88 protein-coding genes are annotated in these 115,343 nt (G+C 46.2%); 23 read left to right on the forward strand and 65 right to left on the reverse strand.

Annotation, left to right across the window (positions count from 1 at the left end; genetic code table 11):
- Positions 1-256: 256 nt before the first annotated feature.
- From ASD40_RS02075 to ASD40_RS02185, 23 genes are all read right to left on the reverse strand, one after another.
- Positions 257-2,617: a glycoside hydrolase family 95 protein gene (locus tag ASD40_RS02075; RefSeq protein WP_057301696.1), complete on the reverse strand. Its 2,361-nt coding sequence runs from the start codon at positions 2,615-2,617 to the stop codon at positions 257-259.
- Between the two features lie 21 nt (positions 2,618-2,638).
- Positions 2,639-4,075 carry a DUF5605 domain-containing protein gene (locus ASD40_RS02080; protein WP_235549139.1) on the reverse strand — a complete coding sequence of 479 codons (1,437 nt, stop codon included), beginning with the start codon at positions 4,073-4,075 and terminating at the stop codon, positions 2,639-2,641.
- Positions 4,076-4,121: 46 nt separating this feature from the next.
- Positions 4,122-5,555 carry a DUF5060 domain-containing protein gene (locus ASD40_RS02085; protein ID WP_057301698.1) on the reverse strand — a complete coding sequence of 478 codons (1,434 nt, stop codon included), beginning with the start codon at positions 5,553-5,555 and terminating at the stop codon, positions 4,122-4,124.
- A 34-nt stretch (positions 5,556-5,589) separates the two neighbouring features.
- Positions 5,590-6,489, reverse strand: a complete 900-nt coding sequence (locus ASD40_RS02090) for a carbohydrate ABC transporter permease (protein ID WP_057301699.1) — start codon at positions 6,487-6,489, stop codon at positions 5,590-5,592.
- Complete coding sequence (locus ASD40_RS02095; protein ID WP_057301700.1) at positions 6,490-7,464, reverse strand: carbohydrate ABC transporter permease; 975 nt, start codon at positions 7,462-7,464, stop codon at positions 6,490-6,492.
- Complete coding sequence (locus ASD40_RS02100) at positions 7,451-10,417, reverse strand: extracellular solute-binding protein (protein ID WP_057301701.1); 2,967 nt, start codon at positions 10,415-10,417, stop codon at positions 7,451-7,453. The genes ASD40_RS02095 and ASD40_RS02100 overlap by 14 nt, the downstream gene beginning before the upstream one ends.
- 15 nt (positions 10,418-10,432) lie before the next feature.
- Complete coding sequence (locus tag ASD40_RS02105) at positions 10,433-11,554, reverse strand: ABC transporter ATP-binding protein (protein ID WP_057301702.1); 1,122 nt, start codon at positions 11,552-11,554, stop codon at positions 10,433-10,435.
- A gap of 112 nt (positions 11,555-11,666) precedes the next feature.
- Entirely contained in the window at positions 11,667-12,689 is a 1,023-nt protein-coding gene (locus tag ASD40_RS02110) for a dienelactone hydrolase family protein (RefSeq protein ID WP_057301703.1), read from the reverse strand.
- Between the two features lie 69 nt (positions 12,690-12,758).
- Entirely contained in the window at positions 12,759-13,649 is an 891-nt protein-coding gene (locus ASD40_RS02115) for an AraC family transcriptional regulator (protein WP_057301704.1), read from the reverse strand.
- A gap of 24 nt (positions 13,650-13,673) precedes the next feature.
- Positions 13,674-14,738, reverse strand: coding sequence for a sialidase family protein (locus ASD40_RS02120; RefSeq protein ID WP_057301705.1), 1,065 nt, complete (start codon positions 14,736-14,738; stop codon positions 13,674-13,676).
- Between the two features lie 37 nt (positions 14,739-14,775).
- A complete protein-coding gene (locus ASD40_RS02125; protein ID WP_057301706.1) occupies positions 14,776-16,929 on the reverse strand; it encodes an MGH1-like glycoside hydrolase domain-containing protein in 2,154 nt (717 codons plus the stop codon).
- Between the two features lie 110 nt (positions 16,930-17,039).
- Entirely contained in the window at positions 17,040-18,023 is a 984-nt protein-coding gene (locus ASD40_RS02130; protein ID WP_057301707.1) for a sialidase family protein, read from the reverse strand.
- A complete protein-coding gene (locus ASD40_RS02135) occupies positions 18,020-20,395 on the reverse strand; it encodes a glycoside hydrolase family 95 protein (protein ID WP_082562028.1) in 2,376 nt (791 codons plus the stop codon). The genes ASD40_RS02130 and ASD40_RS02135 overlap by 4 nt, the downstream gene beginning before the upstream one ends.
- A gap of 26 nt (positions 20,396-20,421) precedes the next feature.
- Complete coding sequence (locus ASD40_RS02140) at positions 20,422-23,133, reverse strand: hypothetical protein (RefSeq protein ID WP_057301708.1); 2,712 nt, start codon at positions 23,131-23,133, stop codon at positions 20,422-20,424.
- A gap of 31 nt (positions 23,134-23,164) precedes the next feature.
- A complete protein-coding gene (locus tag ASD40_RS02145) occupies positions 23,165-24,469 on the reverse strand; it encodes an alpha-L-fucosidase (RefSeq protein WP_057301709.1) in 1,305 nt (434 codons plus the stop codon).
- Between the two features lie 36 nt (positions 24,470-24,505).
- Positions 24,506-25,285 (reverse strand): SDR family NAD(P)-dependent oxidoreductase, encoded by a 780-nt coding sequence (locus tag ASD40_RS02150; protein ID WP_082562029.1) that lies wholly within the window; start codon positions 25,283-25,285, stop codon positions 24,506-24,508.
- Positions 25,260-27,968, reverse strand: a complete 2,709-nt coding sequence (locus ASD40_RS02155; RefSeq protein ID WP_063870700.1) for a glycoside hydrolase family 78 protein — start codon at positions 27,966-27,968, stop codon at positions 25,260-25,262. Before ASD40_RS02155 ends, ASD40_RS02150 begins: the two co-directional genes overlap by 26 nt.
- A gap of 197 nt (positions 27,969-28,165) precedes the next feature.
- Positions 28,166-28,804, reverse strand: coding sequence for an SGNH/GDSL hydrolase family protein (locus tag ASD40_RS02160; protein ID WP_057301711.1), 639 nt, complete (start codon positions 28,802-28,804; stop codon positions 28,166-28,168).
- Positions 28,805-28,895: 91 nt separating this feature from the next.
- The gene (locus ASD40_RS02165; RefSeq protein ID WP_156389869.1) at positions 28,896-29,837 is read right to left on the reverse strand and encodes a dihydrodipicolinate synthase family protein; all 942 of its coding nucleotides are present in this window, start codon (positions 29,835-29,837) and stop codon (positions 28,896-28,898) included.
- Between the two features lie 19 nt (positions 29,838-29,856).
- On the reverse strand, positions 29,857-30,750 hold the full coding sequence (gene dapA / locus ASD40_RS02170) for a 4-hydroxy-tetrahydrodipicolinate synthase (protein ID WP_057301712.1): 894 nt from the start codon (positions 30,748-30,750) through the stop codon (positions 29,857-29,859).
- Positions 30,751-30,791: 41 nt separating this feature from the next.
- Positions 30,792-31,811, reverse strand: coding sequence for a 4-hydroxythreonine-4-phosphate dehydrogenase PdxA (gene pdxA, locus ASD40_RS02175; RefSeq protein ID WP_057301713.1), 1,020 nt, complete (start codon positions 31,809-31,811; stop codon positions 30,792-30,794).
- Entirely contained in the window at positions 31,808-33,112 is a 1,305-nt protein-coding gene (locus ASD40_RS02180) for a four-carbon acid sugar kinase family protein (protein WP_057301714.1), read from the reverse strand. Before ASD40_RS02180 ends, pdxA begins: the two co-directional genes overlap by 4 nt.
- 316 nt (positions 33,113-33,428) lie before the next feature.
- Positions 33,429-34,637, reverse strand: a complete 1,209-nt coding sequence (locus ASD40_RS02185) for an iron-containing alcohol dehydrogenase (protein WP_057301715.1) — start codon at positions 34,635-34,637, stop codon at positions 33,429-33,431.
- Positions 34,638-34,811: 174 nt separating this feature from the next.
- On the opposite strand from ASD40_RS02185, the gene ASD40_RS02190 reads away from it, so the two are divergent.
- The gene (locus tag ASD40_RS02190) at positions 34,812-35,819 is read left to right on the forward strand and encodes a hypothetical protein (protein ID WP_235549140.1); all 1,008 of its coding nucleotides are present in this window, start codon (positions 34,812-34,814) and stop codon (positions 35,817-35,819) included.
- A 37-nt stretch (positions 35,820-35,856) separates the two neighbouring features.
- Positions 35,857-38,526 (forward strand): family 78 glycoside hydrolase catalytic domain, encoded by a 2,670-nt coding sequence (locus tag ASD40_RS02195; protein WP_057301716.1) that lies wholly within the window; start codon positions 35,857-35,859, stop codon positions 38,524-38,526.
- 745 nt (positions 38,527-39,271) lie between these two features.
- Here the strand turns inward: ASD40_RS02195 and ASD40_RS02205 are convergent.
- The 12 genes from ASD40_RS02205 to ASD40_RS02260 all read right to left on the reverse strand — a co-directional run bounded on the left by ASD40_RS02205 (position 39,272) and on the right by ASD40_RS02260 (position 54,828).
- Positions 39,272-39,580, reverse strand: coding sequence for a hypothetical protein (locus ASD40_RS02205; protein WP_057301718.1), 309 nt, complete (start codon positions 39,578-39,580; stop codon positions 39,272-39,274).
- A 231-nt stretch (positions 39,581-39,811) separates the two neighbouring features.
- Positions 39,812-42,094, reverse strand: a complete 2,283-nt coding sequence (locus tag ASD40_RS02210; RefSeq protein WP_057301719.1) for a glycoside hydrolase family 95 protein — start codon at positions 42,092-42,094, stop codon at positions 39,812-39,814.
- A 76-nt stretch (positions 42,095-42,170) separates the two neighbouring features.
- Complete coding sequence (locus ASD40_RS02215; RefSeq protein WP_082562037.1) at positions 42,171-43,697, reverse strand: four-carbon acid sugar kinase family protein; 1,527 nt, start codon at positions 43,695-43,697, stop codon at positions 42,171-42,173.
- A 25-nt stretch (positions 43,698-43,722) separates the two neighbouring features.
- Positions 43,723-44,982, reverse strand: a complete 1,260-nt coding sequence (locus tag ASD40_RS02220; RefSeq protein WP_057301720.1) for a ribulose-bisphosphate carboxylase large subunit family protein — start codon at positions 44,980-44,982, stop codon at positions 43,723-43,725.
- 28 nt (positions 44,983-45,010) lie between these two features.
- Positions 45,011-45,670: an aspartate/glutamate racemase family protein gene (locus ASD40_RS02225; protein ID WP_057301721.1), complete on the reverse strand. Its 660-nt coding sequence runs from the start codon at positions 45,668-45,670 to the stop codon at positions 45,011-45,013.
- A 24-nt stretch (positions 45,671-45,694) separates the two neighbouring features.
- The gene (locus ASD40_RS02230; protein WP_057301722.1) at positions 45,695-47,419 is read right to left on the reverse strand and encodes a hypothetical protein; all 1,725 of its coding nucleotides are present in this window, start codon (positions 47,417-47,419) and stop codon (positions 45,695-45,697) included.
- Between the two features lie 6 nt (positions 47,420-47,425).
- On the reverse strand, positions 47,426-49,027 hold the full coding sequence (locus ASD40_RS02235) for a response regulator (RefSeq protein WP_057301723.1): 1,602 nt from the start codon (positions 49,025-49,027) through the stop codon (positions 47,426-47,428).
- A 35-nt stretch (positions 49,028-49,062) separates the two neighbouring features.
- Entirely contained in the window at positions 49,063-49,884 is an 822-nt protein-coding gene (locus tag ASD40_RS02240; protein ID WP_057301724.1) for a carbohydrate ABC transporter permease, read from the reverse strand.
- Complete coding sequence (locus ASD40_RS02245) at positions 49,881-50,750, reverse strand: carbohydrate ABC transporter permease (protein ID WP_057301725.1); 870 nt, start codon at positions 50,748-50,750, stop codon at positions 49,881-49,883. Before ASD40_RS02245 ends, ASD40_RS02240 begins: the two co-directional genes overlap by 4 nt.
- 29 nt (positions 50,751-50,779) lie before the next feature.
- Positions 50,780-52,141, reverse strand: a complete 1,362-nt coding sequence (locus ASD40_RS02250) for an ABC transporter substrate-binding protein (protein ID WP_057301726.1) — start codon at positions 52,139-52,141, stop codon at positions 50,780-50,782.
- A 117-nt stretch (positions 52,142-52,258) separates the two neighbouring features.
- Entirely contained in the window at positions 52,259-54,091 is a 1,833-nt protein-coding gene (locus tag ASD40_RS02255) for a cache domain-containing sensor histidine kinase (RefSeq protein ID WP_057301727.1), read from the reverse strand.
- A gap of 239 nt (positions 54,092-54,330) precedes the next feature.
- On the reverse strand, positions 54,331-54,828 hold the full coding sequence (locus ASD40_RS02260; protein ID WP_057301853.1) for a DinB family protein: 498 nt from the start codon (positions 54,826-54,828) through the stop codon (positions 54,331-54,333).
- A 276-nt stretch (positions 54,829-55,104) separates the two neighbouring features.
- On the opposite strand from ASD40_RS02260, the gene ASD40_RS02265 reads away from it, so the two are divergent.
- Complete coding sequence (locus ASD40_RS02265) at positions 55,105-55,533, forward strand: VOC family protein (RefSeq protein ID WP_057301728.1); 429 nt, start codon at positions 55,105-55,107, stop codon at positions 55,531-55,533.
- 88 nt (positions 55,534-55,621) lie between these two features.
- On the opposite strand, the gene cls is transcribed toward ASD40_RS02265, so the two are convergent.
- The 6 genes from cls to glgB all read right to left on the reverse strand — a co-directional run bounded on the left by cls (position 55,622) and on the right by glgB (position 63,322).
- Complete coding sequence (gene cls / locus ASD40_RS02270) at positions 55,622-57,079, reverse strand: cardiolipin synthase (protein WP_057301729.1); 1,458 nt, start codon at positions 57,077-57,079, stop codon at positions 55,622-55,624.
- 114 nt (positions 57,080-57,193) lie between these two features.
- Positions 57,194-57,388: a hypothetical protein gene (locus ASD40_RS02275; protein WP_057301730.1), complete on the reverse strand. Its 195-nt coding sequence runs from the start codon at positions 57,386-57,388 to the stop codon at positions 57,194-57,196.
- Between the two features lie 121 nt (positions 57,389-57,509).
- A complete protein-coding gene (gene glgA, locus ASD40_RS02280) occupies positions 57,510-58,949 on the reverse strand; it encodes a glycogen synthase GlgA (RefSeq protein WP_057301731.1) in 1,440 nt (479 codons plus the stop codon).
- 159 nt (positions 58,950-59,108) lie between these two features.
- The gene (gene glgD, locus ASD40_RS02285) at positions 59,109-60,218 is read right to left on the reverse strand and encodes a glucose-1-phosphate adenylyltransferase subunit GlgD (RefSeq protein WP_056838899.1); all 1,110 of its coding nucleotides are present in this window, start codon (positions 60,216-60,218) and stop codon (positions 59,109-59,111) included.
- Between the two features lie 6 nt (positions 60,219-60,224).
- The gene (locus tag ASD40_RS02290) at positions 60,225-61,373 is read right to left on the reverse strand and encodes a glucose-1-phosphate adenylyltransferase (protein ID WP_047674383.1); all 1,149 of its coding nucleotides are present in this window, start codon (positions 61,371-61,373) and stop codon (positions 60,225-60,227) included.
- Entirely contained in the window at positions 61,316-63,322 is a 2,007-nt protein-coding gene (gene glgB, locus ASD40_RS02295) for a 1,4-alpha-glucan branching protein GlgB (protein ID WP_082562032.1), read from the reverse strand. The genes ASD40_RS02290 and glgB overlap by 58 nt, the downstream gene beginning before the upstream one ends.
- A gap of 183 nt (positions 63,323-63,505) precedes the next feature.
- Between glgB and ASD40_RS02300 the strand changes: the two genes are divergently transcribed.
- The 3 genes from ASD40_RS02300 to ASD40_RS02310 are packed head-to-tail and all read left to right on the forward strand — an operon-like array spanning position 63,506 to position 66,273.
- Complete coding sequence (locus ASD40_RS02300; protein WP_057301732.1) at positions 63,506-64,636, forward strand: peptidylprolyl isomerase; 1,131 nt, start codon at positions 63,506-63,508, stop codon at positions 64,634-64,636.
- Positions 64,637-64,690: 54 nt separating this feature from the next.
- On the forward strand, positions 64,691-65,557 hold the full coding sequence (locus ASD40_RS02305) for a class I SAM-dependent methyltransferase (RefSeq protein WP_057301733.1): 867 nt from the start codon (positions 64,691-64,693) through the stop codon (positions 65,555-65,557).
- A gap of 2 nt (positions 65,558-65,559) precedes the next feature.
- Positions 65,560-66,273: an RluA family pseudouridine synthase gene (locus ASD40_RS02310; RefSeq protein ID WP_057301734.1), complete on the forward strand. Its 714-nt coding sequence runs from the start codon at positions 65,560-65,562 to the stop codon at positions 66,271-66,273.
- 26 nt (positions 66,274-66,299) lie between these two features.
- On the opposite strand, the gene ASD40_RS02315 is transcribed toward ASD40_RS02310, so the two are convergent.
- On the reverse strand, positions 66,300-66,704 hold the full coding sequence (locus ASD40_RS02315) for a MarR family winged helix-turn-helix transcriptional regulator (protein WP_057301854.1): 405 nt from the start codon (positions 66,702-66,704) through the stop codon (positions 66,300-66,302).
- A 774-nt stretch (positions 66,705-67,478) separates the two neighbouring features.
- On the opposite strand from ASD40_RS02315, the gene ASD40_RS02320 reads away from it, so the two are divergent.
- The gene (locus ASD40_RS02320; RefSeq protein WP_200957347.1) at positions 67,479-67,646 is read left to right on the forward strand and encodes a hypothetical protein; all 168 of its coding nucleotides are present in this window, start codon (positions 67,479-67,481) and stop codon (positions 67,644-67,646) included.
- On the opposite strand, the gene gyrA is transcribed toward ASD40_RS02320, so the two are convergent.
- The 15 genes from gyrA to leuC form a co-directional block, all read right to left on the reverse strand.
- Positions 67,637-70,078 (reverse strand): DNA gyrase subunit A, encoded by a 2,442-nt coding sequence (gene gyrA, locus ASD40_RS02325; RefSeq protein ID WP_057301735.1) that lies wholly within the window; start codon positions 70,076-70,078, stop codon positions 67,637-67,639. The two genes, ASD40_RS02320 and gyrA, sit on opposite strands and share 10 nt — an antisense overlap.
- Positions 70,079-70,102: 24 nt before the next feature.
- Positions 70,103-72,070: a DNA topoisomerase IV subunit B gene (gene parE / locus ASD40_RS02330; RefSeq protein WP_057301736.1), complete on the reverse strand. Its 1,968-nt coding sequence runs from the start codon at positions 72,068-72,070 to the stop codon at positions 70,103-70,105.
- 28 nt (positions 72,071-72,098) lie between these two features.
- A complete protein-coding gene (locus ASD40_RS02335) occupies positions 72,099-73,091 on the reverse strand; it encodes an ABC transporter permease (RefSeq protein ID WP_029193094.1) in 993 nt (330 codons plus the stop codon).
- A 15-nt stretch (positions 73,092-73,106) separates the two neighbouring features.
- Positions 73,107-74,069: an ABC transporter ATP-binding protein gene (locus ASD40_RS02340; RefSeq protein ID WP_057301737.1), complete on the reverse strand. Its 963-nt coding sequence runs from the start codon at positions 74,067-74,069 to the stop codon at positions 73,107-73,109.
- A 14-nt stretch (positions 74,070-74,083) separates the two neighbouring features.
- On the reverse strand, positions 74,084-74,899 hold the full coding sequence (locus ASD40_RS02345) for a GDSL-type esterase/lipase family protein (protein ID WP_200957342.1): 816 nt from the start codon (positions 74,897-74,899) through the stop codon (positions 74,084-74,086).
- Between the two features lie 1,470 nt (positions 74,900-76,369).
- Positions 76,370-78,217, reverse strand: coding sequence for an ABC transporter ATP-binding protein (locus ASD40_RS02350; protein WP_057301739.1), 1,848 nt, complete (start codon positions 78,215-78,217; stop codon positions 76,370-76,372).
- Positions 78,214-80,055, reverse strand: a complete 1,842-nt coding sequence (locus ASD40_RS02355; RefSeq protein WP_082562033.1) for an ABC transporter ATP-binding protein — start codon at positions 80,053-80,055, stop codon at positions 78,214-78,216. The genes ASD40_RS02350 and ASD40_RS02355 overlap by 4 nt, the downstream gene beginning before the upstream one ends.
- A 270-nt stretch (positions 80,056-80,325) precedes the next feature.
- Entirely contained in the window at positions 80,326-84,024 is a 3,699-nt protein-coding gene (locus ASD40_RS02360) for a dynamin family protein (protein ID WP_057301740.1), read from the reverse strand.
- Between the two features lie 80 nt (positions 84,025-84,104).
- On the reverse strand, positions 84,105-84,380 hold the full coding sequence (locus tag ASD40_RS02365) for a hypothetical protein (protein WP_029193089.1): 276 nt from the start codon (positions 84,378-84,380) through the stop codon (positions 84,105-84,107).
- A gap of 26 nt (positions 84,381-84,406) precedes the next feature.
- Positions 84,407-85,078 carry an endonuclease III gene (nth, locus tag ASD40_RS02370; RefSeq protein WP_057301741.1) on the reverse strand — a complete coding sequence of 224 codons (672 nt, stop codon included), beginning with the start codon at positions 85,076-85,078 and terminating at the stop codon, positions 84,407-84,409.
- A gap of 194 nt (positions 85,079-85,272) precedes the next feature.
- The gene (locus tag ASD40_RS02375) at positions 85,273-87,987 is read right to left on the reverse strand and encodes an S-layer homology domain-containing protein (RefSeq protein ID WP_057301742.1); all 2,715 of its coding nucleotides are present in this window, start codon (positions 87,985-87,987) and stop codon (positions 85,273-85,275) included.
- A 29-nt stretch (positions 87,988-88,016) separates the two neighbouring features.
- Entirely contained in the window at positions 88,017-88,604 is a 588-nt protein-coding gene (locus tag ASD40_RS02380) for a GerMN domain-containing protein (protein ID WP_057301743.1), read from the reverse strand.
- Between the two features lie 69 nt (positions 88,605-88,673).
- A complete protein-coding gene (locus ASD40_RS02385) occupies positions 88,674-90,113 on the reverse strand; it encodes an N-acetylmuramoyl-L-alanine amidase family protein (RefSeq protein ID WP_082562034.1) in 1,440 nt (479 codons plus the stop codon).
- Positions 90,114-90,406: 293 nt separating this feature from the next.
- On the reverse strand, positions 90,407-91,012 hold the full coding sequence (gene leuD / locus ASD40_RS02390) for a 3-isopropylmalate dehydratase small subunit (protein ID WP_057301745.1): 606 nt from the start codon (positions 91,010-91,012) through the stop codon (positions 90,407-90,409).
- A 69-nt stretch (positions 91,013-91,081) separates the two neighbouring features.
- A complete protein-coding gene (leuC, locus tag ASD40_RS02395) occupies positions 91,082-92,503 on the reverse strand; it encodes a 3-isopropylmalate dehydratase large subunit (RefSeq protein ID WP_057301746.1) in 1,422 nt (473 codons plus the stop codon).
- Positions 92,504-92,704: 201 nt separating this feature from the next.
- Between leuC and ASD40_RS36970 the strand changes: the two genes are divergently transcribed.
- The 5 genes from ASD40_RS36970 to ASD40_RS39005 all read left to right on the forward strand — a co-directional run bounded on the left by ASD40_RS36970 (position 92,705) and on the right by ASD40_RS39005 (position 96,050).
- Positions 92,705-92,851 (forward strand): lmo0937 family membrane protein, encoded by a 147-nt coding sequence (locus ASD40_RS36970; protein WP_156389871.1) that lies wholly within the window; start codon positions 92,705-92,707, stop codon positions 92,849-92,851.
- Between the two features lie 226 nt (positions 92,852-93,077).
- Positions 93,078-93,971 carry a LysR family transcriptional regulator gene (locus ASD40_RS02400; protein WP_057301747.1) on the forward strand — a complete coding sequence of 298 codons (894 nt, stop codon included), beginning with the start codon at positions 93,078-93,080 and terminating at the stop codon, positions 93,969-93,971.
- A gap of 20 nt (positions 93,972-93,991) precedes the next feature.
- Positions 93,992-94,960: a helix-turn-helix transcriptional regulator gene (locus ASD40_RS02405; RefSeq protein WP_057301748.1), complete on the forward strand. Its 969-nt coding sequence runs from the start codon at positions 93,992-93,994 to the stop codon at positions 94,958-94,960.
- Between the two features lie 216 nt (positions 94,961-95,176).
- Positions 95,177-95,833 (forward strand): SDR family NAD(P)-dependent oxidoreductase, encoded by a 657-nt coding sequence (locus ASD40_RS02410; RefSeq protein WP_200957344.1) that lies wholly within the window; start codon positions 95,177-95,179, stop codon positions 95,831-95,833.
- The gene (locus tag ASD40_RS39005) at positions 95,748-96,050 is read left to right on the forward strand and encodes a hypothetical protein (protein ID WP_200957346.1); all 303 of its coding nucleotides are present in this window, start codon (positions 95,748-95,750) and stop codon (positions 96,048-96,050) included. Before ASD40_RS02410 ends, ASD40_RS39005 begins: the two co-directional genes overlap by 86 nt.
- A 15-nt stretch (positions 96,051-96,065) precedes the next feature.
- On the opposite strand, the gene ASD40_RS02415 is transcribed toward ASD40_RS39005, so the two are convergent.
- On the reverse strand, positions 96,066-96,506 hold the full coding sequence (locus tag ASD40_RS02415; RefSeq protein ID WP_235549141.1) for an SgcJ/EcaC family oxidoreductase: 441 nt from the start codon (positions 96,504-96,506) through the stop codon (positions 96,066-96,068).
- 271 nt (positions 96,507-96,777) lie between these two features.
- Here ASD40_RS02415 and ASD40_RS02420 point away from each other — a divergent pair, with 271 nt between their 5' ends.
- Complete coding sequence (locus ASD40_RS02420; RefSeq protein WP_057301749.1) at positions 96,778-97,269, forward strand: cysteine dioxygenase; 492 nt, start codon at positions 96,778-96,780, stop codon at positions 97,267-97,269.
- 60 nt (positions 97,270-97,329) lie between these two features.
- On the opposite strand, the gene ASD40_RS02425 is transcribed toward ASD40_RS02420, so the two are convergent.
- From ASD40_RS02425 to ASD40_RS02435, 3 genes are all read right to left on the reverse strand, one after another.
- Positions 97,330-98,712: a glycine--tRNA ligase gene (locus tag ASD40_RS02425; protein WP_057301750.1), complete on the reverse strand. Its 1,383-nt coding sequence runs from the start codon at positions 98,710-98,712 to the stop codon at positions 97,330-97,332.
- A 368-nt stretch (positions 98,713-99,080) separates the two neighbouring features.
- A complete protein-coding gene (locus ASD40_RS02430; protein ID WP_057301751.1) occupies positions 99,081-99,881 on the reverse strand; it encodes a carbon-nitrogen family hydrolase in 801 nt (266 codons plus the stop codon).
- Between the two features lie 52 nt (positions 99,882-99,933).
- Complete coding sequence (locus ASD40_RS02435) at positions 99,934-100,488, reverse strand: DUF1572 family protein (RefSeq protein ID WP_057301752.1); 555 nt, start codon at positions 100,486-100,488, stop codon at positions 99,934-99,936.
- A 154-nt stretch (positions 100,489-100,642) separates the two neighbouring features.
- Here ASD40_RS02435 and ASD40_RS02440 point away from each other — a divergent pair, with 154 nt between their 5' ends.
- The 10 genes from ASD40_RS02440 to ASD40_RS02485 all read left to right on the forward strand — a co-directional run bounded on the left by ASD40_RS02440 (position 100,643) and on the right by ASD40_RS02485 (position 110,963).
- A complete protein-coding gene (locus tag ASD40_RS02440) occupies positions 100,643-101,845 on the forward strand; it encodes a pyridoxal phosphate-dependent aminotransferase (protein WP_442952625.1) in 1,203 nt (400 codons plus the stop codon).
- Positions 101,846-102,231: 386 nt separating this feature from the next.
- Complete coding sequence (gene proB, locus ASD40_RS02445; RefSeq protein WP_057301753.1) at positions 102,232-103,332, forward strand: glutamate 5-kinase; 1,101 nt, start codon at positions 102,232-102,234, stop codon at positions 103,330-103,332.
- Between the two features lie 25 nt (positions 103,333-103,357).
- The gene (locus ASD40_RS02450) at positions 103,358-105,097 is read left to right on the forward strand and encodes a proline--tRNA ligase (RefSeq protein WP_057301754.1); all 1,740 of its coding nucleotides are present in this window, start codon (positions 103,358-103,360) and stop codon (positions 105,095-105,097) included.
- Complete coding sequence (locus ASD40_RS02455) at positions 105,090-106,337, forward strand: glutamate-5-semialdehyde dehydrogenase (RefSeq protein WP_057301755.1); 1,248 nt, start codon at positions 105,090-105,092, stop codon at positions 106,335-106,337. Before ASD40_RS02450 ends, ASD40_RS02455 begins: the two co-directional genes overlap by 8 nt.
- A 28-nt stretch (positions 106,338-106,365) precedes the next feature.
- Positions 106,366-107,235 carry a pyrroline-5-carboxylate reductase gene (gene proC, locus ASD40_RS02460; RefSeq protein WP_057301756.1) on the forward strand — a complete coding sequence of 290 codons (870 nt, stop codon included), beginning with the start codon at positions 106,366-106,368 and terminating at the stop codon, positions 107,233-107,235.
- Positions 107,236-107,278: 43 nt separating this feature from the next.
- The gene (locus tag ASD40_RS02465; protein WP_057301757.1) at positions 107,279-108,547 is read left to right on the forward strand and encodes a 2,3-diketo-5-methylthiopentyl-1-phosphate enolase; all 1,269 of its coding nucleotides are present in this window, start codon (positions 107,279-107,281) and stop codon (positions 108,545-108,547) included.
- Entirely contained in the window at positions 108,544-109,206 is a 663-nt protein-coding gene (locus tag ASD40_RS02470) for a 2-hydroxy-3-keto-5-methylthiopentenyl-1-phosphate phosphatase (RefSeq protein WP_057301758.1), read from the forward strand. Before ASD40_RS02465 ends, ASD40_RS02470 begins: the two co-directional genes overlap by 4 nt.
- Positions 109,203-109,847 carry a methylthioribulose 1-phosphate dehydratase gene (gene mtnB, locus ASD40_RS02475; RefSeq protein WP_057301759.1) on the forward strand — a complete coding sequence of 215 codons (645 nt, stop codon included), beginning with the start codon at positions 109,203-109,205 and terminating at the stop codon, positions 109,845-109,847. Before ASD40_RS02470 ends, mtnB begins: the two co-directional genes overlap by 4 nt.
- A gap of 205 nt (positions 109,848-110,052) precedes the next feature.
- Complete coding sequence (locus tag ASD40_RS38425) at positions 110,053-110,457, forward strand: hypothetical protein (protein ID WP_156389872.1); 405 nt, start codon at positions 110,053-110,055, stop codon at positions 110,455-110,457.
- Positions 110,454-110,963 (forward strand): hypothetical protein, encoded by a 510-nt coding sequence (locus tag ASD40_RS02485; protein ID WP_057301761.1) that lies wholly within the window; start codon positions 110,454-110,456, stop codon positions 110,961-110,963. The genes ASD40_RS38425 and ASD40_RS02485 overlap by 4 nt, the downstream gene beginning before the upstream one ends.
- 57 nt (positions 110,964-111,020) lie before the next feature.
- Here the strand turns inward: ASD40_RS02485 and ASD40_RS02490 are convergent, their stop codons facing one another.
- The 4 genes from ASD40_RS02490 to ASD40_RS02505 all read right to left on the reverse strand — a co-directional run bounded on the left by ASD40_RS02490 (position 111,021) and on the right by ASD40_RS02505 (position 115,250).
- Entirely contained in the window at positions 111,021-111,695 is a 675-nt protein-coding gene (locus tag ASD40_RS02490) for a DnaD domain-containing protein (protein WP_057301762.1), read from the reverse strand.
- A gap of 42 nt (positions 111,696-111,737) precedes the next feature.
- Positions 111,738-113,027, reverse strand: a complete 1,290-nt coding sequence (asnS, locus tag ASD40_RS02495; RefSeq protein WP_057301763.1) for an asparagine--tRNA ligase — start codon at positions 113,025-113,027, stop codon at positions 111,738-111,740.
- Between the two features lie 145 nt (positions 113,028-113,172).
- Positions 113,173-114,381 carry an acetate/propionate family kinase gene (locus ASD40_RS02500; RefSeq protein WP_057301764.1) on the reverse strand — a complete coding sequence of 403 codons (1,209 nt, stop codon included), beginning with the start codon at positions 114,379-114,381 and terminating at the stop codon, positions 113,173-113,175.
- Positions 114,378-115,250 (reverse strand): 3-hydroxyacyl-CoA dehydrogenase family protein, encoded by an 873-nt coding sequence (locus ASD40_RS02505; protein WP_057301765.1) that lies wholly within the window; start codon positions 115,248-115,250, stop codon positions 114,378-114,380. Before ASD40_RS02505 ends, ASD40_RS02500 begins: the two co-directional genes overlap by 4 nt.
- Positions 115,251-115,343 lie beyond the last annotated feature (93 nt).

The following is a 115,343-nucleotide window of genomic DNA, read 5'->3' on the forward strand; positions in this document are numbered from 1 at the left end:
TCCACGAAAATACATCATATTATTCCTAATATAGGAAATTATTCTAACAATATTTTCATGTTAGGTTTGATGCATTTGTAGTGTGTAAAACATCGTTACAGCGCAGGAACACAGGACTGTGTTCCCTCGCAGCGACTTCAGTCCGAACGTGGCTTGAATCTAAAGTCCAAAGAGCAGCCAAGGATGTCCAAAAAATCGATAGAATGAAACAAAACCACCGATAACGGTGGCCTTGTGTATGATCCTATTTCCAACGTTATATGTTGGTTACCATCTTCGCTTCTTTAAACTGTGTTTGCTTCCCCGCTACGAGCACATACGTTTTACCCTCAACAGCCTCAAACTTAGTCAAAAACTCTGAGGTAATGGTTTCAACCGGCATCCCATCCATTTCCACGATAAGAGACGACTGCGGGCGTCTGCACGTTATGGTGCATAATTGGCTTTTCGTCGCTTTAATGACACAGCGCGTAAGCTCGCCTTCCTCCCATTCCATCTCGATCTCGAAACCGCCACGGGCGCGAAAACCGCTGATTTTACCACGCATCCATGCCTTCGGTAAAGCCGGAAGCAGTGCAATCTCCCCACGGTGCGATTGCAGAAGCATTTCGGCAATTCCCGCCGTTCCGCCGAAATTACCGTCAATCTGAAAAGGTGGATGATTGTCAAACAAATTCGGAAGTGTCGAGAGGGAAAGCAGCAAGCGAACATGCTCATAGGCTTGTTCACCGTCTTCCAAGCGAGCAAAAAAATTAATGATCCAAGCACGGCTCCATCCCGTTTGGCCGCCCCCGTTCTCCAACCTGCGTTCCAGCGTCCTTTTCGCCGCTTGCGCCCATTCCGGCGTATGCCTTGCATGAATGATTTCTCCGGGATGTAGCGCGAACAAATGAGAGATGTGACGGTGGCCCGGATGCACTTCATTCCAGTCCTCCACCCATTCCTGCAGCTGTCCGTGCTTGCCGATTTGCGGCTGCGGCAGCTTGTGAAGTGTAGTTTCCCATTTCGGCCGTATCGTCTCATTCGTTTGAAGAATGTCGGCAGCCTCAATACATGCACTGATTAATGTATAAATGATTTGGGTATCCATGGAAGGCCCTATAGTCAGACAACCTACGCTTCCGTCAGGACCGATGAATTTATTTTCGGGAGAAGTGGAAGGACCCGTAACAAGACGTCCCTTTTCATCTTCAAACAAATAGTCCAGGAAGAATTCAACCGCTTCCTTCATAACCGGATACGCCCGTTCTCGGAGAAATGATTCATCCAAGCCGAACCGGTAATGCTCCCAGAGGTGCAGGGACAACCAAGCGGCACCCATCGGCCAAATCGAACCTGGAATATGATTCCCTTCAATTTGCGTGGATCCCCACATATCGGTATTATGGTGAGCGACGAATCCATTGCAACCATACACCTTCTGCGCCGTTTTCCTGCCATGAGGCCGCATACGATCGATCAAATCAAACAATGGCTCATGGCATTCAGACAAATTACAAACTTCCGCAGGCCAGTAATTCATCTCTGTGTTAATATTGATTGTGTATTTTGATTCCCATGGCGGTGTAAAACTTTCATTCCAAATGCCCTGCAAATTCGCAGGATTCGAACCAGGACGGGAACTAGCCATAAGCAAATAACGGCCATATTGGAAAAACAGAGAAATGAGCCCTGGATCTTCACCACCGTCTTTGTACCGTTGAAGTCTGACATCAGTAGGCAGTAATTCGATTTCACTGGCATCTTTAGGACGTCCCAACTCCAGCTTTACACGTCCAAATTTAGAAGTATGATCCGAAACGTGATCCTGCTTGACCCTTTCGTATCCCTTACTTGCCGCATGAACCAACTGTTGCATACACTCGGCTTGAGGGTCCTCATGTCGAAATGTTGTTGCAGCCGAAAGATAGATGGTAACAGCTTCCGCCTGATGAACAGTGAGGAAATCACCGATTGCATCCACCGTTCCGCCTTCTGGAACAGCTTTTACAGCCGTGCAGTACGTCACTCCGTTTTTTCCGCTTTCTCCGCTCATTACCAATGTATCGTTGGCTATCCTTTGTGTACCTTCATCAAACGGTCTTCGGCTCAAATGCATCCTGAGATTCAATGTTGCAGGCCGATTGCACGTGATCCTGATAACCATCACCTGATCGACCGCGCTGCTGAACAATTCCCTCTCATGCTGGACATCATTTAGGCAATAGCTAACATGGGCGATACCCTGCTCAATGTCCAAGTCCCTGTAATAATTGGAAATCATCTTTTTTTCCCCGTCGTGGTAGAAATGCAAATCACCCAACGGTTGATAGGGACGCATGGATTTGGGATTGGACATTAACCCCATTTGCGCCAGCTCTTCTGCCTCAATTTGTTTCCCTTTACTTAATAAACGCCTTACTTCCGGAAAATATCGCCGACCATCTGGATTGTCTCCGTTCACCGGTCCGCCGTACCAAACCGAGTCTTCGTTTAATTGCAGCCGTTCTTGATTTACTTTTCCAAATATCATCGCACCCAGACGTCCGTTGCCGATCGGTAATGCCTCATTCCACGTTTTTGCCGGCTTTTCATACCACAGCTTTGTAACACCAGTTGATTTCCGTATATGTTCCAATGACATCTCTCCTTGATCAAGCTATTTATTAGACGAATCGGTCATTTTTCGTATTCGCAATGCGTAATAAAGCTTTGCAGGCAAATCAATTCGGAATCGACCTTCATATATCCCGCTAAGCGGCGTGATCGTCATATTCCATGTATCGATCAGATCAACCTCATATTTCCCATCTGGCAGTGCAAATTCGCGGAATGCAAAACGATGCGGGCCAAAGTACTGTAAATAAAATTCGCCTCTTACCTCCAACGTTGCGGCATCAAGCCGATCACTGCTGTAAGTCATATGAGCCGGCGCATCCTCAAGAATGCCGCGCATAAATTCGATTCTCCGAACGCTTCGTCCATGAAGTTCCCCCCCATGCGACCACCAAAGAACTTGCTCCGCATTCAAATACGTTTCTCCGTGAGTAACATAGCCTCCACGGCAATTTCCTTCCCAAATCCGGCAAACTAACTCTTCAGGGGTCGAACTGCCCCACATGGTATCCAGATTTCCCTCGTAACCGCATTCATCGATAATGACCGGTTTACCATAATGCTTGGTACATTCCGATGCAATTCTCACGTCGGTATGTTTGATGCTCGCATGCGTCACCCATGGAACTCCGAAGTCATACCATGTTTGACAATTATGGATCGAGCGCAAATGTCCGCCATAATCGTATTCCTGAACAATTCGAAATAAGCGCTTCCAATCCTCAAGACTTTTACACTTCATTAAATCGTATTCATTGGCGAGCGACCACCATACGTTGTGGTATGCACCCAGTCGTGCGATGACATAGCGTAGATATCGATCGTCCTCATCCGAAGACATCTCATCGAAGCCCCAACGTCCCTCGTCGTACGGATGAAACAAAATGAGGTCCGCCTGTATGCCCAAATCTGCCAAATCCTTTACCCTTTTCTCCAAATGGGCAAAATAATCCGGGCGAAGACGGCTATAATCAAATCCTTGTTCTGACGAGCCTTCAAAAGGATAGGCACTTGGCTCAGCGTAATTAAACCCATCGTTTTTCGGGAACACACACATGCGGATTTTGTTAAATGGCGAATTCTGCAGCGTAAGCAGCGTTTGCGCCTGAAGTTCATCACTTTGCAAATGCCATACATAAGACGTCGTGCCAAACGGGGTGAACCGAGTTCCATCCGCATACTGAAAATGAACAGCATTCTTTACCCGAATAGGTCCGTGATTGCCGGCTTCTGGGTTAGTGCAGGTAAATTCTCCCGATATCCTGTCCAAATCCGAACAATTACTTGACGTTGCATACGACCATACGCCTTCTTCCTCCGGCATGAACCGGATACGGTATTTTCCGTTGCCATCGTAAAATCCTTCCGCTTCAGCAACATGCCGTTCCTTCTTGAATATGGCGCAGAGACGTATGTCAGTGAACGGGTTTCCATCTGAGGGACCTTCCAGTATCAACTCAAATACACCCCAACGTTTCACTTCCTTGGTTACTCTCAGTCTGACCTCCTCCTTCCAGGTTTTCTACTCAAACCTTCAAAATACGCAATGCGAGATTAGGTTTTCCGGGGAGGTCCACCTTGCTTCGTCCGCGAAACGTGCCTTTAACCGGCGTAATAGTCATGTTCCAAGTATCGATGATCTCTAAGCGATAGGAAGCATTTTCAGGGAGATTAACAAACGTATAGGCATGCTGATGATAACCGAAATACTGAAGCCCATACTCTCTTTGCTGCCAAGCTTTCATCCAATCTGCAGGACCTTCCTCCATAATTTTTCGCAAAAAAGCGATTCTCTCCGTACTCTCTCCATACAGTTTACCCCCGGAGGATATCCAGGCCCTTGTCTCCTTGTCAATGAATGATTCACCATGCCCGACAAACCCGCCTCGGGACATGGCTTCCCAAAATCGGTGGGTCATTTCCTCTCCAGAAATATTGCCCCAACGTCTAGAGCTGTTGCCTTCATAGGATATTTCGTCAATGACGATCGGTTTCGGATTCGCCTCCCGCCAGCTTGTCGTAAGCTCCGCATCCCAGTGCTGTATGCTTTGATGAGTAATCCAAGGCTTGGAGAAATCGTACAACCAGGAAGATTTGTACATCTTCGTCCCGTTATGGATCGAACGAAGATGTTGGTACGGGTCCTTATGCTGTACGAATTGGATCAGACGATCCCAATCTTCAACTGTTTTGAATGAATTAAAGTCGTACTCATTACAAAGCGACCACCATACGTTCCGGAAAGCGGAAAGACGTGCGATCACGTAGCGTAAGTAAAAGGTATCGGATTCCGCGTCCATGTTATCGACGCCCCAAAACCCTTTATCGTAGGGATGAAATAAGACGAGATCGGCCTCTATGCCAAGCTGCATCAAATCATCGATCCGCTTTTCTAAGTGGGCAAAAAATTCGGTATTGAACCGCGTTTTATCCACATCCTCCGGACACGTTCCAGCGAAAGCCAACCGAAGTGGAGGCTTCATATCGCGTGTAGGTAAAAGACACATCCTCACTTTATTGAACGGAGAATCTTTCAATGATTGAAGAGTAAGCTCCTCAAGCCGCTCGTCTCCGTGATGGGTCCAATGATAGCAGGTAGTGCCGAACGGCATACACGGCGTACCGTCCTCATACGCGAATAAATAATGATCCTTCACTCGCACTGGACCATGGTTCTCGGGGGGCGGCTCGACACATAAGAATTCACCGTAATGACCATCAAGATCACTATGATTGCTTTGGGTAACATAGCGCCAGACGCCAGCTCGATCAGGCATGAAGCGGATCCGGTACGTTCCGTTTCCATCGTAAAAGCCATCAGGCTCTATAACGAGGTTCTTGTATTGAAATCGGGCGGATAGCAGAACCTCCTGAAACGGGTTTCCTTCGGACGGTCCTTTTAACGCCAGTTCAAACCGTCCCCATTTATCCACTTCTCGCCCGTTTTGTTGAATACCCATCGGTACATTATCCCCCCTCAATCTGCTATGAACATTACTTGATACCGGAATGTGCCATTGTCGCAATGACCTTACTTTGGAACGTCAAAAACATGATGAAATTAGGTAAGAATAGGATCATCGCAGCCGCAGCCGCAGCACCTTGCCTTGACACACTGTTCGCCAAACCGGAGGTCAAAGTTTGCACATAGAACTGAAACGTTTTTAATTCCTCATCCTGAATAAAGTTTTCCGATGCTTCCGTGCTGAGCCATGCCGAGTTAAATGCAATGATGCTGACTGTCATAATCGCAGGCATAACGACGGGAATAACGATTCTTAAAAAAAGCGTAAACTCTTTGGCCCCGTCCATCCGAGCAGAATCGAGCAATTCATCCGGGAGTTGATCGATAAACTGCTTCATCAGAAAAACACCTGTCGGCACAGCTACGAGCGGAAGGACATGTGCCCAGTACGTGTTAAAAATGCCCAATTGGCTGATGATCAAATATCTGGGAATCGAAACCGTTTCAGGAACGAACAACAGTGTCAAAAGTATCGTCGCGAATATCATCTTATGACCAGGAAATTTATGCTTGGAAATCGGATAAGCGCACATGGCACTTGCAATAACGATTGCAGTAACACCAAGTGCAGTGGCAATCACACTGTTAAATAAATATCGCGTGATCGGAACTGCCGTCCCCTTCGTTATGGACGCTAATTCCATAAAGCTTTGAAGAGTAGGATGCCTCACGAATATGTTCGGCGGATAAATGAACAATTCCTCATATGGCTTAAATGCGTGATTAAATATGTAGACCAGCGGCAGCAGCAAAAAAATACTCATCAAAACGAGAATGACAATTGAGATCTTTTCCATATGACTAAATCTGCGCGGCCTTTTCCGTTTTCGCCACGAATTGAAATTTCGAAGAGTTCCCGCGACGCTCATTTATTCGCCCTCCTTCGTGCCGAACAGCTTCTCGCACAGCTTGTTAGCAAAGTAAATAAATATAAGCAGAAGGACGGATAACGCCGTCGAATAACCGAGCTCAAAACGGGTGTATCCATAGTCGTGCATGTGAGTCAGGAGAACATGGCCCGAATATTGCGGCGTCGGATTCATACCCGAAAGCGTCTGGCCTATTTCTCCGGATTGAATCGCACCGACGATAGCCATGACAGCTCCGAACAACATTTGCGGCTTTGTGGAGGGAATTGTTATGTACCAAATTTCTTCCAGCCTGCTGCGAATGCCGTCCAGTTTGCCTGCTTCGTACAGCTCCGGATTCACATTCAAAATACCGGCCAGCATGGCTAGGAACCCGATCCCCATACTTTTCCAAAGTGTGACAAAAACCATGGAACTCATCAAATACTCTTTGCTGGTAGCCCACAATTTGGGTTCGGCAATGAATCCGAATTTCAGAAGAACACTATTCAAATAACCAATTCGATCGCTTGATAACATAGGAACCCATATAATGCCAATCGCTATCGTGCCTGCCAAAGAAGGCGTGTACATAGCGAGTGTAAACCATTTGCGATAGATACCTGGCAGGATCGAGATCAGCCACGCTAGTAAAAAAGCTGCTATATATCCGCCTGGTCCGACGAGTAACGCAAATGTAATGGTGTTCGGCAGCGCGTATTTGAGCAAAGTCAAATCCTGGGATATCATGTAACGGAAATTGTCCCAGCCAACGAATCGAGGAGGTTCAATGGAATTATAATACGTAAAACTAAGTACGATCGCAGAAAGAACAGGAAGGAAGATAAATAGAATGAAACAGATCATAAATGGCGCTATGAATAAATAAGACACCCGATATGACCAAATCGTTTGCAGCAGCGTACGATCCTTTTTCTTCACTCGTTTTGTGGAAGTATGAACACTAGGCAGCACTAGCGGCTCACTTTTTAACATACTTATCCACCCCTTCCCACGGCTTTGTAATAACCGGCAAGTCCAATGACCTTACCATTTTTCCGTTTCCGTCGACAAATTTAAATTCCTGCAGTTTTCTTTGGACTTCGCGGTCCAATTCTTTCGCGGACAGTTCGAGCGAAGTCCGGTAGTTCATCCCGTCAATGACGGTTCGGTTCCATGCATTTTTCAATTCGCGCTCCATTAGATAGCTGCCGCCTGGTACATTCGGAACTTCCCTGTACCATCTCCATTGCTCCAAAATCGCTTGCAGATCATCTTCCTTCCAGGGAAGCTGAGTGAATGCATCCATATTCGATGTAAACCAGCGGAACGTCACGCCGTTGAGCGTTTCCAAATCTGTGCCGAACCTTTCCTGTACTTCCGCCGAAGTCCACCATTTCAGAAACTCCCAACCTTCCTTCGGATGCTTGGCGTTTTTCATAATCATCGAAGAATACATGTTTCCACCCATCCACCTGGCAACCGTTCCATCATCCTGCCGTTCACCGGGCACAGGAGCTACCCCCCACAAACCATTCAGTTCGGGAGCCGCTACATTCAATTGCAGATACGTATTCAAATCGGCAATACCAAGAGGATACGACCCGTCTCTGAAATGCTGGTAGAAGCTATCCATTTGTTGATCGATCGCATATTTGTTTTGCAGCTCGGTCCATTGTTTAAACGCATTGAAGCTTTTCTCTGTAGTCAGCCCCGTTTTCGAGCCGTCTTGCAAATAGTATTCCGCCCCATGCATCTGCAGGAATATACCGTGGTCGTTAACCGGCGTGAAGTTCATACCGTTCTGCTGAAGCACAGGCAGCATTTTGTAAAGATCATCCCATGTATCCGGTACTTTCAGATCTAATTTTTGTAAAATATCTTTCCGATAGTACATCACTCGAAACTCCTGTGTTTCCGGTACGGCGTAGTAACCGCCATTATAATAGAAAGCCGGCCACGTACCCGGGGAAAACTGCTTATAGTACTCGTCGAAGTCCGGAAATTGCTTCAGATTATAGATGCCACCGCGAATCGCATAGTCGAACGGAATTTGCTGCTGCAAGCCTAACGCAACGTCAGGCGCAATTCCTGCCGCATTCATCATAACAAGCAGTTTCTCATCTTTGAGCAGATTCACTCTAACTTTGATTCCGGTTTGCGGTGTAAACATCTCATCCGCCAGACCTTGCAGCATATTAACGTAATCCCGTCCTCGGAGCATCCAGACATCAAGCACCATCTCATCCTTGTTTGTCGTTCTTTTTGATTTGAAGGAATCGATAAAATTGATGATTGCCCCTTCCCATTTTTCGTAGAAGGTCGGTAACATATTCGGAAACGGCTGCTCAGCAGGCACGACATAAATACGATCCAATTGGAGAGGTTGATAGGTGAGCTGCTTGATTTGTTCGGCCACCCTGCCTTGCAGCCTGTTCAGGATGCTTGCATTATACGGAATTTCATCTGGGTTTTTCAGCAAGTCTTCCATATCTTTCTGAACAGTCACAAGCGCTTGCGCAACAGCATCTGGACGGCCATTGATGGTTGCCATACGTGCCCGAACCCCATCCAAATCATCATGTACGCCTTGTAATTGTTCGACAAAGGTGGGAAGGTCTTTTTTGAAATCCCATGTTCGGTTTTTATCGTCCACCCCGCCGGTCAGCGTTCTTAAATCAGCGGATAGCTTCGACAATTCACTTATCGTATGATCCAAATCAGAAGAAATTGAACCGAGAGGAGCCCATGTGACGCGCATCGAGATCGTATTGGTCCCTTTTTTCAAGTAAAATTCGTAAGGATTATCTCGATCGTCGGACAATGTAATACCTTTCCAGCCTGATGAGTACATAAACCGATAGGCCTTTAGTTCCGAAAACGGCACTTTGCCGTTGATCATAATCTGACGGAACGAGGAGCGGTTAGATACGTAAGATTGATCCGCGCGCATCGCAATTTTGTAGTAACCGGTTTCCGGTACGTCGAAGTTCCAGCTGATCTCTTGATTATTCGATGACCACCGGGAACCGTCTATCACATTGTAAGTAATGTGCCCACGTACACTGGGTGTAGTAGCGATATCGTTATCGTAGGCCAGGGATATGGATGAATCGTTCTTCCATTGCATCTGTTCGGCTTCGATCACAATCGGGTCCGCTTGTACTGTAGGAGCACCTGTTGGCCACTTGCTTTTCACGGTTTTATAGTCGGTTGTTTGGTCTGGCGCTTTTAACGTTATCGATTCAAGTGCAAAAGGATCACTGCCCGCCAACCGGATTCTGTGCTTCCCTGGTTTCAAATACCAGGTTAGCGGCTCTTCGTATACGCCAGACAAATCGCGCAGCTCCCAAGATAACCATCCGGATTTGTCATCAGCTGTTGGGCGAATCTCATCGCCTTTGTCGTCTTTGCGAATCGGAAACTTATCCTTCCATTGCCGGTATAACTCGACCGATTTTGATTCCAAATAAGGGCTTGAGCCATCAACGGTCAGATTTAACGCAATCGGCTTGCGGTATTTCGTACCGACGAAAGGATTGTATGACATTTCGATCGTATACAACCCGCCTTGCGCCACATCCACTTCGTATTCGATCCATTCATCCCTTGCGGCACTCCAGATCAAAACGCCGTTTTTCTCGTTATAGGATCCTATAGAAACAGCCGCGTTCTCCGACTGACCAACCAGCTTCGAGCCAGGTATGGTCATTTTCCCCATGTGATCGGTCGAAGCGCCTTCCTTTTTCCACTGATCAAGCTTTTCAAAATAATAAGGATCCAGTTGCTTGGATGAATTCGTCTGATTTTCCATGCTCGTTGTCTTCGAATCTGCCCCCGATGAAAGGCTGGTATCCGCTAAACCGGGAAGCGTTTGACTGAGCATACATACGAGCGCCAGCATCGTTGAAATCCATACCCGGGTTCGAAAAAACACCTTCAACTTCATCCCTCCGCTGTCTATTTAGTACAATAGATTGTCCTTTGAATCCTTATCAAAAAATAGTGCTTTCTGCATATCGAGAGACAGAATAAGCTTCTCGTTTTCCTCAAAGTCGTGATCGGCTCGGGTTCGAACAATCAGTAGATTGGGCATTCCGATATCCATGTATAAATACATATCCGCCCCCATCAATTCGTTGATCTTTTGAATCCCGTTAATTTGAGCATAGGAGGTAGCTTCACTCACAGCCGGATTTACATGGATATTCTCACAGCGAATTCCTAAAACGACGGTTCTGTTTACTTTGTTTTTCATCTTTAAAATGTTCGATTGACTCGCAGGGATTTCCAAATAATACCGGTTTGTATGAAACTCTAGCTTGCCGTCCGTGCTTTCCATAATTTTGCCCTCAATTAAATTGATCGGCGGCGTCCCGATAAATCCGGCAACGAACATATTTCTTGGATGATTGTAAATCTTCTGCGGAGTATCTACCTGCTGGATAATGCCGTCTTTCATGACGACGATGCGATGTCCCATTGTCATCGCTTCCACCTGATCATGCGTCACGTACACCATCGTCACGCCAAGCTGCTTGTGAAGCTTAATGATCTCCGTTCTCATTTGGACTCTAAGTTTAGCATCCAAATTGGATAGTGGCTCATCCATTAAGAAAACTTGGGGATCACGGACAATGGCTCGGCCGAGGGCTACACGTTGACGCTGACCGCCGGATAGCTGCTTAGGCTTCCTGTCCAGAAAAGGTTCGATTTCCAGTATCCTCGACGATTTTTTAACTGCTTGATCGATCTCGTGTTTGGGCATCTTACGCAAGCGCAAACCGAACGCGATATTTTCGTACACGCTCATATTCGGGTATAAGGCGTAGTTTTGAAATACCATCGCAATATCCCTATCCTTCGGCGGCAAATGGTTGACCAATTGATCTCCGATATAAAGTTCTCCCGATGTTATATCCTCCAAGCCGGCGATCATTCGGAGTGTCGTTGATTTACCGCAGCCTGACGGACCTACCATGACAAGAAATTCTCCGTCGTGTATTTCCAAATGGAAATCTTTGACAGCATATCCACCATCTTTACCATAACGTTTTTCCACGTGATTCAAAAGAATGCGCCCCATTGCGGCACCTCCGATAGTCTGTTTCAAACTTCCCGATGATAACGGTTTCAGTTCATTATACATCCATCGACTTTTTAACTTATAGGTGATGATTGCTTACTCTATAGGTGAATCATGCTTTCAACTGACGTGCTAGCCAATCGTATGATTGTCTTCCGGACACTTCATGTTTTCCTGGAAAAAGATCAACTTCAAACTTTCCTTCGGTTCCCTCGGTATAATAAATCTCCTTAAGTTTGACAATAGCTTCCTGTACGGAAGCAACTGGAAATAGCGGGTCTTCGATTCCCGATTCGACAAACAGCGCTCTCGGTGCAATCAGTCCGATCAACTCTGGAAGATCCGCGTAAGGAAGAATCGAAGGTAAATAATTGTCAATGCAATGATTCATTGCTAATAAGCTTCCTCTAAAAGTGCTTGTAAACGCACAAATAACGGTAGCCTTAATACGTTCGTCCAGAGCGGAACTGAGCGAAGCAATTAAACCGCCACCGGAAAATCCCATGCATCCGATCCGATTCGGATCTACATCCTCTCGCATTAACAAATAATCAAGTGATCTGATTGCCTCATAAATCCGCAGGCCGGCTAACGTTTTTCCATAAAGCAGCAGACGGGAAGCAAGCGAAAAGCAGGAACTGCTTTTTTTCGGATCCTTATCCTTGTCCGCCGACAGCCTACGATCACCGAACCCGATAATCTCGGGCGCAACGACGATCATGCCCCTTTGTACAAGTTTCAAAGCAAAATGCTGATGGATGCCCGGAGGTGCATCATCCGTGGTTCCGTCTGGCTTTAAACCAACGATCTCCCTGCTTCCGTATCCGTGTCCGTGCCATGCAAGCACGGTTGGCGCTTTACCCATGAGCCGTTTCGGACTCAATACGAATGCAGCAACCTGAAGGTTTATATCTGTCGTATAAATGACACGCTCTAGATAGTGATCTCCTTTATCCATCCTCTCAAGTACAACAGGATTCAATTCACCTGTTGTATTGGGGATTTCCCCCAAACTTTCAAGCAGTTTTGACCGTACATCGGCTTTTCTTTCATTCCATGGCTTTTTGATTGCTAGCCTAGATTCATCATTCAAGTTGTTATATACAAGTTCCAAGTAATCATCCGGATTCCACATCGATTTTTCCTCCACTTTAATAAATTAAAAAAAGAGCTGTTCCATAGCTATGGTCAGCCCCCGCCCAAATTAATACGTTATAGCTTTATCTTCGAACTCTTGGAAATTTTGTCGATATTGTCGAGGCGTTACCCCTGTTTTTTTACGGAATAGAGCATGGAAAAACTTCATATCCTGATAACCGACTTGATTGGCGATTTGATAAATCGGAATATCGGAAGATTTCAACAGTTCGCAGCATTTTTGAATGCGTACGTTTTGCAAGTATTGCGTGAACGACAGACCCGTTGATTTTTTAAATAAGCGTTGAAAATGACTGGCACTTAAAAAAAAGTAATCTGCCACATGCTGAACGGTAAGGTTTTGTGTGTAATGGGATTTGATGAAATGTACGACTTCCTCCAACATCCGAAAAGGAACAGCCTCCGATTCATTCTTCAATTCAAAGCGCTGCAGCATCACCAGCATTTGGATCAGCAAAGCGGTCAGAATAGTCTCAAAACCGGTGCTCCGCTTCAAATATTCACGGTACATATTGTCAACGATCGTTGAGAAGGTATCATGCTTATCTTGAAAATGCAGCCACCGCTCCGGACACTTACATGGAAACGTGATGGAATTGTAGGTGTGAGATTCTTCCTGCAGAAGATGCATCCAGTTCTCCATTAGCCCCACTCGGAAAATGCAGTTATATATCACGAGCATTTTATCCTGCGTCGGAGATGACGGCCTAAATACATGTGATGTTCCAATTGGAATCACAAACAGATCTCCCTGTTTAATGGGAATCACTTGATCTTCAATGTAGTGATAACCGCTTCCTTCCCCCACATAACTGATTTCAACGAAATCATGTGTGTGCTGGGTGGTTGTAAACGATTCCAGTTCACGATTTATGAAAATATCCATCTTTCCGTCAAAAAACAAGTCTCCACTTAAATGACCAATTCTACCATTCATGACCATCACCTCCAGCACATGATTTCAACCCTCTTTTACCCATTCTTCCGCTAGACAAACATGTTTGATTCCTTTGCGTAAATATGAAAAAGCAATATGAATCTTACCATCACGCGTAGAGATAATCGAAGGGTAGGAATACCCGATTTCGCTATCCTTGTACTCCAAATCCGCCATCTGTACGTTTCTGAAATAAGGCCAGGTTTTCCCCTCATCTTCTGAGATGGCTAACGTAAGCGGTGTACGCAGAGGTTTCTTGCGAAACTCGCCCTTCCTTTGGACCCACCTGAATTGGTCACGCTCCATGGTCGAGTTGTTATAGATCAAAGCCAGATGGCCGTTCTGCAGCTTGATGAACTGCATCGAGGAATTGTTGTTCGGCAGTTCACTCTTGACGGGAACCGTCCAGCTTTTTCCGTTATCGCGAGAAACACTTGTATAGATACGGTCCGCCTGGCGGCTCCGGAACATCGCGTAGAGCGTACCATCGTTTAATTCAACAACGTTCATTTGCACCCGGTGAGTACTTCCCTGCACTTCGAATTCCTTCCATGTTTTCCCTTGATCCGAGCTGATTTGAACAACGCTGTAGTGCCCGTCAAGCTTACAGTAATACGTCGGGAGCAGCCAATCGCCATTTTTGAGCACGAGCAGAGGATGCCTCAGAAATATGCCCAAACCGTCAAACAAAACTTCAGTCGGACTCCAAGTAAAGCCTAAGTCTTCCGATACGCGATAAACAATCCTCGATGTTTTTTGATTATGGGGCTCGTTGGACGTATGGAACAGCCATAGTTTGCCATCTGGCGCTTGATGCAGGATCGGATTTTGCTCGGATCGTTCGGGGTCACCCGAAAGCTGCACGGGAGAAGTCCATTGTTTTGATCCAGCAGGTAATCTCGCCATCAAAACATTGGTATCAGGATTGCCCTCCCCACTTCCCGAAAACCACACGCAGAGCAGGTCGCGGTTGTCCAGTTCCAGCAAATTGGCTGCATGGTTGTCATTTGGATACGGAATGGGAAGGTATGCTTCTTGTAGTTGCGGATCCGTCTCCGACTGTACAACAACTCCATTGAAACGTTTCATTAGAATACACTCCTTGTCCGCATGGTAAACCATTTCATTATAAGTTCATTTCATTCCATGTTAGCTCTGTTCGGCAAAGCGTTTGATTTGAGAAAATAAGTTTGCCTTTTACATACAAACAATAGCCTTCCTCGATATTCGGAATATCCGATAACACATCCGGTTTCCGGTAAGTGATCCGAATTTCCGTGCCTGCTACCTTCACACGGTCCAAGCAAAAATAATCCAATCCTGTATTCAGTGGATCTAGGACAATCCCATCTTTTTCAATGGTCAATCCCGCCACATGTGAAATTATCAGATCGATATAATACGAGTGATTGTATTCCTGTTCGTCACTTAACGGTTCGCCCGTTGCACTGTTGTAATGCTCAACAAGACCAGGCTGGTTTAAATCTCTTTGCATAAAATGTAGAAACGAATATTCGCGCAGATAATAGGCAAACTGACGATCGAATTGATGATTTCTCCGCTTACTTTCCTTTGCAAGCGCATCAAGCGCGATGGAATTGGTATAAGGCCAGGTTGGGCCGTCCCAGACGCAGCCGTTCCGTCCTTTGACAAAATGGCCCATCCAGCCCCCTTCTTGCGAATAGGCAGGACAATCCGCGGAAACAGACGGGAACGGACACTTCGTATGAAATTCCTGTTCATTGAACAGATGCTCGATCATCCCATTGAAACGATCATCCAGGATTTCTGCCCAACCGGGATAAATCCCGACAATATTTTTGACAAACGCTTTCTCATCGGTTTGATAATGTAGATCGTAAAAGAACTTTGTATCTTCATTCCACATTTTGTCAAGAATGTCCTGCTTGATATTGTCGGCTTGTAGATAAAATTCTTCTGCTTCCGCGTCACCCGCTGCCTCGCACAATTTAGCAACGCCGAGCGTGTTCAAGTAGTGGTAAACCGCTCGGTCCACCCTTTTGAGATGGGTGTAGGTTGCCTTGTCCTTGGGATTTTTCGGAAATTGGTGGAAATACCAATAGCTTGGCTGATATTCTTTTCCCGTCCGCGTATGTTTGTGTTCGATCATCAAATGATCTTGGTCATTTCCGTTCACAAGCTTCCATGCCGAAATATTCGATTTCATGGCAGGCAGTATCTCCGCTATCATCTCGGTGTTTCGATGCACGAGATAAAGCTGATATGCGGCCCAGCAAGAGAAGTTGGCAAACGAATGCATGATGGTATCTACCGTTAAGCAGCTAAACATGCCGTCTTCGCCGGGTGCATTCTTCATGTTTCGCAACGGACCTTCACTATATATCGGATCGTGATACCATCTGGCATCCATCAGATGCAGTGGAACGGACAGATTGATCAGCTTGCTGAACTCCCACCCTCCTTTGCTGAAGGGTTTTTTACTTTTTTTATGAGATCTTCCCTCGTAAAACAATGGATAGGACAAGTGACCGTACTGTGGATCTGCCAAATTATGCCGAAGCAGAAACCAACGATAGGTCCAAGTCTTATTTAACACAGGGTCGCTGCTGGTAAATGTCGGTGTTTTTTCAAACCAGATTTGATACTCATTACGCTGATTTTCTATGACCTGATCGGTTGTGTAAACGCTTTCCGCATACGCCGAAGCCCGTTCCCTCAGCAAGTCGGTATGATCCTGACCGGAAATTCCAAATGCCGCTGAGACGATAATATCTTTGGATTCTCCTGGTTTCAAACGCACTTCTTCGAACAATGCGGGATCGCTGACGGCAATTACACCTGCGATGTCAAAGCTGTAATGCTCGATGTTAAACATGCCATATAGATAATTCCCTTTGCATTCCGAGAACGCATCTCCATACGTCTCCAATCGTAATACGAGCTCCTCGCTGCTTCGATTTGTCCAAGTCTGACAGGAAACTGCACAGTCGTTCCAAGAGATGAACTTGCGCTCAACCAATGAAAGACGATTACCTGTATATGCCATGAGCAAGTGACTCGGAAACCATTCGGTCTGGCACGGCTCAAAGCTTTCTTCCAAATTGTTCGTTATCTTAAACAACAAAGGAATATTGACTTTGTGAATAAAATCGAACCGTCCGGAAAAACCAGGTACGGGATCCAAATAATCGGCCCACAACCGCGCTCCGGTCGAACCGAGCAAGAGTGCACCGGGGAGCGTACGAAGCGCTTTTTTTCCCGCGCGCAATTTTTCGTCCAATCGGCTGCCAGCTGGCATGGATGACCTCCCATCCCATAACTGCTTATGGGTGTATTCTATTACGATGTCTATTATATCGAATTCATCTGAGAGATGGATGGTGGTTATCCGCTCAAACTATAGGTCAATCATGCCAAATCTGCAAGTGTGATTTTCCAGAAGGCAATGCGTTCACGCTTCCAAGTATAGGTCACATATAGGTCAAGACCGCTTGCAACTATAGCCGGATAGGAATACTGTTTCTCACCTTCATCCAGCACAATTTCATTTTCCCATGTATGGCCATTATCTTGTGAAAGCCGAATGACGAGCGGCGTTCTCGGTCCCTTATTCTTCCCGTGCTCCGGTCGAGTAGGATTGTAGATCAGCGCGATTGTACCATTGTTAAGCTTCACAAGATCAATTCCGCTGTTATTGTTGGGTAATTCGGTAGGATACGCAGCACACCACGTTCTTCCCCCGTCCATCGAATCGCTGCGATATATAGACCCTTCGGTGCTTCGGGTGAGCATATGCACGATTCCAGGGACAGATTCCCATAAGGTCGGCTGAATAATGCCCTTTCCTTTCATACGGCTGTGTTCCAACGGGACGATTTCACTTCGAGTCCAGGTCTCGCCTCCATCGAACGATAGGTCTACAAATGCATCCCAGGCTGGTTCCAGTGAAGCAGGGGCCGCAATCGTACCGTCGTGCAGCACAATCGGCTTATTTTTGACAGGTCCCCTTCCTCCCTTATCCCCCTCAACCAAAGGAAGCGGAGACGTCCATGTATGTCCGTTATCTGTTGAACGAATAACCATGGTTTCCCATTCGGCAATATTAGTTCCGACTTTATAATATAGAAAAAGAATGCCTTTATTCGTTCGGAAAATGACGGGATTCCAATGAGGAACATCCTCTTGATCCGCCACTTTCACGGGTGGTGTCCATCCCTTGTCTCCCCTGCGCGATATCCAAATCGCAACATCCCCGGCTTTCTCTCTTGTTCCTCCGAACCATGCGGCAATCACATCGCCCCCTGGCAGCAGTTCCAAAGTGGATGCGTGACAGCTGAGGAAGGGTCTCTCCTCCTCAAAAATGAATTCCTTCACGGTATTGACATATCTCATTCTTTAACCTCCGATACAGGAACGATTTCGTAATAGAATCCTTCGCCTGTTTCAAACACCGACTTGTCATTAGACGAACGGTAGATTTGTCCATTTAGGAGGATTTGAACCGGCTGAGCGGTCCATAGCCGACACTTCTTACCTGCAATCGACTTAATGAAAGCACGTGATAGTTTTCCATCCTCCCATTCCATGTCGATTTCAAACCCACCGCGGGCTCTCAATCCCTTCACGCTACCACGCCTCCACTGGAGCGGTAAGGCCGGCAGGAGCTGGATCACTCCTGCATGGCTTTGCAGCAGCATTTCCGCAATGCCTGACATGCCGGCAAAATTACCGTCAATTTGGAAAATATTCATCTTCACCTTCGGATGCCGGTGAGCATTCATCATATTGGGGTGCAGACCAGCCAGCAAGTCGTTTAAGAATCGACGCGCCTCTTTCGGCTCACCCAACCGCGCCCAAAAGTTGACTGTCCAAGCGCAGCTCCAGCCCGTGTGCGCTCCGCCATGGGCAAGACGGCGTTCGAGTGTTTTCTTGCAGGCTTCGAACAGCTCAGGCTGTCCATGTCGTGTAACTTGATCCAGTGGATGAAGAGCGACCAAATGTCCGATGTGTCGATGTCCCGGTTCCATCTCCTCGAAGTCTTCGTCCCATTCCTGCAGCTGTCCGAATTTTCCGATTCGGAACGGGGGGATTCGGCTTAATGCCGTTTCAAGTTGTCCCCTAAACGTGTCATCTAGATTTAGAATGCGGCTGGCCTCCATGCAGTGGGCAAACAATCCCTTGATTAGCGCCAAATCCATCGTTGTTCCTTTCGTTACACTGCTACGCTGGCCGTCCGGGGTAATGAAGAAATTTTCCGGGGAAGTGGACGGGCAGGTGACCAAATAGCCATTCGGGTCCTCGATAAGAAAGTCCAGACAAAACAGCGCGGCTTCTTTCATTGCCGGATACACTTGTTTGAGAAATTGTTCATCCTGGCTGAAAGCGTAATGCTCCCACAAGTGTTGGCATAACCAAGCGCCGGCCATCGGCCAAAATGCCCAACTGGGCGATCCGCCTACCGGCGTCGCCGTACGCCACAAATCAATGTTGTGATGCGCAGTCCATCCCCTGCTGCGGTAATGGATACTGGCCACTTTCCGGCCTGTGATCCTTAAATCTTCGATCAGATCAAACAGCGGTCGATGGCATTCCGCAAGATTGCCAACCTCCGCCGGCCAATAGTTCATTTCAACATTAATATTCGTTGTCCAGCTGCTGCACCACGGTGGTTGGATCTTATCGTTCCAAATGCCTTGCAGATTCGCCGGCTGCGTACCAGAACGGGAGCTGGATATGAGTAAATATCTCCCGAACTGAAAGAACAGTGCAGCGAGACCAGCATCGTCATTCCCGTTTTTAACCGCTTGGATGCGGACATCCGTAGGTAGAATATTTTTGTTTTCCCCTCCATCGCTAATGTCGATAGAAACTCTGTCAAATAGTGCGGCGTATTCGCTCCTATGCTGCTCTTTCAGACGATCGTACCCCAGTCGTACAGCATTCGTAACCCATGCAGTACACAAGTCTGAAGGATCTTTACCCAGTACGACCGGATCCTTCTCGAAGCCGTTGTAACTGGTAGCAGAAGCCAGCAGCAGAGTAACTGATCCTTTTCCGCTGAAGCGAATCCGCCCGCCGCTGACTTCCACCCTTCCGCTCTCCGCTGCTGCTTGAAGCTGGATTTCGAAGCCGATTCCTTTCCCCTCGGCATAGAGAATGGGATCGGATGATTTGACCGTGTTAGGCAAAACATGATAGGGGCAGCGGCCGGAGAGCGTCACCCGGTCTACAGAAGTTTTGCGTACGGAAAACTGCAGCGGGCTGTGAAGGACGGCAGTAAAACTGGTTTTTTTCTCGCTGTGCAGACGTATCGCCATCACTTGATCAACGGCAGATACGAACACTTCACGTGTGAAAACAGAGCCATTTTGACAGTAACGCACCCGTACAATTCCAGCTTCCAGATCTAATTCCCTGTGATAATTCGATATTTCGCCCTCTTCGTCATAGATAAGCTCCAAATCCCCGAGAGGCATGTAGGACTCGATATCAGGCCCTTCCATGTACTGTTCAATAATCTGCTCCGCTTCTGCGTACTTTTTCGAAAATATCATTTCACGCACAGGGTCCAAATGCCGCTCCGCATCATAGCGGACCGTCTCCCGGGGTTCCCCCGACCAAAGCGTATCCTCATTCAATTGAATGCGTTCCCGGTTCGTGCCGCCATACACCATACCGCCAAACCGACCGTTGCCGATAGGAAGCGCTTCGAACCAATCTTTGGCCGGCTGGGTATACCAGAGTGTGGATCTCTTATTGGACATAGACTCTCTCCCCATCTGTCGCTTGCTTACTCGTACAGCCAATCCAATGTGTTGATGCCGTCGTTTTTGTGCTCGACATTCCTTGGCCGAATTTCTAGATCAGCAGGTACGACGCCCAAGATCAAGTAAGCTCCCTTGCCGAAATCAAGCGAATGCCGCCCTGCTTCGTAACGAAACGTATGGACATTGACAGATGGATACGCGTACAAACGCAATCCTTTTTGCAATACCGGAGCATACCCGCCCAAGTCATCCGCGTGTGTGTTTTCCTCCAAGCTTGGAACTTGAAGCCACTGCTCATCTTTCGAATTGAAATAGCCGATCAACACCTTGGATGGCTGCTGCAATTCGATATCGATCGTCACTCCGCTCAGACCCGCTTCCATTTGGCTGAACCGGATTCCCGTTAAACCATCCAGCTCCTCTGCACAACCGACGATGTGAATATCCCCATCCACAAACACTTGTGCTTCCTTCTCAATCAGGAATGTTTCCGCGTTTCCGGACAGCAAGGTGAACGGAACCTCCCGATATGGAACAATCGGTTCTTTCATATTCTTCAACGCCTCAGGCAGGGTGCCAGACTTTAATTCACCCAGATGGAACTGAAAGCGTTCTAGCTCTAACTCATAGACTGGCAAACACCCCGTCCAGTGCTTGAATTCAAGACCATTACGAATCGGCACTTTCCGCTGCGGCGTCTGCATACTATTGGCGAATAAATAAGTCTTTTCCGTCAAAGCCGTCAGCGCTCGGTAGCTATTCAGGCTGCTCTCAAGCTGCTCAGCGGCCTCTTCCAACCATTCCAACTGCGTGAAATACTCCCCCTGAACCCTAAACTTGTAAGTCAAAATTAGCAATGCCGCCCGAACTTTATGCACATATACATGTACCATATGACGAATCGCATGCATGTCATCGAACAAGCGATCAAATTCATCCCAGTTTCGTTTCACCAACTTGCGCGCCCTTTGGATCGCTTGCACGGCATCTTCCGCATGCCGACTGACATCAGCGATAATTTCAGGCGGGGTCTCCCCGACGTGCGGTTCGCCTTTCAACTCCCGGATCACATATTCCTCCAGCCGTTCACCTTGAGGCGACTGGGACTCCCATAAATCTGGCCACGGCATGTGCCGTTCCGGATTCGTCAATTGACTCATAGTCATCCCTAGGCTCATCGTTTGACGGTTGCCTTCGGTAATGCCGAATCGTCGCAGCAACTTGGGCGCACATTCTCCGGACGCTTCGTATGCGTCCAGTATCGCTTCGCCTGCTTCCGGGCTGCCGTATCTTCGGCCAAGCACTTCGATCCAGTAATGCCGTTCGGCTGCTTGATCACGATCCGGGTTCCAAGCGTAACGGAACCAGGCTGCGAACCATATCCAATCGCGGTCCAGTTGTTTCAGCCTTGGCTCCGCCAAATCCGGCGAAAACGGCCAATCCCAGAAAAACAACGGATACAGATGCAGTCCGTTCGCTTTCAGCCGATATTTAGCCGCCTGCATACATTTTTGGATAAACGAAGGCGCCCCGAATCGGAAAGGCTCCAGGTTAGCAAGTATATGTACATTGACGATATGAATTGTCTTCAACGATCCTAGACGGTTATGAATGTCCTGCCATTTGCCTCGAGGTGTATAAGTGGTCAACGATTCGCCGTTATATTTGGCCTCCGTATACAGATTCGGATACAGAGGCAGTGCCGCCTCAATGACCTTTTGCGGCTCGATCGCGTGTGAACGTAGAATGATCGGCGGCTTTTCCTTCACATTTGAATCCTTAAGCCCTTCCAACAAGCCTGCTAGAATCGTTTCGTTAAACCATTCCACTCCGTAGATTTGCCCCTGCAGTGCTTCTCCGAGGCAGACCATCATCCCCACGTTAGGGAATGATCGAACGAAAGAGGCGATCGATTTCTTATAGTAATCGCTAGTTAACGGCAGCGGCTTCGGTTGATGCAGCTTCAACCCGTGCTTTTCCGCAAAAGGCAGCGGAATATGAATGTTGTAAAACTTCAATACGAGCCATATGCCTCGTTTGTCCGCTTCTTGCGCCACCCAACGGAACGTTTCAACGTTCAGCGCGAACTCTTCTTCCGTAACTTCAAGCGCCTCTGGGTAATCCTCCAATCTCACTAGTGAGGAGAAGGGATGGCCAGCCCACAAATAGACAATGTTGCACCGCTGCTCCAGTAACATGTCGAGAAAATCTTGCCACAATGACCGGTCGTAAAACCAGGGAAAGCGTGTGGGGGTAATCGGATATTCATACGTTTGACGGGGCGGTTCGACGGTTGTTTTCTGCAGTCCGATCGCCGGCCCCCTAAGTGCGAATCGCGGAGCGTCCCCGTAGGCGATATCTTCGGGCAGAAGCCTTGCAGCGCGAACACGCTGCGCAAGCTCCATACAGCCGTATAATATTCCGGAATCGTTGCCCCCGGAAACCGTGATTAGATTGCCCGGGCAATCGGCGATATAAAACCCTTCTCCCTCTGGAGCTTCCGTGTGATATAGGAGTACGTCACGTTCTTCCAACTGCCGAAGCAAGTCAGATTCATTGCGGTTTCCCACATAGATTTTTCTTCCCGTTACTGACCGATAGCTGTCCCACGTCCAGGATACTTCTTCAACTTTCACATCATATCCGCAGTCCAGCAGCGCTTGTTTCAGCAGCCGGATGCCATTTTCCACCCGTGGGGCAGGATTGGGTGCGTATCCAAGAGTGATGACTTTCATCGTTTTTACCCAACCTCCATTCTTTCTCACTTTATTTTAAAAACAGTTCGATGACCGGCACCGTAACATTCGGTTTCTTGACAGGAAGCGATAAGGTCACTGTATGCTCATCTCGCCCTTCTTTGTAGGCTCCGTTATCCATACCGCTTGGCACAAAGCCTTCTTTAAATCTGATTTCCGATGCGTCGTTTAGGAATTGGGCATACTCCACTTTGCCGGCGAATCCGTGAAGATGGATATTTTTGAAAGGCCAGCTGTACACATGCACGTACATGCGATTCAACTGCGGATTGTAAGTTAACCGACAATCATCGGGGCAAACGAATGTATCCGGAGCTTGTGTGCATCCGTAGATGGAACGGTTGTGTCGCTTCATCCATTCCCCCATTCCCTTCAACCGGTCTACGGCACGCTCATCGAATTCACCGCGTCCGGTTGGGCCGACATTCAGTAATAGATTGCCACCCTTACTCACGGTATCAATCATCATTTTGATCAGCAATTCGACGCTTTTCCATGACTCTTCTTCCCGGTGATAGCCCCATGAACCACTAAAGGTATGGCAAGTTTCCCATACGACGCGCTTTCCGTTTACCTGGACCCACTTGGTCGGCATATACTGTTCAGGGGTTGTGATATCGCCGCCAACCTGTAAGCGGTCGTTCAATAATATGTGCGGCTGTAAGTTGCGGATCATTTTGACTAGCTCTTCACTGCCCCAATCTTCCTTGCCTTTGCCCGCCAAACCGTTTTCTTCCGGGAACGAAAAATCATAAAATAACAGATCTACTTGACCGAAATCAGTCAGCAATTCCTTCGTTTGTCCATACAAATAGTTCCGGTAATTGGCGAAGTCCAGCGTTGTGTTCCCAGCGATATTATTAGCATCGAAACGAAGCGGATGCTTCGGATCAACCGTATAATGGGGATGATGCCAGTCTAACAGGGAATAATATAAACCAACCTTCATATCGCGTTTACGAAACGCATCTACCATAGGTCTTAGCACATCTCGCCCAGCCGGCGAATTCGTCGCTTTATAATCGGTGAGCTTGCTGTCCCATAAACAAAAGCCCTCATGGTGCTTTGTCGTCACCACGAAGTACTTCATGCCTGCGTCAGAAGCGAGCTGTGCCCAAAGATCGGGATCGTACAAATCGGGATCAAATCTTTTGAAATACTTTTGGCTGTACTGTTCCCCGCTCAATTTTTCCCGGGATTGCAGCCATTCATGCCTCGCTGCAAGTGAATATAGTCCCCAATGGATAAACATGCCGAATCGGTCATGTGTAAACCATTCACTGTCGCCTGCGGTTTTCTCAACTTCGAATGTCATAGTCTCGCTCCCTTGTTATGATTAACCGTTCGATCTTTAATCGAAGACCTGCAATACAGACCTACCTCCGTCCACAACGAGATTCGCTCCCGCAATGAATCCCGCTTCATCAGATGCAAGAAAAACGGCCGCATTCGCCACGTCCTCCGGCTTACCGAATCGCCCGACAGGGTGTGTTGCCAGCATGGCACTGCGTTTCTGTTCCCGGTTTGGATAGGACTGCATGTAGGTCTCGGCAAGCGGGGTTTCAATAAACCCCGGGCTAATGGTATTCGCACGGATTCCCTGACCACCGAAATCGACACAAATCCCTTGTGCCATCGCAAGCATGCCTGCCTTGGAAGAGTGATAAGGGAAATGATTTCGCTGTGTACGGATAACATGAGTCGAGCCGATGTTGACTATGCTGCCAACACCCTGTTCCATCATGAACGGAATGGCGTGCTTGCAGCAGTACCAAGCGCTTTTCAAATTCAAATTCATCACGTGATCCCAAGCTGCTTCGTCAGCTGTCACCACGTTCGCACTGCAAGTAACCCCGGCGTTGTTAACGAGAATATGCAGGGCGCCGAAATATGTTTTGGCAGCTTCCATCAAGGCAATTACGCTGTTTTCGGCGCGAATATCGGCATGGACAAACAAGGCATTCCCACCTGCCTCTACGATCTCTTCGACGACCCGAACTCCCGCTTCGGATATGTCATTGACGATCACGCAGGCACCCTCTTCGGCGAATCGCCGTGCAACAGCCTCTCCAATACCGGAAGCTGCACCGGTAACAACAGCTACTTTATGCTCCAATCTCATGCGCGACATTTGTCTCCGCTCCCAGACTCAATCCGACATCTGTCCATCGAGAAACGAATGTGTAACTTCCTGAACCAGCGCTGTAAATGGATTTATTGTTTTCCATTCCTACATAATGCAATCCCTCGGTTACGTGCCCATCCTCATTCAGGACGGCACCTGGCACATAGATTGTGGCGGTTGTGTTCACAGGAATTTGGACTTTCAAAACGAAGCACGACCGCTCCAATTTCCACTCTACTCGGATCCTGCCGTATACAGAATGAAATTCACCCTTGGCGAAATATAGCCCGCCCCCTGGACGCGGATGAATCACAATATGTTTATATCCCGGTCTGTCCTCGTCTGTGTTGATCCCCATAATATTTTGATACATCCACTCGCCGACTGAACCCAATGAGTAATGATTAAACGAATTCATACCCGGATTCTGGAATCCGTTTGTTTCTGTCCAGGCGTCCCACCGTTCCCAAATAGTCGTAGCTCCATGCTTGATGGAATAAAGCCAAGAAGGGAAAGTACCTTGATTGAGCAAAGTGTAAGCAAGATCTTCTCTCCCCCCTTCGGTTAAAGCAGGAAGTAAATACCCGACGCCGAGAAAACCTGTCGTCAAATGATTACCGTGCAGCTGGATATTCCCCGCCAAATGCCGAACCGCAAGTTTACGCTGCTCTTCTGTCAGCAGGTTCATCTTCAGTGCAAGCACGTATACGGTCTGCGTATCTCCTTTGATCCGTCCGGCCTCATCCACAAACGCATTCTCGAAAGCTTGTTTGATCTTTTCAAACAAATCCGCGTATTTACGTGCATCTTCTTCCTTGCCGAGTGCCTTCGCAGATTTGGACAACAGTAAGGTGCTGTAAGCGAAATAAGCAGTATCGAGCACGTCCTTTGGCGTGTCCGCATGGATGGAGAGCCAATCACCATAATTCGAGTAACCCGGTCGGATCAAGTTCACCGTGTTCGCTTGCAAATACTCCACCCATCTGACCATCGCCGGATAGCATTCCTCCAAATTCCTGTGGTCGCCATACACCTGGTAAACGGTCCAAGGAATAATAACCCCTGCATCCCCCCATCCGCCATTGTCGGGAGCATGCCAGTTAAGTTCCGCATGATTATGCTTAAACGCTTCCCAGCCGGAATCCGGCGCCACATCTGGAAAAGCTCCGGAGGGCCGTTGGGCATCGATAACATCGATCATATACTTATTGAAAAAGCGTCCGACATCCATATTAAAACTGGCTGTACGAGCAAAAATTTGAGCGTCCCCCGTCCAACCTAGCCTTTCGTCACGCTGCGGACAGTCCGTCGGCACACTGAGAAAATTGCCGCGTTGTCCCCACTCAATATTGCTTAGAAGCTTATTCAGCATGACGTTGGAAGTTTCTAACCAACCCGTTTGCGGCGTCGCCGAATGAACCACTCTACCGATGACCGTTTGCAGCGTGGGTGAATTCATCAATCCCGTAACTTCTACATACCGGAACCCGTGAAAAGTAAAGTGAGGTTCCAGACACTCCTCCCTGTCGCCTCTCAAGATGTATGTCTCCTGCTGAACGGCTTCGCGCAGATTTATGGTGTATAACGTATTGTCTTCATTCAACATTTCCGCGCAGCTAACAGTAACCTCCTGACCTTCTTGCCCGTCTTCCATTTGAAGACGAACCCATCCGACCATATTTTGCCCCATGTCAAATAGGTAAGAGCCACGGGGTGTTTTCTTCATGCTGATCGGCAGCAGTTCCTTCATAACTTGAACAGGAGGATCTACTTGTGCGGTCAAAATCCCTTCGTAACGTTCCAAAACAACAGGCGTCTCCCAAGAGTCATCATCAAAACCAGGCAGGTTCCATCCCTTCGGTTCCAGACGGGCGTCAAAGCTTTCGCCTTTTAGTAAATCCGAGTACAGGATAGGACCTGCAAACACTTTCCATGATTCATCTGTCACAATAATGTCAGAGGAACCGTCCTCATATTCGATATGCAGTTCAAGCAGTAAGTAAGGGTTATCTCCGTACCTGTTCGGACCGAACATACCCACGTGACCGGCATACCATCCGGTGCCTAGGATCGCACCTAGAGCCATACTTCCCGTACTCAGATACGCCGCTACGTCGTAGGTCTGGACCTGTACCCTAATGTTGTAATCTGTCCATCCGGGGGCAAAATAATCTCGTCCTACCCTTTCACCGTTAATATGTAGTTCGTACAAGCCCAATGCAGTTGCATAAATGAAAGCTTGGCGGACCGGCTTTTCGATTCGAAATGTTTTTCTCATATAGGGAGAAGGCAAAAGCTCCGTATTCTGAGGATTGGTTCTGCCAATCCAACGTGCTTGCCATTCGTTTTCGTTTAGAAATCCCATCGACCAGTGAGCTGACCTGCTCCACTCAGACACCATATCGCGTTTATCCCAAACCCTGACCTTCCAATAATAAACTCGCTTTGATTCTAAAGGTGCTCCTCCGTAAGAGATATGGATAGATTGGTCGGACTGAACCTTTCCACTGTCCCATAAATCACCTTTATTCTCATTCAACATCTCCGGATGAGATGCTACCAATACGTGATAGGCCGACTGGACCTGACCGTATTCTTCCGATTCCATGATCCAGCTTAAGCGGGGAACGGTTGTAACGATACCTAACGGATTTTCGATGTATTCCGTTTTTAGATCAGAAACTTTCATAGTCCTCTCCTCCTATAGACAGACTCCCTTCACCGGGATGCTTGAGTCAAGTGTATCTAAAATTCAACTTTCGTTTATAGGGCGAATTCACCTATTTTATAGGCGACGCCTTCCACCTCTCCATGAATCTCTCAAAAAAGTCATGAAAAAGACTGCATCCATGGTGAATGGCATGCAGTCTAACTAATAGATCAGGACTAATTCCTATTGGGGGTGCCCGTAACTGCCTTCAGCCAAGAAGTGGCCATCAGCATATCTCCGAGCGTGTTCATGTGTACGCCGTCAGTCGTTAAGTCCTGACCTGTTTCACAGTGTAAGAAATCGATGAATGCTTCATGCGTCGGCACAAGGATGCCACTATATTCTTCCGTCAGACGGTTAACAATGTCCACGTAAGGCTTCAGTAACTGGGTCCCTGTAGAATCAGGATACTCCTTGATTACCGTAGGTTGCATGAGAATCGCACGACAATTGGGTAATTGTTTCGTTTGATCCAGCAGGCTGCGATACACCGTTTCGAACTTGTCTGGGTACACCTGATCCGCATCCGGCGAATCCAATTGCCGCCATACATCATTGATGCCGATAGAAATCGAAACCCATTGCGGTTGGTGATCAAGTACATCTATTCTCCATCTTTTTTCCAAATCAATCACGCGGTTTCCGGATACACCTTCATTGATTATTTTCAACGACAGTTTCGGATATACCGCAGTGAGATAATCATGCAGCAGCCTTACATAACCCAAGCCCAGTTTTAAGGGGTCCTTTTTTCTTCCTTTGTCCGTTATACTGTCACCGATAAATACGATTTTGTCCTTTGCTTTAAATGGCACTGTAACGCCCCCTCGTATTTTCATTCCCTGATCGGCGGCCTTGAGGCCGTATGCTGCAGCTTCAAATTCCCCAAAGGGTCAGCTGTTCTTGTCAAGCGTTTACGTTTTGTTTTTTCATAAGCTGCTGCTTGAACAGATGATACAGTGAATCGAGCTGCTCCACCTCAAACTTTTGGTTTTCTCTGAAATTACTAGAATCTCTGGTACGGCAGTGTATCGCTAGGGGTAGGCCTATTTTTTGCAGATGATATTTCGCATTGACGGGATACATCTGCAGTTCAATCAAGGACGCCGGTCCTACAAACGCTTGTATCATTTCGGCCGTATTGCTCTCTAAATCCCAACGCTCCATCAGTTGTACATACAGCTCGGGATGAAAATTGGCCATTACGCCGCTGAAGCCGGCTGCGCCCAAACGTAACGATTCAAGCAGTGTTGCGGAATTAGCATTGAAAATTTTCAATGGACTTCCTTTTACCGCATCGAGCTTCTCGGCAATATGCTTAAGATCGCAGCTCGTGTCCTTGAGAAACCCAAACCTGCCCGTATCCGCGCACCATTTGAGCAGTTTTGGGGTCATCAGCCTTTTGTAAGGATATGGGCATTCGTAAATGCCAAAGAGCACATCCGGCACTCGATCCAGCAGCTCCATTGCACGGTTCAACCATACCTCGTCCGATTCTTCCGGCCCGGCTAGCCGGTTGCTGACCAACACGACCGCATCAACTCCCGTGTCAGCCATCCGCTGAAGCTCTTCCACCTGTTCATCGAATCCGTCTGAGATATGGCCGGAAGCGATCACCGGCACACGGCCTGAAGCTTTTTCCTTAACGAACCGCGCGATCGCTACTCTTTCCTCCAAGGATAAGTAAAACATTTCACTCGATTGGCAGACAGCGAAAAGACCGTGAACGCCTTGGGCAATATACCATTCGACTAGTTGCCCTAATGCGCCATAGTCCACTTCGTTGGAATTTGTGAACGGGGTCAGCATCGTTGGCCAAACTCCATTTGGAATGTTTACATCCTTCATCTTCAGCACCTCTTCCTGATCATTTTATGACCCCTTCGCCTATATATCGATCCATCACAATTCTCAGCTCTCCTTTAACTGATGGAGTGAGAGATTGAACCGGCAGTCGCGGTTCTCCCGCAGGCAAACCGATCATGTTCATCACTTCCTTCAGAACAGAAGGCAGGGTACCAAGCGAGAACGCACTTCGCAAAGCGCGCAGCTTTCGCTGCGACAATTCGGCTTCTTCCGGTTTACCCTGCATCCATAAATCGTAAATAGAGCTGACGACCTCTGGGAATACATTGGCTGTAGCTGCGATGGCTCCGTGTCCGCCAGCCATCAGTGTCGGCAATATGAGCGAGTCCGTCCCTGCCAATACCGCAAAATCCGGTTCGCACAGCTCTAGAACTTGCAAAATATTATCGAAGCTTCCGCTGCTGTCTTTGATTCCAACAATGTTAGGCACTTTACTTAACTCCATGACAGTCCGAGGTAAAATCACGTTTCCGGTCCTCGCCGGAATGTTATACAAAATAATAGGCAGTGCCGTCGCTTCCGCAACCGTACGGAAATGCCCGATCAGCTCCTGCTGCGTAAACGTCAAAAAATAGGGAGTGATTATCGATAACGCATCGGCTCCCATCTGTTCCAAGCGTGCAGCCAACTTGGCCGTTTCCTTTGTTCCGACGCACCCAGCGCCTACATAAACCGGAAGCCGTCCTTGCGCTTCTTCTATGACGATCTCGGCAACTCGCAGCTTTTCTTCTAATGTCAAAGAAAAGAACTCCCCATTGGTACCTAGGCAAAATAGACCGTGAACATTTGCATCGATGAACCTACGGACTAATTGTCGCAATGCGGACTCGTTGAGATTTTGAGATTCGTCAAAAGGGGTAATCATAGCGGGAATAATGCCAGCGGGCTTTAACATCGTATCTCTCCTTGTATGGATCGGGTGGTAGAATGAATCGTTTATATGTTTTGTGAAAGGTTGTCAATCCATTTGGGCGCAAGCTCAACCGCAGAGCGGATCGCTGCCAACATACTTCGTTCATCCGCTTTACCTGTACCGGCAATGTCATAGGCCGTTCCATGATCGACTGAAGTGCGGATGATACCTCCGTTCAACCCGATCGTGATATTGACACCGGCTTCAATGCCGAGCACTTTGATCGGAACATGTCCTTGATCATGATAACAAGCAACTACAATGTCAAAGTCTCCGCGAACAGCCCGATAAAATAGTGTATCCGCAGGATAAGGACCGGTAACGTCCACACCTTCTTCCGCTGCCTGCATGATGCCGGGAATCAGTTTCTGTTCTTCCTCCCCGTTCCCAAACAAGCCATTCTCCCCTGCATGCGGATTAATCCCGCAAACGGCGATACGCGGTCTAACATTTCCAGCCCTACGTAACGTTTCATGCGCCAGCTTAATCACCTTGTATGTCCGCTCTGGATCGATCATCTCGATCGCCTGAATCAATCCGACATGTGTGGTCAAATGTATGACCTTCAGCTTCGGTGCAGTGAGCATCATGGAATAGTCTTCGGTACGCGTCAATCCGGCCAATATTTCCGTATGACCCGGATAGAGGTGACCGCCTTTGTGCAAAGCCTCCTTGTTTAACGGGGCGGTACATATGGCGTCGATTTGCCGGGCCAACGCCAGCTCCACCGCTTTCTCAACGAACTTGTAAGCGGCGTGTCCCGCCTCGGCAGATACTTTACCGAACGGAAGATTCGGTGGGAGTAGATGTACATCCATGCAATCGATGCTGCCGTATTCGTAACGCCCCTCTTGCGGTCCTGACACTGTATGTATAGAAGCCGAAACTCCAACGATCTGAAGAGCCCGTTTCAACATAACGGGGTCGCCGATCACGAACGGACGACAGGTTTCGTATACCGGAGCATGATGCAGCGCTTTCACGATTATTTCTGGCCCGATGCCTGATGCATCACCCATTGTGATTCCAATTATTGGTTTCATATCCTCCCGATTCCTCCATTCAATGATTCCAACGCTCGCAGCAGCACTTGATCCGATCCAAATCCCCCCGCTTTGGTGATCGCTGGAAGCGGTTCGTCCATCATGAGCAGTCCAATCGGCACGCCACTTTCCACCTCGTCAAGCACAGTGAATTCGATCGCATGGAGAGCTGAGCAAACATGTTTTGCAGTATCGCCTCCCGTCATGACGATCCCTCCAACCCTAACTCGTCTCAGTACACGGGACACCGATTCCCCCAAAGCTTGCGATATTGCGTTGCTGACCTCTTGCGCATCCATGCCACTTCGTGTGCCAGTATCCTGAGCAAATCGTATAGCTTCCCGGTCACCTGACGAATATAACACCGTATGAAGGTTTGCGCTTAAGGTCAGCGCTGCTTCTTCCTCAGCTTTCGCCAATTCCTGCTCTCTTTCGGTTTTGCCCGATACGAGCCGGTAAGCCTCCATCTGGATGCCCCGTACTTCCGGATTACTGAGAAGGACATCCAATTGGCGACGAGACCGAGGACTGACGCTGCCGATCACGATAAGTATGGGTCCGTCCGTTTTACGACATTCCTGTGACGAGGGCTGTGTTAAAGACGAATGTTGAATAGCCAATTGTCGCGCCAAGCCGGCTGAACCGACCCAAACAGTCGAGTAAGTCGTCTCCCCGACTAAGGAAACGATACGACGCAGGTCGTCATCATCGGCCGAATCGACGAGTAAGTAGCTGATTCCCCGAGACATGCAGCTTTGCATAACCAGCTCAAACGCGCTACTTCCTCCCGCTAATATCGCGGATGGGATGACTTCAATAGGCTGCTTCGTCTGCCGATGCAATAAGTCGGGAATGTACGATTCGGTGACCGGCGTTTTCGGATCGTTTGCGAATTCGGTTTCATGCAGCGGTTTACCATGAACATACAATCTGCCTTCCCGAACCAGACGCCCTGTTTCGGGATAGGCAGGGGCGATGATGACGAAATCGGGACGAAATGTGTCGTAAACGGCGTCAATTTCGGAACCGAGATTACCTCGCATGGTGGAATCGATTTTTTTAAACACAACATCCGCGCCATAAGTTTGAGCGCACCTCGATGCCTCCGCAGCTCTTTGATATGCCGATTCAGCATCTAGGGAACGGCTGTCGGTGTCCAGTACGAGTACATCCCTCTCAGACATCGCTCCCGTCTCGGACATAAATTGCAGAAGCACTGATACTTGCAGCCCGCGTTTGGCAAACTGTACGCCTGTATCCCCCGATCCCGTAATGTCATCGGCTATGACAGCAATTTTCAATTGCGGTTTCCTCCTTAGAGTTTTGCTTTTGCTTATCTGGTGAGGGGCATTCATGCGAATATGAGTCTCTAGAGGCTGTTAATTTGCCATTTTTATCGCATTTAGTGGAAATAGGAGCCTGTAGAGGCTCTTATTCTTAAGGCTTTTCTTCATTTCGGTGAAAATCAAACAGATAAAGGTCTTTGGAGACCGCTATTTTAAGAATACGATCTAATTTCGAAGAAAATAGCAGTCCTTGGAAGCTCTTATTTACAGAATGATGGCTCATCCGCTTATCCGTTTTTCTCATTTACAAAATGCTTAACTTCCCCATATGTCATGGAAACAGTTTCCGGTAAACAGACTTCATCGATTCCAAGTCCATCGGCTTTGGATTATTATTTAAAAGCCTGGTGACCTTTGATGCAGCGATCGCCAGATCTTCCACATCCCGTTCCGTAATGCCGAATTCACGCAAATTTTGCGGGATATGCATCTCTGATGTCCACTCAAAAATCTGCTCGATCACCCGTTCAGATGAGTCCCTCCCTCCCCCTTTTTCCACCTGCAGTCCCATGGCATGGGCTACATTTCCAAGCCGCCCAGATATGGCATCCATATTATAGGCCATGACATGCGGCAGCAGCATTGAATTGGCGACTCCGTGCGAAATGTTGAACTTGCCCCCGAGCGGATAAGCGAGCGCATGTACGGCTGCTGTGCCTGCCGCACTCAGTGCCATGCCTCCGTACATCGATCCGAGCAGCATTTTCTCCCTCGCTCCGAGATCCGAGCCATTATGATAGGCATGAACCAGACTGTCTGCAATCAAGCGTATGGATTCCAAAGCAAACGTGTCGCTTATCGGGTTGGCTTTATTCGATATATACGATTCCAAGGCATGTGTAAAAGCATCCATTCCTGTTGCTGCCGTAATCGGTTGCGGCAGGCTTACCGTCAAAACAGGATCGATAATGACCAGTTTGGGCAGCAAGTGTCTGCTAATCACACCGACCTTCAACTGTTCCTCGGGAACGGTTACAATCGCATTGGGCGTCACTTCGGAACCGGTTCCCGAAGTCGTCGGCACTAGAACTGTCGGGATGCCCGGTTGCGAAACGAGATCGGTGCCGATTAAGCTCTGCACGTCCGTTGGATTAGTCAGCAAAATGGAAAATATTTTCGTAGCATCGAGAACGCTTCCTCCACCAATGCCTATTAACAAATCCATAGGTTCTGCGGATATATTAGCGAATACTGCGCGTATATTTTCAACCGTCGGTTCCGGCTTCACCTCCGTTATACAACGGCTGGATATACCCGCTTGCTTGAGCTCGACGCCGATTTGCTCGATAACCCCCAGCGCTACTATAGAAGGCTGTGTAACGATCACCGCATGCCGAAATTCGCCGAGCAACTTGATTCGCGGAATCAGTTGGGCGATGGTATTACATCCAGCGACAATGCTGCCAGCTGTCTGAAACATGTACGGATTGGATACATAATCGGCTTTCACTTTAGTCCCCCTTCCGAACGAAACTTCCATAATTCCCCCCCATCCTACGCCCGCTTACAGGCGATGTCAATGCAGCTGTAAGTTGAAGATGCAATCGCCCTATATATCGGATTCAATCCCCCCCTCAGTAGGAAGAAGTATGATAGTAATCTTAAAATAAGTTACATCTGTCACAAGTTCTAACTACAGTTGAGGAGTGTGAAAATGATGAATATTGGGCCCTATGTAACACCATATAAATTGGGTAGACCGGTGCTTGTCGGATCCGGTATCCCTGGTCATTTTGATGAACGTGCTGTTGATTGCCCCTTTGTCTTTCAACATAACGATAAGTTTTACATGATGTATGTAGGGTTTGACGGTACGGGTTATCAAACAGCCTTGGCCACAAGCAAAGACCTTTTACACTGGGATCACCTAAGTGTGATTTTACGACGAGATGAAGGTTCAGGCTGGGATTCGAAAAATATAGCAGGAACATGGATCTTGAAGGAAAATCAGATCGATGCTCCTCCAATGCTTAAGAAATGGAACAACAAATACTGGCTGCTCTATCACGCCTATCCGGAGTTCGGGTACGAAGAAGGTTCGGCAAAAATCGGAATCGCATGGACGGAAGATGAACAATTGCTGGAATGGCATAGATGCCCTGATCCGATTCTAACCCCGGAGGCAGGCGCAGATTGGGAAAAAGGCGGTTTATACAAAGAATGCCTAATTGAGCATGAAGGCACTTTCTATTTGTTTTATAATGCCAAAAACACGAATAAGGGGAAATGGATCGAACAAACGGGCGTTGCTCTCTCCACAGACCTGATTGAGTGGCAGAGATACGAGCAAAACCCCATATTACGTGTCTCTCCGGAAAGATGGGACTCTGGTTTTGTCAGCGACCCTTGTGTTTTACAGGATAAAGACCAATGGGTTATGTATTTCTTTGGCTATAATTACAAGCAAGCACAAGAAGGGATTGCGCTTTCGCAGGATCTTTTACATTGGGACAAATATCCCGATCCGATCATTCGGGTTGGAGAAGAGGGAACCATCGATTCCATTTTTGCCCATAAGCCTTCCGTCATTACGCATAATGGCGTGCTATATCACTTCTATTGCTCCTGCAGACTCTATAAGGAAGGCGATCCGACAAAAAATTACGGTAAAGAGTTCCGAACGATCAGCGTGGCCGCCTCGCAAGATATCTTTCGACAATGAATTCCAATTAGAGGATGGTTAAAAGGAGACTCAAACGATGCAACTGGACGAAATGTTTGTTGAAAGCAAAATATGCCCTATTGGGGTCGATGTCACACGTCCTGCTTTCGGCTGGAGCTTCAAATCTGGTCTTGTTCGCTCGCAAATGCAAACAGCCTACCGGATCGTGGTGTCAACCGAGGAGGACTGTGTGCAGCGCTTCATATGGGATAGCGGGAAAATGGCAAGCAGGAAAAACGTACATATTCTATATGAAGGCCCTCTGCTACAATCCCGTACTCGCTATTATTGGAGGCTTCAGTTTTGGGATCAAACCGATCAGATGACAGAAAGTCCGGTATCATGGTGGGAAATGGGACTTTTAAAAGAAAGCGATTGGGCAGCCCGCTGGATTGGTGAACCTGACGGAGAGCCGCAGGAACATGCTTCGCTTCCTTTGTTCCGATATGAATTCAACCTAGATAAATCTGTGGAAAGAGCAAGAGCTTACATATGCGGTTTGGGACAATACGAGCTTCGGTTAAACGGAAACAAGGTCAGCGATCATGTGCTTACGCCCGGATGGACTAACTTTGACAAAACTTGTCTCTACTGTGTTTACGACGTGACGGACGAAGTGAAAAAAGGAGCTAACGCGGTGGGCGTTATGCTCGGGAACGGGTTTTTCAACGTGACAGGCGGCCGTTACAGCAAATTCAAACATTCCTTTGGTACCCCGAGATGTATGATTCAGCTCGAAATCACGCATACCGATGGAACGATCGTCACGATTGCCAGTAATCAGGACTGGGAAACCTCAGCGGGACCGATCACCTTTTCATGCATATATGGAGGTGAGGACTTTGACGCGCGCCGTGTGCAAGCGGGTTGGGATTTGCCCGGTTTCACGGAACGCGAAGCCTGGGGATACGTTGCCGAAGTTGCCCCGCCTGTTGGAAAACTGAAATCACAAGCGCTTTCTCCTTTGAAAGTCATGCAGACCTTCAAACCAGTGAGCATATCGCAACCTACGCCAGGCGTGTACGTCGCCGATTTCGGGCAAAACTTTTCAGGATGGGTTGAAATATCCGTTGTTGGTCAGGAAGGTTCCAAAATCACCTTATCCCCAGCAGAACTATTGAAGGATGATGGTACGGCCAATCAAAAATGGACCGGTTCCCCCTACAGATTTTCCTACATCCTGAAAGGAAACGGAGAAGAAATCTGGTCGCCTCGGTTCAGCTATTACGGTTTTCGTTATGTACAAATCGAAGGCGCTATTCCCGCAGATTCGTTAGGGCGGCTCCCAACGGACTGTCCCGTTCTTGTCAGCATTGAGGGACAGATGATCTATCCAGATACGAGGGTTTCAGGAAGATTCGAAAGCTCAAATGTTATGCTGAACCGGACGCAGAAGATCATTAATCAAGCGATTCTTAGCAACATGAAAAGCCTATTTACGGATTGTCCCCATCGAGAAAAGCTCGGATGGTTGGAACAAGTCCATCTGATGGGTCCCGCCGTAGCATTCAATTATCAGATTGAACCCTTGTTAACGAAAACGATGGAAGACATCAGGGATGCCCAACTCCCCAGCGGGATGGTGCCGACGACGGCACCCGAATACGTCGTGTTTTCCGATAAGTGGCGCTGTTTCCGCGACTCCGTCTCGTGGGGCGGCGCGTATGTGCTGACAGGTTGGAACCTATTTCGTATGTACGGCAACACTCGGATCTTGGCCGAGCATTATGAGGGTATGAAAGCGTATATCGATTACGTGACTGAAAGCTCCGATCATTTAATCGTTAGTCAAGGGCTTGGTGATTGGTATGATGTCGGGGAAAACGGACCCGGATTTGCGCAAAACACGCCTGTCTCTCATACTGAAACAGCGATGTTTTACCATATCGTAGATATTTTCACACAAATCGCATGCTTGTTAAACAACAACCAGGACGCCGTCAACTACGCAGCTCTGCGGGAGAAGATCAAATCGGCGTTTAATGACGCATTTTTTGAACGGGAAACATCCAGTTATGCGACAGGCAGTCAAACCTCGAACGCCATGCCGCTTGTATTGGGGCTTGTCGATGAGCCGTATAAGGAAAGCGTACTATCCCAAGTGATCGAAGACATTCGTCTGCATGGTTATCATACGACAGCTGGCGATGTCGGGCATCGTTATGTGCTGCTTGCACTCGCGCTGAATGGCCGTTCGGACATCATCTACGAAATGACTCGACAAACCGATCATCCGAGCTACGGATATCAAATCGCGCACGGTGCGACGACGTTGACGGAAGCGTGGGACGGTCCGACCGTTGGCAAATCGCAAAACCATTTTATGCTCGGTCACTTGGAGGAATGGTTATACGTCGGCTTGGCTGGAATCGATTATCGATATGACCCTGCCTTTGAAAGTTATAAGGTGACAATTAAACCGGCAATACCCCCAGGATTGGAAGAAGTCAAGGCTGAGCACTGGCTGCCCGTCGGATGTTTGCGTGTAGTTTGGAAGCGAACTTCCCATCATCAGTTGATGTTAAACGTGGTCATGCCAGCGAATTGTTCGGGTATTGTCTATGTCCCGGCGATATCCATGGATACGATTACAGAAAACGGATCTATGATTGAGAAAGCAAACTGCGTCGAGATCATCGGTTATGAAGCTGGTTATGCCGTCCTTCGCGTTTCTTCGGGACAGTACTGTTTTAATAGTGAAATATAACATTTCACAGGTCCGTTCTTTTCTCGTTTGTAAGATTGAAAAACATCGTTACATAAGCGCTTCCGCTTTCCCTAGCGTCTGTAACGATGAAAAACAACCTTACAGCCTCTGTAACGATGAAAAACAACCTTACAGCCTTGCTCACTTTACAAATCTGCCTTCTTCTTCGTCTGTAAGATTGAAAAACATCGTTACATACGCTCTTCCGGTTCCCCTAGCGTCTGTAACGATGAAAAACAACCTTACAGACGCGCTCACTTCACAAATCCGCCCTTTTCTCGTCTGCAAGATTGGAAAACATCGTTACAGACGCGCTTCCGCTTTCACTAGCGTCTGTAACGATGAAAAACAACCTTACAGCCTCGCTCACTTCACAAATCTGCTCTCTTCTCGTCTGCAAGACTGAAAAACATCGTTACAGACGCGCTTCCGCTTCCCCTAGCGTCTGTAACGATGAAAAACAACCTTACAGCCTCGCTCACTTTACAAATCTGCCTTCTTCTTCGTCTNGTCCGTTCTTTTCTCGTTTGTAAGATTGAAAAACATCGTTACATAAGCGCTTCCGCTTYCCCTAGCGTCTGTAACGATGAAAAACAACCTTACAGCCTYGCTCACTTTACAAATCTGCCTTCTTCTTCGTCTGTAAGATTGAAATTCTAAGTCCAAAAACATCGTTACAGACGCGCTTCCGCTTTCACTAGCGTCTGTAACGATGAAAAACAACAACCTTACAGCCTCGCTCACTTCACAAATCTGCTCTCTTCTCGTCTGCAAGACTGAAAAACTTCGTTACAGACGCGCTTCCGCTTCCCCTAGCGTCTGTAACGATGAAAAACAACCTTACAGCCTCGCTCACTTTACAAATCTGCCTTCTTCTTCGTCTGCTAGCGTCTGTAACGATGAAAAACAACCTTACAGCCTCGCTCACTTTACAAATCTGCCTTCTTCTTCGTCTGTAAGATTGAAATTCTAAGTCCAAAAACATCGTTACATACGCGCTTCCGCTTCCCCTAACGTCTGTAACGATGAAAAACAACCTTACAACGGGACTCATATTCTTTAAATCTCACTGAAAATCAATTCATTGACATATTTAAAAAGCTTTTTGAGTCTTATATTGATCGACAGTCTCGAATGTACAATGGTTCGTGTCGATTTCGCTTCAGATGGGCAATTTCAACTGTTATATTACTTTGGGGAACCTTCAACAACAAAAAAAAGAGCTTCCGACCGTTGTATGGACTACACAGTGGACAACTCTTTAACATAGGATAACGATTTAGATTTAGAGCGACTCGATGACATAAGCCACTCCGGGGACCGTCTTAAACCCTACCACTTGATCCAATAGCGAATAATCTTTCAAGAGTTCAGCTCCAACTATACGAACTCCGACACTCGTTCGAACACGGCAAATACCACCGAGCTGCGATCGCACCTCAGCCGTTTCGAGTTTTCCGCTCCTCCATTTGATATCCACCTCAAAGCCCCCGCGTGCCCTCAGTCCTTTCATTTCTCCGTCCGACCATGCTATTGGCAGCGCCGGCAGCAAGTGAAGTTCTCCGGTATGGCTTTGCAGCAGCATTTCGGCGATGCCTGCAGTTCCCCCGAAGTTACCATCGATTTGAAACGGAGGGTGGTTATCAAGCAGGTTCGGCAGCGTCGATTTGCTTAGCAGAGCCATAACGTTCTCATAAGCGGCCTCCCCGTCTTCTAGACGAGCCCAGAAATTGATGATCCACGCCCGGCTCCAACCGGTATGCCCGCCTCCGTGTGCAAGTCTGCGCTCCAACGTTTTGCGCGCTGCCTCGGCCAATGCCGGTGTTTTCCGAACGTTAATTTGACTGCCGGGATGAAGTCCGAACAGATGGGAAATATGCCGGTGTCCGGCCTTCTTCTCTTCATAATCCTCGAGCCATTCCTGAAGTTGGCCGTAACGGCCGATCTGCGGTTCCGGAAGCCGACCACGGACATGAATCCACTCTTCCCGCAGTGCTTCGTCCGCTTCCAACAATTCGCTTGCCCGTATACATCCTGAGAACAAAGCATGTAAGATTTGATTATCCATCGCCGGTCCCATGGTAAGGCAGCCTCTTTCCCCATTTGGCAGAACGTACGTATTTTCCGGCGATACGGATGGGCAGGTCACCAGCCTGCCGTCCGGAGTTTCTATTAAATAGTCAAGAAAGAACAATGCCGATTCTTTCATCGTTTCATATGCTCGCAGCAAAAATTCGCGGTCGCCGCCAAATTCGAAATGCTCCCACAGGTGCAAACAAAGCCATGCAGCACCCATCGGCCAGTACGTTGCTGGAATGTATATGTCCTGCGGAGAAGTGTCGCCCCAAATATCCGTATTGTGATGCGCAACGAATCCCCGGCAGCCGTACATGATTTGTGCGGTCTTCCGTCCGCGCTCGCGCATTCGCTCGATCAGGTCGAACAGCGGCTCGTGGCACTCCGACAAATTACATGTTTCGGCGGGCCAATAATTCATCTGAGCATTAATATTGATCGTATATTTGCTGTCCCACGGCGGCTCAATTTTATCATTCCAAATACCCTGCAAGTTGGCAGGCAAGGAGCCTGGACGGCTGCTGGATATGAGCAAATACCGGCCATATTGAAAATAGAGCGAAATGATACCTGAATCTTCGCCGCCCTCGCGAACCCGCTCCAGCCTCTTATCTGTCGGTAAATCCTTAACTTCTTCCGAAGGGGGTTTCAGCTTAAAGGAAACTCGGTCAAACAGACGTCCGAAGTCTTCCTGATGATCGTCCTTCAACCGCGAGTACGTTTTCGATACCGCTTCCTCTACCCGTCTGACGCATTCTGCCTCCGGATCTTCGCAACGGAATGAGGTGGCTGCCGCTACGTAGAGTGTCAAACTGTCAGCTCGTTCCACGATCAAATGTTCACCGATAACGTTGACTACGCCTCCTTGAGTCTCCGCAAATAATACGGCACAAAATTCGGAACCACCGCCGCCGCAATTGCCTCGGATCGCAATACTGTGATCGGACAGCCTGCCTATTTGTTCTGCATACTTATTTTTCTCGCCCCGCATCAGACGCGCGGTCAACGATAAGGCGCCAGGCCTGTCAGCCTCTAGCCGAACCGCCAACACCTGATCGACGTGACTTGAAAGAATCTCGCGGGTATAACGAACGCCGCCCGTCCGGTAAGATAAGGATGCAGTGCCAGTACTTAAGTCAAGCTCCCGCACATAATCTTCGACCTCATTTTCGTGATCAGCAAACGCCAGCGTCAAATCAGCGAGCGGCATATAGTGGCGCTGCCCCTCCGGGACGCCAGAAAGTGCCATTACCGCAAGCTGCTCCGCTTTGCGGATTTGCCCTTCCGCGATCCATTGACGGATTTGCGGAAGATGCTGCAGGGCATCCGGATTGTCGCGTTCCTTTGGTCCTCCATACCAAACCGAATCCTCGTTCAGCTGAATTTTTTCCTTGGCAACCTTGCCAAAAATCATGCCCCCCAGCCTGCCATTCCCAATCGGCAGCGCTTCGTTCCATTCGGCAGCTGGTTGCTGAAACCAGATTTTATCCATGAATACCTCCTAAGTATTTATGTAATGCCCACTACCATCGATACCCAAACGTCATACCGCATTGCCATGTACAATTCTACAATTCCGTGCCAACTCTTACCTTTTCAAAAAAATTCTCACCGCCGACTTGTCCACCTTTCAGAACAAGCTCCAGACCGTCAAACTGCGGCTCTTTCGAATATGCACGGCATAAAGGTCCACCAGGCTCAAGCGCCGCTTTACAGGCTATTGCATAGATACCCAACTCACGTGTTATATAACCTGATGTATCCCCGCCTGCGATAAGAATGCGTGACACACCTGTCTCTGCCACTAATTCTCTGGTCAGCTTACCGAGCGCTTTACCCAGCAGATGCCCACTGTCTTCGGCCTTAAGCCCTTGTGCAGCAAGCGTTTCACGAATGAGAGCAATCGTCTGGTCCTGTGGTCCCGAGGCTGTATACAGTACCACACTTCGACCGCTCTCCAGCACCGATCGCGCCTCTTGCTGCAATCGCAACTGCGCTTCCTGAGCCAGCTCCGGTTGGATTAATTCATTCATCGGAACCCGAATTCCGGTGAATCCTGCCTCCAAAGCACGCTGAATTTGTTTCTCTGTAACTGGTGAGCAGCTGCCCGACACCACTAAAAGACGATCGACAGATTCAACCGTAACTACATCCTGCTCTGCGGGTGGTAAGATACCATCTGCTTTCCAGCAAGCATTGAGCGCGTATTCAACACCTGATGATCCGACTACAAACAATCCCTCGCCATCATTCGCTTCCTGCCAGATCAAACGGCCTGATTTTTCTAATCGAGGCTCATCCAGAACATCGAATAACACGACATCAGGCTGTTCGTTTTCAATTAATTGCTCTAATTTCCCATGCACCTCTCCATCGGGTCCTTCAAGCGCTAAAATATCAAACAATGAAGTTTGCATTTTCGTTTGCCTTTGCAAATGCTTCCGTATATCCGCTTCTACCATCGGAGTCACGGGATGCTGCGACATCGTAGGATGGCGGTCGAGCCTATGTATGCGCTCTCCTGCTGCCGCAAAATGATTGCCAAAGAGTGTATACCTTCGTAAATAGGGCACGCCCACTAGTAAAGGCACATAACGGCCACCGAATACATCCCTGCCGATCTCCATCGCTTTTCCGATACTTCCGATATCAGGTGAAGAATCAAACGTTGAGCATATCTTATAATGCACAATAACCGCTCCGGTCATCTTCATCGTTATAAATATCGGGCGTAATTCCCTCTCCATCTCCTCAGGTGATAGAGACCGTCCCACACCCGCCACCCCAAAACAATCCACGTCTTGAAACTGCTCCTGCAGCACTTCCGGCGAAGGTGGCTCCAGAAACAAGATCGTTTTCAACCCTGCCTGAAACAAAGCTTCGAGTACATCCGTTGATCCGGTAAAATCATCACCATAGTAACATAACAATCGCTTGATCAGATCTTGTTCTTGTTCTTGTTCTTGTTCTTGTTCTTGTTCTTGTTCTTGTTCTTGTTCCTGTTCTTGTTCTTGTTCTTGTTCTTGTTCTTGTTCTTGTTCTTGATCTTGTTCTTGATCTTGATCTTGTTCTTGATCTTGATCTTGATTATCCATTAGCCTCATCCCGTCCATATTCGCTTCAACCTCTCCCGTATTTTTCTATCGCACGTTGAAGCGGTGGATGCTGCTTAGCATACGTGTCAAGAGAAATCCCTTGTACAGCGGCCTCCCAGCCGAGCTGCATGCTCTCAAAGCCTGCTGATGGACCATCTGGATGCGCCAACATGCCGCCACCGGCCAAGTGCATCACATCAACGGAACGTGTAGCTTCATAGGTGACAGGAGCTGTACCCGCCCACTGCATAGACGAAATGACAGGCATCGAATGATACCCGCCTAATAACGGCGATGTGCAAGCTTGAATAGAACGCAATACAGATTCGTTGCTTTCATAGAATTTACTGTTAAAGCCATTGACATGAAGATGATCGGCACCTGCTAGACGGCATAACTTCTGATAGGCAGTAAATTCTATACCGAGCAAGGGACTCCTTGTCAGCATCCCCCATTGATTGCGATGACCATGAATCGGAACTTCACTGTACTGGTTCAAGTAAGCAAGGCCGCTCAATCCTACACTCAATACGCTGACCATAACGCATGTGCCGCCTGATTTCACGACGAGATCATGATTGCGGCGAAGCTCGTCAATGTCACCTGTAATGTTAAAAGCATACATCAGCTTCTTTCCGGTTGCGTCGGCAGCTCGTTCGACAGCTTCCATAACTGCCTTTACTTTTTGCTCCAAGGGAGCACACGGAGGATTCGCATTCAACTCATCATCTTTGATAAAATCCATCCCAGCTAGAGCAAGCTTCTTTACGAGCTCTGACAATTGTTCCGTAGATAATCCAATACTAGGCTTAATAATTGTGCCTAGAATGGGTCGATCATACACCCCTGTCAGCTTTCTTGTGCCTGTAATGCCAAACTTCGGTCCAGGATAACGGGTCGTAAATGATTCAGGCAGATCCAGATCCAAAAGACGCAGTCCCGAGAGTTCCTGGAGTTCGTACAGATTTCCAGCTACAGCAGATAGCAAGTTAGGAATCGAAGGACCAAAATTATGCAGCGGAAATGAGACTGTTACGCGTCCTTGACGGTACTTGCCATCATGTCCAACAGGCGCCTTCGCTCCCGGTAAGGAAGGTGTATCTACTTCTGCAAGCTGTTCAATATGTTCGACGATTGCTCCGAACTTCGCTTTTAATTCGTCCGTTTCCCCTGGGACGGATGTAAAGGTGCCCGTTGATTGCTCCCCAGCAATCGTAGCCGCTGCACGCTCTAAAGAATATGGCGTTTCTACCAGATAGGTAGCTCTAACACGCTCTTGATTCATCCTGCCTCTCCCCCTATACTTGCTACTGTTACGCTTTTTCCAACAAAGCTTTAACCGCTTCTATGCCCATTCGAGGAGAAGAAAGCACCGGTTTACCGGTTATTTCTTTGAGTTTCTGTTCCATGCGTGCCATCGAACCCTGTGCTAGTACAAGCACGTCAGCTGCATCTGCAATCCGCTTTGCCGTCTCCAACAAAATGCGGTCGTGTTCCTCAGGTTTACCCCCAACAAGCGCATCAAATGCGCCTTCAGCAAGTCCATTAACGAGCGTTACCTGTCGGCCTGCTGCCTCTGCTTGCTTCTGTACGAGCCGCATCGTAGGTGCAAGTGTCGATGGCAGGGTCGCTAGCACCGCAATGCGTTCATAGCTAACAGCCGCTGCTGCCATGGATTCATCAATTTTCACAATGGGCACACCGATGAGTCGGCGCGCATCATCAACCACTTCGCCTACGGAGGAGCAAGTATTCAAGATCACATCAGCTCCTATTTCTTCTCCATGATGAAAATACTGGATTAACCTTCGTGCCACTCCAGGTGGAACATGCCCTGATTGCACCACATCGCCAATCAAGCTATCATCGATAATATTCACAAGCCTGCAATCTGGGAGCAATTCCTTAAACACCGCTTTTAGCGGGTCGGCCAAACCCTGGCCGGTATAGACAGCTACAACCGTCTTCATCATTCTTCCTCCTCTTCAAAAAAACCTCTACCACACAAACTCTTTATCCAGCCTGCGGTAATCGCCTTCACGCATCGGTGCTTCATTATATACTTTACGCCCGCTGTAGAGCGGCTTCTTCTCGCCTTTTGGCGTAATATTCACGACATCATCACCGCGCCATTCCGCTTCGAAAGTCTGACCAACAGCGTTTTCCAATGTTTTGCGGAAGCTGAGCGGGAAAGTTACCGTAATTTTTTCCCCGGCGGTTGCTGGACCAAGCAGTAGGAAATGCTTATTAACCCATCTGCTCTCCTCGCTGCCTTTACCTTCCGTAACCTGACCATGAAGCTCGCGAGTGAAGCGAATTTTCGTAAAACCAGCCCATTCCGGAATTCGAATCTGAAGTCGTTGAACATCCATATGAACATCAATAACGACTTTGCCTTCATGCGGTAAATAACTGCTGACATCAAGCCATTTGGAACCTCGGTTCAGCAGGAAGTTGATGCTGATTGACCCATTTTTCTCCGTGATGCTGTTGCTCCAGCCCATGAACAATCCGCGTGTACCAGAACCGAGACAACATAATTGCAAATCGCTCGTATGTCCTCGGCCTTCATTCACATCGCTTATGAAATCGTTAGGAGCTGAATAGCCGGCAAAAGATCCCCGTGTACGCTCAGCCACTTTGTAAAATGATTTGTTAGCTGGAATGTCATTCGATTTATCATTTGTTTGTTCAACCCAATCCAGATCCAGAAGCTGTGATTCCGTCAGGTGGTTTCGTAGGAAGCGCTCTACCATTCCCCAATATTCCACATAACCACTCTTAGCAAGGGTGATTCCTGTCGCAATCAGATCCACAAGTGAACAGGTTTCATGTTCATATGCTTGTTCATGCAAATCGCCTGGCGTCCAGCCAAATGACGTACACTTAGTTAGCGCCCAATCGTAGCACTTCTTCACCCAACTGATCATCGCTGCATCGCCCGTGAAGGCGCCGAATCGGGCGATCGCATCGAGTGTGCCCAGGCGCGTATGGAAATGACCGCTGCGGTAAGCCAATGAATCGTTAAAGCTGCCATCGGGATGAAAGACGCCGCTGCGCTCTATGATCAGAGCCGTGAAAAACTGACACAAATCAAAAGCATCCTGATTCCCTGTCAATTCGTGATATTTCAAGAGCGGCATGACTAATCGGCCGCAGAATGCAGCCGGATCTGGAGTGAGCCTCAGCTGCACGCCATTGGCGGAAGGCCAACCCGTTTCTTTGTATTCGGAGGCCGGATAGTACCACACATCGCGCTCTTTGATAGCAATTCTTTTCAGCGCTGCCACATGACGGTCTGCTGCTTCCTTTACTTTCGTGTCACCCGTTTCCATAAACCATGTCGTCAAAGATAAAATAACGGCACGTTGATCGATCAGATTAGCGTTTGGCTCCCAATTACGGGTGGGATTGATTTGTCGGTAGCTCATGCCATCCTCTTTAAAGAAGGAAAGCAAGTTAGCACGGTAATGTTCCTCTACATCTTTTCCGAATGTTTCCCCCGACATATGCCTGGCAAGAATCAAGCCATCGATCATCCTGCCATGCGAAGAGCCATAATCCCAATCACCATGTGTCATAAAAGCAGGCTTGTGTAACAGATCCGCATTAAAGAATGGAATATAATTGTGATCCTTGTCAGCCATCCCCACCATTGCATTAATCGCATGTCCTGCTCGTTCTTCCAGCATCAGTGTATCGGGAATTAGTCGTCTTTCCATCTGTATTCACTCCTTAGTCATCATTGATGTAGTTTCGGCGGCAATCCGGTATTTACCAATGGTCATTCCTGTTTTTTTCTTAAAGATTTGACTAAAATATCGATAGTCCTCGTAGCCAACCATTTGCGCAATCTCATAATTTTTATAGCTAGACAACCTCATTAGTTCTTTCGATTTATTAATTCGGAATTCAGTCATATAATCAACAAAATTGTGGCCTGTCGTTTTTTTAAATAAACGGCTTACATAATCCGTGTTCATGTAATGACTTTCAGCAATCTGATGTAGGGAAAGCGGCTGATCATAGTTGTTTTCTATCAAATTCTGAATGATACGCACAATCTTCTTGCCTTGTTTTTCATGTGAACGTTTGTAGTACTCGAGTACAGAGGGAATGATCTCTTCATCGAAAATCCGTTTCACAGCTGCCGCATCGTTCCGTTGCTGGATCATCTCTGTATACATTTGTGGATTTTTACCGCTTACTTCCTCTAGCCGATTTCCCGTTCCTCTAAGCTGTTTTTCAATAGAGTGGACAAGCAAAAAGGCGCTCCTCTGCAAATGATCTACAGTCATTGAATCCTCACTAATTGCAGCAAACAGCATGTCGCATTCTTGCTGAGCCTCTTCCTTGTTGCCCATTTGAAGGGAAAGGAGAAAAGCATTTTCCTTCTCCTGAGGGTAATTAAATCGCTCATTACTCAGGTCATTCTCAGCCCAAAGGACGGTACAAGACACACCCAGCCTTTTCTTTTTCAGTGCTTGCCCGGCCTCCAGATAAGCACGCCGTAAATAGTGGGCATCCTCTTTTTTCAATCCGATACCCAAGCTGTAGCTGCCCATTTCCTTTTGTTTGAGCAACCTTTGGATGGTATGGCATAATTTATTCATTTCCTCTAGCTGCAGCTGCTCACCTACGATAGCGATAACGAATTCCCCGTTTGCTTCCGGGGCGGTTGTTACGGCGAAGTTCCATTCTCCCCCAAACAAAAATGGTTTGTTCCGGATTAACTGTTCCCTCAGTTGCCCAACAAGTTTGTTTGTCTCGCATCCATCTCGAAATGTATCCCGCTGCCCGACCATCACATAGGTTTCGCCGCAAGTCCATCCTTCAGGAAGAGGAATTTCTTCCTCATTCTCACGAGCTTCTACATCTGTGACCGCATGATACAAAACTCTTTGAAGCCAGTCTCCTCTACTGTCAAACTGCCCTGTTCTCTTCTTTGTTTCCTGCTGTATCATCTTTGCTACTGCTCTCTCCAGCACAGAAACTAGCTCATCTTTTTTAACTGGTTTCAATAAATAATCAAATGCTTTCTGTCGGATAGCTTCTTTCATATATTCATAGTCGGAATACCCGCTTACGACGATCGTCAATAAATCCGGTAAATCACGATTCAGCATTCCGAGCAGTTGTTTGCCATCCAGCCCAGGCATCCGCATATCCAGAAAAAGTAGATCCGGTTTCTCGGCAAGCGCGATCCTATGCGCTTCTTCCCCGTCTCCAGCCTCTCCAACAAGTCTGAAACCGAAACGATCCCAAGGTATAGATTGAATAAGCCCCCTCCGGATCCATATTTCATCGTCGACAATGACTACCTTTCGCATGAACCAAACCCTCCCGATGCTTGATTGCACCACTGTTATCCCTTCAGAGAGCCAGCGGTCAAACCGTCAATAATATACCTTTGAAGAAATAAATAAATAAGTAATATCGGAGCAATGACGACCACCATAAATGCGAACACAACGCCCCAATTCGTGCTGTACATTGTAACAAAATTAAAAATTTGGAGCACAATCGTCCACTTCGTGCTATCTGTCATCAAATAGAAAGGACCGAAAAAATCGTTCCAAACGGATACCATGACAACGATCGCAACCGTTACAAGCACAGTTATTATGAGCGGAAGAATGATCTGAACATACAATCGGAAATAACCGCAGCCTTCCAAAAGCGCCGCTTCGTCCAGCTCTCGTGGAATGGATTTCATGAATCCTACCAGCAGGAATACGGCAAATGGGAGCAATACGGCCGTATAGTACATGATAAGGCTGAAGTACGTTCCTCGAATGTGCAAATCACCCATTAGCTTAATGGTGGGTACGATAGAAACAGGCACGATTAGGCCCATGATGAATAAATAGTACGCCGTACGCAAAAAGCGGTCGTCTCTTCGTTGAATAATGAAAGCAGCCATAGATGCAAACACATTGACGCAAAGCACCACGCAGCCCGAAATCAGGAAACTGTTCATGAACCCGCGTACAATATGCGCCTGAGCAAAGATGTCCTTATAATTGCTGAACTGCCACTCTGTGGGGAGGGACAAGCCGAACAGCGCTGATTCACGGATATCTTTGAACGAGTTTATGAGAATCATCAGAAAGGGGATGAGGATCATCAGTGCCAAACAGATAGTCGCCAATTCGAGCACAATAAGCATGTTGCGCCGTTGTCTCACATCTCCACCTCCCGTTTCTTCATCCTCATCAGCACCGGCACACCAATGCAAGTAACTAAGATGAACAACACGACGTTAACCGTTGTCGCATAACCGAACTCTCCTGAACTGAACATGCTGCGAATATAGGTGTAAAACACTTCTGTCGTATATCCTGGTCCGCCTTCAGTCAGAACCATAACCATTTCAAACACTTTCATAGAACCAATCATGGAAAGTAACACATTTACGGTAAAAGCCGGTGCTAGCAGCGGAAAAATAATATGTCGAAACCGGCTCCAGTATTGCGCACCATCGATTGAAGCGCTTTCCGTCAAGTCTTTTGGAATGAACTGAAGTCCCGCTAAATAAACGACCATAGAAAATCCAGCTACGCGCCATATATCCGTCACAATAATGGAAAACAGCGCATATTTCGGATCGTTCAGCCAATCATGCGCAAGTGCGGCAAGCCCCACCTGCTCCAGAATTTGATTCACAATCCCATGCTCAGGATGATAAATAGCACGGAAGATATAACCAATGACGATCGGAGCGATCACATAAGGAAGGAAAAATATCATCCGCAGCACATTGCGCAGCACAAGAGCTTCATTGAGAATGAGCGCCAAGCCAAGCCCGCATACATTTTGCAGTACCGTTACAGCAGCAGCAAAGATTAACGTATTGAACAAGGCAGTTAGTAGTCTCGGCTCTTGAAAGATCGCCGCATAGTTTTGAAAACCTACGAATCGAATATCCTTGGCATTGATGTTCCAATCGGTGAAGCTGTAATAAAATCCGATAAGGGTTGGAGTTATAAAAAACACCAGAAAAACAGCCAGAGCTGGAAATGAAAAATAGAGCGGATACTTGCTTTTTCCCAACGCCTCCCCCTCCTTTTCTTTCAAGCTGCCTATTCGAATCCTGCTAACCGTTTGGATTTGCCGTCTTTTTTATAGTTGGCATCGAATTCCTTCACTGCCGCATCTACATTCCCATTGATGAAGAAGTTTTGCAGCGTTTTTTGAAAATCAGCAAATGTCGGTGTTAGACGGTTTTGGACGTTGATTTTTGCTTTGCCTGTATCGATTAAGCCTTTTACCGTTTGCTGCACAGGATACAATTCACTTTTAGCATCTTTAAAGATAGGAATGCCAGGCGCTGTTTGATAGTACAGATTGACCATATCAGGAGTAATCATGAACTTAATCAAATCGGCAGCTTCTTTCGAATGCTTCGCTTTTTCAGGCACCATTAATTGGTTAGGAGGCGTAATCAACGCCGTACCCGCATCATTCGCCGCAGGGAATGGGAAGAACCCAATGTGATCTTTCACAAAGTCTTTGCTGAATTTTTTCTCCAGTTGTGGAATAATGCCATCGAGCATAAACACCATGGCTACTTTACCATCACCTATCTTGCTCTGCATTTCGTCATACGTTCCCGCCATCAAATTATCTTGATATAAGCCGAGATCTTTCAATTCTTTCTGCTTCGTAAATAAATCTTTCACCTGTGGTATATCAGCAAGCCCGAGTTGGTTTTTCTCCAATTTCTGAACGCCTTCATCGCCGATTGCCGGATCTACACCCGAAACCCATCCTGTCAAATAAAAGATTTGCGCCGGCCATCCATCCTTCACTCCTTCATAGAAAGGTGTCACGCCTGAAGCTTTTATCTTCTTGGCTGTCTCAATTAAATCTGCATAGTTTTTAGGTGGCTGAACGCCAACCTTGCCAAATACATCTTTGTTATAATAAACGCCCATCATACCCGTAGCCCCGAATGGAATACCATAGATCTTTTTGTCCGGCGTTGTTTGGAATTCTTTCATCGATGGAATGATTCGATCCCATACGGCTGTATCTGTACTCCATTCATGAAGCGTTTCCTCAGCCCTTAATTTGACGTTTTGCTTCGTACCTGGCTGCATCAAAAATAAATCAGGAAAATCGCCTGTTGAAAACCGAGTTTTCATCATATTATCGAAGTCACCGCCGGGTAACGCTTGTAATTCGACCTTATTGCCGGTTTGCTTTTGATAAGCTTCGAATATTTTGTTAAATGGAACAGCGTCCACTGTATTGGGAATTACAAACGTGAGGGTGACAGGATCTTTCGTCGGAGCTATTGTGCTGGTTGGCGTGTTCGTCGCTGTAGCTGATTTGCTTACTTCTGGCGTTCCTATAGTGCCATTGTTACTACTGCATCCCGTAAATGAACTAGCTGCCATACAAACCGTTAACATCGACAAAACCGTTTTCATTTTTCTCATTTTTGTAGTACCCTCCTTTAGGAATCGCTTACAAGTTAATTATATGAAAACGTTTTCCGTGACTCTATTCACGATTTCGACTAAAAATGTTTAATTTTCTTACCCTGAGAGTATTACTTATACGTCCTCTACAAAGTTCCATGATGAAATGATGAGGGTTACACGGGTCCCTTCCCCCACTTCACTCTCTATTTTACATTCAAATTGCTTGCCCAAGCGGATTGCATACCTGGCATAGACATTGCGAATACCAATGCCCCCGCCCGCAGCAGAAGAAACAGGCATATCTTCTGACAACTGTTTTCTGAGCTCATTTCTTAACGCCTTCAGTCTCTCTGCCGAAATGCCGACCCCATCATCACTTACTGTGATGTGCAAAGATTCACCTTCTTTGTGAGCAATTATTCGGATCGTGCTTTTCCCAATCTTTGGCTCCACCCCATGGAACACCGCATTCTCCACAAGTGGCTGCAGTGTCATTTTCAGCAGCGGGTAATCGAGTAAATTGTCCTCGATTTCCTGAATATACGTAATTTTGTCTTCGAAACGGATTCGCTGAATGTTCATATAAGAATCAATTTGTTCCAACTCTTCACGAAGGGTAACCATTTCATCCTTATTTTTGATATTGTAGCGGAACATATCTGCAAGTGACTGAGCCATATCACCGATTTTCTCAACATCATAATAATCGGCCATTGCCTTAATGCTATCTAGCGTGTTGTATAGAAAATGCGGATTAATTTGTGAATAGAGCATAGCAAGCTCGACTTGCTGAAGCTTAATTTGGTATATATATTTGGATTCGATTAAGTTTTGAAGTTCAACCTGCATGTCGTTAAAGTTCTTCGCGATTCTTCCGATTTCATCGCTTCTTTTAACTTGGACTCGAACCGAGAAGTCGCCTCTTTTCACTCGATTAATCGTTCTATATAAGTCCAGAATTGGGTTGGTAATTCTTTGCCCGAACAAAAAGGAAATAAATATAGTAACCAAAAAGGCTATCAGCGTTGTAAGTAGTGTTGCCGTTTTGATTCGATCCAGAGAACCGAACATTTCATTCTTAGGCATCGCAAGTACGACTTTCCAATTGGAATAATCCGACTGTGTATAGGTAACAAGCAGATTGTCCTGCTCGCCGCCATACCAGAACTTTCCGCTGCCGTTTGTGATACGTGATAGCATATCTTTACGGAGAACAGCATCAGACTGCTTAAAAGAGGCGTATACTTGTTGATTATTTTGATCCAAAATGAGCAATTTGCTGTTCGCGGAAAGGCTATCGTTCTGACCAATATGGAGAAACAATTCAACATTGTATTCTGCGCGTACAACAATAAAATTGTCGGGATTAGCAAAATCTCGAATTAAAATGGACGATGAATATGCGGTCTCATCACTTCCAGAAACCGCTCCTTTAGGCGGACCGGTAAAATGCACACGACCGTCATTGATTACCGTCTGCTGGAACCAATCGGATTGCTGTACTTCATCGGCTGTCCAAGGCTTCTGATTATCCGAAGCATTCAGCATTTCTCCGTTATTGTAATAAATTTGAACCCGGATAAAATCTCTGATTGGTGTAATGTTAAAGCTTTTCAGAAATAAGTTTCCTATCTTTTGCCTGAACAGAAATTGATCCTGCTTATCCATCGTCGCATACGCATTAATTCCATCTATGTACTCCTGACTGAAATAAGGCGCCAGCAGAAGATTTCGCTTGTTTTGAAAGTCATTATCCATATTTTTCTCAATTTGTCGAACGATTTGAAAACTTGACGATTCTACCTGCTCCGATACAGAGCGATATGAAATATAGAAGGAAATAGCTCCTACCGATGCTATGCAAATAAAAATAATAATGAAATAACTGAAGAGAAGAACGATACGGATTTTGGAAAATAAGGATCGAATTTTCCCGAAAATTCCCCAAAGCTTGCTTCTACGCATGATACCAACCACCCCTCATTAAAACGTTTCAACTAGGAATGGGATTATTTTACCATACACCTTCTCGATCGGAGTAGGTTTATTTCAGAGCATTTTATATTCATTCTTACTTTTATCCATAAACAACAAATTGTTAAGAAATTTAGCTTTAAGAAAAAGAATATCAAAACCCGCTTCGCAAGGCCTAGCCTAGCTAAGTGGGTAATAAAATAAAGATCCCTTGCTTTCGCAAGGGATCTTTATGCAGGGTAACCTCCGCCGGGCGGCGGCCAAGCTCCGTTCATTCGGCGGAGCAAAACGATTTCTCCCAAGTGATAAGAATTGTGTGAGGCAATGTTGCGCAAAATACTCGCTTTCGTCTCCGTCGGGAACTTTTCAAGAATTTCATCCAGCTGTGACGTTCGAGCAATCTCACAAGCTCTCTCAACTCCTTGCAGAAAGCTTTGAACAATCGTCTCCCATTCCTCTTCACTCTCTGGACGATCCGCGGTAGGCCAACTGTCCATGACGTGCGAAGGCAATTCAGGCTTGCCTCCTTCAAGGTAAGTCAACAAAAATTCCTGCCAGTAGCCCATATGCTTCAACAACTGATAAATGGTGTAAGGCGCACCCGTGGTACGAGTGCTTGCAAGTTCAGCATTAATATCTGACAATGCTCTAGTTATCGGAATATGTCCGCGCTCTCCGACTAATGATTTCACAAGTGCTTCACCAAATGCTCGATTGGATTCATTCATAGACATAGCTGTCATCTCCAACCCCCTTCATTCATTTATTTTGTATGCTATTAATTCGATACCCTCAAATTAAATTGCATAAAATACAATTTTAAGAAACTATAATACCCTAAATTTATGCAAAGTGTCAAGTCAGTTCAATCTCCGCAGAAATGCTTCATATCACCGATATTCATATAATTTTTATATTTCTTCATGAGCAGGTATACTGGTTTCAGAACAGTTAAATGATACAATATGGAAATGATAGACAATCAAACCTAAGGAGTGAAATTAATGGCTATTGATGTATATCTTAATTTTAATGGAAACACTCGTGAAGTCATTGAGTATTACGCTGAAGTTTTTGGACTAGACAAGCCACAAATCATGACCTTTGGAGATACGCCACCCGACCCATCCTTTCCTCTTCCTGAGGAAGCCAAAAATTTAGTTATGCATGCACGCCTTAGCATTTCTGGAAGTACAGTTATGTTCTCCGATGTTTTCCCAGGAATGCCTTTCGTTGCCGGTAACAACATTAGCCTTTCCTTAGTCAGTAAGGATATCGATGAAGTGAAGTCAGCCTTTCATAAGTTGAAAGAAGGCGGCAAAGTAGGCATGGAGCTTCAAGAAACATTCTGGAGCAAATGCTACGGCAACTTAGAAGATAAATTCGGTATTCAATGGCAGTTTAACTATGACAATGGTGAATCGGTTTATTAATTAATCTTTCACCATACAAAAAGGGATATTTAATCTTTCTTTCTCAAGAAAGGATTGGATATCCTTTTTTACATAGTGTACCCTTCGTTTACAATATAGGAGAAACCAATTTCGATATGGACTCCAGGAACCGAATCCGTAAAGAACGCTTATCATACTCCTCCAACGTCAGCTCCATACAGCCCTCCATATCCTTCCAGAACGTGTTTTCCAGCTTCTTCGCCGTCTCTGCATGATACATCAAGGCGTTAGTTTCGAAATTCAGCCGAAGGCTGCGAATATCGAAGTTGGCCGTCCCTACAGAGGCTACCCGCCCATCGACGATGATCGTTTTCGCATGAAGAAAGCCTTGATCATATAAGTAGCATTTCACTCCAGCTCGAAGCAATTCACCTACATAATACAAGGAAGCCCAATGAACAAACATATGATCTGCTTTCTCAGGGATCATGATTCTAACATCTATGCCCGATAAAGCAGCAATGCGCAGCGCATTCAACATGCTTTCTTCAGGGATAAAATAAGGAGTCTGCAGGAGGATTCTGCTCTTGGCCATGTGAATCATTTTTAGGAATGTAAACACGAAATGCGGCCATGCTTCATTAGGTCCACTTGCCACAATTTGCATAGGCACGTGTTCCAAGCTATTGACTTCCACCATAGTATCGGGAAAATACTGCGGCTCAACTTCCATTTGCTGCACCGATGCTAAGTTCCAATCCAGTATAAATCTCGATTGCAAAGCGCGAACAACGCTTCCGGTCAAACGAAGATGCGTATCTCGCCAGTAACCAAATCGTGGATCCAAACCCAGATACTCGTTACCAACATTGAATCCGCCCATGTACCCAATCTGACCATCAATGATAACCAATTTACGATGATTGCGATAATTTACTCGATAGTTCAGAAATGGAATTCGCGATGGGAAAAATGCGGCTTTTTGCCCGCCAGCTTTTAGGAAATCTCGGAAAAAGGACTCATTCAAGGACCTTGAGCCAATATCGTCATATAAAAATTTAACGTGGACACCCTGTTCCGCTTTCCTCGTGAGGGCTTCCATGATCTTCTGACCCAGCGAATCATTCTTAACGATATAATACTGCATATGTATATGGGACTCAGCAGCTTCAATTTTCATCAGTAAATCACTGAATTTAGCCACACCGTCTGTGAAAATATGTACACCATTATCTTGTGTGAGGAACGCATCATTCGTTGCGACATTCAGATAAATCAAATCTCGATACTGACTTACCATCGGATCAATATAGGGCAGCGTCCCGTCGATCAGCTGTGTCCGCTGCTCTGAAATGACGGTTTGCACTCTTTCAAGCATACGGCGATTCCATTTATACAGCTTTCTGCGGCTCAAATTTTGTCCAAGCATCACATAGAGCAAGAAACCGAGAATCGGAATGAATAAGAGCACCATGAGCCATGACCACGTTGCCGCCACGTTTCGACGTTCTAAAAACACAACTGTTATGGCGAGTAAAATATTGATCACAAAGACGACAGTTAGTATATGCGATATCCAGTCCATAACATCACTCCAAACCATTTATATCAACTCATCGCTATTATACCTGAATTTCGACAAATTAGGAAAAGACCCCCTATTCACGAGGTGAATAAGAGGTCATTGACAAGCTACCGTTTATGCTATTTTCTTAATTAGGCACAGTTTTCTCAAATAATAAACGCCGCCTACTTTAATGACATCATCCGAATAAGCTTCGATCAATGAACCCGCGTCTTCCAATTCACCATCAAACCACACCTCTACAGGTGTTTGAAACAACATGCAATGGTACATATCTGCATCCGTTAAACATGCCTCAGTCCGGCTCATTATGAACAACTGCCTCTCCTAAAAAATTTCATCCGGTTAATGTCTTTATCGACACGATTAGGGAGAAAATGAAGAGGAAATAGAAAGAAGAAACTGGAAGCAATGTGCCTCCAGTCTCCTTTTAAACGTAGTTAGTAACCATTATTTTATAAAGTGCGATATACTGCTGGGCTGACTTTTTCCAACTGAAATCGCCTTTTTTCATATTTTGCTGAATTTTCAGCCATGCATCTCTATCATTCTTGTAGAAAAATACAGCGCGGCGAATGATATGCAGCATGTCATGCGCGTTATAATTGCTGAATGTGAATCCAGTTCCTTCACCCGTGAACTCATTATAAGGCTGTACGGTATCTTTCAGTCCGCCAGTTTCTCTTACAATGGGCACAGATCGATAACGAAGTGCTATCAATTGCCCAATCCCGCAAGGCTCGAACTGAGACGGCATCAAGAACAGGTCAGAAGCCGCATAGACTTGATGTGCTAATGATTCATCGAAGTAAATTTGAGCAGACACCTTATCTGGATGTGTTTGAGCCGCATATCGGAACATTTGCTCATATCCATAGTCGCCTGTACCGAGAACGACAAGTTGAATGTCCAAAGCGAGAATCTCCGAAATGACATGCTGGATGAGATCAAGCCCTTTTTGCTGAACCAAGCGAGTGACCAATGCAATCATCGGTACATCACCATTCACAGGCAGACCCAAGCGCTCCTGCAGAGCTAGCTTATTCTGCTGCTTCTTCGGTAAGGAATCTCGATAATTCACAACCAGATGCGAATCGGTCATTGGATCGAATACGTCATAATCAATGCCATTCACGATACCCGTTAACTGATCTTTGCGATGACGCAGCAGGCTGTCCAAAAATTCACCATAAAAAGGAGTTTGAATTTCCTCCGCATAAGTCTGACTTACCGTTGTTATCCAATCCGAATAGAGTAGCCCGCCTTTGAGGAAGCTTGCGCCACCATGTAATTCAAGCGCAGTTCCTGTGAAATGATCGTCTGATAAACCGAACAAATCTTTTAATAGGGGTTGATCAAACACACCTTGATATTTCAAGTTATGAACGGTAGACATCGTCTTCATCTCGCTATAGAAAGGGAGGTGTTGATAATGTGCCTTCAGCAGCACAGGAATCATACCCGTTTGCCAGTCATGGCAATGAATCACATCCGGCTGGAAATCAAGTAACGGGAGCGCCTCAATAACCCCTCTGCAGAAGAACCCAAAACGCTCCGCCTCGTCACCATAACCATAAATGCCTGGACGCTTGAAATAAAACTCATTATCCACGAAGTAAAAGGTGACTCCCTCATGCTGAAGCATCTCAATCCCAATGTATTGCTTTCTCCAACCGATGTACACATCAAAGGCGACTACCTTCGTCATCGCTTCCCGATAAACAGCAGGGATATCGCCATACTTAGGTAAAATAACCCGCACATCCAGCCCTTGACGAATAAGCTCCTTTGGTAACGAGCCAATTACGTCAGCTAGACCGCCTGTTTTAATAAATGGCACAGCCTCAGATGCAGCAAATAGTACTTTCATCTTCCTACTCCTCCAATGGATGTTTGAAAAGCCACCTTTTGCAAAACGAAGCTTATTCAGAATGATTGGTCGGTGTCGAAGCTTGAACAACTGCCAAGAACTTAGGTAGTCGTTCTAGCTTCTAGGCTTCTGAAAGCTGACTTTTCAAATTTATTTGATCTAGATCACTTTCGTTTTCGCAGCAATGAATGGTGCTTTGTTATCTCCCGTTAAGACACGTCCACGACTAATGAAGACATCCTTATCCAGGATTGCATTCTCAATGATAACATTCTCCTCAATCTCACAGTTTTGGAGAATGATGCTGTTCTTCACGTACGCGCCTTTACGGATCTTCACACCACGGAACAGGATACTGTTTTCCACTTTACCTTCGATGACGCAGCCATTTGCGATCAGCGCGTTTTTAGCTGCTGCTGTATCCAAGTACTTCGCAGGCGGTTCATCTTTAACCTTCGTGTAAATCAGGTTTTTCTGGAAGAAGAGCTCTCTCCAAATCGCCGGATTAAGCAGCTGCATACTGTGCTTGTAGTAGCCTTGTATCGAGTTCACAATCCCTACATGACCTTCGAATTTGTAGCCATACACACTGAGCTTATCAATGTTTTTCATAATGCCGTCGCGAACCAAATGATCGTAACCTTGCGCTAAGCAAGATTCAACCATATCCAGCAGCAGCGCTTTGCTCATGATGTACATTTCCATTGAAATGTTGTTTGTACGCAATCTACCTGTGTGATCCTCCATGAGAGTCACTTGCCCGCTATCCTTGACCGCTAACCGACGGAATTTCCCTTGAATATCCTCATCTGTTTGCTTATAGATAACCGTAATGTCTGCTTGTGTATCCTCATGATAACGTACAGCGTCACGCAGATCGAGGTTGCATACCATGTGGCTTCGTGAAATAATAACAAGCTCTTCTTTACCACGATAGAAATAATCTCTATGGCTATAGAATTGGTATAAATCACCACGTGAAATGCCTGTTGGTTCATTGAGCACAGATGGGAGTACAAACAAGCCGCCCCGCTTCCGGTCCAAATCCCATTCTTTCCCAGAACCCAAATGATCCATGAGTGAACGATATTTATGTTGCGTGAATACTGCAACATTATCAATGTCGGAATTCACCATATTGGACAATGTAAAATCAATTAATCGATACCGGCCGCCGAACGGCACGGATGCTGGGCAACGAAAGTAGGTCAGTTCTTCCAAATCATCCGGTTCATTCACTAAATTAATGACACCCATTACATGTTTCACTCGACATCATCCCTTCTGATTGGCATTCGCTGATATCCGTTCATTACCACCAATAAGTACGATTTCCCCTTTGCCATCTACCACAGCACCGTCTTCAACGACCGTGTTTTCGCCGATAATCGCTTTGTTAATCGTTACGTTATTACCAATTTTGGCATTAGGCATAATGACGGAGTCGCGAATCTGGCTTCCTTCGCCAACTTGTACACCGAAGAACAAAACGGAATGATCGACATCCCCGAATATCGCGCAGCCTTCATTAACGAGTGAACGTTTAATATTCGCAGTTGGCGCCACATACTGAGCAGGCTGGTAAGGGTTCTGGGAGTATACACGCCAGTCCTTATCATTTAAATTAAGCTCATTATTGTCGTCCAACAGATCCATGTTCGCTTCCCATAGACTATCGATCGTACCTACATCTTTCCAGTAGCCTTCAAAAGGATAAGCGAACATTCTCGCCTCATCTTTCAGCATCATGGGAATGATATCTTTCCCAAAATCTTTGCTGGAATTAGGATTTTCCTCATCCTCGAGCAGATAAGATTTCAGTACGCTCCAATTAAAAATATAAATACCCATCGAAGCCAAGTTACTGTTCGCTTCTTTCGGTTTTTCTGCAAATTCAGTTATTTCTTGTTTGTCATTAACGCTCATGATGCCGAACCTGTTCGTTTCCTCCCATTTAACTTCAATGACAGCAATCGTTGCGTCGGCTTTCTTCTCCTTGTGGTAAGACAGCATCAGATCATAGTCCATTTTATAGATGTGATCACCCGAGATGACCAAAACATATTCAGGATCATATTGCTCAATAAAGCCGATATTGCGATAGATGGCATTCGCTGTTCCTTTATACCAATCCCCGCCTTTTTGCTCCATGAACGGTGGTAAGACCGTCACACCGCCATATTTGCGATCAAGGTCCCATGAACTTCCAATCCCAATGTACGTATTGAGTACGAGAGGTTGATACTGGGTTAGGACACCAACGGTGTCGATCCCTGAATTCGTACAATTGCTGAGGGTAAAATCAATGATACGATACTTCCCGCCAAAATGAACGGCTGGCTTGGCTAAATTGTTCGTCAGAACGCCTAATCTTCGTCCTTCTCCTCCAGCGAGGAGCATGGCAACACATTCTTTACTGCGCATATCTGATTTCCCCCTTCAACTTCGTCAATCACAGTTTGGAATTCACTCACACATTTTATATAAACAGCCGCAAGCGGCGGAATACACAACGCTAAACTATTAGGCAGCCCGTGCCATGAACGCTTTTCACTGGATATAGGCTCTGAGTTACCTTGACCAGAACCGCCAAACTCGGGTGCATCGCTGTTAAATACGACTTCGTACACACCAGACCGAGGAACGCCGATTCGGTAATCCGGGTGAACTACAGGGGTGAAATTACATACGAGAATCAAGTCATCCTCCGGCAATTTCCCTTTGCGCATAAAGGTTACAACGCTCTGGCTCTCATCATGCGGGTTGATCCACTGGAACCCGTCCGGATGATGATCCAACTGCCACAACGCTGGTTGGTCCAAATAAAATTGATTAAGTGCTTTGACGTAATGATGCATTTGACTATGTTTTTCGTACCCTTCGAGTAAAAACCAATCGAGTTCTTCAAGATCCTTCCATTCGTCGAATTGACCGAATTCACTGCCCATAAACAGCAGCTTTTTACCAGGGTGACCCGTCATATACCCGTATAGAACGCGCAGATTAGCAAATTTCTGCCAATAATCGCCTGGCATCTTATGTAAGAGCGAACGTTTGCCATGAACCACTTCGTCGTGTGAAAGCGGCAATACGTAATTTTCGCTAAAGGCATACATGAATGAGAACGTGATCAGCTTGTGATGATACTTGCGATTAATAGGATCTAATTTCATATAACGCAGCATATCGTTCATCCAACCCATGTTCCACTTATAATTAAATCCGAGCCCTCCATCGTGGATAGGCGCAGTAACGAGCGGCCAATCGGTAGAATCCTCAGCCATCATCAACGCATCCGGATAGAAGGAGAAAACGACCTGATTCAGCTTGCGCAGGAAGGCTATCGCTTCGGGATTATCATCCCCACCCCATTGATTCTTGATCGGTTCCTCATTCCATCTGCCGAAATTCAAATGCAGCATGGAAGCTACAGCATCCACTCTTATCCCATCAATATGATACATGTCCATCCAAAATACAGCATTGGAGATTAAGAAGGTTTGAACCTCGGGACGACCAAAATCGAAAGTAAGTGTACCCCATTCCAGCTTCTCTGCTTTGCGAGGGTCTTCATATTCATAAAGCGGCTTCCCGTCAAACAGCCTGAGTCCATGACTGTCCTTACAGAAATGGCCAGGGACCCAATCCATAATGACCCCAATCCCCTTTTGATGACACCGGTCAACGAAATGCATGAATTCCTTGGGAGAACCGTGGCGGCTAGTTACGGAGAAATAACCTGTTGCTTGATAGCCCCAAGAACGGTCAAACGGATGTTCTGCGAGCGGCATTAATTCAATGTGCGTATAACCCATATCAACTGCGTAATCGACTAGCTCTTCAGCAAGCTGAACATAGGTATATAAGTCTTCACTATGTCGGTCCTTTTTGCGCCACGTACCCAGATGAACCTCATAAATGGATAATGGCTTATTGTAAGCGGGGCTTTCCTTTTTCTGCTGCTGCCATGCCTGATCCTTCCATTCGTAACCTTCGAGATCAACGACACGCGATGCGGTACCCGGACGTAATTCCGAATAAAAGGCATACGGGTCTGCTTTTAACAAAATCTGGCCCGTCTCGCTATGAATTTCATACTTGTAATAATCGCCTTCTCTTGCTTCTGGAACGAATAAAAGCCATAAGCCAAGAGTACTTAACTTCTCCATACGATGAGTCCCAGATTGCCAACTGTTGAAATCACCAAGCAAGTTAACCTGTTTGGCATGAGGTGCCCATACGGCAAAACGAACTCCCTCTTGGCCTATTGTTTTGCTTACATGCGCCCCTAAGATGCGATAACTGTGGTAAAGGGATCCTTCATGAAGCAGAAACAAATCTTCTGGGCTAGGTATACCAACATTTGCCCCCACGTTATCCCTCCTTAAAATCAACCTGATTTCGTCAAAACTGGATTTTACTTATATTCGCCTTACGTTACAAATACAACAACCAGGCAAAGAATCCTTCATTTTTACATTAAAAAAAAAAAGGAAATTACTCAACCCTTGGTGAATTAATTGAGGGACATTATATCGAGAGGTGGAACACAAATAATGAAAGATAAAGTAAAGGGACTTATCGTTGGTTTAACGATCGGTTCCGTATTAAGCGGTACCGTTGCATTTGCAGCAAACAGTCAAATTGAAGTCGCATTCCGAAGTCTTAAGTATATGTTTGACGGTGTTGAGAAAGCACCTTCCGAAGCTAAAGGATTTATTTATGAAGGCTCTACCTATGTACCCCTTAGATTTGTAAGTGAAGCACTTGGGAAAAAAGTCGAGTGGGACGAAGAAAATGAAACGATTTGGATCGGTAACAATCCTAAGCATGTGGTAGCTACTTACAAGGGTGGAACTGTTACAAAGGGTGAATTTGATACCTTCTTTGCTTTGCAAGGGCTCTTCAACGCAGACCATGCGGCCTCTAAAGATGACCTGGATTATCAAAAAAAGGTGATCACACAACTCATTCAGAACCGTATTCTTTTCAGTAAAGCATCTGAGACAGACCAAAACGCTGCGAAAGACAGTGCTGTTAAGCAAATCGCTGCTTGGAAAAGCCAATTTGGCGAAGCGAAGTTCCAGGACGATTTGAAAAAAGTGAACACGACCGTAACGGATCTTCAGTACTTTCTGGTAGGCAGCATCGGTGCACAAAATTACATAAAGTCCAGTATTTCCGATGCCCAGTTAAAAGCCAAATATGATGAAACACTTAAAGCAGACAAAGATGCTTTTACCATCGCCTCTGTGCGCCACATTTTGATTGGATTGAATGACCCAACAAGCTCAGAGACCAAAGCTCTTCGTACGAAAGAGGAAGCACTTAAACGAGCAAAAGAAGTACAACAGAAGCTTAAGAACGGTGAAGATTTCGCCAAGCTGGCCAAAGAATTCTCAGATGACCCGGGTTCCAAAGATGCTGGTGGTCTTTATGCGGATGCAGATGTAAGTCAGTGGGTACCAGAATTTAAGAAAGCAGCTATCGAGCAGACGATCGGAACGATCGGTGATCCTATCGCGACAGATTTCGGTTATCATGTTATCAAAGTAGAAGCCAGATCCGTTAAATCCTTTGATTCTGTAAAAGAGCCGCTAAAAGCTGCGCTTGAACAACAGCAATTTCAACAATTTGTAGAAAAAGAACTGCCTGGTTTGATTGAAAAGATCGATTTAGGTCAATAAATGGTGTACAATGAATGTTTGTTAAAGTATACAAGTTGAAGGATGGAATGCAGCATGTTTTATGCAAAAGACTGGGTTGATTATGAGCTCCTCGATACCGGCGGCGGCGAAAAGCTCGAGCGTTGGGGCACGATCGTCCTGAGAAGACCAGACCCACAAATCATTTGGCCGTTACAAAAAGAAACACCGGCATGGCGTCAAGCTGACGCTCATTATCATCGCAGCTCAAGCGGCGGCGGACAATGGGAGCAGCACGCGGAGCTTCCTGAGCGCTGGACGATTAACTATGACCAGAAGTTGTCCTTCTATATTAAGCCAACCAGCTTCAAGCATACGGGCTTATTCCCTGAGCAAGCAGTCAACTGGAAATGGATGATGGACAAAATCCAAGGAGCCGGACGTCCTATCAAAGTACTAAACCTGTTTGCCTATACAGGCGGGGCCTCACTGGCTTGCGCTTACGCAGGCGCCGAAGTTTGCCATGTGGATGCCTCCAAAGGAGTCGTTCAATGGGCTAAGGAAAATCTGCATCTAAGCGGCCTAGGCAGTCGTCCTGTTCGTTTTATCACGGATGACGTATTCAAATTCGTACAAAGAGAACAGCGCCGCGGAAGCAAGTACGATGCGATTATCATGGATCCTCCTTCCTACGGACGCGGACCCAATGGCGAGACTTGGAAATTGGAAGATGACCTCTTCCCTTTCATCCAGACCTGCCAATCGATTCTGACGGACAATCCGTTGTTCCTGTTGATCAACTCTTATACAACGGGTATCTCGGCTACTGTGCTCCAGAATATCTTAAGCATGGCGATGAAAGCCAAGCATGGCGGCACGATCTCCAGTGGCGAAATCGGCCTGCCGATCACCCACTCCGGCTTGATGCTCCCTTGCGGTATTCTGGGACGCTGGGAGGCGTAACGGTGGCAGCATCTAGAGATAGCTCGGGGGCATCACAAATTCCGATACTGTTCGAAGACAACCACATTCTTGTGGTTGAGAAGCCCGTCAACATGCCTACGCAGGAAGACGATTCACGTGATCCTGATCTGCTGAATGTGCTGAAGGCTGATCTGAAGCACCGTCATAACAAGCCCGGCAATGTGTACCTCGGGCTTGTACACCGGCTGGATCGTCCCGTTGGCGGCGTGATGGTATTCGCCAAAACGTCAAAAGCCGCGTCCAGACTATCTGACGCGGTAAGAACGAGGCAGCTCGACAAGACGTACGTCGCTGTCGTGCATGGAAAGCCGCCACAGTCGTCCGCTACGCTGCGTCACTGGCTTTGGAAGGACACGCGGACGAATACCGTCAGCGTGGTCAGAGAAGGCCAGCAGGACGCCAAGGAGGCTGTGCTGGACTATAAGCTGCTCGGCAGCCAAGATGGGCTCAGCTTGATCCAGATCAAGCTGCACACCGGGCGGCCGCATCAAATCCGCGTGCAGCTGGCAGCCATCGGCTGCACGCTCTACGGCGACCAGCGCTACGGCAGCGCGGTCAACAAGCCCGGCCAGCAGCTTGCGCTGTGGGCCACGGCTCTTGCCTTTGAGCATCCAACGCTCAAAGAGACGCTGCGCTTTCGGTCGCTGCCGCCGATGCAGCGGCCTTGGAGCGAATTTACACTCCCAGAGTTGTAAATTCGCCTCAAACCTTTGAGTCGCTATTAATTGGCGACCTTCCCAAGCAAATAAATAAGCAATTTCTGATTATGGGCGGAAACGCGGCTCAGGTACGAATCCAACAGTTGTTCCCGGATTCTCATACCTCTCTCGCATTCCGCCTTTCCTTTTTCCGTGACGTTGACCCAAACGATACGGCGGTCCTTCTCATCCCGCTCCCTTGCGATCAATTCACTTTTCTCCATCCGATCTAACAATGTTGTCACAGCTGCAGGCGTTGTGGATAAATATTCGATTAAATCAGAAGGCTTCATCCGTTCATTCGTCATAAGCAGCTCCAACACGTTAAGCTGTCCTTCTGTAATAGTAGGAGCTAATCCTACCTCCATCTGGTTTTTCAATTCCTTAGACAATTTCAACCATAGCTTCCCAAATTCATCGGAATACAACCTCATCAACTCGCTTCCAACATCTCCTAAGGCAAGTATAGCACGCCTTTTCTTTGGTTTAAAGGTTAATGCCATTAATATTTTCAGACAAAAGCTGCACCGTTTGAGACATGCTGTGGCTTGCTGTCGATCCCTCCATTACTTTGTCCGTTTAACAAGAAATTGGCCATGCTTCTCGACTTCTTTTAACACCTCGCCCACTACTTACATATACTGTGATCGCAGGTATGTACAGATTTTACGAATGAAAACAGTTTCTATGCTTAGTAATTATCACTAAAAGGGGACTATCGATTCCTTCGCACAACTGGTAGGCATAACTCAAAAATCAATTTTATAGTCTTTCAGCATCCTCGTGAAGATCGATGGGCTATTTTTGTTGCGAAATGGCTTGTATAGGACCAAATTATTGTACATCACAGACTGTCGATTGATTCATTATGCCTCCACACAACCAGACTGGCATTCATAACTCTAAAATGCGATGGTCATTCAGCTAGATAGGCTATAGTAATTACCAATGTTGTATGTTCTACAACAATTCAAACGCCAAAAGGCCATTTTTCAACTTGAAGTTGCATTTCGTACAACATTTTGAGCACATTTGTTGCAAAATCGCCTATATCGAGCTCAATTGTTGTACATTGTGCAACACCGATGGGTAAGAGGCCGGATCTAGGCAGTAATTGTTGCACTTTCTGCAACTTCGACGATCTCAAAGGTCTTATTTTTACGATGATAATTTCTGAAGAAAACTCAAAGGAGTGGTTTAAGGTGGAAGCTTGGAAAATAGAGCTTGGTAAAAAGGCACTAGAGGCTGGCATAATGAAAGACCCACAGTGGCTGGATCGATTAGACGAACCGATGCCCCTGTGGGTCCTATTGGAGTTAGCTTTTATGCTCATTGAGAAGCTGGATCCACCTACAGTCAGCTATGATTGAGGGAATCTCAAGATCTCAACGATCGCATCTGTTTTGGAAACAGGTATAAGTTGTTTACCTTGTGCTTTTCGATCCTCCAGAGGTGCTGTCTCTGTTGAGAAACGCAGCTTCTCCCCATTACTCATGACAGCCGTAATGAGATAATCCATTTTCACGATAAATGTGCGTATTAACGCTGAACCATTAGGTCTCACACGCTTGCCTTCTTTAAATTCAAAGGTAAGTATGCCCTTTCCGCCGCGTCCTTGGATGGGATAGTCCACAACTAGGGAACGCTTCGCATACCCGAGGTCCGAGATGACCAACACTTCTCCCTCATCCCCATAAATCCACTCGGCCGAGACGACCTCATCGTCTTCCTTGAGCTGGATGCCGCGCACACCCGCGGCCGCACGGCCCATCGGGTTCACTTCCTCCTCACGGAAACGGATACTCATGCCCTGCTTCGTGACAAGCAATATTTCTTTCGTATTGTCACTTAGGTGTACGCGAAGGACTTCATCACTGTCACCTAGCTTACAAGCAACGATTCCGTTTGAGCGGTTCGTCATATATTCTTTCAGCTCTGTACGCTTCACTTGTCCTTTGCGTGTGACGAACACAAGCGACTTGGTCGGATCCTCAAAGCCCTTCACTGGAATAACGTTTACTATACGATCTTCCTTGGCAATAGGAATGACATTTACAATCGCAGTGCCGTTCTCTTTCCACTTATACTCAGGAACTTGATGGACAGGCAGTAAGTAATATTGACCTTTCTTCGTGAAGATCAACAAGCTTTCGATCGTGTTCACGTCGAGCAGGAAGCGCAAGTAATCGCCTTCCTTGAGTCCTGTGTTCTCGAGTTCTCCGCCTGAACGTGTGAACGAAAGCTTGCTCGTCCGTTTCAGGTAACCTTCATTCGACAACGTAACAAGGACGTCTTCCGCGTTGACGAGTACCTCGAGATTAACCTTCAACTCTTCCACTTCGCCTTGAATATCCGAGCGGCGGTCGATGCCATACTTCTTTCGGATTTCGCCCATTTCATCTTTAATTACGCCTAACAGCTTCTTCAAGCTGCCAAGAATACCACGTAAGTAGGCAATTGTTTTCTCTACATCTTTCAACTCTTTTTCAAGCGTTGTGATTTCTAAATTCGTTAATCGGTATAATTGCAAAACAAGAATAGCATCTGCTTGTCGCTCCGAGAATCCAAACTTCTCAACAAGGTTGTTTTGCGCATCTTGCCGATTCTTGGAAGCTTTAATCGTTGCGATAACTTCATCCAAGATGTTAAGAGCTTTAACAAGTCCCTCTAATACATGTGCACGGTCTTCGGCTTTCTCAAGCTCGTATTGGGAGCGGAATGTAACAACTTCCTTCTGATGCCCAATATAAGCTTCAAGAATTTCACGAATACCCAATTGACGAGGCGCTTTATTCACAATCGCAACCATATTGAAATTATAGGTCACTTGCAAGTCAGTCTTCTTCAGTAAGTAAGCTAAAATACCCTGGGCATCAGCTTCCTTCTTAAGCTCCACAACAATCCGCAACCCATTACGACCGCTTTCATCGCGTACTTCGGCAATTCCTTCTATTTTCTTTTCAAGCCGAATGTTCTCCATGGCCGTAACCAGACGAGATTTGACTACTTGATAAGGGATTTCCGTGATGACAATTTGTTGTCTGCCGCCGCGCATATCTTCTATCGCTGTTTTGGAACGTATGTAAATACGGCCTTTTCCCGTGCGATAAGCTTCGCGAATGCCTTCCTCACCCATGATAATGCCTGAAGTAGGAAAATCGGGTCCTTTAACGATCGTCATCAATTCTTCGACGCTGATCTCAGGCTTGTCGATCATGGCTGTGCAAGCATCAATAATTTCACGTAAATTATGCGGTGGAATTTCCGTTGCGAATCCAGCCGAAATTCCAGTAACACCATTTACCAGTAAGTTCGGATACCGCGCTGGAAGCACGACGGGCTCCTTCGTGGAATTATCGAAATTATCCTTGAACATGACCGTACGTTTCTCGATATCACGCAGAAGTTCCATTGCGATCTCAGAAAGTCTCGCCTCTGTGTAACGCATAGCTGCCGGTGGATCATCATCCATGGATCCCCAGTTTCCATGGCCATCCACGAGCGTGTGGCCCATCTTCCACGGCTGCGCCATACGAACCATACCATCATAGATGGAAGCATCTCCATGCGGATGGTAATTCCCCATGACATCACCGACGGTTTTGGCCGATTTACGATAAGGTTTATCAGGGGTATTGCCAGAGTCGTACATCGCGTACAATACACGTCGTTGTACAGGTTTCAAACCATCCCTTACATCTGGAATCGCGCGATCCTGAATAATATATTTAGAATAACGCCCGAAACGATCGCCAACGATCTCCTCCAGATAGGCAGGTAAAAACTCTTCTAATATGCTCATCTTTCATTCACCACTCTTTTTGGTCTACTCTACATATTCGGTAAAATCGACGTTCTCGATAATCCACCGCTTGCGTGGATCTACCTTATCGCCCATTAATGTTGTTACTCGTCTTTCTGCTTTAGCGGGATCTTCAATTTGTACTTGCAGCAAAGTACGGCTTTCCGGATTCATCGTCGTTTCCCACAACTGCTCTGGATTCATCTCACCAAGACCCTTATAACGCTGAAGCTCGGTATTCTTACCAAGTTCTTTGACAACAACCTGAAGTTGATCGTCCGTCCAAGCGTACTTGTGTCCACCATTCTTGCCTTTTCTTGTCACTTTATAAAGCGGAGGCTGTGCGATGTACACCTTGCCCTGATCGATTAATGGCTTCATATAGCGGTAAAAGAAGGTCAAAAGCAGGACTTGAATGTGCGCACCGTCTGTGTCTGCATCTGTCATAATAATAATTTTGCCGTAATTCATTTCTTCTGCTTCGAATTCAGAGCCAACTCCAGCCCCAATAGCTGCGATGATCGCTTTGTACTCGTCATTTTTCATAATATCGAGAAGCTTGGATTTCTCGGGATTCATCGGTTTTCCTTTGAGCGGTAAAATCGCCTGGTGCTTGGAATCACGCCCTTGCTTCGCTGAACCGCCAGCGGAATCTCCTTCGACAATGAACAACTCATTGCGCTGCAAATCCTTCGATTGTGCAGGGGTCAGCTTACCATTCAGGTTCGAGCTCTCACTCTTTCCTTTTTTACCGCTGCGAATTTCTTCCCGCGCTTTACGAGCCGCTTCCCGTGCTTTGGAAGCTTGTACAGCCTTCTTCAGCATCATTTGCGCGATTTGCGGATTTTCCTCCAAGAAAACTGTCATTTTATCGGAAACGACCGCATCTACAGCACTTCTTGCATTCGCGCTTCCAAGCTGATCTTTCGTTTGACCAACGAATTCAACATCGCCCATCTTGATATTGATAACAACCATCATACCTTCCCGAAGGTCGGTACCATCGAGATTTTTTTCTTTTTCTTTGATAATGCCCCCTTTACGGGCATATTCATTCATGACGCGTGTATAAGCTGTCTTAAAACCGGTCTCATGGGTACCGCCGCCGCGGGTAGGGATTGAGTTTACGAAGGAAGCGATCGTTTCCGTATAACCATCATTGTACTGCAAGGCCACTTCTACTTCGATTTCATCCTTTTCTGAAGCAAAGTGAATCACAGGATGAAGAACGGTTTTCTCTTCGTTCAGGAATTCAACAAATTGACTTGCTCCACCCTCATATTGAAAAGTGTCCAACTTATCCGAACGTTCATCTTTCAAGTTAACGAGCAATCCTGAGTTAAGAAAAGCAATTTCTTGCAAACGTTCTGCTAAAGTATCGTAGTTTATCGTTGTGCCGCCTTGAAATACACGTTTGTCAGGCTTGAAAGTAACTTTCGTACCTGTGCGATTCGTATTCCCTACGACCTCGAGTCCGGTAACCGGTTCACCAACATGCTCGATTCCTGCATCGTCGACCCAATATTCAAAGCGCATTTTATGCACTTTGCCATCCCGGTAAATTTCGACTTCCAGCCATTCGGATAAAGCATTCGTGACCGATGCGCCAACACCATGGAGTCCGCCAGACTTCTTATAGCCTGATCCGCCAAATTTGCCGCCGGCATGCAAAATTGTAAATACAACTTGTGGAGTTGGTACACCGGTCTTATGCATACCGGTTGGAATCCCCCTGCCATTATCCTGAACCGTAATGGACTGATCTTTATGTATCGTCACATTAATCTTGGAACAATGTTTGGCAAGATGCTCGTCAACTGCGTTGTCCACGATCTCCCAGATCAGGTGATGTAGTCCTGATGCACTTGTACTACCAATATACATCCCTGGTCTTTTACGAACCGCTACAAGACCTTCCAGGACTTGTATATCGTCAGCCTCATAATTCGATGTTGGGGCTATTCCTTTCGCAAATTCTAGCTGCTCGGACATTGAAGCCCTCCTTTATCTAATATAACCGTTAATTCAAAACATCTTTTCGTGAAAATACCGTAAAGGAAACAATGAGTGAAGCGATCGCCCACACACTTAAAACACTTAGAGAGAAGGTCAAGTCCATCCCTTTTATTGGCGGAAGGCCACCTGTTAAATACTTAGTTAAGTCTAAATTGACCATAAACAAATATTTCGCAGTTTCCCATGAAGATACCATGTTCGAAAGAATGGTCCCTGATATTAATACGGCAAGCATGACCCCCATACCTGCTGCAGTGGAACGGATGAGAACGGATAGCATTAGTGACATGAGTGCAACAACTAATGCTGAGAACCAAACCAATCCAAACTCCATGATAAGAAAGAACCATTGATCAACTGCACGTACAAGACTGAAATCCACTTCCGTACCTGTCAGCTGAATACCTGTAAATACAGGCATCGTCCATCCGTTATAGCCGAAAACAACACCAGAAATCAAATAACATAAGACACCAGTGGACAATACGGTTAGCGAAGTAAAGAAGACAACCGTAATTAATTTACTCAATAGGATTTTCCATCGCCGGACCGGTCTTGTCAACAATAATTTAATAGTCCCCGTAGAATGCTCAGATGATACGATGTCAGCGGAAATGACCATGATAATGAGCGGTATGAATAAACCGACCGCATTTTTCACAAACTCGCGTGTAAAAGTAACCGCATTCGGTGTACTCGGATCTACATCCTTTTCAAGATAATAGTTAGCGATTTGAATTTGCACTCTAAGCTGTTGTTTCCACTCATCCGGCGTTCGAGCCGAGCTTAAACGCTTTTCCCAGTCGGCAATTTTCTGCCGTTGGTCCGCCTTCCAATCCGTCGTACCAAACTGCTTTTGTGTATTTTGGGCAACTCGCATTTGAGCATAAGTGAACATAGGGATTAATGCAAGAAGTATAAGTAGGATAACATAAAAGCGCTTTTTCTTAATCATTTTAATACATTCATTCTTGACAAGGGCATATAAACTAAGCAATTCTTTCACCTTCCCCTACTCAATTCTTTCACCTTCGGTTAGGCTCAAGAACAAATCTTCCAGTGTTGGATTTTTGATTTCTACAGCAAACAGGCTAATTCCTGCTTCCATCAAATGCTGACTTACCTGCGGGACGTTTTCCTTGTCCATTTGAGTAACGATTTGTTTCACCGCCAAGGGCAAGCCGATTGGACTTTCTTGAGAAATTTCCTCAATGGCGTGCACAAGCGGCGACGCCTCTAAAAGCCCCTCGGCCTTGTCGGCCGGAGACACGGACCACACCACTTTGCCGCCTTGAGCGACCAAATCATCGACAGCACCCACTTGAATGACTTCACCATGACTAATGATGGCAACACGATGGCACATCTGTTGAATCTCGCTGAGCAAGTGACTGGACACAAACAAGCTTAGTCCACCCGCGGCCAAACGCTGAATGAACTCCCTCATTTCCTTAATTCCCTGTGGATCAAGACCATTCGTAGGCTCGTCCAATATCAACAAACTAGGCCGTCCAAGCAGTGCCTGAGCAATACCGAGTCGTTGCCGCATACCAAGGGAATAAGTACGAACCTTATCATGAATACGTTGATCCATGGAGACGATCTCAACGACCTCTTGGATTCGTTTATCGTCGACATTCGGCAGCATTCTTGCAAAATGCTCAAGATTTTCCCAACCTGTCAAATAAGAATATAGCTCGGGATTCTCGACGATACAACCGACATGGCGCATCGCTTGATTATGCTCCTTGTGAACATCGTGCCCACAAATCTGAATAGACCCTTCAGTCGGACGTATTAAATCAACGAGCATACGAATCGTCGTTGTTTTGCCTGACCCATTGGGTCCTAAGAAACCGAAGATTTCACCTGCGTATACATCAAAAGAAATCCCTTTGATAATCTCTTTATTTTTAATTCGTTTTTTTAAATTTTTCACAGATAAAACCGTCGTCGGTACTGCTGCTACTGCCATCTGCTTGGCCTCCCCTACTTTAGAATTTGAACAATCCGATCGGCAATGCGTTCATAGCCGTCCCCGTTTGGATGAAAATGATCGGCTGAGGACAAATATTTGATCAAATTTTGTTCAAACAAATCATAGGTTGGGACAATGGCCATATGAGGATAACGATTCATCATTTCAAAGACACGGTTATTCCAACGCTGTACAATAAGCGAACCTTCTTTTTTGGGATCTAAATCAAGAAAAGGATGATATAAGCCAACATACAACACAGTTGCATTCGGATTGGCCTTATTAATTGCTTGAATGACCTTATCCATTTTGGCCAGCGCAGGTTCTACGCGTTTCAGCGCACCCTCTGGGTTAAACTCCGTCTGATTTTCTCCTTTAAAAAGCCCTTCCCCACCAGCAAAAATGTCATTGCCACCAATCGTGAGTAAAATGATATCCGCCTGAGCGAGTGCATCCTGCGTCTTTTTCAGTGCTAGATCTGAGAGAAGTTGGTCACTCTTATAGCCTGGAATCGCCAGATTATTAAGCACGAATACTGGCTTACCGCTTTCCTTCTCCAGCTTTTCCCGGACACGTCCAACGTATCCTTTGCCAGTGTTATCACCTGTTCCTGCAGTTAATGAATCTCCAAGTGCAACAATCTGAAGCTTACTTTTACTCTCAATCATTGTTTCTTTCTTAGGCGAAGTCGTTACAAGATTGAGGTCTCCGGTTGCTTTGGGAAACCATATTTGATTCGCCGCGTAAGCAAAGCCTACTGCGAAAACTATCGTAGATATCGAAGCTGTAAGGCCAATTGCGCCCCACATAAAACGAGATGATCTCAAGGAAGTCCCCTCCTGCGAATAAATGGCATAATTCACTCTAAGAGTATAGCTTCTTGAATAAATTTGCAAACATTACAATACGGATCGGGCCCGCAAGGGATCGTGAGTTACCCGTTTCATTTATTTTGAAAAAGCATGCTGCTTTCAAAGAAGCTGGCTCTATTTTATCAAAAATGCGTCTTTGGAGGGCGGCAGCAGCCTGAGACGATTGTTTAGGATGTCTCTTGGTAGTTCAACAGCGTATAGGCTGCTGTGATGGCCTATTTTACTCTGAAATCGTGGAGTAGGATGGTAGACAGAGAGCCGTTTTCCGAGATTTCGCTTGGTGATGATATTAAGAAAACCCTGGCCATTAGCCAGGTCCTTCGATTAACAGCACCTCCTAGCTACTTGAACATCTGCAACGATGTAAATCATCGTTACAGAGCAAGACACTCACGGCTGAGACATCTGCAACAATGTAAAACATCGTTGCAAGTTGCACGCAGCGCGGATGTCAGCGTTTTTTTCATCTGCAACGTTGAAAATCATCGTTACAGCGTGAGACTGCCACGGCTGAGACATCTGCAACGATGTAAAACATCGTTACAAGTTCCACGCAGCGCGGGAGCCAGCACTGTTTTCACCTGTAACGCTGGAAATTATCGTTACAGCGCAAGACAGCCACGGCTGAGACATCTGCAACGATGTAAAACATCGTTACAAGTTCCACGCAGCGCGGGTGTCAGCGCTTTTTTCATCTGCAACGCTGAAAATCATCGTTACAGCGCGAGACTGCCACGGCTGAGACATCTGCAACGATGTAAAACATCGTTACAAGTTCCACGCAGCGCGGGAGCCAGCACTGTTTTCACCTGCAACGCTGAAAATCATCGTTACAGCGCGAGACTGCCACGGCTGAGACATCTGCAACGATGTAAAACATCGTTACAAGCTGCACGCAACGCGGATGTCAGCGCTTTTTTCATCTGAACGCTGAAAATCATCGTTACCGCGCGAGACAGCCACGGCTGAGGCATTTGCAACGATGTAAAACATCGTTGCAAGTTCCACGCAACGCGGGAGCCAGCACTGTTTTCATATGCAACAATGTAAAACATCGTTGCAAGTTGCACGCAGCACGGATGTCAGCGCTTTTTTCATCTGCAACGATGTAAATCATCGTTACAAGCCACACGCAGCACGGATATCAGGCCTTATCCCACCTGTATTAAAGGGTTGCCTTCTGTCACCCAAAACATATAAATTCTTATCTTATGAGATAAGCTCGTAAACCGAGCTCTCACTTGTCGATGCTTACAATAGGCTCGGTTTCCGATCCTATTGCAAGGAAAATCATTGCGGAAAATGTAGGCTGAGAAGCTATTTCCCATCAACCCAATCAACTCACTTCCGTGCTCTAAACTTCCTCTATTCACCGAAAAAAGCCATTTAACCGCCGCAGCAGTTAAACAGCTTTATCTCAGAACCTTAAACCGCATCCTGCAAAAATTTGTATTGGGCTTGAATTAGTCCAAAGTAAATCTTTTGTTCTTTCATGAGTTCCTCATGATTACCGATCTCCATCATTCGCCCATGATCGAGCACTACGATTTTATCAGCATTCCGAATCGTAGAAAGTCTGTGTGCGACGATGAAGGAGGTTCGACCGGCAAGCAGCGTTTTGAGAGCTTCCTGAATTTTGAGCTCAGTATCCGTATCAATACTAGCCGTTGCTTCATCCAAGATAAGAACACGCGGGTTCGCAAGCAGTGCCCTGGCAAAGGATAACAACTGACGCTGCCCCATCGAGAGTACGTTACCGCGCTCTTGAACCTCTGTATCATATCCAGCCGGCAAACTCATGATAAAATCGTGCGCATGAACAGCCTTGGCTACAATCTCAATCTCTTCATTTGTAGCATCTAGCCGACCGAATCGGATATTATCCCGAATCGTACCAGAGAAAATAAACGTATCTTGAAGCACGACTCCGATCTGAGAACGCAAGCTTCGTATGGTTACATGACGAATATCCTGGCCATCGATTAGTATTTTGCCTTCATTTGGGTCATAGAAGCGGCATAATAAATTCATAATCGTACTTTTACCCGAACCTGTATGGCCAACTAACGCTATGGATTGCCCAGCCTGTACATCTAAATTAATGCCCTTGAGTGCAGGTCTGCCAGGCTCATACTCAAATACGAGATTCTCAAACTTCACATTCCCTTGGATACTTGATAAATCTTTAGCGCCTTCGATTTCAGCCACAGTTGGTTCCTCATCAATAAACTCGAAGATCCGCTCCGCTGAAGCCATTGCAATGAGCAGTTGGGAATACATTTGTCCTAAACGCGTAATAGGTTCCCAGAAATAGCCTATGTAAGTAGCGAATGCAACTAATAAACCGACCGATATTTCTTCCGTTTGAATTAAATGAGCACCTAGCCAGAACAGAATGCAATAGCCAACGGCTCCCGTAATTTCAATGAGTGGACCAAACGATTGATTGAGCATTGAAGCTCGGTTCCAAGACAACCGATTGACCATATTCATTTTGGTGAAGAATTGAATATTTTCTTTTTCTTGCGTATAGGCTTGTGTAACTTTGATGCCTTGTATGCATTCATTTAAATGAGCATTCAGACGGGATTGCTTCATCGTCACGTCCTGCCAAGCACGACGAATCTTTTTCCGAAGCTGAGTCGATATGAGGAACATAATCGGAACCGTCACGATAATCGACGCGCCTAATTTGAAATTAAACGTCAACAAAATAATAATAATGCCGCAGAGCTGCACAACATCAATTAATAAGTTAACAACACCGTTCGTAAACAAATCTTGCAAAGAATTCACATAGTTTGTAACTCGAACGAGCACAGAGCCTGCCGGACGTGTATCGAAGAAACGAAATGACAGCTTTTGAATATGACTGAATAAATCATGACGCAGATCGTAGATGACCCGCTGACCAATCATATTCGTATATTTAATACGGAATGTATTGGCTAGCCATTGAATGACATATACCGTAAGCATGATCCCAACGATTAGGAAAAGCAGATTCTTATCCTTAGGAATGATGGAATTATCAATAGCTTCACGAATGAGCAGTGGAATGGTAAGCTTGGTGATTGCTCCTACCAACATCATGATAATGATGATAGGCAGCATTTGTTTCTTATAAGGCTTCATATAACTAAATAAACGTTTCAACTGACCCCAATCAAAGGGCTTTTCAATCAGTTCATCATCTTGATATACGAATCGTTGCCCCGCTTGGGAATCTTCTCTTTTGGCAGATGCCTCGGCTTGCGTCGAATTAGTACTCAATGTGCTAACCTTCTTTCTTGCGATGGAGAATGGTTTAATGCTTCTAAATCCAAATCCAAACCCGAATCCTTTGTTGCCGCAGCCTGGCTGCTTGCAGCCGTTCTCTGAGGCCCATCCGCATACTGAATGTCATAGGTTTGACGGTAAAGTCCGTCCTGCTGCAGCAGATCCTGATGTGTGCCTCTTTGCACAATCCGTCCTTTATCCAGAACAATAATTTCATCAGCATGCTTCAAGGAAGATATCCGGTGAGCAATGATGAATGTTGTACGCCCTTTCATAACCTCGCCGAAGCCTGCTTGAATCTCATGTTCCGTTTCCATATCAACCGCACTAGTTGCGTCGTCCAGAACGAGAATTTTAGGATCTTTGATCAGCGCCCGAGCGATGGCAATCCGCTGCTTTTGACCTCCGGACAAGCCTAATCCGCGTTCACCAACAACCGTGTCGTAACCTTCCGGAAGCTCCATAATGAAATCATGCGCTTTGGACAACTTAGCTGCCCGAATAATGTCATCCATCGTCATATCTTTACGTCCATAAGAGATATTGTTTCGGATTGAAGAGGAAAACAAGAATGTTTCTTGGAAAACTGTAGCGATCTGATTGCGATAGCTTTCTACTTGCAAAGATCGAATATCTTGACCATCTAACATAACCTTGCCTTCTTTAACGTTATAAGCCCTCATTAGCAAGGAAATGACTGTTGTTTTACCCGAGCCTGTGCTGCCTAAAAGACCTATAACAGAACCAGGTGGAGCATCAACTGAGAAATCATAGAGTGCAGGTTGTTTTTCCGGATATGAAAATGTGACATGATCAAAACGTACATGACCTTTTACATGTTCACTCTTCAAAGCAATCGCACCTTCTTGATCTTTCACATGCATGTAATGATTCAAAACTTCCAAAATTTTCTCACCCGAAGCTTTGGTTTGTGTGAAGTTATTAATATGAAAGCCCAAACCCCACATCGGTCCAATGATGTACCAGATAAGACTGAAGCAAGCGACGAGTTCACCTAATGTAATGGTATTCTCGATCACCATGTATCCGCCAACTCCGAGCAAAGTGACGACACTTAAATTCGCCAATATCTCCATGATTGGAAAATACTTCGCCCAGATCCCTGAGGTCTCGATATTCATGGCTTTATAATCCTCATTGCGTGCTGAAAACTTCGTTACCTCATGAGGTTCACGCGCAAACGATTTCACCGTTCGAACCCCAGTAATATTTTCTTGTACCGCAGTAGTCATCGTACTGAGGGATTGACGTACCATTCGAAAAGCCGGATGAATTTTGCCTTCAAAACGAATGGCAGTAAACGCCAGAAAAGGCATTGTAATCATCGTAAGTAAAGCCAATTTCCAGTTAATCGAAAACATCATTCCCATACCGAAAACCAGCATCAACATCACGTTTAGGAGCTGAGCGAAGCCAAAGCCGATAAACTGTCGAATGGCCTCCAAATCAGCAGTCAATCTTGACATTAAGTCCCCTGTTCTTGCCTGATCATAATATTGAAAGGATAAGTACTGGAGCTTGTTGTACAGCGCATTACGCAAATGATACGCGACGCGGTTACCTAAACGGCCTCCGCATAAGCCATGAAGAAATTGAAACATCCCCTTCATTGAAACGACTAGTACGACTACAAGCGCAAGTCTGGGAACGAGCTCAAATTGTTTCTTCGTGATCACCTCGTCGATTAAATACCGTAGTAAATTCGGATAAACGAGACCGAGCGCGGTTGCCACCGCTAAACATGCAATTGCTCCAAAAAATAATTTTTTCTCTGGCCAAAAATACGGCTTCAGTTGCCTGAACACTTCCACTTTGGGGCCCCCTCCTCAAGAAGGATAAATTGGAAAAGCTTAGAAAGCGTTTTATTACCTAATGAATCTTAACACCATCCCTATTAGCGAGCAATCAGAGGATACGAGGATTTAAACGCTTAAATGCCCATAACTTCACAAAATCTTGCAGGAATCCCCCCTATTCTTTAAAATCATCCAGATAACCATCGATGTAAGCCCTTACATGGCAATACGTAATAAAGGGTTGGCCAAGTTCAATAGAACCCGACCAACCCTTTTGTTTAATCATTAAACAAAAGCCTTTAATTGATGCTGTTTGGATATAAGTTCGTTCAAATCAATCTTCATTTCGAGCGCATCGCGAAGCCCTTCTGCATGCTCATTCAGTTGTTGCAGCATCAGATTTTTCTGAGTTGCAAGCCAATTTTCCAACTGATTCGCATAAGCTTGTTCAAGCTCCATGGTTTGCTGCTCGATAAATTCGGCAACTGGTGTGTTCATCCGATTTTCCAAATCTGCTCTGAGCTTGCTTTTGCCATCGCCTTCGAAAAATTGCTTCGCATTTTTGAAATGACTTTGGAGCAGCTTCAAGGTTACATCTGGAACATCTAGTTTAGACGTAATTTCAGGTGTCACGAACTTATTTGATTCATACGTTCCACTTTCGAATCCTTCCATCAACTCACCAAGCTGCTCTTCCCAGCGCTTTACACGGCTCTTGCTAATCAGATTCATGCGATTTTCAACCCGAAGCGTTGTGGCTAATACCTCTTGGGATAAATCGTAGCCAATCATTCGCAGCAGCTCACTCCATGCAGATTGTAGAGCTTGCTTCGGATCTCTGGCATCATCCCTGAAGGTCGAAGGATTAAACGCATAATTGTATAATTCACCGAAGCGGTACATCGTGCGCTGTTTGACGTAATACAGAAGCTCCTGAATTTCTTTCTTTAATTCTTTGAGCTCCGCTTCATAAAGAGTACTTTCAAGAAGCTCTGTTCCGGCATTCTCCGCTTGTCCTAGCTTGGTTAACTGAAGCTTCCGTTCTTCCTCCCCGGACTGCGCACGCTCCAGCCATTGCTGCATAGTAGCAATCGCGCGATTAAGCTCTAAATTAGCTGCATGGATAGCGACATCACTAAGCTCATTGAACGTAAACTTCACGAACTCTTGCTCAAATGGCTGAATGCCAGATTGGGTAACCAACGCTTCGTTTCCTGTTATTTTACCTTCTGCGGCCAAATAACTGGATATTGGATAAATACGCGGATTCCGGATGCCATGCTGCAGCAAATTCGTTTCCACATGTTTAATTACGCCATTTAATTCTTCCGAGCTAGCGGCAAGGTCAGCCGCATTGACGATGAAAAACATTTTATCCATCTCAAAGCTGTCCTTCACACGTCCGAGCTGCAAAAGAAATTCGCGATCTGCTTGCGAGAAGGCGTGATTGTAATAAGTAACGAAAAGAATAGCATCCGCATTTTTAATATAGTTAAAAGCTACCCCGGTATGACGAGCATTTATGGAATCTGCCCCTGGCGTATCAACGAATATAATACCTTGTTCAGTCAATGGATTGGAATAATATAATTCGATAAATTCAACAAAACAGGACTTAGATTCGTCTGCAACATAGCTTGGGAACTCATCTTTTGTTATTTTCAGTTCTGTCCCTAAATGACCATGGGCTAGTGCCCAACCCTTCTCCACTGCCTTCAGGAAAGAATAGTGCGGCTTCCCTTTGGCCGTAACGTCCGCTGGAGAAAGGGCGCTTATGCGTTTGAGTGCTGATGTCATGTCTGTCGCCTGCACGCCGAGTATGTCCAAAGAATAGAGAACGTCCTGCATAATCGCTTCCGTCTTCTTCATTTTGACCTTGGCTGTGCCATGCGGCCAACCTTCCTGCGGCGGCATGATCTTGTTGATCGCCGCCGTCGTTGGATTCGGCGAAACCGGCAGCACTCTTTCCCCAATCAACGCATTGGCGAAAGAGGATTTGCCGGCGCTGAAGGCGCCGAACAGGGCAATTGTGAACGTCCGCTGCCGCAGACGTTCCGATTTCTCGCGCATGGAGCGCGCGATCGACCTCATCGACGGCAGGCCCTCGATGAGGCTTGAGGCCGCCTGCAAATCGGCGGCCTTGCGCTCCATGCGCCTACCGTGTTCACCCGAGGTGAACGCGGTAGGCGCTGATGACGCTGCCTCCACAGGGGCAGCGGTAGTGCCTGCGGCCGCCGATGCCGTGGCAGCGGCCTGCAGGATCGTGCCCATGGAGGTCACGTGCAGTCCCCCGCTTAGCGGGGCGGCTGCCGTCTCCTCCATGGCCGTGTACTGCTGCGCAGCCGGCAGCGCCGGCGCAGGCGGTCTAGGCCAGCTGGCCATGCGCAGCAGCTGGGCCTCTGCCTCCGCCTCGGCTTCCTCGAGGCGCTGCAGTTCCCGGCAAGCGCTGAGGCGCACGCCCAGCGCTTCGAGTTCTGCCGCAAGCGCGTCAGCCGCTTGCGCCCCCCCCTCGCGGACTGCAGCCGCGAGCAGATCAATCACCGCAAACGCCTGTTTGCGGTACTGCTGTTTAATATCAGATGACACCTGCTTCATGTAGTTGAGCGTATATTCGCCGCCGAAGGTTGCGCCAGCATTCACTTGCGCTCCAAGCCACTGTGTCGTTACGTCAACCTTCAGTGCTTCGATTTGCGCGGTAAGGGCAGGATCATGCTGCCCTTGCTCCTGAGCAGCCTTTTTCAAAGCATCCCTCAGATGCCAATCCAGCTGTGCTTCTACTTGCTCAGCCAAATCCGCCTGAAACGTTCCCAGGCGTTTCTCCGTCTCCAGAGCCGTTTGTGCAGCTCTAGAGAAAAAGCCTACCTTGAACCCAGGCTTACGGCTCTCCAAATACGCATGAGCCTGATCCCTGGTCAAGGCTGGTGTGATATTGGCATTCTCGATAATCATGCCAACTTCCTTACGGAGCGCCGCCGTTAACGCTTCCGGCCGTCCCTTCACCGCTGCAAACTCTTCCTGCTTCGCAGCAGCTTGCGCCTGAACCTCTTGCACGTCACCTACCTGGCTGATTTGCTCCATAAGCTCCGCCTTCTGCGGCTCATGCTGATCAGCCAACCACTTGCCGTGCTCTGCTGCAAGATAACGCGCGGATGCGTCGATGCTGAAGCTTCGCAGTTCATCACCGCGCTCAATCAAACGGCTTAGGAGCCATTGCAGCTTCGCATACTCATTATGCGGATGGTTTGGCTCCTTCATGGTTACGAACAGCAAATCGTCAGGCTCGATGCCCCAGCTTAGAAACGCTTGCTTCGTCCCCTCTTGATACTGTGCAAAAGGAAGCTCCCATTCTTTATGCTTATCAATCATATTTACAACCAAGTAGAGCGGCTTTCCCCACTCCTTCATCTTCTTCGTAAATGCAAGATTGACTTCGGATTGAACATGGTTGTAATCCATAACATAGAAAACTACATCGGCTAGATGTAAAGCCGACTCCGTAGATTGATGATGAGCATCATCCGTAGAATCGATCCCTGGAGTATCAAGCAGTGCCGTTTGACTGCCTAGAAATGGAATCGGATACGTAATCTCAACCGTTTCAATATCGGTACCATTGACGCAATACGCTTCTAATTCTTCCAGCGCAATCGTCTTCGGTTTTCCCAGATTATTTACTGTGCCATCCTTCATACGATGCGAAACATGTGCACCCGGTGACCCATTACGAATACTCACGATATTTGCACTTGTTGGAATCGGGCTGGACGGCAGCAAGGCGTGCCCACAAAGCTGATTAATCAGGGTCGATTTCCCTGCTGAGAAATGACCGCAGAACGCTATATTCATCCGTCCAGCGTCTATTTTATCTATCAGCTGACCAAGCTTGCTTGCGTTGTCGTAATCCCCTTTTGCTTGCAGATTAATCTGCATGTTTCTGATCGCATCCGGCATGACCGAGATGCTTATATCCACCATTTGCGTCATTCGTCCATTCCGCTCCTTATGATCCGTTCTTCTATCCAAACCTAACAGAAAAAAAATCTCCCAAAGGGAGATTTAGGTTTTTAGGACATTACTGCTTTTTCTTTTTCCGGCAAGAAAATTTCAAAGACATCGCGATGCTGCAAAATCGTAATGTCGGAGTCTTTTACTTTCATAACCACGACCTCGGATTTCGTTTTCATCTTGTCTATGTAATTCTGAGGAACTTCACCGGATTCACTGACTGTTACACCTTCAATGACTTTTTCCTCATTATCGGCTAGAGGCGTGTTAATCACTTGCTCATAAATATCGGAGAACAGTTCAAAGCTATTCGTGTATACGGCGATGCATTTCATTTCAAATCCCATCCTTTGTCTGCATATCATTTGTTTGTAATAGTTTTCCTAGTTGCACTTGGTTTCATACGTTTCTTACCCTCACGACAATTGTCCAACAATGGACATATCGTGCACTGCGGGTTCTGAGCCTTGCAGTGATATCTACCGAAGAATATAAGGCGATGATGCGTTTGTGTCCACTCTTCACGCGGAACCTTCTTCATCAGCTTCTTTTCTACTTCAAGTACTGAATCGTCCCAGCCAACTAATCCTAGTCTTTTGGAGACTCGCTCAACATGAGTGTCTACCGCAATAGCAGGTACCCCAAAAGCGTTCGATACGACGACATTTGCCGTTTTACGGCCTACGCCTGGTAGTTCGACCAAGTGTTCGTGCTTCTCTGGAATTTCGCCTTCAAACTTGTCCAGCAACAATTGACACAGCTTTTGAATATTGCTTGCCTTATTTCGAAATAAACCAATCCGTCGAATGTCTTGCTCCAGTTCCGTAAGCGGAACGGCCAAGTAATCTTCAGGACGCTTATATTTCTGAAATAAATCCAATGTCACCTTATTCACGGTTTCATCGGTGCATTGAGCTGATAATAATACAGCAATCGTTAATTCAAACGGATTACTGTGGCGCAGCTCGCAATGTGCATCCGGAAAGAGCTCACCGATTGTATCCAAAATATGTCTTACTAACTTCTGTGTCATGTCTTTACTTCCTTAGGGTCGTAATAATCTCCAGTGTAGCGAATTGTGGCGTTAGAATCAATGCTTGAAAGCGTCAAAATGCGAACATTTTCTAAAAAATTGCCATATTTATTTTTAAAATTAGAAAAAAAACCGCCTGCCTTAGAAGTCAAGCTCCTAATATACAGACGGATGAACTTCATTTTCGTTCAAATTTATTTCTCAATCTCAACAATTTTATCGTCTAACACATAAAGTGTTACTTGATCTCCTGCTGCAAAAGATGATGCCGACACAACGTCTGTTCCTTTATGGAAATAGGCTCTTGGGAAAATACTATACGCCGTTTTTTCTCCGGAGCTTGTAGCTTTGAAGTAAAATTGGTTCACGACATTATTGTAGTTATCCACTTCCCGCTTAGATCCTACAGCTACTTGAATAAGAAGTTTGTCACTCGCGTCTTTCATCACTTGCACACGATCGCCCACTTTGATGGAAGTGAAACTCCATGCTACGCCGCCGTTAAGTTTAACGTCATAATTGCTGCCTGCGTTAATCACTTGACTTTTACCTGAGAAATCTTGAACGGTTAGGCTCGAGCTAGCCGCATTCACAGCTGTAACCTTACCGCGCACAGGACTAATCAGCTCTGCTTTTACAACAGCCAGACCCTTGAACGTCAGCTTCACATAGTCATCGATAGCAAAGTCTGTAATTGAACCTACACTTTGATCCGCTTTGACGATTGGAACACCTTCTAGGGAAATGGCATACGAAGTGTTCGACTGATCCGTCACGGTAATTTGCTTGCTGTTCACATTTGATAAAATTGTTTTATAAAGTGCCGTTTTACTCGTTACAATTTTCGTGACAATTCCCTGATCGAAGCTTAGTAAAAGACTAATATTATCCCCAACTTTAAGATCGGAAAGTGTACTGTTAGGCTTATTCGCAAGCTCTACCTGAGGAGCGTAGTTAAGCTTGAACGTCAAGCTTTGACCGCTGTCCGTTTTCAATGTTATATCATTCGTTTGTAAATTTAATTGTGTTAATGCGCCATCCAATTGGGAGGACATTTGAATTTGAGTGACGTTATCTTTTGAAACAAGTAGATCTACATATTTACCAGCCGTAAATGTACTGCTAAAGTTTGCAAAAGGAAGCTTCACTCCAGCATATGAAATAGAAACTGTATCTTTTAAAATATAAGCATGCGGTTTACCTGTATTATCTATAACGGTTAATAATTTCGAAGCTTGATCGTATGAAATAATTTTGGCAAAGTATAAGTTCTCAATTGAACGGTTGGTTACAGTAATTAAAGTTACTTTGTTATTCAAAACATCCAGCTTAAGCTGATCTCCTGGAGCGATATCATAAATACTAGCCGTGGCTAAACCATTGATTCTGACTTGCACGTTATCGCTAAGAACATAGGATGCTAATGCCCCGCCGGCTGCCTTAGTTATCGTTAAAAATGTTTTGTCATCTCCAAGTGCTTTCAAAGTCCCCTCAACACTCACACCAACATCTGCTTGCTTTTTAATAACAATCTTCACAATTTCACTGTTCTTGATCGTATACTCGACCGAATCTCCAACGTGAATTGAATTGATATCTACGAGGCTGTTATCTGGTAAAGTCGCAATCAAATTACTTGAGAAACCGTACGTTTCAGGCTGCCCTGACACGGTGTCTAGCAGCGTAATTTGCATCGCATCTTTGTTAAGTGTTTGAATCGCGCCTTCTGCTGTTTTATTAACGGGCACCTGTTTAACTATGATCGACGTATATTTATCGGTTTTGACAATCTTGCTTTTACGCAATTCAATCGTGCTTCCATTCACAATTGAACCTAGGCTAAGACCGCGTCCTTCCGTATCAGTCACAGCGACATCCGCTGCTAAATCATAGCTCTCAAAGTCATCCAATGTCGCCTTGAGGCTGCTCATATTCAATTTCAATAATTTACCTTCATGAATATCTAGCTGCAGCTCATCGCTAATGATTTCAACATAGTAAGCTGTTCCATTCACTTGAACGAGCGAAACTTCAAACGTTTCTTGCAGCGTTTTCGCGCCTATTGCCGTATCATTTTTATTCCCATAGAACACTGTGTTCGGCAAAAGCTTATATGTACTCGTATTCCCGTCTTTGTCCATAAGGCCAATCGTGCCGCTCGTTAAGCTTGTCATGTACCCTTTCACAGCACGTGAAGGCAATGTTGCAAGCTCTTTTTGCGAACGACTTAAAAAAGCTGCCATTTGAGCACGCGTAACTGCCCCTTTAGGTTGGAACGTGCCATCTTCGAAGCCGTCAACAACCTTTAAAGCAACAGCTGCATTAACAAATCCCAATGTCGTGGTGCTGATGTCATTATTATCTTTGAAAGCCGTTGGTGTTGACGATAAGCTTTGAGCAGTTGTCGCCTTCCCGATAGCGCGAATCACCACTTCAGCTACCCATTCTCTCGTTGCCTTACGCTGGCCCCATTTATCTTTGGACTTATCGCTTTGGCTTCTCACTTTCTCTTCCTCGTTGGAAATCAAGCCTTTCTGGAGAGCAATGGCTACATAATTTCGCGCATAGTTATCAACCAGCATGAAATCGGGAAACACCGTTGCTGTCGTCATTGCGTCTACATCGCCTTGCAAGCCCATCATACGAGTAGCCATAATAAGGACATCTTGCTGTGAAACCGAGTTCTCTGCCCGATAAGCGCCATCCTCATAGCCTTCAATAATGCCTTCCAAAGCAAGTTTGGATATATGTCGAATACCCCAATAGTCCGATTTCACGTCAGGGAAAGAAAGCTTTACATTACTTGTTGATGTCGTATTTACTGACTCTGCCGCCAAAACTGGGGTCCCCGCCAGGCTTGTAATAATTAAAGAGCTAACAATTGCACTTGCTAATTTCTTGTTATTCATCGTTGATTTAGACTCCTCTGCTACTACATTTAATTAGGTCGTTTAATTGGATACGGAAGCTCTAGATGCCCCATTAAGCTATCCACTTGTTTGCCGTTTTTCAGCACATATAAAGCCTTCACTTCTGGAAATTGAAACACGGTTTTCTTCAAAGCTTGTAAAAACAACTCCTCACCCGGAGCGCCTAATTGCGTTTTGGGACCAAATTTGAGGTCGATCTTCAATTCACCCTTAGCTTTATCAAACGAAGTGCTTGTGAAAGTAAGATCATCAAATAAAGGAATTGCTTTAGGATCATCACTCTTTCTGAGTGCGTTAAGTGCGGCTTCATACACGTCAGCGTCCTGTTTGTAGCTGATCGTGACTTCTTTTTCTATAAGTTTCATTTCGTCCTGATCACTGTAAAAAGCTTTGACCTTTTTTTGTTTTAAAGGTTCTGGTGTTGCTGTTGGGGTTGGTGCAGGACTTTGTACCACCGTTGTAGGGGTCGGCACCTCGGTTGTAGCTTGCGGTGTTGCTCCGCCGACGAGTTGACCTTTCTGACCGCAGGCGGTTACAGACAACGTGATGGCACTTACAAGAAGCACCCCATGGATTAGGCGACTTGTTTTGGTCATCTCACTCACTCCTTAGCGTTTTGCCTAGCAAAACGAACTTCGAAAGCATACATTTAAAGCTTTCGTCTCTTATTTGAGGTTCAGGTATTCTTTGATGGCAGCAACGATAGAAGCCGCTATTTTGTCTTGGAAAGCTTCCTTGAACATGGCAGATTCATCGTTCTTATTGGACAAATATCCCACTTCGACTAGAACAGCCGGCATTGTCGTTTTCGTGATGACCCTGAAATCAGCTTGACGTACATTGCGATCAGGAAATCCAGCAGCGGCAACTACATTTTTGTGGATTGTATTAGCAAAAGCTATGCTTTCCGGCCTGTTATAATACGTTTCCGTTCCCGATACCGTAGCTTTGGCGCTATTCCCGTGAATCGATAGGAAAAGATCTGTTTGAATGTCGTTCGCAAAAGAAACCCGGCCATCCAGTGGAATGAACGTATCGTCAGAGCGAGTCATAAGGACGTTAACTCGCTTGTCCTGAACAAGAAGCTTCTCTACCTTCTTCGCTGTAGCGAGTGTAAAATCCTTCTCATGCTTGCCAGTTATGGACAATGCACCGGGATCATTATCCCCGTGTCCTGCATCAATCACCACGGTTAACTGATGTTCCACAATCGCGGCTGTCCATTGATTCGTAAGCTTAGAAGGCTGTACGCGATAGTCAGCTGAACCTTTCAAATCCAAAATAATTCTCACTGTAGCCGGATTATCTGCAAAGTTAGAAAAGCGCACTTTCTCAACCAAAGGATGCTTAGAGGGCAGTTCCCCCGCATTATTTACAAGCAATTTTTGGAGAGAAGGATCTAAAGATGTGTTCGGGAAATCAAATACGATGCGATTCGGGTTCGATAATTTCATCATAGTCGGAACTAAAGAGCCGTCTTTCGCGGCTACCGCTAACTCCTTCTCAGAGAGCACAATCGAAGTCAACAAGTGGGCATTAGGATCGGGTGTTTTCGTTCCTGGATCTGTGCCTGTATCCGGTACTGGCGGTTTTGGAGGTGTTACTTCGCCAGGATTGCTGCCATCTACAACATCGATGGGTCCTGTAACAGGTTTGGAATCCGAATCATCTTTTTTGAACATATGAACGGAAGAGGTTAAAGAGTCCCATTTAAATTCAATACCCATAAGTTGACCAATGAAACGAAGTGGGAGCATCGTGTTGCCTTTTTCGATGATTGGCGCTACTTCCAAACTTTCCTTCTTGCCTTTAATCAGGGCCGTTTTACTGTCGATGACCAATTGAATGTTCATATCGCCTTTGACGATGGTTACCTTGCGTGTGGGTTCATCCCAACTCACCTTGGCACCAATTTCTTCAACGATAATCCTTACAGGTACAATCGTATTGCCACTAACTATACGGGGCTGAACTTCGTTAGCTTCCAGTTTTTTTTCATTCATATAGAGCTTAATTACACTTGGGGATTCGGCTCCCATTGCATAAGTAGGGAGAAGCAGCATGCTAACTAGCAGCATTAAACAAAATGCAGGAAATTTCATCATTCACCTCTATGTAATGTCGGAATTGGGGTTGTAATTTCAAACTCTTAAAATCTATCTTTTAAAAACTAGCAGCAACGTGTCCATTGTATCAAAATAATCATATGCCCGACAGCAAAACCTCCGTTCAATCGACAATCTAGTAATCTATTAGACGCGGAAAACTACCAAAAGTTGCAAAAAAAGAAGAATAAAAAAACCTAGCCATTGGCTAGGTCAGAGCTCTTGCAACTAGAACAAAAAAAGACGCAATCCATGTAAGAACTCATTGGATTGCGTTTTCTATGATCACATTTTTATTTATAAGCCAAACGTTTTTGGTGAGCTTGCTCATAGGCTGTGATTTTCTCTTCATGTTGAAGTGTCAGGCCGATGTCATCCAAGCCTTGCAGCAGGAACTGACGACGGTGCTCATCCAAATCAAACTGAATTTTTAAGCCGTATTCATCTGTGAGTGTCTTGTTCTCAAGATCGACATTCAGCTTGTAGCCTTCATGCTTCGCTGTACGGGCGAACAAATCATCCACTTGCTCTTCCGATAGCTTTATTGGCAGAATGCTGTTTTTGAAGCAGTTGTTGTAGAAAATGTCAGCATAAGACGGTGCGATAATAACGCGGAAGCCGAAATCTTGAATCGCCCAAGGTGCATGCTCACGGGAAGATCCGCAGCCGAAGTTCGCTCTGGAAAGCAGAACGGAAGCTCCTTGATAACGTTCTTGGTTTAATGGGAAGTTCTCGATAACGTTGCCCGCCTCATCCCATCTCCATTCGAAGAAGAGGAATTGACCGAAACCGGAACGCTCAATTCTTTTTAGAAATTGCTTAGGAATAATGGCATCTGTATCTACATTCACGCGATCCACAGGACCGACTAGGCCTGTATGTTGTTTAAAAGCTTCCATGTTTTCATTCTCCTTAAAGTTTTGCTTAAGCAAAACTAGCATCGTAAGCATTGCCTTAATCAGCTCAAATTAAGCTTGTTGGTATTCTTTGATTTCCCAATCACGAACATCGTAGAAATGACCTTTGATTGCTGCTGCAACAGCCATTGCTGGAGACACGAGATGCGTACGTCCACCGCGGCCTTGACGACCTTCGAAGTTACGGTTGGATGTCGATGCACAACGTTGACCTGGTTGCAGCACGTCTGGGTTCATAGCCAAACACATACTGCAGCCCGCATCACGCCATTCGAAGCCAGCACCCTCAAAAATTTTGTCCAATCCTTCTTTTTCAGCTTGAATTTTAACGCGTCCGGAACCTGGGACTACGATAGCTGTAACGCTTGGATCTACTGTGTAACCTTGTGCAATTTTAGCTGCAGCACGAAGATCTTCAATTCGTCCGTTTGTGCAAGAACCGATGAAAACATAATCAACTTTCAGTTCAGTCATTGGCGTACCTGGTGTTAAATCCATATATTCAAGCGCTTTTTCAGCAGCTTTACGTTCATTTTCTGTTTCGAAGCTTTGCGGATCCGGAACTAATGCTGTAATACTTGTCCCCATCCCCGGGCTAGTTCCCCAGGTTACTTGCGGAATCAAGGAATCAGCGTCAAACTCCAGCACCCAGTCATACACTGCGCCTTCATCCGTAACAAGGCTAGACCATTCTGCGACTGCAGCGTCAAAGTCAGCACCTTGTGGAACGTATTCACGACCACGCAGGTAGTTAAATGTTGTTTCGTCAGGTGCAATAAGACCTGCTCTAGCTCCACCTTCAATGGACATGTTACAAACCGTCATGCGCTCTTCCATGGAAAGACCACGAATCGCTTCACCGGTATATTCAATAACATAACCCGTTGCAAAATCTGTACCATATTTAGCAATAACGCCAAGAATCAAATCTTTTGCAGTTACGCCTGGTTTCAGATTTCCTGTAATGCGTACTTCCAATGATTTTGCTCTGGATTGTTGCAGTGTTTGTGTAGCAAGAACGTGCTCTACTTCACTTGTTCCAATACCGAAAGCAAGTGCGCCGAATGCGCCGTGTGTCGATGTGTGGCTATCGCCGCAAACGATGGTTTTACCTGGATGTGTAAGTCCTAGCTCAGGTCCCATAACGTGTACAACACCTTGGTCAAGGCTGTCTAGGTCGAACAACGTAACGCCGAAATCGCGACAGTTTTGTGAAAGTGTATCAATTTGTTGTTTGGAAATAGGATCTGTGATGTTGAAACGATCCTTAGTTGGCACGTTATGATCCATCGTTGCAAATGTTAGATCTGGTCTGCGAACCTTGCGACCCGATAAACGAAGGCCTTCAAAAGCTTGCGGTGAAGTTACTTCATGCACAAGATGCAAATCAATATAGATTACGCTGGGCTTGCCTTCTTCCTGGTTAATAACGTGATTATCCCAAATCTTCTGAAACATTGTCTTTTTACTCATATCCAGTCACCTCTTGTCATTATCCGCTCTAATTGTTAATGTCTTACCCTCATAACGTAGTTTAGCACGGATAACGTCATAGCTCCAAGATATAATAACTATAAGCTTCATAGATTATTCCTATAGGATGATTCGAATATAAAAAAGGTGGTTAGTATCTTGCATAAGCAATTATGACATTTTGAAAAGGATGTGTTACTTATGCTTTGGACCATTTTTGTAGTGATTCTTGTCTTGTGGGCTTTAGGAATCGGTTTTGATATCGGAGGAAATTTAATCCATCTACTGCTCGTTTTGGCCGTCATCTCTTTGGTATTCAATTTGGTTACAGGCAGAAGAGGTAGTTAACATTACTTAACTCATGATCATATACTTTATTTCAAAAAAGCAGTCAGTGGATTTTGTCCGCAGGCTGCTTTTACTTGTACCTCTAAACACGGATGCTCTTCTGTTGAGAATACGGAACGAGCTTTTCTCATATCAAAGCTTAAAATCTGGTATATTATCTTTATACTTTATAGGCTGTATCAATAAAACAAGCTATGATTATTACTTTCAGGAGATGAGCCTCACTATGGAACTACGTCAACTTCAATATGCGATTCAAATTGCGATCGAACGAAATTTCTCGCGCGCCGCGGAGAAGCTTCATATTGCACAGCCTTCACTTAGCCAGCAGCTATCCAAGCTAGAGAAAGAGATCGGCGTCCTTCTTTTCCAGCGCAGCACCAATTCAGTTGAGCTTACTCACGCTGGGTCCCTTTTTGTTGAAAAATCACAAAAAATCCTCGACATGGTCGAACAGCTGAAGAAAGAAATGGAAGACATTTCACAGATGAAAAAGGGTCGACTTGTGGTAGGCAGTATGCCAATTACAGGTTCAACGATCCTGCCTTTCGTGGTTCCTGTCTTTCAAGCGGCATATCCGGATATTGAAATTACACTCGTTGAAGAGACATCCTCTAACTTAGAAACACTTACGATGAATGGACAAACCGATATCTCGCTGCTCTCATTACCATTACGAGAGGACTCTCTCGTTTATGAGACTTTGCTGGAGGAAGAAATCGTCCTCGCGGTACCTCCACTGCATCGATTAGCAGCAAGTAAAGAACCAATTCGAATCGAACAATTAGAGAAGGAAGCTTTCATCGCTTTGAAAAAAGGACAAGGATTTCGCAAGCTAACGCTTGATCTATGCCAAAAAGCTGGCATTACCCCCAATATTGTCTTCGAGTCCAGCAATATGGAGACGGTTCAGTCCCTCGTCGCTGCAGGCATGGGAATCGGTTTCGTCCCATATTTAATTTCAAAAAGAAGCTTCAGTGAGTTATCTCCGATTCACCTTCCCCTTGAAGGCAGACCTACTCGTACACTCGTTATTGCCTATCGTAAAGGCAGATACATCTCCAAAGCTGCTGAAGCTTTCGTTTCCACTATGAAAGAGGTTATGCGAACAATCGGTTAGCATAGGAGGTAAACCCAGCAATGAATAAAACTCAACGGTTAATTCAGTTGATGATGGCAGTAAACGAACGTATGCAGTTCACTACAAAAGAGATGGCCGATGAATTCGGCGTCTCGGAACGCACGATGCACCGCGATTTACAAGAGTTGAGTGAGCTTGGTATGCCGCTTTATACCGAATTTGGCCCACACGGGGGATATCGCTTATTAAAGAAGCGGATGCTCCCTCCGATTCTATTCTCCGAACAAGAGGCTGTTGCGATGTTCTTCGCCTTTCAATCGCTCCAATATTATGGAGCGCTCCCTTTTGCAGCGGAATCGACATCTGCTCTTAATAAATTCTATCACTATCTCCCTACGGATACGAAGGTGAGAATCGATGCACTTAAAGATCGGGTATCCTTCTGGACGCCTACGCGAACTCAAGGTTCCCCCTTCTTGGAGCAGTTGTTGGAAGCGTCAATTGATGAAATACCTTTACGCTTAACCTACGCGTCTAAAGATGGAACCACAGAGAGAGTCGTGCAGCCAATTGGTATTTACGCGTCTAATGGTTTCTGGTATTTCCCCTCCTATTGCTTTCAAAAAGAAGGATTCCTCTTATTTCGCGCTGATCGCATACACCGCTTGGAACGAGCCGAATCCTCTCATCCGAGTAAAAACATCAAACATTACACAATTGGTGATTGGCTGTTAGCAGGGCAAGAGCGTGAGGCAGGCCCTATGACCATGAAGCTCCGGGTGAAGCTGACTCCAGCTGGAGTTAGGACATATGAGCGTAGTAATGGACTGGACGCAAATGTGAAACTCAATGACGATGGCAGTGGACTATTAGTGGCTGACATGCATCGAAGTAATTTATCGTACTTTTCAAAGTATTTTCTCAGTTTGGGTGCGGACGCCCTAGTCGAAGAGCCCTTGGAGATGGTGATTTGGATTCGTGAGCAAATTCGTGCTATGCAGCATGCATATGGGAATGATTTAACTTGAAATGAAATCGGTCGTATTCCAAAGGGATAACTGCAAAAAGTGCATATAAATGAACGAGTATAAAGCATTTTCTATTAGATAGAGTCGAGCGATACATCTCTCCAGGCTTTAAATACTATGACAAGAATTGTCATGGATTCGATGTAACATTAAAACTGAGCTCACGAAGCGAATAATGATGTTTCTTCTGGTGATAAACTCTAAGGAGGTACAACGATGCATACAAAAAACCTGCAAGGTCGAGTTGCCTTGGTTACCGGTTCCAGTCGAGGCGGCGGCCGCGGCATTGCCTTAGCACTTGGGGAGGCTGGGGCCACTGTCTATGTGACTGGACGCAGTACGAGAACGAAGTCCACGAGAACAGATCTCACGGGTACAATTGAAGATACCGCTGAAGCTGTTACACAGCGCGGTGGATTAGGAATCGCCGTTCGTTGTGACCATACCATCGATGCAGATGTCAAAACTTTGTACGAACGTATTCAACAAGAACAAGGAACGCTCGATGTTGTGGTCAATAATGCCTGGGGTGGTTACGAGAATTATTATGATGTCGATTTTTCTGTTCCCTTTTGGGAGCAGCCGATGACGCGCTGGGACAAAATGTTCGAGGCAGGACTGCGTGCTCAGATGGTTTCAAGCCGGTATGCAATGTCTACCTTTTTTCTCGAACAAAATCGCGGTCTTTTGATTAACACAGGCGTCTACTCTGACATTGGCGGCGACTACCCTATCAACGTTTTTTATGACACAAGTGAAACGAGCGGTTGCGAATATGACGCGCGCCATGTCTCAAAATCTGAAAGCAAACCATATCGATGTAACCGCGCTTACTTTAGCACCAGGCTGGATGCGAACGGAAGCCGTTTATAAGCATTATGGTTTAGAACCAGGTGATCCTGATTTCATGAAAGTCGAAGCACTTCATACGACGGAATCTGTGGAATATATCGGTCGCGCAGTTGTCGCTTTAGCATCCGATCCTCTTGTAAGTATAAAGGCAGGTCAGCTTCTCGAGGTAGGTACCCTAGCGGAGCAGTATGGCTTCACGGATATCGATGGCAGACGGTTGCCTCCGTTCCGGGTTTAAGCTATGCAAATGTGATTATTTCATAAACCATTTTTGAATAAAATTCGGCGGTTGGATGCGGCAGTTGTGAAAAGCTGCAATTTTCCAATCGCCTTTTTCTTTGACAATCACATTCGTATTGATAGAATCCCTGTTCTTTGGCGCTTTTTTCTGCCATCTGAGTTTAACAGCACCAACACAATGAGCAATAGCCAGCTCGGGAGATAGGAATCGAACCTGTATGGAACCGCCATTCATCATCGACGAGCCTCTCAACACACCTTCAAACAGCTTCTGATGAATATCCGCAATATCTTGTCGCCCCTTGATATGTTGTCCGTTGAAGGTCACATAGTCCGCATCTTCAGTAAAACATAAGCCAAACGCCTGCCCATTATGCTCATTCCAAGCTTTGCCAAGCGACTCGAAAATGGCGAGTATCGCTTTCGTGTCTTCTTCTTTTATATCCACCATCATTAGTCTCATCCTCTCTTTTCACGTTTTACCAAACGCTTGCACTTCGAAGGAACCTCCACTCTTTCAATTTTGACATAACCATCTCTTAAAGGAATCGCTCTAGAGTATGAAAAAATCCCCGTCCACAGACCGATTACTTACCAAATTGATTAAAATTCCACAGATCATTCTAACCTTTTGACCTCTGAATGCATACGATATATAAATAAAACTTATCCATTCCCCAATAATAAATGATAAAAAGATAGCATTAGCCTAGGAGGCGGAAACCATGACATTATTAAGAGCAATTGAGCAGACATTCTGTAAATTGCAAGAACCCACCTTAGAACAACTGAAAGTAGCCCTACAATCCTTAGACAACTTACTTCATGAGGTGCCTGTATATAAAACAGAGCCCAAACAACTACCTTATGGTCGGAATGTCGTTTATAGCACGAAAGATCTCGAAGTTATTGTGATTCACATACCTGCTTCGGAGGCAACCGCGATTCATAACCATGGCTCGTCCATCGGCTCCGCTTGTTTAGTTGAGGGAACGTTAGTCAATACCAAGTATCGATTGGATTCAGAAGGTTATCCCGTCGCCCAAACAGATGACTATATTGGGTCAGGTGAATATTTTGAAGCACCTTGCCAGCAAATTCATCAGTTAAGCAATCCTTTCCACGAGCCTGCTGTTTCCATTCATGTATATAGCCCGCCTCTCCGGGGTGTAACACGCTACTTACCTTACAGCGAAATTTTGGATTATGTCATCTAAAAAAAGCCCCCTGTAACACGTCAATCGACGTTCTCACAGGGGGCTTGGTTTAAATTGGTATTAGAATTGAAGTGAATTCTCAATGAATGCTTTCAATTCAGAAATTGGTATTCGTTTTTGTTCCATGGTATCACGGTCACGCACCGTTACTTGACCATCTGTTTCGGACTCAAAGTCGTATGTGATACAGAACGGTGTACCGATTTCATCATGACGGCGGTATCTCTTACCAATAGAACCCGTATCATCATAATCCACCATGAAATGCTTCGCTAGATCGGCGAATACAGCCTGCGCGCCTTCATTCAACTTTTTGGAAAGCGGGAAAATAGCTGCTTTAATCGGTGCCAGTGCAGGATGGAAATGCAGAACTGTACGACTGTCGTCACCTTCCAGCTTTTGCTCTTCGAAAGCATCGATCAGAAGCGCTAACGTAACGCGGTCTGCTCCTAGGGAAGGCTCGATGCAGTATGGAATGTAACGCTCGTTTGTTTCTGGATCAATATAGTTGAAGTCCGCACCAGAGTGCTCCATATGCTGCTTCAAGTCAAAATCTGTACGATCCGCGATACCCCATAACTCGCCCCAGCCGAACGGGAATTTGTACTCGATATCCGTCGTCGCATTGCTGTAGTGGGACAACTCATCGTCGTTGTGATCGCGAAGGCGAAGGTTATCCGCTTTGGCACCTAGGGACAACAGCCAATTATGGCAGAAGCTTCTCCAGTATTCGAACCATTTCATGTCCTCGCCGGGCTTACAGAAAAACTCAAGCTCCATTTGTTCAAATTCACGAGTACGGAATGTAAAGTTACCAGGTGTGATTTCATTACGGAAGCTTTTACCGATTTGGCCGATTCCGAATGGCATCTTTTTGCGCATCGTGCGTTGAACGTTCTTGAAATTGACGAAAATCCCTTGTGCAGTTTCCGGACGCAAGTAAACGACGTTAGAGCTAGCTTCCGTTACGCCTTGGAAGGTTTTGAACATCAGATTGAACTGACGAATTTCCGTGAAATCCTTGCTGCCGCAATCCGGACATACGATGTTGTGCTCTACGATAAGCTTCATCATATCGTCAAACGTCATGCCATCAACGATGATTTCGATATCTTTCTCCGCCAGTTTATTTTCAATCAATTTATCCGCACGGTGACGAGCTTTACAGCTTTTGCAATCGATCATTGGATCGTTGAAATTACCTACGTGACCGGATGCTACCCAAGCTTGCGGGTTCATCAGAATTGCTGCGTCAAGACCCACGTTATAGGGGGATTCTTGAATAAATTTTTTCCACCAAGCACGCTTGATGTTGTTTTTCAGCTCGACACCAAGCGGACCGTAATCCCATGTGTTAGCCAAACCGCCATACACCTCTGAACCTGGGAATACAAAACCTCTGTGCTTCGCTAATGCTACAACTTGATCCATAGTAACGCTCATTGTTCGTTCGCTCCTTCAGCTTCTCGTTTATAGGTCAATGACCTTTGACGACCATTTGGATATGAGCAGACGCCAAAAAAGCTCAACATCCAAAGGCATCAAATAATGCCTAGGGACGAGAGCCTTACGCACCCGCGGTTCCACCCTAGTTGATACACTCGTAAAGCAGCGTATCCCCTTTATCGTATTGGCTCCGGATAGCCTTTTCCTTGAGCTTCAATCTGGGCTTTCACCGTCCCCAGCTCGCTGAACTTGAAGTTGTTCAAGTACTATTCATCCTTCACAGCCACAATTGATCATTCAATTGGCTTTAGTTTACAGAAAAACCGACAAAAAATCAAATAGGTGCAGGTATATTTTATTTTAGACTAATACAAATGTGGACGGCGGTCTTCAAAGACCGGAATTTTAGCGCGAACACGTACAACCTCTGTCAGGTCGATGGTTGCATGCAAAATCGCTTCGCTCTCATCGCCTTCCACCAACACTTCGCCCCAAGGATCAATAACCATCGAGTGCCCAAAGAAATCCGTCGTTCCACTAGTCCCAACACGATTACAGGAAACGACATACATCTGATTCTCAATGGCTCTGGCCATGAGCAGCGTACGCCAGTGGTGCAAACGCGGGTGCGGCCATTCCGCAGGTACGAACAAAATCCTTGCTCCATCCAGCGCTAATTTGCGCGCAAGCTCAGGGAAACGAATGTCATAGCATATCATCGCGCCAGCCGGAACGCCTTCAAGCTCAAATCGGCCAAGCTGATCACCGCTATGTAGAAACTTTTCCTCGTCCATAAGCCGGAATAAGTGGATTTTGGAATACTCGGCTGTTTCCGCGCCTTCGCGATCAAACGCATAAATCGTGTTCAGAACACGATCGTCTCTTTTATCAGCAATGGATCCGCCGATGATATTGACACGATGAGCCCGGGCAAAATCACTCAAAAAGGCTTTCGTCCTAACACCGTTAGAATCAGCCAACTGCTGAATCTCAGTTAAGGCGTAACCTGTATTCCACATCTCTGGAAATACGATCACATCAGGCTTTTGATCTCCACTCACCGCTTGATGCAGAAGCTTCTCCAATTGAGCAAAGTTCGTATCGGGTTCACCGATCTGAATATCCATTTGAATTAGTGCAATGTGAAGTAATTGTGATTCGGACATACTAAGATGACTCCTTTCGGGCGGCAGATTACCAATATCTCTCTATAGTAGTCTAATTTAAGTTTGAACTCAATGGAACTCCTGAAGGTTTGAACGCTTTGGACTGTCCTCTTGCTATACTTAAAGTCTCCCAATGATGATTGGCCCAATGCTCACTGAGCAGAACGATTTGCCCCACATGGTAGCCATAATGAGACACTTGTCGCTGAATAGCTTGAAGCACAGAATGCCCTTCTCCTCTAATTTGGACGGTCCTAAGAACATCATCCGGAGTGAGTGCATGCAGTGTATCAAACAGAACCTTCCAGCCTTCCTCCCATAAGGAAATAAGCTCTTCCCGTGTGTATTGGCTGCTTTCAAATTCACCGTCACGCTGGCGCGTTTCCTTTTCCCCATCCGTTGTTAAAAAATCTGTCCACCGTGACAACATGTTCCCATGCATGTGCTTAATCAACAATTCTAACGAATTCGACTCTTCATCTAACGTTAGATAAAAATGAGCATCTTCCGTTTGCGCGAAAGCTTTATCCGCCAACTTCTTCATATTTTCAAATGCACGTATGGATTCCTGCAAAAAAACTTGTGCCACTAATGTGTTGTCCGACATGGTCTTCAGCACCTTTCCGTCACTAATGAACTAACTTTATGATATTGACCGTTCGATGTAAAATCGATTATTTTCATCACTATGAAAAAAAGATTAATCATGTTACATTAAGGTTATTAATTAAAATCCCGACCTCCGGAGTGTGAATTAAATCGTGACAAAAACATCCCAAACTACAAGCCCATTTACGATACAGCCTGCTGAACGTATGAATGGACTTCCAACCCAATTTTTTGCAACACTCGTACGCAAAGCAAATGAGCAAATTGCTGCGGGTCATGACGTCATTAATCTCGGCCAAGGGAATCCTGACCGCCCTACGCCTCCGCATATCGTGTCATCCATACAAGAAGCGGCTGCTAATCCGTTGTATCATAAATATCCGCCCTTCAGCGGATTTCCATTTTTGAAACAAGCCATTGCTCAAAGGTATAAGGAGGATCACAACGTAGATCTGGATCCCGAAACGGAAGTAGCGATTCTTTTTGGGGGTAAAACAGGACTGATTGAGATAGCTCAATGTTTACTAAATCCCGGCGATGTTTGTCTGGTTCCTGATCCTGGCTACCCGGATTATTGGTCCGGGGTTGCTCTTGCCGGCGCCGAAATGGCTTTCATGCCTCTGCGTGAAGAAAACAACTTTCTGCCTGACTACTCACAGCTCAAAGAATCCGATTTGAACCGCGCGAAGCTGATGTTCATTAATTATCCGAACAACCCGACAGGCGCTACGGCTCCTGCTTCCTTTTATGAAGAAACGGTCGAATTCGCGCACCGGCATGGTGTTGTCGTCGCAAGTGATTTCGCCTATGGTGCGATAGGCTTTGACGGTCAGAAGCCGGTTAGCTTTCTGCAGACACCAGGCGCCAAAGAAGTGGGTATCGAGTTCTATACCCTCTCCAAAACGTACAACATGGCTGGATGGCGTGTTGGTTTTGCCCTAGGGAACCGAGAAGTTATCCGCCTTATTAACTTGATGCAGGATCATTACTACTGCTCGCTGTTCGGCGGTATCCAAGCGGCAGCCGCAACAGCTCTCACAGCCTCGCAAGATTGTGTAACTGAGCTGCGTGATGTTTACGAGAGCCGCCGCAATGCCCTTTATGCAGCTCTTTCCAATATCGGTTGGCATGCACGCCCTTCACAGGGTTCTTTCTTCTCTTGGCTGCCCGTTCCAAAAGGACACACCTCACAGAGTCTTGCCGATTTGCTTCTGCAAGAAGCGAAGGTTGTCGTCGCACCAGGCGTTGGCTTTGGAACGCACGGAGAAGGCTATGTAAGGCTTGGCCTCTTATCCTCTGAAGAACGATTAGCAGAAGCCGTGCAACGAATCGGTAAGCTGAATCTATTTGGATAAGCAGAAAATATAGAGGCTTCTGCTACTTTACAAACGCTTGTGCAGCGTGCTATTCTAGATAGAATCAAAAAAGGAAGTCCTCAAAAACTTCTATATCGCAACGTTATGATGGGAATAGTAGGAACCGTTAAGCACGTAACCAGAGAGTAAGCTCCATAGTCTGAGAGAGCTTGCCGTGAACCGACTCCGAACCCGCCCCTGAACAGTCAACGATGAGTTGAACAGTGCCCTGCTGTTATTTAGGGAATCTAGAGTTGGGTGCAGCCGCTATCGGTGTGCGCCAATCTAAGGTGGTACCGCGGAAGCTACAGACTTTCGTCCTTATGTGTTGAGGACGGGAGTCTTTTTTGTATCTACATACATGTAAATCAAAGGATGGGATCGATATGACTCAGCGAATCGTCGTCAAAATCGGCAGCAGCTCTTTAACTTCAGATACCGGGGGCCTCAACCCGGATAAAATACGCTTTTTCGCATCGGAGCTGGCGCAATTGAAGCAGGACGGCCATCAAGTCCTGCTGGTTACCTCCGGCGCAGTTGCCGCAGGCTTCACCTCCCTTGGCTACCGTACGCGGCCCAAGGTACTGCACGAGAAACAGGCCGCAGCCGCTGTCGGCCAAGCGCTTCTCATGCAGGCGTACCACGAAGCATTTGCGTCCCACGGCATCAGCGTGGCGCAAATTTTGCTCACTAGGTACGACTTCTCTAACCGCAAGCGCGTGCAGAACGCGCTAATGACGGTCGACGAGCTGCTGCAGCGCGGCGTCGTGCCGATCATTAACGAGAACGACACCGTCGCGGTGGATGAACTGAAATTCGGCGACAATGATACGTTGTCAGCCTTGGTTGGCAATTTGGTCAAAGCAAACAAATTGATCATCATTACAGACATGGACGGCTTGTACACGGACGATCCCCGCAAAAACGCGAACGCACAGCGTATCGATCGCGTAGACGCCATCAGCGATGAGCTGTTCAGCTTCGCTGGAGGCTCTGGGAGCGCGGTCGGCACCGGCGGCATGCGCTCGAAGGTTGAGGCCGCCCGCATCGCAATGCGCGGGGGCGTGCCGGTATTCATCGGGCGCGTACTCGAGCCCGGTGATTTGCCGCATGCCGTGGATGGAAGCGGCAAGGGCACGTACTTCGACACGGCGCTGAACAACCTGCCGGTGAAGAAACAATGGGTCGGCTTTCACTCGCTGCCCCAAGGGCAAATCATCGTTGACCAAGGCGCGAAGGCGGCCCTGCTCAGCGGAGGCAAGAGCTTGCTTCCTGCCGGCATCACAGGCGCTGCAGGAGATTTCCACCCCGGCGACGTTGTCGAGGTGATCAGCATCGAAGGCACGCTGCTAGGACGCGGCGTCGTCAATTACGCGGCATGGCAAGTGCAAGCCGCCGCAGGCCTATCGACCGATGAGGTCCAGAAGCGTGTGGAAGTTGCTCGAATCGAAGTCATTCACCGTGATGAATGGGTTCCTTTAACCTAATGAAGAAAGCGAGGCTATCTGGGCTATGAGACAACAACGATTGCTTAACCCAACCCTGCGTGACGTTCCGGGAGATGCAGAAGCCGCTAGCCATCGACTGATGCTGCGTGCAGGATTAATACGACAGCTCTCCAGTGGCATCTACTCCTACTTACCCTTAGGTCTTAAAGCCCTGCAAAACATACAACAAATTGTCCGAGAGGAAATGGATGCAGCCGGTGCGCAGGAAATGCTAATGCCAGCTCTTCACCCTTCCGAACTGTGGAAGACCTCAGGTAGATGGGATGTCTATGGTCCAGAGCTGATGCGTCTGGAAGATCGGAACGGCCGAGAGTTTGCACTGGGAGCAACCCATGAAGAAGTCATCACGACGATCGTGAAGGACGAGATTCATTCCTACAAGAAGCTGCCTGTCACGTTATATCAGATTCAAACGAAGTATCGCGATGAACGCAGACCGCGATTCGGTCTGCTCCGCGGACGAGAGTTCCTTATGAAGGATGCCTATTCCTTCGACCGTTCGGAAAGCGGACTTGATGCTAGCTATCAAAGTATGTTTAACGCTTATGTTAACATTTTCACACGCTGCGGATTGCAGTTCCGAGCGGTTGAAGCCGATTCCGGCGCAATCGGCGGGACAGATACCCATGAATTCATGGCCCTGGCTGATGTTGGTGAGGATACAATCGTCCACTGCACCTCCTGCCAATATGCAGCGAATATTGAAAAAGCAATCGGGACGGTACCGGAACAAGCGATATCCGAGCGAGTGGATAACATTTTACTGACTTCGCAACCATTGAAAGTTCACACACCGCAAGTGACAAGCATCAAACAGCTTAGTCAATTTCTACGAATAGACGCCAATCAGATCATTAAATCGGTTGCCTTACAAGCAGATGGAGAGCCAGTTATCGTCCTCCTGCGAGGTGATTATGAAATAAATGAGATCAAGCTGAAGCATGCTATTGGCACCAATAACGAGGTTTCCATGCTTTCCGAAGATGACATAGTGAAGCTGGGATCCATTGCCGGATTTATCGGCCCAATTGGACTTGAGCATGTAAGAATCATTGCTGATTCCTCTATCAGGGGCATGAAGGATGCTGTCGTTGGAGCCAATGAGTCTGATTTCCATTTGATGCATGTGGAGGTTGAACGCGATTTAGGAACGATATCTTATCATGATGTGCGCAATGTCGCCCAAGGTGAGCTATGTTCCCATTGTGGGCACGAGCTCTCTTTTGCGAAAGGGATAGAACTTGGCCACGTATTTAAACTCGGTACCAAATACAGCCGTTCTCTTGGCGCAACGTTCAGCGACGAGAACGGGGTTTCCGAGCCCATTATTATGGGCTGCTATGGCATCGGTGTCTCACGTGTGCTGGCTGCCATTATCGAACAAAACTATGATGAACGAGGCATTATATGGCCTGAGTCCATTACACCTTTTACCATTCATCTTCTGACCGTTCATGTTCAGGATGAAGTTCAAATGAAATTATCCGAAGAGATTTATACAACGTTAGTTAGGGCGGGCTACTCCGTCCTATGGGATGATCGGGATGAACGTCCTGGTGTTAAATTCAATGATTCGGACTTGCTCGGCTTCCCTTTGCGGATAACTGTCGGCAAGAAAGCAAGTGAGCGTGTAGTCGAATGTAAGGAACGCCGAGACGGCAGTCAATATGAACGATCTGTCGAGCATATACTTACGCATTGCCATTCCTTATTCCAAACAGGAGGTCGATCTTCCCATGAGTGAAGTTATCCAAAAATCCAAATTAGCCAAACAAGCTGCCCAGACCATGGGTAATCTTACAACTGAACAAAAGAATGCAGCACTGCTCCTTATGGCGGATAGCCTTGTAACGGAGCAGCAGGCGATTATCGAAGCGAACGCCAAAGATTTGCAGCGAGGCAAAGAATTAGGCACAAGCGCTTCCCTGCTCGACCGTCTAGCCCTAAATGAATCCCGCATTGCAGCGATCGCTGAAGGTCTGCGCCAAATCGCCGAGCTCCCCGATCCTGTTGGAGATACTTTAGAAGCTTTTGAACGTCCAAACGGACTCCGCATTCGCAAAATCCGTGTGCCCCTTGGTGTGGTTGGCATTATATATGAAGCAAGACCTAACGTCACCGTTGATGCCGCTGGTTTGTGTCTTAAGACAGGCAACGCAGTCGTTCTGCGTGGCGGTTCTTCCGCTCTATTTTCCAATGAGAAAATCGTTGAAGTTCTGCACGGTGCATTAAGCCGTTCTGCCATTCCCGCTGATGCACTTCAATTGATTCTAAGCGCAGACCGCAGTTCCGTTGATGAAATGCTGAAATTGAATGGACTCATCGATGTACTCATTCCAAGAGGCGGGCATTCGCTTATTCAAAATGTTGTCAATAACGCCTCAGTTCCTGTCATTGAAACAGGTGCGGGTGTATGTCATACTTTTATAGATGAAAGTGCACAGCTCGATATGGCCGTTCGCATCGGTATCAATGCCAAAGCTCAGCGTCCTTCAGTTTGCAATAGCATGGAAACATTACTTGTGCATGAGTCTATTGCAGAAAAGCATTTGAGTGCCATAGCAGAGGCTTTCAAAGGTGCTCATGTAGCGCTCAAAGGTAACGAACGAGCTCGTGAGTTAGTGCCTAGTATGCAAGTTGCCGAAATCGAAGACTGGAAAACCGAATACGGGGACTACATTCTTAATATCAAAGTTGTGAAGGATCTCGATGAAGCCCTTGCTCACATTCGTGAATACGGCACGATGCACTCCGAATGTATCGTGACGGAAGACGCGGCCAATGCTGAAAGATTTTTACAGGAAGTGGATGCAGCGGCTGTTTATCACAATGCTTCAACCCGCTTCACCGATGGTTTTGAATTCGGCTTCGGCGCGGAAATCGGCATCTCCACCCAAAAGCTTCACGCTCGCGGACCGATGGGTCTGCCAGCATTAACTTCAACCAAATACCGCGTTTATGGAAGCGGACAAATACGCGAATAACGATTCAAAATTCAAGGAGGAATGTACGATGTCCACTACTTTATCCCAAACCAAAATTGCCTTTGTCGGCGCTGGTTCGATGGCGGAAGCGATCATCCGCGGACTCATTGAAACAAAAGTCGCTGATCCGCAAAATATATATGTGATGAATCGCTCGGATCAAGACAGGTTAGCTTTTCTGCGATCGGAATACGGACTGCATGCAACGTCAGACCCGTTAACGAAGGAAACCTATCTGCGTGAAGCCGATGTCGTCGTTCTCTGCATGAAGCCTAAGGATGTGGAGAATGCCTTCGCCGAGCTGCAGCCGCTTCTGAACGAACAGCAGCTTCTTGTTTCGGTAATCGCAGGGCTCTCTATCGCGAAAACAGAAGCTCTGCTGCAAACCAATATGCCGATTGTTCGTACGATGCCGAACACGTCCAGCACAATTGGTCTAGGCGCTACAGGGATGAGCTTCTCCGCCAAGGTCAATGCTACATTCAAGCAAGTTGCTACCCAAATGTTTGAGGCCGTTGGTATCGTAACGATCGTGGAAGAAGAGAAATTAGAAATTCTGACAGGCGTGTCTGGGAGCGGTCCTGCTTATGTCTACTATTTCATGGAAGCCATGATCAAAGCTGGTATTGAGGGTGGTCTTTCCGCAGAAGATGCCCATCAATTAACACTTCAAACGGTGCTCGGAGCCGCGCATATGGTTCAGCTCACACAAGAAAATCCTGCTGAGCTTCGCCGTAAGGTTACATCGCCCAATGGGGCTACGCAAGCTTCTATAGAAGCGTTGGATCGTTTTCAGTTTAGCGAGGCTATCTCACAAGCCGTATTCCGTTCTGCAGAGCGAGCTAAAGAAATGGGCGAACAAATAGCTGCGCCAAGCCCCGCAGTGAAATCCTCCTAGTTTCATAAGGTCTAATTCTATCTAAAGCAGGTGAATGTTTACGATGAACGCATATTGTCTAGCCACCTATCGGAGTTTCGACGAGAAAGCCGATTTTCATAAAAAAGCAACAAGCATCGCTGTCGGCCTTACGGTTGGCAGCTGGACCGAGCTGCCGGAAGCGCAAAAAGCCCAAATGGAGAAGCATTTAGGAAAAGTGATTTCGGTTGAAGTCCATGAACCCGCTCAGGGAGAGCCTATTTCAAACCGCTATGCCAACATCACAATCGCATATCCAGATGTGAACTTCAGCAGGGACATCCCTGCCTTGTTAGTCACCGTATTCGGTAAACTGTCGATGGACGGGAAAATAAAGCTAATTGACTTATCTTTCTCATCTGACTTCTTATCTGCCTTCACCGGTCCCAAATTTGGTATGCAAGGTGTGCGAGATCTCCTTGGTGTGCATGATCGCCCTTTATTAATGAGCATCTTTAAATCGGTAGTTGGGTATGAGCTTCCAGCACTACGCGAACAATTTTATTTGCAAGCAGCTGGCGGTGTGGATCTCATTAAAGACGATGAGATTCTTTTTGAAAATCCGTTAACACCATTGGAAAAACGGATCGAGATTTGCCTGGAAGCAGCTGCACAAGCTACCAAAGAAACAGGTCAAAAGCTGCTCTATGCTGTCAATTTAACAGGACCAACATCCAAGCTTGCAGCTCAAGCCAAGAAAGCAATCGGTGCAGGAGCAAACGCTTTACTATTTAATGTATTAGCTTACGGTTTCGATACGCTGTATGAATTAAGCTCCGACCCGGAGATAACGATTCCGATCATGGCTCATCCAGCCATGGCAGGCGCTACTTATCCGTCACCGCACTATGGGATTTCCGCTTCTGTGCTGCTTGGCAAGCTTATGCGTTTGGCTGGAGCAGATTTAGTGCTGTTCCCTTCTCCTTATGGCTCTGTCGTTATGCCTAGGGAAGAGAATATGGCGATTAAGCATGCGCTTCTAACAGAAGATTTACGAAAAGATTACACCTATAACGCTCCTGCCCATGTACAATTGAAATTAGCTTCAAGCTTTCCTGTCCCTTCAGCAGGCATTCACCCTGGTCTTGTCCCGCTTATTCTGCGTGATTTTGGCAAGGATGTCATCGTTAATGCAGGTGGCGGCATCCATGGACATCCACTTGGAACGATTGCGGGTGGGCAAGCCTTCCGTCAGGCGATTGATGCAACTATGCAAGGAATTACACTTCAAGACTACGCCCAAACACATCCAGAGTTACAAACAGCTATTGACACTTGGGGGATCAGAGAATGAGTAAGGAACGCATTATTTTTTGCGACTTTGACGGTACTATTACGGTGAACGATAACATCGTTGCCATCATGAAGCATTTCAACCCAGCTGGTTGGGAAGCCATCGTGGAACGAATTTTAGATAAAAGCATCTCGATACGTCAAGGTGTTGGTGAAATGTTCGCCCTCCTCCCTACTTCCCGTAAGGATGAGATTGTCGAATATGCGATCAATAACGCTGTGATTCGTGATGGATTCAAAGAATTCGTAGATTATTGCAAAGAACAGAATATCAAGCTTTTGATTACGAGCGGCGGCATTGATTTTTTTATCTATCCACTGCTGAAGCCTTTTGCAATCCCAAGTGAGCATATCTACTGCAATGCCAGCACATTTGAAGGAAACACGATTGAGATTTTGTGGCCAAACCGATGTGACGAGCATTGTACAACAGACTGTGGGATGTGCAAAACAAGCATTATTCGCTCTTATGACGCTAATCGATATGAGCGAATTATCATCGGTGATAGTATAACGGATTTCGAGGGCGCTAAACTGGTCGATACGATCTTTGCTCGTTCTCATCTCATCGATATGTGTAAGCAGCTTGACTATCCGTATCACCCATTCGATACTTTCTTTGATATTATGAAGCAATTGGAGGCTGAACCTGTAGTATGAGTATTTTACTGGAAGACAAACAGCGTGCATTCGCTGATTTGCGCGATATTAAAGCAAACTTGGCGGCCAGAGGATGGTTTCCTGCAACAAGCGGCAATCTGTCTGTTCGTGTGGGCGGTTTCGAGCCCGACGCATTCACATTTGCTATCACATCAAGCGGTAGAGATAAATCCGTGCAAACACCTGAGGATTTTCTACTCGTGAATGAGAAAGGCCAACCGACGGAGGCTACTAGCCTGAAGCCATCGGCAGAAACCTTGATTCATAGTGAAATCTACCGCTTAACAGGTGCAGGCGCCATTTTTCATGTACATACGATATTCAATAATTTGATCTCTGAGCTGTATTGGGAACGTAAAAGCATACCTGTAGACGGTGTTGAGCTTATTAAGGCGTTCAATATTTGGGATGAAGAAGCTCAAATCGAAATTCCCATTTTACCCAATTATGCTGAAATCCCTCGCATCCCTGAGCTGGTAGAAGGAGCGATTATTCCGCGAATTCCTGGTATCGTGCTGCGTAAGCATGGCATTTATGCCTGGGGAGCGAATGCTTTTGAAGCTAAGCGCCATCTCGAAGCGTTCGAGTTCCTTTTCGAATATGTTTACCGCTCGCACTTGCTGCATAAAGGCAATGAATAGCTGTATATGAATAAAAAGTCAGGTCCTTGCCCAAATGGGCGAGGCTCTGACTTTTTTTTGTCTCATAGAAACACTCAAGATGGGTAAAACTACGTTTACATGTTAAATCCGTTTGCAAAGGAATACAAATACGCCTATGTTCTCAGTCATTAATACAAGTTTATTTCTACTTCTATTCATCTCTTATGTATATGTTAAAAAAAACATGAATCTCTTCGAAGTCCTAGTCTATTGGTTTTGGGTCTCATTGTTCGGTGAAGATTTTTCTGAAATTGTAGTAACGAATTTACAACTGATTGTGCCTTATCGCACCTACCAAATATTTTGGGATACCATGTTCTATTATCTATTACTATTTCCTATGTCCATGATTTGGTTTCTGCATTTTTATTTAAAATTGCATCATAAGGGGCTGCGCACGATTCTGACTATTATTTATACCCTTATTTTAGCAAGTATGCCTATTGTTATGGAGCTTGCCGGTTATGTATATATCGTACACTGGAAATTTTGGTGGTCGTTTGTTGTGTGGCTTACTTTTATCGTTTCTACTATGGGACTCATGTACGTACTTCGATGGTTGAAAGGTAGGGACAAACAACCTGTATGATCTTAATTCCACCGATTACTTTTGACGCAAACGAAGGCTTTGCTACGATCATTATGATTGCATTGATCCTTCTATATTGCATGCTGCCTAAGCGAATTCCGCTTCCCGTCGCACTGCTCATGATGATTTTCAACTCCTATTTGGGACGAGCTGTCGATAATATCTTGTCTTCCTCTTACCCTTATAATGTGTATGATATTATGGATACCGCGAGCTATGATTTGTACGATTTTCTGCTTTACACGATTCCTTTTCCTCTAGTTGGTTATTTTTATGCGTATTTTTATGACAAGTATCCAATTCGTGCTCCTTTTCAGTTTATACATATCCTGGTTTGGTCGGTTGCGTCAGTTGGCTTTGAAGCTCTTGCTGTCACCTTTTCGGTGTTTCAATATTATGGGTGGCAGCTTATCTACTCATTTCCTGTCTATCTCTTAACCTTTGGTTTGAACACACTCTTATATAGTCTGGCTAATAAGCATTACAAAAACTGGCAGCCCCAATGAAAAAACGTCCCATTTTCTCCAGTTGAGAACTGTGAGAAGATTAGGACGTTTTCCTTACTATCTAGATTGTCGAAACCGTTGTGAATATTCCTTGGCTTGGTCCACAGTCGCAACTCGATTGCGGCTCCATTCCAGTAATATCCGATCAATATAACGGAAATGCACTTTACCTGCAAATACAGCTTCTTTGAGAGCCGTCATAATAAGCTCTTCTTTGTACATATCCTTATCCAACCAACCGCTGATTGTTTCCAGTTCCATAGGCGTTAACGGACGTGCAAATTCTTTTTCAAATGTTGAATAAATATTTTTAGCACTCTCGTCAGACGGGATGGATGCGCGGATCGTGCTTAACTCTGCCATCTGCTGCTCAGCCACACGTTTGGCTAATTTTTGGTATAACGGCGTAAGATTGTATCGCTCACTGCGTATCCCCGTTATTTCTGCTGTATCCTCATCAATTGCGATGAACTGCTCATGTATCAATTTCTGCAGACTGGCAATGACCAGATCTGGTGAAGCTGACATGCGGAATTGAATCTCATCCGTGGTTGGAAAGTCGTTCTTTTCTTTTTCCAGAAATGATATCAAATGAATCAGTGTCATGACTTCAATTTCAGTCAACTGAAGGGCGCGGTAATTTTTGAGAAGAAGGCTTGGGACTCCGACATTCCCTTCCAGAAAGCCGGCCACAAGGACGGCTTCTATCTGCTGTTGTGTACTAGGTTGCATTACTCATCCGATCCCCTTTCTACCCATGGTCGATAAACCCGTTTACGGGTACAGACGGTATAAGAGACGAGGAAATGGAATCGTTTCGCGCACATGATCCAAACCACAAATCCAAGCAACCGTACGTTCCAACCCAAGTCCGAAACCAGAATGCGGCACGGTGCCATATTTCCGAAGATCAAGGTACCATTGATAGGCTTCTTTCGATAACTCATGCTCCTGGAAGCGTTGCTCCATTAGCTCAGGATCATCAATCCTTTGGCTGCCTCCAATGATTTCCCCATACCCCTCAGGCGCAATCATATCAGCACAAAGCACGACTTCCGGACGGCTAGGATCAGGCTTCATATAGAACGCCTTAATTTCAGTCGGCCAATGCGTAATGAAAACTGGTGTTTCATATTGAGCAGCAATCGCTGTTTCATGCGGAGCGCCGAAATCCTCGCCCCATTCGAATTCATGACCGTTTTTTTGTAAATAGTCTACGGCCTCATCATACGTAATTCGCGGGAAGCTGCCTTGAATTTTCTCCAACTTCGTTGTGTCTCTTTCTAAGGTTTCCAGCTCTGTTCCGCAATTTTTGAGCACGGTTTGAACGATATAAGAAACGAATTGCTCCTGTACTTCCAGGTTCTCGATATGATCGACAAAAGCCATTTCCGGTTCAATCATCCAAAACTCGATAAGATGTCTGCGTGTTTTGGACTTCTCTGCACGGAATGTAGGACCGAAAGAGTACACACGGCCAAGTGCCATCGCAGCTGCTTCCATATAGAGCTGTCCGCTTTGTGTAAGGAAGGCATCCTCATCAAAGTATTTGGTATGAAACAAATTCGTTGTTCCTTCACATGAGGAAGGGGTTAGAATCGGAGGATCGACCAAATGGAAGCCACGCTCATTGAAAAATTGCTGAACGGCCTGAATAATCTGAGCGCGAATCACGAGCACCGCACGCTGACGTGGACTCCGAATCCACAAGTGGCGGTTATCCATCAAGAAATCAACGCCATGTTCTTTCGGAGTTATCGGATATTCTTCCGTCACTTGGATGATTTCAATGCCTAGGACATCAAGCTCATAGCCGCCTTTACTCCTCGTATCCTCTTTCACTTTACCAGTTATGTAAAGAGAGCTTTCTTGCGTTAGCTTAGACGCAGCCTCCCAGACGTCTTCTCCTACGTCACTTTTGACTACGACACCTTGTATATATCCGGAACCGTCTCTTAGTTGTAAAAACTGAATTTTACCACTTGAGCGTTTCTTGTTTAGCCAACAGCCAATGGTAACCGACTCGCCGACATGATGTTTAACTTCGCTTATCGTACTTTTCATTCTGCTTTAGAACCTCCTTAAAGTTTTCGTGAAAATCTAGACTTCATCATTTTATTCAATAAATGCCGATACCTCGAGCCTATTGAACACTTCTTTATTGTACACTATTTCCATTAGAAAACCTCTATCATGGCCATTCAAAAAATCAGATGGTTTGTGACTGAACGAGTCCAAATGTATCTCGAGCGATCACCCACTCCTCATTGGTTGGAATCACAAGTACTTCCACTTTGGATCCTTGCTTCGTAATCCGCCTCTCCAGACCTCTCCCCTTGCGGTTCGCTTCTTCATCGAATTCCACACCGAGGAATGTCAGCCGTTCGCACACCTTTTGACGGAGCAGCTCGGAATTTTCTCCGACACCAGCTGTAAAAACAATCGCATCGATGCCATTCATCGCCGCGGCGTAGGAACCAATGTATTTGCGGAGCCGATACTCATACATCTCAAAAGCAAGCGCGGCGTTCTTATCACCCGCCTCAAGTGCTTCGACAATCTCCCGCATATCGCTGGAGATTCCCGAGATCGCCTGCAGCCCGCTGTGCTTATTCAGCATGGAGCTGATCTCGCCCAGCGTCAAATCCTCCTTGCTCATCGCATAGGGCACGATGGCCGGATCGAGATCGCCGCTGCGCGTGCCCATCATCAGCCCTTCGAGCGGGGTCATTCCCATGCTCGTATCCACGGACTTGCCGCCCATCACGGCGGCGCAGGAAGCTCCGTTACCGATGTGACAGGTAACGAGCTTCAGCTGCTCCAGCGGGCGGCCTAGGAAGGCTGCGGCACGCTCGCTCACGTAGTTGTGCGAGGTGCCGTGGAAGCCATAGCGGCGCACCTTGTGCTTCCGGTACAGCGCCATCGGCACCGGGTATAGGTAGGCGTGCGCCGGCATCGACTGATGGTAGGCGGTGTCGAAGACGACGGCCTGCGGCACGCCGGGCATGTTCGCCTCCACCGCTGAGATGCCGAGCATATGCGCCGGATTGTGGAGCGGCGCCAAATCGAAGAGCCGCTTGATCTCCTTCTTCACCTCATCAGTAACGAGGACGGAGCTCTTGAAGGATTCGCCACCGTGAACGACTCGGTGGCCTACGGCGTCGATTTCCGACGTTGACGCCAGCACGCCGTGTTCAGGGTGTACCAACAGCTCCAGCACTTTGCGAATAGCTGTCGTATGCTCGAGAATTTCCCTAACCTCATGAACTTCCGCTTTCCCCGTCGGCTCGTGTGTCAATATCGCGGTTTCCATCCCGATTCGCTCTACCTTGCCTTTGGCGAGAACGGATTCATTTTCCATTTGGAAGAGTTGGTATTTAAGCGATGAGCTCCCTGCATTTATAACGAGAATATTCACAAACGGTCACCGTCCTTATCATAACGGAAAAAGCCTTCTCCTGTTTTGACTCCTAGGTGCCCCGCTCGTACCATTTGTTTCAATAGGAAGGACGGACGGTACTTCATGTCCCCATAATCGCGGAACATACCTTCTAGGGCTGCATGTACCGAATCTAATCCAAATCGGTCACACATCTCCAGAGGACCATATTTGAAATCATAGCCGATCCGCATAGCGTTATCGATATCCTCAGCGGAAGCCACACCTTCGGACAGCGTGTGCAGCGCCTCATTAATCAATGTGCAAATAAGCCTCGTTGTAATGAAGCCAGGCGATTCCATGACTTTAATACTTTTCTTTAAAAGGAGTTCGTCCACGAAAAGGCGTGTTCGATTGAAGGTTTCGTCTGACGTTTTCATCGCTCGAATAATTTCGACGAGGTTAATTTTCGCCACGGGATGTAAAAAATGAAGTCCAATCACACGTTCGGGATTCGTGGTGACCGCGGCGATCTCAGTCACGCTAAGGGTGGATGTATTCGTTGCTAAAATTATGGCTGGCGAACAAATTTGATTCAGTTGAAAAAATACATGCTTTTTAGCATTCAAGTCTTCCGAAATTGTCTCTATGACCATATCACAAGCAGCCATGTCTTCCAGCGAATCGGCTTTTCTGATTTTAGCTAAAATCAGCTTCTTCTCCGTATCTGTCAATGACCAACGTTCTATTTGCTTATCTAAGCTGACCGTAATCTGTTCCATGGCTCGATCGAGCTTATCTGTTGTTTTTTCAACGAGTAATACCTCCAAACCACGGGCAGCGAGCATTTCTGCAATCCCCTGTCCCATCGTTCCCCCACCGATTACACCTATTGTTTTGAATACCATAACAAGTTTCTCCTTCTCCCACGCTGCGTTCATTACCAACTACTTATTATTCGCATTCTCAATGAATTCTCAATTCAACCTCATCTTGAAAAC

Source organism: Paenibacillus sp. Root444D2 (assembly GCF_001426375.1).
Classification (GTDB): Bacteria; Bacillota; Bacilli; order Paenibacillales; family NBRC-103111; genus Paenibacillus_E.

Bases quoted from the DNA above. Each gene is read 5' to 3' on its own strand.
- ASD40_RS38425 (WP_156389872.1), top strand. From the start codon at position 110,053: ATGAATCTCTTCGAAGTCCTAGTCTATTGGTTTTGGGTCTCATTGTTC.
- ASD40_RS02425 (WP_057301750.1), bottom strand. From the start codon at position 98,712: ATGAGCGTTACTATGGATCAAGTTGTAGCATTAGCGAAGCACAGAGGT.
- ASD40_RS02410 (WP_200957344.1), top strand. From the start codon at position 95,177: ATGCATACAAAAAACCTGCAAGGTCGAGTTGCCTTGGTTACCGGTTCC.
- ASD40_RS02185 (WP_057301715.1), bottom strand. From the start codon at position 34,637: ATGGAAGTTTCGTTCGGAAGGGGGACTAAAGTGAAAGCCGATTATGTA.
- ASD40_RS02260 (WP_057301853.1), bottom strand. From the start codon at position 54,828: ATGAATGAATCCAATCGAGCATTTGGTGAAGCACTTGTGAAATCATTA.
- ASD40_RS36970 (WP_156389871.1), top strand. From the start codon at position 92,705: ATGCTTTGGACCATTTTTGTAGTGATTCTTGTCTTGTGGGCTTTAGGA.
- ASD40_RS02505 (WP_057301765.1), bottom strand. From the start codon at position 115,250: ATGGTATTCAAAACAATAGGTGTAATCGGTGGGGGAACGATGGGACAG.
- ASD40_RS02095 (WP_057301700.1), bottom strand. From the start codon at position 7,464: ATGTTAAAAAGTGAGCCGCTAGTGCTGCCTAGTGTTCATACTTCCACA.
- ASD40_RS02450 (WP_057301754.1), top strand. From the start codon at position 103,358: ATGAGACAACAACGATTGCTTAACCCAACCCTGCGTGACGTTCCGGGA.
- mtnB (WP_057301759.1), top strand. From the start codon at position 109,203: ATGAGTATTTTACTGGAAGACAAACAGCGTGCATTCGCTGATTTGCGC.
- ASD40_RS02340 (WP_057301737.1), bottom strand. From the start codon at position 74,069: ATGGCAGTAGCAGCAGTACCGACGACGGTTTTATCTGTGAAAAATTTA.
- leuC (WP_057301746.1), bottom strand. From the start codon at position 92,503: ATGAGTAAAAAGACAATGTTTCAGAAGATTTGGGATAATCACGTTATT.
- ASD40_RS02220 (WP_057301720.1), bottom strand. From the start codon at position 44,982: ATGAATCAAGAGCGTGTTAGAGCTACCTATCTGGTAGAAACGCCATAT.
- ASD40_RS02140 (WP_057301708.1), bottom strand. From the start codon at position 23,133: ATGAAAGTCATCACTCTTGGATACGCACCCAATCCTGCCCCACGGGTG.
- ASD40_RS02465 (WP_057301757.1), top strand. From the start codon at position 107,279: ATGAACGCATATTGTCTAGCCACCTATCGGAGTTTCGACGAGAAAGCC.
- ASD40_RS02205 (WP_057301718.1), bottom strand. From the start codon at position 39,580: ATGAGTCCCGTTGTAAGGTTGTTTTTCATCGTTACAGACGTTAGGGGA.
- ASD40_RS02455 (WP_057301755.1), top strand. From the start codon at position 105,090: ATGAGTGAAGTTATCCAAAAATCCAAATTAGCCAAACAAGCTGCCCAG.
- asnS (WP_057301763.1), bottom strand. From the start codon at position 113,027: ATGAAAAGTACGATAAGCGAAGTTAAACATCATGTCGGCGAGTCGGTT.
- ASD40_RS02150 (WP_082562029.1), bottom strand. From the start codon at position 25,285: ATGTCGCGCATGAGATTGGAGCATAAAGTAGCTGTTGTTACCGGTGCA.
- ASD40_RS02365 (WP_029193089.1), bottom strand. From the start codon at position 84,380: ATGAAATGCATCGCCGTATACACGAATAGCTTTGAACTGTTCTCCGAT.
- ASD40_RS02195 (WP_057301716.1), top strand. From the start codon at position 35,857: ATGCAACTGGACGAAATGTTTGTTGAAAGCAAAATATGCCCTATTGGG.
- ASD40_RS02485 (WP_057301761.1), top strand. From the start codon at position 110,454: ATGATCTTAATTCCACCGATTACTTTTGACGCAAACGAAGGCTTTGCT.
- ASD40_RS02235 (WP_057301723.1), bottom strand. From the start codon at position 49,027: ATGCGAAAGGTAGTCATTGTCGACGATGAAATATGGATCCGGAGGGGG.
- proB (WP_057301753.1), top strand. From the start codon at position 102,232: ATGACTCAGCGAATCGTCGTCAAAATCGGCAGCAGCTCTTTAACTTCA.
- ASD40_RS02100 (WP_057301701.1), bottom strand. From the start codon at position 10,417: ATGAAGTTGAAGGTGTTTTTTCGAACCCGGGTATGGATTTCAACGATG.
- gyrA (WP_057301735.1), bottom strand. From the start codon at position 70,078: ATGAGCATATTAGAAGAGTTTTTACCTGCCTATCTGGAGGAGATCGTT.
- ASD40_RS02145 (WP_057301709.1), bottom strand. From the start codon at position 24,469: ATGACATTCGAAGTTGAGAAAACCGCAGGCGACAGTGAATGGTTTACA.
- cls (WP_057301729.1), bottom strand. From the start codon at position 57,079: ATGGACTGGATATCGCATATACTAACTGTCGTCTTTGTGATCAATATT.
- ASD40_RS02435 (WP_057301752.1), bottom strand. From the start codon at position 100,488: ATGTCGGACAACACATTAGTGGCACAAGTTTTTTTGCAGGAATCCATA.
- ASD40_RS02135 (WP_082562028.1), bottom strand. From the start codon at position 20,395: ATGTCCAATAAGAGATCCACACTCTGGTATACCCAGCCGGCCAAAGAT.
- ASD40_RS02130 (WP_057301707.1), bottom strand. From the start codon at position 18,023: ATGAGATATGTCAATACCGTGAAGGAATTCATTTTTGAGGAGGAGAGA.
- nth (WP_057301741.1), bottom strand. From the start codon at position 85,078: ATGACACAGAAGTTAGTAAGACATATTTTGGATACAATCGGTGAGCTC.
- ASD40_RS02155 (WP_063870700.1), bottom strand. From the start codon at position 27,968: ATGAAAGTTTCTGATCTAAAAACGGAATACATCGAAAATCCGTTAGGT.
- ASD40_RS02290 (WP_047674383.1), bottom strand. From the start codon at position 61,373: ATGCGCAGTAAAGAATGTGTTGCCATGCTCCTCGCTGGAGGAGAAGGA.
- ASD40_RS02125 (WP_057301706.1), bottom strand. From the start codon at position 16,929: ATGCCAGCTGGCAGCCGATTGGACGAAAAATTGCGCGCGGGAAAAAAA.
- ASD40_RS02250 (WP_057301726.1), bottom strand. From the start codon at position 52,141: ATGAGAAAAATGAAAACGGTTTTGTCGATGTTAACGGTTTGTATGGCA.
- ASD40_RS02190 (WP_235549140.1), top strand. From the start codon at position 34,812: ATGATGAATATTGGGCCCTATGTAACACCATATAAATTGGGTAGACCG.
- ASD40_RS02225 (WP_057301721.1), bottom strand. From the start codon at position 45,670: ATGATGAAGACGGTTGTAGCTGTCTATACCGGCCAGGGTTTGGCCGAC.
- ASD40_RS02265 (WP_057301728.1), top strand. From the start codon at position 55,105: ATGGCTATTGATGTATATCTTAATTTTAATGGAAACACTCGTGAAGTC.
- ASD40_RS02375 (WP_057301742.1), bottom strand. From the start codon at position 87,987: ATGAATAACAAGAAATTAGCAAGTGCAATTGTTAGCTCTTTAATTATT.
- ASD40_RS02165 (WP_156389869.1), bottom strand. From the start codon at position 29,837: ATGAAGGATGTAAACATTCCAAATGGAGTTTGGCCAACGATGCTGACC.
- ASD40_RS02360 (WP_057301740.1), bottom strand. From the start codon at position 84,024: ATGACGCAAATGGTGGATATAAGCATCTCGGTCATGCCGGATGCGATC.
- ASD40_RS02420 (WP_057301749.1), top strand. From the start codon at position 96,778: ATGACATTATTAAGAGCAATTGAGCAGACATTCTGTAAATTGCAAGAA.
- ASD40_RS02085 (WP_057301698.1), bottom strand. From the start codon at position 5,555: ATGGGTATTCAACAAAACGGGCGAGAAGTGGATAAATGGGGACGGTTT.
- leuD (WP_057301745.1), bottom strand. From the start codon at position 91,012: ATGGAAGCTTTTAAACAACATACAGGCCTAGTCGGTCCTGTGGATCGC.
- parE (WP_057301736.1), bottom strand. From the start codon at position 72,070: ATGTCCGAGCAGCTAGAATTTGCGAAAGGAATAGCCCCAACATCGAAT.
- ASD40_RS02385 (WP_082562034.1), bottom strand. From the start codon at position 90,113: ATGATGAAATTTCCTGCATTTTGTTTAATGCTGCTAGTTAGCATGCTG.
- ASD40_RS39005 (WP_200957346.1), top strand. From the start codon at position 95,748: ATGTCTCAAAATCTGAAAGCAAACCATATCGATGTAACCGCGCTTACT.
- ASD40_RS02470 (WP_057301758.1), top strand. From the start codon at position 108,544: ATGAGTAAGGAACGCATTATTTTTTGCGACTTTGACGGTACTATTACG.
- ASD40_RS02210 (WP_057301719.1), bottom strand. From the start codon at position 42,094: ATGGATAAAATCTGGTTTCAGCAACCAGCTGCCGAATGGAACGAAGCG.
- ASD40_RS02380 (WP_057301743.1), bottom strand. From the start codon at position 88,604: ATGACCAAAACAAGTCGCCTAATCCATGGGGTGCTTCTTGTAAGTGCC.
- ASD40_RS02300 (WP_057301732.1), top strand. From the start codon at position 63,506: ATGAAAGATAAAGTAAAGGGACTTATCGTTGGTTTAACGATCGGTTCC.
- ASD40_RS02415 (WP_235549141.1), bottom strand. From the start codon at position 96,506: ATGATGGTGGATATAAAAGAAGAAGACACGAAAGCGATACTCGCCATT.
- proC (WP_057301756.1), top strand. From the start codon at position 106,366: ATGTCCACTACTTTATCCCAAACCAAAATTGCCTTTGTCGGCGCTGGT.
- ASD40_RS02215 (WP_082562037.1), bottom strand. From the start codon at position 43,697: ATGGATAATCAAGATCAAGATCAAGAACAAGATCAAGATCAAGAACAA.
- glgA (WP_057301731.1), bottom strand. From the start codon at position 58,949: ATGAAAGTACTATTTGCTGCATCTGAGGCTGTGCCATTTATTAAAACA.
- ASD40_RS02400 (WP_057301747.1), top strand. From the start codon at position 93,078: ATGGAACTACGTCAACTTCAATATGCGATTCAAATTGCGATCGAACGA.
- ASD40_RS02275 (WP_057301730.1), bottom strand. From the start codon at position 57,388: ATGAGCCGGACTGAGGCATGTTTAACGGATGCAGATATGTACCATTGC.
- ASD40_RS02305 (WP_057301733.1), top strand. From the start codon at position 64,691: ATGTTTTATGCAAAAGACTGGGTTGATTATGAGCTCCTCGATACCGGC.
- ASD40_RS02090 (WP_057301699.1), bottom strand. From the start codon at position 6,489: ATGAGCGTCGCGGGAACTCTTCGAAATTTCAATTCGTGGCGAAAACGG.
- ASD40_RS02230 (WP_057301722.1), bottom strand. From the start codon at position 47,419: ATGGAAAGACGACTAATTCCCGATACACTGATGCTGGAAGAACGAGCA.
- ASD40_RS02115 (WP_057301704.1), bottom strand. From the start codon at position 13,649: ATGAATGGTAGAATTGGTCATTTAAGTGGAGACTTGTTTTTTGACGGA.
- ASD40_RS02405 (WP_057301748.1), top strand. From the start codon at position 93,992: ATGAATAAAACTCAACGGTTAATTCAGTTGATGATGGCAGTAAACGAA.
- dapA (WP_057301712.1), bottom strand. From the start codon at position 30,750: ATGTTAAAGCCCGCTGGCATTATTCCCGCTATGATTACCCCTTTTGAC.
- ASD40_RS02255 (WP_057301727.1), bottom strand. From the start codon at position 54,091: ATGCGTAGAAGCAAGCTTTGGGGAATTTTCGGGAAAATTCGATCCTTA.
- pdxA (WP_057301713.1), bottom strand. From the start codon at position 31,811: ATGAAACCAATAATTGGAATCACAATGGGTGATGCATCAGGCATCGGG.
- ASD40_RS02120 (WP_057301705.1), bottom strand. From the start codon at position 14,738: ATGAAACGTTTCAATGGAGTTGTTGTACAGTCGGAGACGGATCCGCAA.
- ASD40_RS02490 (WP_057301762.1), bottom strand. From the start codon at position 111,695: ATGCAACCTAGTACACAACAGCAGATAGAAGCCGTCCTTGTGGCCGGC.
- ASD40_RS02110 (WP_057301703.1), bottom strand. From the start codon at position 12,689: ATGTGGAATCCGGATGATTACTTGGAACTTGTATATAACAACTTGAAT.
- ASD40_RS02105 (WP_057301702.1), bottom strand. From the start codon at position 11,554: ATGGGGCGCATTCTTTTGAATCACGTGGAAAAACGTTATGGTAAAGAT.
- ASD40_RS02430 (WP_057301751.1), bottom strand. From the start codon at position 99,881: ATGTCCGAATCACAATTACTTCACATTGCACTAATTCAAATGGATATT.